General features: G+C 45.8%; 98 protein-coding genes, 1 other RNA gene and 2 pseudogenes (1 of these 101 running past the window's edge). 42 read left to right on the forward strand and 59 right to left on the reverse strand.

The genetic code is table 11. The features are described 5' to 3' along the window. Positions 1-131: 131 nt before the first annotated feature. The 4 genes from L2744_RS05455 to L2744_RS05470 form a co-directional block, all read right to left on the reverse strand. On the reverse strand, positions 132-866 hold the full coding sequence (locus L2744_RS05455) for a hypothetical protein (RefSeq protein WP_011918947.1): 735 nt from the start codon (positions 864-866) through the stop codon (positions 132-134). A gap of 837 nt (positions 867-1,703) precedes the next feature. Then, entirely contained in the window at positions 1,704-2,171 is a 468-nt protein-coding gene (locus tag L2744_RS05460; RefSeq protein ID WP_248990956.1) for a DUF6386 family protein, read from the reverse strand. 122 nt (positions 2,172-2,293) lie between these two features. Further along, positions 2,294-3,805, reverse strand: a complete 1,512-nt coding sequence (gene bdpA / locus L2744_RS05465) for a BAR domain-like protein A BdpA (RefSeq protein ID WP_248991052.1) — start codon at positions 3,803-3,805, stop codon at positions 2,294-2,296. A 245-nt stretch (positions 3,806-4,050) separates the two neighbouring features. Next, positions 4,051-5,400, reverse strand: a complete 1,350-nt coding sequence (locus L2744_RS05470) for an MATE family efflux transporter (RefSeq protein ID WP_248990957.1) — start codon at positions 5,398-5,400, stop codon at positions 4,051-4,053. 400 nt (positions 5,401-5,800) lie between these two features. Between L2744_RS05470 and L2744_RS05475 the strand changes: the two genes are divergently transcribed. After that, positions 5,801-7,342, forward strand: a complete 1,542-nt coding sequence (locus L2744_RS05475) for an MFS transporter (RefSeq protein ID WP_248990958.1) — start codon at positions 5,801-5,803, stop codon at positions 7,340-7,342. Positions 7,343-7,414: 72 nt separating this feature from the next. On the opposite strand, the gene L2744_RS05480 is transcribed toward L2744_RS05475, so the two are convergent. After that, complete coding sequence (locus L2744_RS05480; RefSeq protein ID WP_248991053.1) at positions 7,415-7,939, reverse strand: DUF3087 domain-containing protein; 525 nt, start codon at positions 7,937-7,939, stop codon at positions 7,415-7,417. 406 nt (positions 7,940-8,345) lie between these two features. Here L2744_RS05480 and L2744_RS05485 point away from each other — a divergent pair, with 406 nt between their 5' ends. Further along, a complete protein-coding gene (locus L2744_RS05485) occupies positions 8,346-9,122 on the forward strand; it encodes a substrate-binding periplasmic protein (protein ID WP_248990959.1) in 777 nt (258 codons plus the stop codon). A 63-nt stretch (positions 9,123-9,185) separates the two neighbouring features. Here L2744_RS05485 and L2744_RS05490 read toward each other — a convergent pair whose 3' ends face one another. From L2744_RS05490 to malQ, 9 genes are all read right to left on the reverse strand, one after another. Then, positions 9,186-10,292: a CobW family GTP-binding protein gene (locus L2744_RS05490; protein ID WP_248990960.1), complete on the reverse strand. Its 1,107-nt coding sequence runs from the start codon at positions 10,290-10,292 to the stop codon at positions 9,186-9,188. A 193-nt stretch (positions 10,293-10,485) separates the two neighbouring features. Further along, positions 10,486-11,904 (reverse strand): DEAD/DEAH box helicase, encoded by a 1,419-nt coding sequence (locus L2744_RS05495; RefSeq protein ID WP_248990961.1) that lies wholly within the window; start codon positions 11,902-11,904, stop codon positions 10,486-10,488. A gap of 120 nt (positions 11,905-12,024) precedes the next feature. Next, positions 12,025-15,084 (reverse strand): EAL domain-containing protein, encoded by a 3,060-nt coding sequence (locus L2744_RS05500; protein WP_248990962.1) that lies wholly within the window; start codon positions 15,082-15,084, stop codon positions 12,025-12,027. A gap of 109 nt (positions 15,085-15,193) precedes the next feature. Beyond that, positions 15,194-16,801 (reverse strand): glycogen synthase, encoded by a 1,608-nt coding sequence (locus L2744_RS05505; protein WP_248991054.1) that lies wholly within the window; start codon positions 16,799-16,801, stop codon positions 15,194-15,196. Between the two features lie 70 nt (positions 16,802-16,871). Beyond that, positions 16,872-18,134 (reverse strand): glucose-1-phosphate adenylyltransferase, encoded by a 1,263-nt coding sequence (gene glgC / locus L2744_RS05510; protein WP_248990963.1) that lies wholly within the window; start codon positions 18,132-18,134, stop codon positions 16,872-16,874. Positions 18,135-18,185: 51 nt separating this feature from the next. Then, a complete protein-coding gene (locus tag L2744_RS05515) occupies positions 18,186-20,714 on the reverse strand; it encodes a glycogen/starch/alpha-glucan phosphorylase (protein ID WP_248990964.1) in 2,529 nt (842 codons plus the stop codon). 2 nt (positions 20,715-20,716) lie between these two features. After that, complete coding sequence (glgX, locus tag L2744_RS05520; protein ID WP_248990965.1) at positions 20,717-22,924, reverse strand: glycogen debranching protein GlgX; 2,208 nt, start codon at positions 22,922-22,924, stop codon at positions 20,717-20,719. After that, positions 22,921-25,158, reverse strand: coding sequence for a 1,4-alpha-glucan branching protein GlgB (gene glgB, locus L2744_RS05525; RefSeq protein ID WP_248990966.1), 2,238 nt, complete (start codon positions 25,156-25,158; stop codon positions 22,921-22,923). Before glgB ends, glgX begins: the two co-directional genes overlap by 4 nt. Positions 25,159-25,223: 65 nt before the next feature. After that, a complete protein-coding gene (gene malQ, locus L2744_RS05530; protein ID WP_248990967.1) occupies positions 25,224-27,482 on the reverse strand; it encodes a 4-alpha-glucanotransferase in 2,259 nt (752 codons plus the stop codon). Between the two features lie 540 nt (positions 27,483-28,022). Here malQ and L2744_RS05535 point away from each other — a divergent pair. Further along, the gene (locus tag L2744_RS05535; RefSeq protein WP_248990968.1) at positions 28,023-28,655 is read left to right on the forward strand and encodes a peptidylprolyl isomerase; all 633 of its coding nucleotides are present in this window, start codon (positions 28,023-28,025) and stop codon (positions 28,653-28,655) included. 93 nt (positions 28,656-28,748) lie between these two features. On the opposite strand, the gene L2744_RS05540 is transcribed toward L2744_RS05535, so the two are convergent. The 6 genes from L2744_RS05540 to betI form a co-directional block, all read right to left on the reverse strand. Next, positions 28,749-29,225 carry a MarR family winged helix-turn-helix transcriptional regulator gene (locus L2744_RS05540; RefSeq protein ID WP_248991055.1) on the reverse strand — a complete coding sequence of 159 codons (477 nt, stop codon included), beginning with the start codon at positions 29,223-29,225 and terminating at the stop codon, positions 28,749-28,751. Positions 29,226-29,327: 102 nt separating this feature from the next. Then, positions 29,328-30,032, reverse strand: a complete 705-nt coding sequence (locus L2744_RS05545; RefSeq protein ID WP_248990969.1) for a TorF family putative porin — start codon at positions 30,030-30,032, stop codon at positions 29,328-29,330. A gap of 14 nt (positions 30,033-30,046) precedes the next feature. Further along, the gene (locus L2744_RS05550; RefSeq protein WP_248990970.1) at positions 30,047-31,264 is read right to left on the reverse strand and encodes a BCCT family transporter; all 1,218 of its coding nucleotides are present in this window, start codon (positions 31,262-31,264) and stop codon (positions 30,047-30,049) included. A 371-nt stretch (positions 31,265-31,635) separates the two neighbouring features. Next, complete coding sequence (betA, locus tag L2744_RS05555; protein WP_248990971.1) at positions 31,636-33,321, reverse strand: choline dehydrogenase; 1,686 nt, start codon at positions 33,319-33,321, stop codon at positions 31,636-31,638. A 9-nt stretch (positions 33,322-33,330) separates the two neighbouring features. Further along, complete coding sequence (betB, locus tag L2744_RS05560) at positions 33,331-34,794, reverse strand: betaine-aldehyde dehydrogenase (RefSeq protein ID WP_248990972.1); 1,464 nt, start codon at positions 34,792-34,794, stop codon at positions 33,331-33,333. Then, positions 34,785-35,390 (reverse strand): transcriptional regulator BetI, encoded by a 606-nt coding sequence (gene betI / locus L2744_RS05565; RefSeq protein WP_248990973.1) that lies wholly within the window; start codon positions 35,388-35,390, stop codon positions 34,785-34,787. The genes betB and betI overlap by 10 nt, the downstream gene beginning before the upstream one ends. Positions 35,391-35,989: 599 nt before the next feature. Here betI and yiaY point away from each other — a divergent pair. The 4 genes from yiaY (at position 35,990) to L2744_RS05585 (ending at position 40,294) form a co-directional block, all read left to right on the forward strand. After that, on the forward strand, positions 35,990-37,138 hold the full coding sequence (gene yiaY, locus L2744_RS05570) for an L-threonine dehydrogenase (RefSeq protein WP_248990974.1): 1,149 nt from the start codon (positions 35,990-35,992) through the stop codon (positions 37,136-37,138). Between the two features lie 795 nt (positions 37,139-37,933). After that, entirely contained in the window at positions 37,934-38,305 is a 372-nt protein-coding gene (locus tag L2744_RS05575) for a cytoplasmic protein (protein WP_248990975.1), read from the forward strand. Between the two features lie 378 nt (positions 38,306-38,683). Beyond that, positions 38,684-39,982, forward strand: a complete 1,299-nt coding sequence (locus L2744_RS05580; protein WP_248990976.1) for an NAD(P)/FAD-dependent oxidoreductase — start codon at positions 38,684-38,686, stop codon at positions 39,980-39,982. A gap of 102 nt (positions 39,983-40,084) precedes the next feature. After that, positions 40,085-40,294: a hypothetical protein gene (locus L2744_RS05585; RefSeq protein WP_248990977.1), complete on the forward strand. Its 210-nt coding sequence runs from the start codon at positions 40,085-40,087 to the stop codon at positions 40,292-40,294. A 51-nt stretch (positions 40,295-40,345) separates the two neighbouring features. Here L2744_RS05585 and L2744_RS05590 read toward each other — a convergent pair whose 3' ends face one another. The 8 genes from L2744_RS05590 to L2744_RS05625 form a co-directional block, all read right to left on the reverse strand. Further along, positions 40,346-40,714 carry an acyl-CoA thioesterase gene (locus L2744_RS05590; protein ID WP_007646510.1) on the reverse strand — a complete coding sequence of 123 codons (369 nt, stop codon included), beginning with the start codon at positions 40,712-40,714 and terminating at the stop codon, positions 40,346-40,348. A 383-nt stretch (positions 40,715-41,097) separates the two neighbouring features. Beyond that, positions 41,098-42,420: an isocitrate lyase gene (gene aceA / locus L2744_RS05595; RefSeq protein WP_248990978.1), complete on the reverse strand. Its 1,323-nt coding sequence runs from the start codon at positions 42,418-42,420 to the stop codon at positions 41,098-41,100. 134 nt (positions 42,421-42,554) lie between these two features. Then, a complete protein-coding gene (gene aceB / locus L2744_RS05600) occupies positions 42,555-44,204 on the reverse strand; it encodes a malate synthase A (protein WP_248990979.1) in 1,650 nt (549 codons plus the stop codon). 947 nt (positions 44,205-45,151) lie between these two features. Next, positions 45,152-46,335, reverse strand: a protein-coding gene (locus L2744_RS05605; RefSeq protein WP_248990980.1) for an IS3 family transposase whose coding sequence is annotated in 2 segments (ribosomal slippage) — positions 45,152-46,080 and positions 46,080-46,335 — 1,185 coding nt in all. Because the reading frame shifts where the segments join, the coding sequence is not laid out codon by codon here. A 257-nt stretch (positions 46,336-46,592) separates the two neighbouring features. Continuing rightward, positions 46,593-48,362, reverse strand: coding sequence for a monovalent cation:proton antiporter-2 (CPA2) family protein (locus tag L2744_RS05610; RefSeq protein ID WP_248990981.1), 1,770 nt, complete (start codon positions 48,360-48,362; stop codon positions 46,593-46,595). Between the two features lie 253 nt (positions 48,363-48,615). Next, entirely contained in the window at positions 48,616-50,349 is a 1,734-nt protein-coding gene (locus L2744_RS05615; protein ID WP_248991056.1) for a tetratricopeptide repeat-containing diguanylate cyclase, read from the reverse strand. 63 nt (positions 50,350-50,412) lie between these two features. Then, positions 50,413-50,625: a hypothetical protein gene (locus L2744_RS05620; RefSeq protein WP_248990982.1), complete on the reverse strand. Its 213-nt coding sequence runs from the start codon at positions 50,623-50,625 to the stop codon at positions 50,413-50,415. A gap of 45 nt (positions 50,626-50,670) precedes the next feature. Next, positions 50,671-51,462 carry an SAM-dependent methyltransferase gene (locus L2744_RS05625; RefSeq protein WP_248990983.1) on the reverse strand — a complete coding sequence of 264 codons (792 nt, stop codon included), beginning with the start codon at positions 51,460-51,462 and terminating at the stop codon, positions 50,671-50,673. Positions 51,463-51,911: 449 nt separating this feature from the next. On the opposite strand from L2744_RS05625, the gene L2744_RS05630 reads away from it, so the two are divergent. Next, positions 51,912-52,436: an outer membrane protein assembly factor BamE gene (locus L2744_RS05630; protein WP_376711936.1), complete on the forward strand. Its 525-nt coding sequence runs from the start codon at positions 51,912-51,914 to the stop codon at positions 52,434-52,436. Positions 52,437-52,513: 77 nt separating this feature from the next. Here the strand turns inward: L2744_RS05630 and L2744_RS05635 are convergent, their stop codons facing one another. Then, complete coding sequence (locus L2744_RS05635; RefSeq protein ID WP_248990984.1) at positions 52,514-52,846, reverse strand: RnfH family protein; 333 nt, start codon at positions 52,844-52,846, stop codon at positions 52,514-52,516. Further along, complete coding sequence (locus L2744_RS05640) at positions 52,836-53,273, reverse strand: type II toxin-antitoxin system RatA family toxin (RefSeq protein WP_248990985.1); 438 nt, start codon at positions 53,271-53,273, stop codon at positions 52,836-52,838. The genes L2744_RS05635 and L2744_RS05640 overlap by 11 nt, the downstream gene beginning before the upstream one ends. A 274-nt stretch (positions 53,274-53,547) precedes the next feature. Here L2744_RS05640 and smpB point away from each other — a divergent pair, with 274 nt between their 5' ends. The 17 genes and pseudogenes from smpB to L2744_RS05725 all read left to right on the forward strand — a co-directional run bounded on the left by smpB (position 53,548) and on the right by L2744_RS05725 (position 73,385). Further along, a complete protein-coding gene (smpB, locus tag L2744_RS05645) occupies positions 53,548-54,039 on the forward strand; it encodes an SsrA-binding protein SmpB (RefSeq protein ID WP_011790147.1) in 492 nt (163 codons plus the stop codon). A gap of 71 nt (positions 54,040-54,110) precedes the next feature. Then, positions 54,111-54,466, forward strand: a transfer-messenger RNA (tmRNA) gene (gene ssrA, locus L2744_RS05650). 540 nt (positions 54,467-55,006) lie between these two features. Continuing rightward, positions 55,007-55,330, forward strand: a complete 324-nt coding sequence (locus L2744_RS05655; RefSeq protein WP_248990986.1) for a hypothetical protein — start codon at positions 55,007-55,009, stop codon at positions 55,328-55,330. Between the two features lie 98 nt (positions 55,331-55,428). Then, positions 55,429-55,746 carry a hypothetical protein gene (locus tag L2744_RS05660; RefSeq protein WP_248990987.1) on the forward strand — a complete coding sequence of 106 codons (318 nt, stop codon included), beginning with the start codon at positions 55,429-55,431 and terminating at the stop codon, positions 55,744-55,746. Positions 55,747-55,964: 218 nt separating this feature from the next. Continuing rightward, positions 55,965-56,078: pseudogene (locus L2744_RS21720) on the forward strand (IS5/IS1182 family transposase); the annotation flags it as partial. A gap of 495 nt (positions 56,079-56,573) precedes the next feature. Then, positions 56,574-59,528: an AAA family ATPase gene (locus tag L2744_RS05670; RefSeq protein WP_248990988.1), complete on the forward strand. Its 2,955-nt coding sequence runs from the start codon at positions 56,574-56,576 to the stop codon at positions 59,526-59,528. Positions 59,529-59,794: 266 nt separating this feature from the next. Next, positions 59,795-60,013, forward strand: a complete 219-nt coding sequence (locus L2744_RS05675) for a hypothetical protein (RefSeq protein WP_248990989.1) — start codon at positions 59,795-59,797, stop codon at positions 60,011-60,013. 161 nt (positions 60,014-60,174) lie between these two features. Next, positions 60,175-61,674 carry an efflux transporter outer membrane subunit gene (locus L2744_RS05680; protein ID WP_248990990.1) on the forward strand — a complete coding sequence of 500 codons (1,500 nt, stop codon included), beginning with the start codon at positions 60,175-60,177 and terminating at the stop codon, positions 61,672-61,674. Beyond that, positions 61,671-62,786 carry an efflux RND transporter periplasmic adaptor subunit gene (locus L2744_RS05685; protein WP_248990991.1) on the forward strand — a complete coding sequence of 372 codons (1,116 nt, stop codon included), beginning with the start codon at positions 61,671-61,673 and terminating at the stop codon, positions 62,784-62,786. The genes L2744_RS05680 and L2744_RS05685 overlap by 4 nt, the downstream gene beginning before the upstream one ends. Continuing rightward, positions 62,783-65,878, forward strand: coding sequence for an efflux RND transporter permease subunit (locus L2744_RS05690; protein WP_248990992.1), 3,096 nt, complete (start codon positions 62,783-62,785; stop codon positions 65,876-65,878). The genes L2744_RS05685 and L2744_RS05690 overlap by 4 nt, the downstream gene beginning before the upstream one ends. A gap of 16 nt (positions 65,879-65,894) precedes the next feature. After that, positions 65,895-66,518, forward strand: coding sequence for a paraquat-inducible protein A (locus L2744_RS05695; protein WP_248990993.1), 624 nt, complete (start codon positions 65,895-65,897; stop codon positions 66,516-66,518). Then, a complete protein-coding gene (locus L2744_RS05700; protein WP_248990994.1) occupies positions 66,515-67,147 on the forward strand; it encodes a paraquat-inducible protein A in 633 nt (210 codons plus the stop codon). Before L2744_RS05695 ends, L2744_RS05700 begins: the two co-directional genes overlap by 4 nt. Next, a complete protein-coding gene (locus L2744_RS05705; protein ID WP_248990995.1) occupies positions 67,144-68,721 on the forward strand; it encodes a PqiB family protein in 1,578 nt (525 codons plus the stop codon). The genes L2744_RS05700 and L2744_RS05705 overlap by 4 nt, the downstream gene beginning before the upstream one ends. Before the next feature lie 5 nt (positions 68,722-68,726). Then, complete coding sequence (locus L2744_RS05710) at positions 68,727-69,335, forward strand: PqiC family protein (RefSeq protein WP_248990996.1); 609 nt, start codon at positions 68,727-68,729, stop codon at positions 69,333-69,335. A 23-nt stretch (positions 69,336-69,358) separates the two neighbouring features. Beyond that, a complete protein-coding gene (locus L2744_RS05715) occupies positions 69,359-70,369 on the forward strand; it encodes a lipid A deacylase LpxR family protein (RefSeq protein WP_248990997.1) in 1,011 nt (336 codons plus the stop codon). A 99-nt stretch (positions 70,370-70,468) separates the two neighbouring features. Further along, positions 70,469-72,055, forward strand: coding sequence for a methyl-accepting chemotaxis protein (locus L2744_RS05720; RefSeq protein WP_248990998.1), 1,587 nt, complete (start codon positions 70,469-70,471; stop codon positions 72,053-72,055). Between the two features lie 388 nt (positions 72,056-72,443). Then, on the forward strand, positions 72,444-73,385 hold the full coding sequence (locus L2744_RS05725; protein WP_248990999.1) for a sensor domain-containing diguanylate cyclase: 942 nt from the start codon (positions 72,444-72,446) through the stop codon (positions 73,383-73,385). A 76-nt stretch (positions 73,386-73,461) separates the two neighbouring features. Here L2744_RS05725 and L2744_RS05730 read toward each other — a convergent pair whose 3' ends face one another. The 3 genes from L2744_RS05730 to L2744_RS05740 form a co-directional block, all read right to left on the reverse strand. Further along, complete coding sequence (locus tag L2744_RS05730) at positions 73,462-74,328, reverse strand: NmrA family NAD(P)-binding protein (protein ID WP_248991000.1); 867 nt, start codon at positions 74,326-74,328, stop codon at positions 73,462-73,464. 82 nt (positions 74,329-74,410) lie between these two features. Then, on the reverse strand, positions 74,411-75,127 hold the full coding sequence (locus tag L2744_RS05735; RefSeq protein ID WP_248991001.1) for a TetR/AcrR family transcriptional regulator: 717 nt from the start codon (positions 75,125-75,127) through the stop codon (positions 74,411-74,413). A 54-nt stretch (positions 75,128-75,181) separates the two neighbouring features. Then, on the reverse strand, positions 75,182-76,771 hold the full coding sequence (locus tag L2744_RS05740; protein WP_248991002.1) for a bifunctional 3-(3-hydroxy-phenyl)propionate/3-hydroxycinnamic acid hydroxylase: 1,590 nt from the start codon (positions 76,769-76,771) through the stop codon (positions 75,182-75,184). A 158-nt stretch (positions 76,772-76,929) separates the two neighbouring features. Here L2744_RS05740 and L2744_RS05745 point away from each other — a divergent pair, with 158 nt between their 5' ends. Genes L2744_RS05745 through L2744_RS05755 form a run of 3 tightly spaced genes read left to right on the forward strand, consistent with a single transcriptional unit; the run spans position 76,930 to position 80,946 of the window. Further along, a complete protein-coding gene (locus L2744_RS05745) occupies positions 76,930-78,003 on the forward strand; it encodes a VOC family protein (RefSeq protein ID WP_248991003.1) in 1,074 nt (357 codons plus the stop codon). Positions 78,004-78,018: 15 nt separating this feature from the next. Beyond that, positions 78,019-78,969 carry a fumarylacetoacetate hydrolase family protein gene (locus tag L2744_RS05750; protein WP_248991004.1) on the forward strand — a complete coding sequence of 317 codons (951 nt, stop codon included), beginning with the start codon at positions 78,019-78,021 and terminating at the stop codon, positions 78,967-78,969. Continuing rightward, positions 78,970-80,946, forward strand: coding sequence for an acyl-CoA synthetase (locus L2744_RS05755; RefSeq protein WP_248991005.1), 1,977 nt, complete (start codon positions 78,970-78,972; stop codon positions 80,944-80,946). A 301-nt stretch (positions 80,947-81,247) separates the two neighbouring features. Here L2744_RS05755 and L2744_RS05760 read toward each other — a convergent pair whose 3' ends face one another. From L2744_RS05760 to L2744_RS05820, 13 genes are all read right to left on the reverse strand, one after another. Beyond that, the gene (locus L2744_RS05760) at positions 81,248-81,586 is read right to left on the reverse strand and encodes a TraR/DksA family transcriptional regulator (RefSeq protein ID WP_248991006.1); all 339 of its coding nucleotides are present in this window, start codon (positions 81,584-81,586) and stop codon (positions 81,248-81,250) included. 92 nt (positions 81,587-81,678) lie between these two features. Continuing rightward, complete coding sequence (locus tag L2744_RS05765) at positions 81,679-82,533, reverse strand: universal stress protein (protein ID WP_248991007.1); 855 nt, start codon at positions 82,531-82,533, stop codon at positions 81,679-81,681. 32 nt (positions 82,534-82,565) lie between these two features. Beyond that, positions 82,566-84,056, reverse strand: a complete 1,491-nt coding sequence (locus L2744_RS05770; RefSeq protein ID WP_248991008.1) for a SulP family inorganic anion transporter — start codon at positions 84,054-84,056, stop codon at positions 82,566-82,568. 413 nt (positions 84,057-84,469) lie between these two features. Beyond that, positions 84,470-84,745, reverse strand: a complete 276-nt coding sequence (locus tag L2744_RS05775; protein ID WP_248991009.1) for a hypothetical protein — start codon at positions 84,743-84,745, stop codon at positions 84,470-84,472. Positions 84,746-84,876: 131 nt separating this feature from the next. Further along, on the reverse strand, positions 84,877-86,115 hold the full coding sequence (gene arsJ / locus L2744_RS05780; RefSeq protein WP_248991010.1) for an organoarsenical effux MFS transporter ArsJ: 1,239 nt from the start codon (positions 86,113-86,115) through the stop codon (positions 84,877-84,879). A gap of 5 nt (positions 86,116-86,120) precedes the next feature. After that, positions 86,121-87,131 carry an ArsJ-associated glyceraldehyde-3-phosphate dehydrogenase gene (locus L2744_RS05785; RefSeq protein ID WP_248991011.1) on the reverse strand — a complete coding sequence of 337 codons (1,011 nt, stop codon included), beginning with the start codon at positions 87,129-87,131 and terminating at the stop codon, positions 86,121-86,123. Between the two features lie 56 nt (positions 87,132-87,187). Then, positions 87,188-87,679 carry a phosphatase domain-containing putative toxin gene (locus L2744_RS05790; RefSeq protein ID WP_248991012.1) on the reverse strand — a complete coding sequence of 164 codons (492 nt, stop codon included), beginning with the start codon at positions 87,677-87,679 and terminating at the stop codon, positions 87,188-87,190. Positions 87,680-87,686: 7 nt separating this feature from the next. Continuing rightward, on the reverse strand, positions 87,687-87,923 hold the full coding sequence (locus tag L2744_RS05795; protein WP_248991013.1) for a thioredoxin family protein: 237 nt from the start codon (positions 87,921-87,923) through the stop codon (positions 87,687-87,689). An 11-nt stretch (positions 87,924-87,934) separates the two neighbouring features. Next, on the reverse strand, positions 87,935-88,933 hold the full coding sequence (locus L2744_RS05800; RefSeq protein WP_248991014.1) for a permease: 999 nt from the start codon (positions 88,931-88,933) through the stop codon (positions 87,935-87,937). A 97-nt stretch (positions 88,934-89,030) separates the two neighbouring features. Further along, positions 89,031-89,540: an arsenate reductase ArsC gene (locus L2744_RS05805; protein ID WP_248991015.1), complete on the reverse strand. Its 510-nt coding sequence runs from the start codon at positions 89,538-89,540 to the stop codon at positions 89,031-89,033. Between the two features lie 84 nt (positions 89,541-89,624). Then, on the reverse strand, positions 89,625-89,972 hold the full coding sequence (locus L2744_RS05810; RefSeq protein ID WP_248991016.1) for a metalloregulator ArsR/SmtB family transcription factor: 348 nt from the start codon (positions 89,970-89,972) through the stop codon (positions 89,625-89,627). Next, on the reverse strand, positions 89,965-90,381 hold the full coding sequence (locus L2744_RS05815) for an arsenate reductase ArsC (RefSeq protein ID WP_248991017.1): 417 nt from the start codon (positions 90,379-90,381) through the stop codon (positions 89,965-89,967). Before L2744_RS05815 ends, L2744_RS05810 begins: the two co-directional genes overlap by 8 nt. A 97-nt stretch (positions 90,382-90,478) precedes the next feature. Continuing rightward, positions 90,479-90,766, reverse strand: a complete 288-nt coding sequence (locus L2744_RS05820) for an ArsR/SmtB family transcription factor (RefSeq protein WP_248991058.1) — start codon at positions 90,764-90,766, stop codon at positions 90,479-90,481. Positions 90,767-90,969: 203 nt separating this feature from the next. Between L2744_RS05820 and L2744_RS05825 the strand changes: the two genes are divergently transcribed. The 5 genes from L2744_RS05825 (at position 90,970) to L2744_RS05845 (ending at position 97,785) form a co-directional block, all read left to right on the forward strand. Next, positions 90,970-92,010 (forward strand): permease, encoded by a 1,041-nt coding sequence (locus L2744_RS05825; RefSeq protein WP_248991018.1) that lies wholly within the window; start codon positions 90,970-90,972, stop codon positions 92,008-92,010. Positions 92,011-92,171: 161 nt separating this feature from the next. Beyond that, on the forward strand, positions 92,172-93,605 hold the full coding sequence (locus L2744_RS05830; protein WP_248991019.1) for a glutathione synthetase: 1,434 nt from the start codon (positions 92,172-92,174) through the stop codon (positions 93,603-93,605). Between the two features lie 662 nt (positions 93,606-94,267). Beyond that, positions 94,268-94,630 (forward strand): arsenite efflux transporter metallochaperone ArsD, encoded by a 363-nt coding sequence (gene arsD, locus L2744_RS05835; protein ID WP_248991020.1) that lies wholly within the window; start codon positions 94,268-94,270, stop codon positions 94,628-94,630. 35 nt (positions 94,631-94,665) lie between these two features. Beyond that, positions 94,666-96,438 (forward strand): arsenical pump-driving ATPase, encoded by a 1,773-nt coding sequence (gene arsA, locus L2744_RS05840; protein ID WP_248991021.1) that lies wholly within the window; start codon positions 94,666-94,668, stop codon positions 96,436-96,438. Between the two features lie 63 nt (positions 96,439-96,501). Continuing rightward, positions 96,502-97,785, forward strand: a complete 1,284-nt coding sequence (locus tag L2744_RS05845) for an arsenic transporter (protein ID WP_248991022.1) — start codon at positions 96,502-96,504, stop codon at positions 97,783-97,785. A 102-nt stretch (positions 97,786-97,887) separates the two neighbouring features. Here the strand turns inward: L2744_RS05845 and L2744_RS21535 are convergent, their stop codons facing one another. The 9 genes and pseudogenes from L2744_RS21535 to L2744_RS05885 form a co-directional block, all read right to left on the reverse strand. Next, positions 97,888-98,019 (reverse strand): hypothetical protein, encoded by a 132-nt coding sequence (locus L2744_RS21535; RefSeq protein WP_283103895.1) that lies wholly within the window; start codon positions 98,017-98,019, stop codon positions 97,888-97,890. A 124-nt stretch (positions 98,020-98,143) separates the two neighbouring features. Then, positions 98,144-98,716: a hypothetical protein gene (locus tag L2744_RS05850; RefSeq protein WP_248991023.1), complete on the reverse strand. Its 573-nt coding sequence runs from the start codon at positions 98,714-98,716 to the stop codon at positions 98,144-98,146. 80 nt (positions 98,717-98,796) lie between these two features. Next, positions 98,797-99,165, reverse strand: coding sequence for a DUF7674 family protein (locus L2744_RS05855; RefSeq protein WP_248991024.1), 369 nt, complete (start codon positions 99,163-99,165; stop codon positions 98,797-98,799). A gap of 109 nt (positions 99,166-99,274) precedes the next feature. Further along, complete coding sequence (locus tag L2744_RS05860) at positions 99,275-99,589, reverse strand: CC0125/CC1285 family lipoprotein (RefSeq protein WP_248991025.1); 315 nt, start codon at positions 99,587-99,589, stop codon at positions 99,275-99,277. Positions 99,590-99,871: 282 nt separating this feature from the next. Beyond that, positions 99,872-99,997: pseudogene (locus L2744_RS05865) on the reverse strand (IS91 family transposase); the annotation flags it as partial. Positions 99,998-100,394: 397 nt separating this feature from the next. After that, the gene (locus L2744_RS05870) at positions 100,395-101,099 is read right to left on the reverse strand and encodes an aromatic aminobenezylarsenical efflux permease ArsG family transporter (protein WP_248991026.1); all 705 of its coding nucleotides are present in this window, start codon (positions 101,097-101,099) and stop codon (positions 100,395-100,397) included. Then, on the reverse strand, positions 101,092-101,580 hold the full coding sequence (locus tag L2744_RS05875; protein WP_248991027.1) for a nitrophenyl compound nitroreductase subunit ArsF family protein: 489 nt from the start codon (positions 101,578-101,580) through the stop codon (positions 101,092-101,094). Before L2744_RS05875 ends, L2744_RS05870 begins: the two co-directional genes overlap by 8 nt. A gap of 18 nt (positions 101,581-101,598) precedes the next feature. Next, complete coding sequence (locus L2744_RS05880) at positions 101,599-101,841, reverse strand: thioredoxin family protein (RefSeq protein WP_011790224.1); 243 nt, start codon at positions 101,839-101,841, stop codon at positions 101,599-101,601. Positions 101,842-101,901: 60 nt separating this feature from the next. Continuing rightward, positions 101,902-102,210, reverse strand: coding sequence for an ArsR/SmtB family transcription factor (locus tag L2744_RS05885; RefSeq protein ID WP_248991028.1), 309 nt, complete (start codon positions 102,208-102,210; stop codon positions 101,902-101,904). Between the two features lie 304 nt (positions 102,211-102,514). On the opposite strand from L2744_RS05885, the gene L2744_RS05890 reads away from it, so the two are divergent. Further along, the gene (locus L2744_RS05890; protein WP_248991029.1) at positions 102,515-103,789 is read left to right on the forward strand and encodes an L-cysteine desulfidase family protein; all 1,275 of its coding nucleotides are present in this window, start codon (positions 102,515-102,517) and stop codon (positions 103,787-103,789) included. Between the two features lie 50 nt (positions 103,790-103,839). Then, complete coding sequence (locus tag L2744_RS05895) at positions 103,840-104,520, forward strand: helix-turn-helix transcriptional regulator (RefSeq protein WP_248991059.1); 681 nt, start codon at positions 103,840-103,842, stop codon at positions 104,518-104,520. A gap of 53 nt (positions 104,521-104,573) precedes the next feature. Here L2744_RS05895 and L2744_RS05900 read toward each other — a convergent pair whose 3' ends face one another. Next, on the reverse strand, positions 104,574-106,175 hold the full coding sequence (locus L2744_RS05900) for an RCC1 domain-containing protein (RefSeq protein WP_248991030.1): 1,602 nt from the start codon (positions 106,173-106,175) through the stop codon (positions 104,574-104,576). A 228-nt stretch (positions 106,176-106,403) separates the two neighbouring features. Further along, on the reverse strand, positions 106,404-107,318 hold the full coding sequence (locus tag L2744_RS05905; RefSeq protein WP_248991031.1) for a polyprenyl-phosphate transporter: 915 nt from the start codon (positions 107,316-107,318) through the stop codon (positions 106,404-106,406). Between the two features lie 235 nt (positions 107,319-107,553). Between L2744_RS05905 and L2744_RS05910 the strand changes: the two genes are divergently transcribed. Continuing rightward, positions 107,554-108,054, forward strand: coding sequence for a hotdog fold domain-containing protein (locus tag L2744_RS05910; RefSeq protein WP_248991032.1), 501 nt, complete (start codon positions 107,554-107,556; stop codon positions 108,052-108,054). Between the two features lie 240 nt (positions 108,055-108,294). Here the strand turns inward: L2744_RS05910 and xapA are convergent, their stop codons facing one another. Then, complete coding sequence (xapA, locus tag L2744_RS05915) at positions 108,295-109,122, reverse strand: xanthosine phosphorylase (protein ID WP_248991033.1); 828 nt, start codon at positions 109,120-109,122, stop codon at positions 108,295-108,297. A 135-nt stretch (positions 109,123-109,257) separates the two neighbouring features. On the opposite strand from xapA, the gene L2744_RS05920 reads away from it, so the two are divergent. From L2744_RS05920 to bamJ, 5 genes are all read left to right on the forward strand, one after another. Next, positions 109,258-110,175 carry a LysR family transcriptional regulator gene (locus L2744_RS05920; RefSeq protein ID WP_248991034.1) on the forward strand — a complete coding sequence of 306 codons (918 nt, stop codon included), beginning with the start codon at positions 109,258-109,260 and terminating at the stop codon, positions 110,173-110,175. Between the two features lie 65 nt (positions 110,176-110,240). After that, entirely contained in the window at positions 110,241-110,678 is a 438-nt protein-coding gene (locus L2744_RS05925) for a nucleoside deaminase (RefSeq protein WP_248991035.1), read from the forward strand. A gap of 155 nt (positions 110,679-110,833) precedes the next feature. Beyond that, on the forward strand, positions 110,834-112,039 hold the full coding sequence (locus L2744_RS05930; RefSeq protein ID WP_248991036.1) for a DUF418 domain-containing protein: 1,206 nt from the start codon (positions 110,834-110,836) through the stop codon (positions 112,037-112,039). 14 nt (positions 112,040-112,053) lie between these two features. Next, a complete protein-coding gene (locus L2744_RS05935; RefSeq protein WP_248991037.1) occupies positions 112,054-112,482 on the forward strand; it encodes a DUF1294 domain-containing protein in 429 nt (142 codons plus the stop codon). Positions 112,483-112,683: 201 nt separating this feature from the next. Further along, entirely contained in the window at positions 112,684-113,154 is a 471-nt protein-coding gene (bamJ, locus tag L2744_RS05940; protein ID WP_248991038.1) for a BamJ family beta-barrel-assembly machinery protein, read from the forward strand. A gap of 71 nt (positions 113,155-113,225) precedes the next feature. On the opposite strand, the gene L2744_RS05945 is transcribed toward bamJ, so the two are convergent. Then, entirely contained in the window at positions 113,226-114,011 is a 786-nt protein-coding gene (locus tag L2744_RS05945; RefSeq protein ID WP_248991039.1) for an ROK family protein, read from the reverse strand. Between the two features lie 374 nt (positions 114,012-114,385). Here L2744_RS05945 and L2744_RS05950 point away from each other — a divergent pair, with 374 nt between their 5' ends. Beyond that, positions 114,386-115,343, forward strand: the 5' portion of a protein-coding gene (locus L2744_RS05950; RefSeq protein WP_248991040.1) for an aminopeptidase P family protein. The gene runs 830 nt beyond the window's last position; the window shows 958 of its 1,788 coding nt (coding positions 1-958); the start codon lies at positions 114,386-114,388; its stop codon lies beyond the right edge, outside the window.

The raw sequence follows: 115,343 nt of genomic DNA on the forward strand, positions 1-115,343 counted from the left end.
GTCCTCAACACTGATCTGAGTTCTTCTTGGGCGCGGCATAGCAAGTCCTCCACATCAACACTTTTATTGAGTCTAGTAGAGGATCCTAAATCATGCGATTTAACCTGGGTGTCTCGATTTTGCTGGCTATTTTATTCAAACCACTTGATACGCTTAAATCTATCTGGGTTTGAGGCTAAAAACTTGCGAATATTAGCCAGCAATGTGTCTGATACATGTGGATTAACTTTGCCTATACGCAAATCTCCTTGCGTAATACCCGATATATCTCCGTTGGTTAGGGACAAGCCTAGTACCCTATATGATGCCTCTTCTGGTAAATCGGTGGCAACAATACGACCTTTTTGTCTACCAGCACTAATAAGAGGAAATGGATCGTGTTTGATAACCTCTCCGGTATCTTTAAGGTCTCCATTGTCATCAAGTTCCATCGATTTAAGCGGTATAGACCAGTGCATTTCCGAAGGCAATGATTCAGGAATCACCACATGCAAAAGACTTATATAAGGAAATCCGTCTCTTAATAATCCTTTGGTTTGTTTAACACCCATTGATGATGCATTTTTACTTGGTTTACTAATTGTAGGTCTCACTACTTTGGCTTCAATCGCTACAGTTTTGTGTAGTAAAGGGGAATCTCCCACAACAGGGATAATTAAGAGATCTATATCTCCAGGTTTTTGGTTAACGTCTAAACCTAACTCACCTCTTAACACTTCCTTTGCAAGAAGGAGATCTTGGCCGTATGCATGTTCATCAATTGTTGAAAATGCTGACCATAAAGCAGTATTAATTGTATTTGCGAGCAATTGATTGTTGGAACACAATTTATCTATAACTGTTGTTTCTTTTTTAACCCATTCCATTTGAGATTTCTCGCTAAATTCGAAAAATAGCTAACGCCGCCAACACAGGCGAGCAACTTGTTACGAGTCCAGCGACAGCTTGCTGACACGATTGTGATTGGCCTTGTTAGGAGCATTGAACCCAACTGAACTCATAACGCCTTTTGTATGGCTAATGCCATTTTCTTCACAGTGGCTCCATCGAGACCCAAAGTGTTTCTATTCAAGTTGGCATCACTCATGCTTCCGATATGGCTCAACCAACCTCGGTAGTAACTCTCGGATCTGTTGATTTTGCTAATACGAGATTTCTGAGTTTTGATAGAATCCCAGTTTCTGTGAGTTGAATCAACATGCCTATGGTATAGATATGAGACGAAAAAAGTGGCGCCAATCGTGGTGAGTTGCTCACCTCCCTCGAAAGCAAATGCGTGTCTTCTAGATTTTGAATTAGCCATTTTATTGCTCCTCGGAGTCAAATTCACGCCTAACGTCTTAGTATTTATGCGCTGCGCTGTTTGCAGGGCATAAATCGCTTGTTGACTCAATCTTAAATATGGCCGCTGCTACATCCGTGCCAATTGGTATAAATGATGCTATAGGAATTTGCTTTTTTGCGGTAGCGGTTTTTTATCCAGTTTGGTGGGTAATCACTTGATATCGTTTTAGCTTTATCATTCTGTTTAGCTCACTTGTTGGAATCGCTTTTAGCTAAACGAACAGTGCAATGGGGAGTTAAGATTGGCATTGTTGCATAAAACAGGAATATTTTAGTCGAGCCCTCAGTGATGCTTCTTATTTAATAAAGGGGCGGCTTTTTACTGGGATAGATAAATAGACAACAAATAGATAAGCAGCTTAAAGTGATGGGCTAGACGCAAACTCGTTTAATGCGTCTTCTAAGGTTGGCTCATATTCCACCACCAGTTTATTGGGTGTCAGCCGATAAACTCTCACCTCAATATTCCCTCGCACAGCATAAATTAAAACGCCGCCATAGGTTGTTTCAGGCCCAAGATCTCCCGCAGGAACCTGCTCGGCGGCGCCAATATACAGGCACCCTGACAATACTGTTAAGTTTGCAGAGAGATAATTCGAATTGAGTCCAGCCTCACCTAGCTTGCGGAAAATTTCAACCTCATAGCAGCCATCGGCACCGAGTCCCACGAATAGCACATGACCTTGATTGATTTCCAAAATTTCGTCACTCGGCACAGACCACCAATCAGCCGTATCTTCGCAGCGATGAGTTAATGCCGCGGGATCAAATATCGCCATTGTGGCGGTATCTGTGTCAAACCGAGTTGTTGTATAGGGTTGATTCATCATCCTTGCCTACTAACAGAATATGATTCTGACTTCCTGTTTTATCCTTGATAACCCCAAACCTAAAATAGAAAAATCGCCATAATTTTAGGCCGTTACTACCACTTACTTACAACAATTCGCTACATAAACGCTTTGGTAAAGGCTTCCTTCGACTGGCGAATATAGTTACGGGCGCTTTGAGCGTGTTGCTCCCACACAGCGCGATCACTGGGATCGGTAAAGGGATTTTGCTCGGTGGCGATAGAACGCTCGAATCTGTCGTAGAAAGTCAACATAGCCGAGGTGATCTGATTAAAACGCTCTTTGAATTCTTGAAATTCATCAATTTTTTCAGTGGTTTTAATCATATATTGCACTAATTCAGCATTACTGTTTGATGCCAGTAACGCCTCAGCTTTTGCGCTGATATTGGCACTCGCTTCGGTGATCACCAGAGCGCGAGTCTGTTCGTCTTTACTCATCACTCGACTGTAGTTTTCTGGCGTACGGGCAATGCTTGCATGCTGTAAATAACTGCGTAGATGCCTGTCGAGGTCTCGGCGAAACGTATCTAAGTTCTTTTGCATACTGACTAAGTCATTATCGAGTGCGGTAACCTGTTGCAGTTCTTTTTCGATTTCAGACATAAAACGTTCGGCCTGCTGATAGATTTTAAGGCCATTTTCTTCGGCAAACTTTTTATCACTTCGGCTTAAATCACTATTGTCATAGTTAGAACGGTCAAAGGTTGCCGCTAAGAATGACTTAAAGGGTTCGGCAAAGGCAGAGTAGGCACCGGCGCTGACCACGTTTAATGTCGCGGTTGCTAAGTCACCAAAAGGTTTAACCATGGAACCTAGACGGGCCTGCTGTATGGGGGATGCTACACGCTTAGTGTCGTTCAATACCGACCTGAAGGTATTGTAGCCAAGCGGGTTAGACATTTTATTACGCTCTGAAGTCGCAAGCACAAAGGTAATACTGGAATAAATTGCATTCGAGTATTCAAGATATTGCCTTTGGCTTTCAAGCTGGGCAGCGTAGTTTTTACCTAGCGTACGAAACGACTCTGATTGCACTTCGTAATTTTTATCTTCTTTCAGTTTATCTAAAATGCCACCAATAATTTTTTGTTCATTTTTTTGCAGGGCAATATCGAGACGAATTTTATCTAAGCTCAAATCATCTAAGCTGATGGGGCCATTGATGGTTTCAATATCTAAACGAATATATTGGCGGCTGGGATCATCAATAGACACGCGATGGGCTAAATACTCGTTTGCACCTGGGGTAATATCAATCAAGGCAACATGTTGCCACTGGGCATCCAGCTTTAACACCGGTGACGTTAATACATTGATCCGATACTGAGTTTGGATATTTTGAGTCTTAACCCAAAACTCCAACAAACCCGCTTCCGCCACTGGGTACTTACTCACAATGCTGCTATTACCTTCGGCACATAGCAAAGCACTTTCACCGCTGTGTGGCTCAGCGCCTTCAAACTGACACCCCATGATCCATGACCAAGGTTGAGCTAAGCGGTTGCCTTCAAAGTCGCTAGCAAACACTAACTCATTGTCTTTAGCACTGGCATTTACAGTAGTGAACACGCCGAACAACAGCATAAAGATGACTGTAGTGGTGCGCATAGGAGCCTCATCAAGCAATAAAACAAAATCAACGAGCCACATAATCAGCTCAATATCCGGTTGTATCTACTCGCAAACTGACCCTAGCACAGCATCCAAACAGGTTGCTTATTCCCAATATTATCTAGGATCCACAGTACTGCTTAATAAGTCACTTTTTAACAAGTAGATTAAACCAGCGAAATGTATCAGAGCGCATCATCCCACGCTAGTCTTAAGTCAATATCCTACCTAAAGATATCTCACTAACGTAAGCGACTATCGACCTTCTTCATCGCATAAAACATCCACAGGGTCAGCAAAGTGCTACAAGTGGCAAGCGATACCCAAACCCCAATAACCCCAAATGCCCAAGCGAAACAATAAATAATTGCCGCAATCAGGACAAGCTTAGTGCCAGTCAGAATCGATGCCTGTTTCGAACAGTTAATGGCTTGGAAGAAACTCGCACCAACCAAGATCAAGCCTTCCATAGGTAAGCCCCAGAAATACCAACGCATCCCCTCAATGGCTACGGGTGTCAGATTCGGATTATCACCGGCAAATAAATACACTAACCACTCAGGGCGAGAGTAAATCAAGGCAAGTCCTAAGGCTGCTGTGAGTAATGTCATCGTAAAGGCGATATTGCGCGCTTGTTTAACTCTGTCAAAACGCCCTGCACCCGCATTGAAGCTATAGATAGGTTGAGTGCCAAGGGCGATGCCCTCAAAAATCAGATAGAAAAATGCTTCGGTGTAACTCACCACACCATAGGCTGCCACATGTAATGGTCCTCCGACCCATAAAAATGCCATGTTGTGCAGAGTGAGCACTATTGATAAGTACAGATTCATCAAAAAGCTAGGTAAACCCACACGAGCAATGTTCACACAATTGTCAAACTTGAGCTTCATTTGCTCTAAGTTGATTTTAAGCTGGGTACGAGAACCAAAAAAATGCTGTAAACACAGTAATCCAGTCACAGCCTGCGCTAACATGGTCGCAATCGCGGCTCCCGCCAAACCAAAGGGAAATACCACGATAAATAGCCAGTCTAAGAAAGTGTTGAGTACCCCGCCCAAAATTAACACAAAGGTCACCATGGATGGCCGACCGTCATTACGCAAAAGTGTGGTAAAGGCCATTGAGATGATGGGGAAATGACACAGGGCAAAATACCAGAATAAATATTGGTTGGCATTTTCGAGAATATCCCCTTGTGCACCGAGGGCGATTAAAATATCCCGTGAAAATACCCCGCCCACAAGGGCAAAAAAACCTCCTGCCAATAAGCACAAACTAAAGGCATTACCAAGAAGTTTACGGGCTTTAGCCACATTCCCCTGGCCTAGATTGATTGACACTAACGCCGCACTGCCCATACCTATCATGGCGCCAATCGCGTAAACAATGGCTCCCACAGGATAAGCTAACATCATGCCCGCTAACCCTGTTTCACCTAAATAGTGCCCGACGAAAATCCCATCGATGGTCACATACACGCCCGTTACCAACATGGAGGCAATCGTCGGTATGGTGTAACGCCAAAAAAGCTTAGAAATGGGCTCTTGGAGTAAATGTTGATCCGTCTGGGGTTGGGATACTGCAGTCATTACCGTGTCTCACAAAAATTAGGGCAAGGCGCGCATCAGAAAGGTAAAAATCATAATGGACAAAAATGCGGCAACGGATTGTACCTAAGTTTGGCAAGAATACAAAATTCATATTAGTCAGCTTTCAAAGTTAAAAAACAATAATCACAACAACTTAAGCATAAACACTTACATCTCAGCCCTGCGACATTATTCCCACAACCAAGTAACAGTTGTGGGCTAACTCATCATTTTCTGCTACTTTTTTGGCGTTTTAAGCTGAATTAGGTAAAGTGGGAACTTAAATAAACCCAAAGCAGTTTAGTGCTGAACACTAAGCATTTAACTAAAGTGTTTATACGTCTTGATAAACAATGGGTTAGGTAAACATAGATCAAATAACAATAATAAAGGGAAGAATATGAGTCAAAATAGCCCAAATGCAGAGAACGATCTGCGTGAAGTCAAACAGCTAGGAATGTGGGCGTCTATCACTAGCTTAGGTTATGTCTTTTGGCTGGTCGGCGGTATGGAGTTAGTCGAACGCATTGCCTACTACGGAGTCAAAGCCAGTGCGGGGCTTTACGCAAAAGCGCCAGAATCGGCAGGAGGGCTTGGGATCAGCCTTAGCGACTACGGTATTATTATTTCACTGTGGGCAATCATGCAAACCTTTGTGCCCGTGTTCACCGGTGGCATGTCTGACCGAGTAGGCTACAAAGAAACCATCTTTGGCTCCACCATCATTAAAATCTTTGGCTATTTAGTCATGACATTTTTCCCCAGTTTTTGGGGATTCCTTGTCGGTGCATTACTGCTCGCGATAGGTACAGGGATATTTAAACCGGGCATTCAAGGCACCCTAGTGCTATCAACCAATCGCAATAACACTTCAATGGCTTGGGGCATTTTTTACCAAATAGTTAACATTGGTGGCTTCCTCGGGCCCTTGGTTGCCGTGCATATGCGTCAGCTATCGTGGGACAATGTGTTCTTCGCCTGTGCCGCCATTATCTCGCTCAACTTCTTATTTTTACTCACTTATACAGAACCTGGTAAAGCCGAGCGACTGGAGCGTAATAGGCAAATCAAATCGGGGGAAGTTAAACAACAAGCCCTGTGGCGCGATGCTTGGCACGAGCTGAAAAAGCCGATTGTGATCTACTACATGCTGGTATTTTCAGGCTTTTGGTTCTTGTTCAATGCCCTATTCGATGTCTTGCCTATCCATATTTCCGAATGGGTCGATACCAGCGTGATTGTGACCTCCCTGTTTGGCGCCGAAGGCACCCGTAACGGTATTCTGCAATTCTGGCTTGGCCTTAATAACGAAGGCACTAAGGTGATGCCCGAGGGCATGCTAAACCTTAATGCGGGTTTGATCATGACCTGCTGCTTTATTGTCGCCGCGCTGACAGCTAAATACCGCATCACTACAGCAATGTTTGCGGGTTGTTTACTGAGTATTCTGGCCTTTGTGTTTATCGGCGCTTTCCATGCGGCGTGGTTTATCGTGCTCGCCATTGCCATGTTCTCGATTGGCGAAATGATGATAAGCCCGAAGAAAAACGAGTTTATGGGTAATATTGCCCCCGAAGGCAAAAAAGCCATGTACTTGGGATTTGTGATGTTGCCCCAAGGAATAGGCTGGGGATTAGAAGGCTACTTTGGCCCTAAACTCTATGAGATTTATGCATCAAAGGAACTGTTTTCGCGGGATTTATTGCTACAACGCGGTATGAACAGCACAGAGGTCAGCGCCATTCCACAAGGTGAAGCCTTTACCACTTTGGTGAGCTACACAGGTGAAAGCGCGCACAATCTCACCCAATTGCTGTACCACAGCCACAATATCGGCATGGCGTGGTACATCATCGCCGCCATAGGGACTATCTCAGCGGTCGGCATTTATATCTATGGTAAGTGGTTACTCACACTGCAAAGAGTGCAGCAAGCCGCCTAAGCGAGTCTAACGGACGAATATAAAATGAGGACAAGATGAGGAGCAATCCTCATCTTGTCCTTATACCTACTATCAGAAAGTACCTGTCAGCAGTTCAACCGTAAACTGTTCAGGTGAGAGCAATAAACCTAAACTCTCGATTTGTGCATTCAAATGATTGAGATCTTGAGTCAGCGCTGGCAAGGTCAGTGTATTGTCATCAAGTAAATACACTTGCCTTAAACTAGTATAATAAAACAGCAGTGTAATCAAGGCATTCACATCATTCTGCGCCGCAGCCGCTTTAATCTTTATCAATTTGCGATAGATACGATTATGGAGTTGCTTCAATTGCCACACATAGTAAATCTCGCTGAAAAAGGGCCGATCCTTCAGGTGATAAATCACTGCGCTACACAGGCCCAGACTCAAGATCACGCCTAAGAGGTTCCAATGAAAATTACCTGTAGGCTCACCCGGCACAGGAGTCGCACCAAAAAGCGCAATTAATCCAGCGCCAAAAATCAGTGACAGTACGATTAGACTTACAACTAGAATAACAATGAATAAATTCATGTTCTTACGATACAAGGTTTTATCTATTTCCTGCAGCTTCATAACATCCCGCTCAAATAGGCCGCCCAGCGTTGGCGTATAAATCATTTAGTGACAGAGCATACCCGAATCCCCTTTCTTCGGCCTTAATTGATTTAAATCCATGCCTGAAATACATTTTTAATACTCAAAAATGAATGATACAAATTGAAACTAATAGGCTTAAACAAACATACTGAGTGATTGGGTATGTATCGATTTAAAGATCAAATGCTTACAGTCCTTCCTATTCGCGATGAAAACACTAATTTCTCGTTTATCTCAAAACATTAAAATGTTAATGCGCGCCCAAATAGAGGTAAAATTTGCTAACCTTAAGTTTAAAGTTAAAGACGATATTGTCGCCTTATACACCTTATATACGATTCTGCGTTCTAACCTGCCGCGTTCAAATAACACAAGGAATACCATGATATTCAGCAAAGCCTACGCACTAGTTGCTCTTTTGGTACTCGGTAGCCTTTGCTTCACTGCGCAGGCCAAAGACCTACTTGCAGTAGGCACTAGCTTTAGCCAAATCTTCGAACAAAAATCCAATGGCGAATATACAGGATTAGGTGTCGATATTTTGAATCGCTTCGCTGAGCAACAAAAAGTGACTATTCACTATCAAATTGCGCCTTGGCGCCGCGCGCAATCTATGGTCGAGCGTGGTCAAGCTGATATTCTTATTGGCCCTTATCACACCAAGGAACGGGAAGCGCTGTTAGCCTTTTCCGAAAGAGCATTTTATCGAGATGAAATCGTGTTTTATGCCCGTAAAGATCGTATAAACAGTTGGAATGGAGAGTACCATAGCATCAAAAATCAACGTATAGGTAAAATGCAAGGCTGGAGTTATGGCGCCACATTTACCGAGCAAACCCAAACGCTAACAATTAATGAATTTGTCGATCTTAAGAGTGGCGTTGAACGTTTATCCCGGGGCGATCTCGATTTGCTCGCGACTAATCGTCGCAATACAGATGCAGAACAATTGAAACTAAAAATCTCGAACACTATCGAACCTATACTCCCCATTATTGATATACAAGATGGCTTTATGGCCTTCCCTAAACAGGAACAATTTGATCCCCTAAGATATCGTTTTGATCGCTTCTTCGAGGAGATGATCAAAAATGGCACGCTCACTACACTCGGCCAAAAATACCGAGTGACCCTGCCATTACTGATCCTGCCTTATTAACCGCCTTATAGACCTTGGCTTACCGATGCTCACATGTGTGAACGATAATTGGAGAAAAGGCAGTTAGCTAAGACAAGCAATCAACTGCTGCTCGATCTCATCCCAATTGACCTCGTCCATGGTAATCATTTCTAGTCTGGAATCTAAGGTGTCATCGAGTTCAACCACAGTAAACTCATGGTCAATCCAGTTAAACCCCGCAATCCCATCTAAGGTGATCATCACAGCCTTTAATCTGAGCAACACTTGCCCGACATCCGATGATTGAGCTTGCCGCTGAATAAAATCCATTAATTTATCAAAATCAAACTCTTGGCTCGGTTCAAACACCCAACCGCAGCTAAAACAACCTTCACCTTGATTCTGCTTACGTACAATGCCGCGCTCATCAAAGTCTAAGACGGTCTCAATTGCATCTTCGGCAAAGAGACTCAATTCACTCAAACGCGAGCCACCAGCACGAAACAGGCTAGGAGTTGTCGTCGACAAACTACCCAGCTTAGGCCCTGCGCTAGTATGCCCACTCATATTGAGTGAAACGCGCCGTGGTTGGTTAAGATAATCCAACAAAGCGGTGGGCAAAGGCTGCTGATTGGTGTGGCTCACCACAGGAATATCGGTACGTTCGATATGGCTTAAATAAGTCTGCAACTCGTAGAGTAGTTTCGTATTTTCAGCATCATATAAATCAGACTTAGTCGCGATAATCACATCGGCCACTTGCAACTGTTGGATAAAGTTTGCATGTTCACGGTAACGGGGGTCATGGATCTTACGCGCGTCCACTAAGCATAGGGTGCTACGCAGCGAAATCACATTCTGATAATGGGGTGCACTCAGTACTTTAATGATTTCATTAGGATGCCCAAGCCCAGTTGGTTCAATCAATAAGCGGTCAGGCTTAGCTTTGGCAATCAACTGATTAATAGCCACTTGCGTCGGTACGCCCGCGGCGCAGCACATACAGCCACCTGCAACCTCACGAATTTGTATGCCAGTATCGGAGGAATTAAGTAAACCCGCATCGATGCCGACTTCGCCAAACTCATTGACTAGCACAGCCCAAGTCTCATCCGCGGGTTTAGTCGCCAGCAATTGTTTAATCAGAGAGGTTTTACCTACGCCTAAAAAACCTGTAATGATATTGGTGGGGATCGCTTTGATAATCATAAGGAAACTCGCTTAGATAAACTCACTTGAACAAGGCTCGCTCGAATAGAAAGCTTGGCGCTCGAGTGTAGAAGTATTGCCTTTGAAGCTCAACAAAAAGCGCATCGGTGAGAATGCGCTTTTAGGGTAACGACAAGCTATATAGCAATCAAAGTGCTAGGCTGACAGGCACTTTGCGCTTATTTGGTTTTGCTTATTTTGATTTATTTGCGCGAGAGCCAAAACCTGACTTATTGCTCACCAAATTCGACTTAGGTTTAGTCGCATTAAACGGTTTACCTGAGCCAGACGCAGGCTTAGCACGGCTAGAGGATTTATCGGCACCGGTTTTGCTATCCTGCGCTTTACCTTTGGCGTATTTGCCCTGACGAGACTGGCCAATAGTGCGATCCTGTGGCGCCTTATGGCTCCACTTTCCAATCGGCTTAATCGGTGCCGCTGGCGCATCACGGTAACGGGCAGGCAAAGGCGTACCTTCTTCATAACCCGGTTGCACCGACACTGGCAGTTTTTGCTCAATCAAGGCTTCAATTTCAGCGAGCATTTCATCGTCAGAGGGTGAAACAAACGAAATCGCTCGCCCCGATAATCCTGCACGACCCGTGCGGCCAATACGATGGATATAATCTTCGGCCAAAAATGGCAGCTCTAAGTTGATAACCAAAAGTAGCGCTTGAATATCTAAACCACGTGCTGCAACATCGGTCGCCACCAGCACACGCAATTTACCCGCTTTAAACTCTTCTAACACCCGATTGCGGGCACCTTGGGTTTTATCACCATGGAATACACCGGCGGCGATGCCATCGAGCTTTAATTCTTGTAATAAATGCTCGGCGCTTTCCTTCGTGCTGGCAAAAACCAACACTTGGCGCCAATTGTTACGGCCAATGAGTTCAGACAACAACTCGGCTTTACGGCGTTTATCAACGCGATATACTTCCTGAACTACGGTTGAGGCGGTAGTGGTGTCGGCAACATTCACCCACTGAGGTTCATTCAGCATCTTCTCGGCGAGTTGTTTGACTGCATCACTGTACGTAGCTGAAAACAACATGGTTTGATGCTGTGGCGCAATTAAGCGTTTCACTTTTTCAATATCGCGCACAAACCCCATGTCTAACATGCGGTCGGCTTCGTCGATCACTAACGTGGTAACACTAGACAGATCTAACTGGAATTGGCCGATAATGTCGAATAGACGACCAGGGGTCGCCACCAGAATATCAACGCCCTGCTCTACCCCTTTACGCTGGGGGTTCATATTGGCGCCGCCGTAAACCGCTAAGGTTTTTAGTGGCAGAAACTGGCTGTATTTCTGGATATTTTCACAGACTTGAATGGCAAGTTCGCGGGTTGGCGTCATCACCAAGGCGCGTAAAATCGGTTTAGCATTGCTGTCATTTGTTAAAGACTCAGCCGCCAACTTTTCAAGTACAGGTAGAGCAAAGGAAGCCGTTTTACCAGTACCCGTTTGGGCACAGGCCATAATGTCTTTGCCTTCAAAGGCAAGCGGGATCACTTTCTCTTGCACTTGAGTGAGTTGCTGATAGCCACACTCAGTTATCGCATTCAAAATAGGAGAAGATAAACCGAGTGTTTCAAATTTCATAGGGACTCTTTAGCTAAGTAGTAAAACTTTGATGCGAGGTGATACTCAATGCCCCAACGCGGGGCCGCGGAGTCTAACAAAATCCGCGGCGTTTTTATAGGCAATTATTGAGTGCAAACCTTAAGCGGACGAAAAGTTAGACGACAGAGTTTTAGGTGTCACTAAATACTTTTTTGCAAAATCAGCCGCCGCAACGGGTCTAGAGAATAAATAGCCTTGGCCGTAATCACAACCCGCGGCTAGCAATACTTGCCGTTGCGCCTCGGTTTCAACCCCTTCGGCAATCACTTTCATCCCCAGTTTATGGGCCATCACAATGATGGCCTCACAGAGGATCTGATCGTTTGTGTCTGTATCTATATGCCGAGTAAAGGATTGATCAATCTTGAGATAATCAATATCGAACTTTTTTAAATAAGCGAGCGATGAGTAGCCAGTACCAAAATCATCCAAAGAGACTTGAACCCCCGCATCACGATAGGCAAGCAGTTTTTCAGTGACCCCCATACTGGCATCCAGCAATAAACCTTCAGTGATTTCGACACAGACCCCTGCACCGGTAATATTTAAATCCTGAAGTAACTCAAGCCAGTTGTGCAATAATGCGCCTTCATCGCGAAATTGAATGGGAGATTTGTTGACACTGATTTGAATATCGACGCCCAATTCATCACGCCATGCGGCACTTTGCCGTGCCGCCCGCTCAAATACCCAGTTGCCTATTTCAACAATTAACCCCGTATCTTCGGCGACAGAAATAAACTCACTGGGTGATACACTGCCACGTTCGGCATGGTTCCAACGGATCAAGGCCTCAGCCTTAGTCACTTCCCCGGTTATGAGTGAAACAATCGGCTGAAAATGCAGCTCAAACTCCTTATTGGCTACCGCTTGACGTAAATCTTGGATCAGCCGCATCCGGTATTTGGCATATTCTTGCATCGATGGAGTGAAATAGTTAAACCGGTTACGCCCTTGATCCTTTGCAGCATACATGGCTTGGTCAGCATGTTTAAGCAAACCTTCAATGCTTGTAGAATCATCGGGATACAGCGTAATGCCGATACTTGCAGTGATATATGCGGTTTCCTCCCCCAATACATAGGGCTCGGCAATGCATCTTAGAATATGTTCAGCCACCCGCTCAATACCTTTATGATCAGCCATAGCACTGAGAACAACGGTAAACTCATCGCCCCCTAAACGGGCCACTACATCGGCATCCCGCACACAGGATTTTAAGCGACTAGCGGTTTCCATCAGCAGCAGATCCCCCATCGCATGCCCTAGGGTATCGTTAACTTCTTTAAAGTAATCTAAGTCTAAAAATAACAGTGCGAAATGATCTTGGTTTCGATCTGAGTTTTTAATCTCTGCACCAAGATATTCCAGCAACATTCGACGATTAGGGAGACCTGTTAGGGTATCGTAATTTGCCTGTTTCCAGATCAAATGTTCATTTTGCTTTTTATTGGTAATATCAGAGAAAAGAGCCACCCGACGATAGGGCATCCCCTCTTTATCTTTAATGGTATTGATGGTTAACCAAATAACGTATTCTTCGCCATTTTTACGCCGTTGCAGCATCTCGCCTTGCCAGTAACCTTTTTTTCTAATGGCATCATTCATCTTGTTATGAAAATCGTTGCCATTAATATCACCGTACAAGAGGCGAATATGTTGGCCTAGCACTTCTTCCTCGCTGTAGCCCGTGATATCGCTAAAGGCAGCGTTGACAGTAATAATCATACCCTCTTCATCGAGTACACTCATGGCCTCAGAGCTGTTGTCATACACTAGGGCTGATAGCTTTAAAGATTCCTCAATCAGTTTAGCCTCAGTGATATCGGTGTGAGTGCCACACATCCTCAGCGCATTATTGTTCTCGTCCCGGCTCACCACCTTGCCCGTATCAAGGATCCAGCGCACCTTGTGGTTTGCTGTGTTTAAGCGGTATTCCATCTTATGCTGTGGCGTTTCACCGCGAATATGGGCCTCAATAGAATGCAGAACTTTTGGCCTGTCTTCGGCAACAATCGCATCCATCCATTGGCGGCTATTGGCATTAAGCACCTCAATATCACAACCAAGAATATCTGCACTACGGGCGTTACGTTCAATACGGTCATTACGGATATCCCAATCCCATACCCCAAGGTCGCTACTACTCAATACCAATTCAAGCTGTTCACGACTGGCGAGCACTTCTCTATCGGCCAAGGTTTGTGCAGTGACATCCAAGTAACCTGCAATTACTAATAACACTCTATTATCAGTGCGTTTACAGGCAACCGTCATATGGGTATAAACGATTGAACCATCTTTGGCGATAAAACGTTTATCCATCTCATAATTGTCAATTTTACCCGCTAACATCTGCTCAAATTTAACGATATCGGCTTCAACATCATCAGGGTGAGTGAGCTGCTTCCACGTCATATTCAGCAGTTCATCCTCTGTATATTTAAGCATCTGACATAAATAGGGATTTACTTTCATCCATTTTTGATCGATTCCTGTTATCGCAATACCAATATTGCCAACATTAAATTGGCTGCGAAATAAGAAGTCATCCTGAAGGCGAATTTGTTCATCACGCTCAAGCTCAAAACGCCTAGACAGCAAGCGACTCAACAGCCAAGTGGCAATAGGATAAACCGTAAGTACAGGTAAACTGAGTTTCGCAAGTAGGGGCAGAGCTGGAGCATTGAGCGGTAGTATAAAAAACCACAACAGCATGACAATATGCACTGTGTAGGCAAAGCAAAACATTTCCTTCACTGAAATATTGGCAAGGTAAGCCTTACGATATTGGCGCCATATCACCCCAATTAAGCCGGATGACGCTATTACAGCAACACCAATCCACATGCCATCGCCGCCGATGCTGATGCGATAAAACCCAGTCACCGCAACCGCAATTAATGTCGGTAAACCACCAAAGAAAAGGCCTGAAATACACAAGAGGACGGAGCGAGTATCGAAGATAATGCCGGGTTGGTACATCCAAGGGGTGCTCATAATAGTGATACCAATACCACCTATGAGAAATCCAATAACTAAACGCCACAGCAGAAAATATTGCCGCTGATGTTTTTTAGGGATCGCGTCATACAAAAAAACTAATGCCAGTAATAATGCTGCATTTTGTACTAACGGAAAGAAAATGCTTTTATCCATGGATCAGGGAGCAACTCCAAAAAGTTAGGGAACTGGCAACAGGTTAAAATGTTCCCCCACTAGTGTAGCAGAATTGCTTACAAATCATGCCCTAATTACAGGAGTGATATCACAAATTGTTATAGAGTTGATCTCGATAAACTTGGGCTACTGAATGCCAGTCAAAGCGCTGTTCACTTGCTTTTGCACGTATGGCAGGCCAGTCGCCACGCTTAAAACTGACTACAGCCTCCGTAAACCGTTGGAGAAACGCCTCCCCTTGCGCTGTTAAGCTGTTGCCATTAAACACAAAACCATCTACCCCATCCCGCACTGTATCCTTTAATCCCCCGACACCATGCACAAGACAGGGCTGACCCGCTCGCATGGCAAGCATTTGGCTAATACCACAGGGTTCAAAGGAACTTGGCATCACAAATAAGTCACCATACTGGTAAAGACATTCGGATAAAGCCTCATGATATCCCTGTAAAAATAGAAAGTTATCATATTTAGCCGCTAAGGTTTGGAAGGACTCAGCAATACTCGCATCGCCACTGCCGAGTAGTATAAATAACGCATTAGGCTGGGTTTGTTGTAATGCTTGTAATAACGTCTCCAGCACTGATAACCCAGAGGGCAATAGATGGCGCAAAATCAGCACTTTTTGGTCAGTCAATCGGCCAACGGATGTAAGCAATAAGTCCGGTACTCTACCTAAACTAGCTTGACGCCAATGGGCTTGAGTGCGTGCAAAGGCAATCATATCCACGGCACTCACTTGAGTTTTAGCGCCTTGCCATAGCACCAATGCGGCTTCGATAGTGGTGAGAAGTTTTTTAAACTCGTCCTCTTGTATGCGAACTAAAGACTTAGTTGTCGCTTTAGCCTGTTTAGTCTCAGAGTAAGTACAGCCGTTTAAGATCCCCAGCACTTTACCCTGATCAGCTTTTACCTGCAGATCCTGCTCTAACCCTTCACCACCAAAGAAGCCCGCTTTAGGGTCCGAAGGCGATAGTACTTCTTTGGCGTAGGTTGGCGATACAAGATGCACTTTATCACTCAGCACTATGCCCATGCGCATGGGATTAATGCAGTGGGGATAACGAGGGTCAACTATTGATTGCCTTTGCTCTGGTTGAAGCGATGCAAAAAGCTCTGGAAACCATGCCGCCAAAGAGGAGGAATCATGACTTAGTGGTCGAGTTCCTTGCAGGGCAAGATTATGAATAGAGAACACGCATGCTATCGATTTAAGGGCGCTAAACTCAGGGACAAAAGCGCGAAGCATTGCCAAACAACCTGCATGCCAGTCATGTAAATGTAGGACTGCGGGCATTGGAACTCTTGCGGTCACCAATGCTTGTGCCACGCAGACACATAAAAATACAAACTTAGTCGCATCATCGGCAAAGGGGCGATCGGCACTACTTTGGCTATAAATTTTACCCGGAGTAGACTGCCAAAGCCCATGTTCGAGTAAATAAATATTTGCGCCATCGACCTTAGGATGGGGCATAACAAATAAGCTGACTTTTTCAGTCCGGCCCCCAAAGGACACCTCAAATTCACCGATGTCTTGGGTATGGGCTTGCTGTGATGCCAAGAAACCGTAACTTGGCATAATCACATCGGCACAAATATCAACCCCTACCAACGCTTCGGGTAAATCGCGGATCACATCCGCCATTCCACCCACTTTGGCGCCCGCAAGGGCACCATTTTCCGCAGCCACCATTAATATACGTTTCACTTAAATTGACACTCCCGCTCATTACCAATGTCATCTAATTATTTAAATTGAGTACCTACTCATAACCCACAGGTAACCCAAGCATATCGCGGGTCACTAAAGTGACGCCCTTTTCTGACACCCTAAATCCCTTAGCTCTATCGTGGTCATGGTTGTAACCAATCACAGTTCCCTCTGGGATAATACAACCTCGATCAATGATAGCGTTTTTGATCTTGCAGTGGCGCAGCACAACCACATCGGGCAATACTACCGAATCTTCCACTAATGAATAAGAACAGACTCGCACTTCATTAAAAAGGACGCTTCTACGCACCGTTGCCCCCGAAATAATACAGCCGCTAGAAACAATGGAATCCAGCGCCATACCACGTCTATCATCGTCATCAAATACAAATTTGGCTGGGGGCAATTGCTCTTGGAATGTCCAAATAGGCCACTTAGCATCATATAAGTTCAATGCTGGAGTGGGCGATAATAGCTCCATATTGGCTTGCCAGAAGGAGTCTAATGTTCCCACGTCACGCCAATAGGCCTGCTCATTAGGGAACGGGCTCTTAAAGGGATAGGCAAATACATTATGTTTTTCGATGATCGCAGGAATAATGTCTTTACCAAAGTCGCGGTCAGAGGTTGCGTTTTGAGAGTCTTTTTTGAGCTGTTCAAATAAAAACTCAGTATTAAATACATAGTTGCCCATGGAAGCTAAACACATTGCTGGATTATCGGGAGAGTGCTTAGGTTGTAGTGGCTTTTCTTCAAAACCTAATATCCGCATATTATCATCGACCTCCATCACCCCAAAGGCGCCCGCAGCTTCGGCTATCGGCACTTCGAGGCAAGAGACTGTCATGTCAGCGCCTGACTCCGCATGGGCCGCTATAAGCCCTCCGTAATCCATGCGATAGACATGATCGCCAGACAATACCATCACATATTTAGGCAACTCATGGCGGATAATGTCGATATTTTGAAAAACGGCGTCCGCAGTACCTTGATACCAGTTTTCAGAAAAACGTTGTGATGCGGGTAAAATCTCCACCGACTCGCCTAACTCTTTCTTAAAATGTCCCCACCCACGCATCACATGACGGATTAAGGAATGGGATTTATATTGGGTAACCACCCCCACGCGACGAACCCCCGAATTGATACAATTTGATAGGGGAAAATCAATAATGCGAAACTTACCGCCGAAATACAACGCGGGCTTAGCGCGCCAATCCGTGAGTTCATGCAAACGCGATCCCCGCCCCCCAGCCAGAATCAATGCATAGGTTTCACGAGTTAAACTACTGATATAACGTACATTAGACATAGGCCTTACTCCCCAAATGGCATATTACTGCCGATAAACTAGTTTTGATGCTTACAGCTTCCAAATCTCATCGCGATAACCTGCAATCGTTACATCACTTGAAAACCGACCACTGGCTGCGGTATTACGAATACTCATCTGTGTCCACAGCTTGGGATCTTTATAAACGCGAGCAACCGCTTCTTGGGCTGTGCGATAACTATCAAAATCCGCCGCCGTCATCCAAGGATCGTCACCACACTCAATGGACGCGATAATAGGATCGAAAATCCCCGGTTCGAGTAAATTGAAATGGCCACTTTTCAGCAGCGTCATGACTTCGGATAATGCCGGTGAGTCGGCGATAGTTTGCTTCGGTTGGTAATTGCTACGCATCTGCCCTACTTGTTCGGCATTAAGCCCAAATAGGAAGAAATTGTCCGCACCAACTTCTTCAAGCATTTCGATATTCGCGCCATCTAAAGTGCCTATGGTGAGCGCGCCATTCATCATAAATTTCATATTGCCCGTACCGGAAGCCTCTTTACCGGCAGTCGAAATTTGTTCCGACAGATCGGTACCAGGACAGATTTTTTCCATGGCACTGACGTTGTAATTGGGCAAAAACGCAAAACGCAAATAAGGGGCAACCAAAGGATCAGAGTTGACCATATGCGCCACATTGCTAGCGAGTTTGATGACAAGTTTTGCCATAAAGTAACCGGGAGCGGCCTTACCACCAATTAATACGCAGCGCGGTACCATATTTTCGGTGTGGCCTTGCTGGATCTGATGATAGAGATGGATAACATGTAAGATATTGAGTAGTTGGCGTTTATACTCATGGATACGTTTCACCTGCACATCGAACAACATGCTAGGGTCGAACTCGACCGCACATTCCTTGGCGATCATCTTCGCAAGCAGCACCTTATTGGCTTGCTTCACCTCGCGCCATTTTTGAATAAAACTCGCATCTTGGGTTAAGGCATTCAGCGCCGTCAATTGGCTTAAATCCGTCACCCATTGATGACCCAAATGGGTGGTCAATAGTTTTGCTAATGCAGGATTACAATGGGCCAACCATCGTCTTGGGGTAACACCATTGGTACGATTATTAAACTTATGGGGCCACAGGGTATAAAAGTCATTAAAGAGACCTGATTTCAGCAGTTGCGTGTGCAATCCAGCCACACCGTTTACTGAGAAACTCGCTACAATCGCCAGATAAGCCATGCGCACATGGGGATATGGGCCATCTTGAATAATCGACATACTCGTGAGCTTCTCACTGTCCCCCGGCCAATGGTGGGCAACAATATCTAAGTAGCGTGCATTGATTTCATAGATAATTTCTAAAATGCGCGGCAACATTAATGCCATCATTCGCACAGGCCAACGCTCTAAAGCCTCGGGCAACAGGGTATGGTTAGTATAAGCCATGGTCTGACTGGTAATCGCCCACGCACTTTCCCATTCCAAACCGTATTCGTCGATCAATAAACGCATCAACTCAGGCACGGCAATACTGGGATGAGTGTCGTTCAGCTGCATCACATTTTTAGCGGCAAACTGAGTGAAATCATGACCATGACGACTCACCCAACGTTTAAGCAAATCCTGCAAACTGGCGGAGGATAAGAAGTATTGTTGACGTAATCGCAGTTCTTTGCCGTTCTCGCTCGCATCGTTGGGATAGAGCACCATAGTGATCTGTTCCGCCAAGTTTTTACGGGCCACGGCTTCTGTGTAGTCACCTTGGTTAAATTCGGCTAAATCAAAATCATCGGTCGCTTCAGCCTTCCACAATCTCAGGGTATTAACGCGACCATTACGGTAGCCCGGCACGGGCATATCATAGGCAACAGCAAGCACATCTTGGGTGTCGACCCAAATCATATGCCTGCGCCCTTGTTTATCCACATAGGATTCGGTGTGGCCAAAAAAGGGCACAGTGACATTGTGATTTGGCACTCGCACTTCCCACGGATTCCCCTCACGCAACCAGCGATCTGGACGTTCAACCTGATACCCATCAACAATCTTTTGGGCAAACATGCCATATTCATAACGAATACCGTAACCCGTTACCGACAAGTCCATGCTGGCGCAGCTATCAAGAAAACACGCCGCAAGGCGACCTAGACCACCATTGCCTAAACCTGCGTCATGCTCGGCTTCTTCCAACTCCTCAAGCGTGACAGCATACTTGCTAAGCGCATCTCTGCTTTCATCTTGTAAATCAAGGCTTAATAACGCATTCCCTAACGCCCGACCCATTAAAAATTCCAGTGATAGATAAACCACTTGCTTACGCTCAAAACGACTGTCGTTCAATCTGGTTTGGCGCCAGTTATCTAGCATTTGCTCCTTAACACTAATAGCTAAGGCTTGAAACAACTCACAACTCACGCCTTGCCCACGGCTTAAGCCATAACGCACATGGCGCTCAAAGGATGCAGGCAGTGCATCGCAGGGTTCACAGGGTACTGCAGCGGGTTTAGTTTTCCCTCCCGATGCCTTAGTCGCCGTAGCCTTTGTAGCACGCTTTGGCGCTTTGGCATCGCTGGTTTTTTGGCTCAGCTCACTGTCATCGCTCATAATTAACTCCTTATAAAATCAGCATAAAATAGCATAAGACTGCGATCTTCTAGTAAGTATCGAGTCGATGAGTTCTGAGCATCCAGCGGCTCAGTTTGAAGGGGGGATGGCATCTCTAATTGGGTATGAATAAGGCATTGCCACGGACTTAAATGGGCAAGTGTGGGCGTTGTAAAGACCAAGGGATTATCATCGGCATTGACCATTAATAGCAGTGCTTGCTGGATCTCAACACCTTCACGACAACCCTGTAAATCACCAGATAAGACAACGCAGAGGCTACGGCACATGGATTCGCTCCACAGACTCTTAGTCATTTGTTCACCTTGACGGCTAAACCAATCTAAACGGGCACCGGACGCTTCTAAAGGTTGAGCCAATAATTGCTCGTGAATAAAGCGTTTAGCACACAGAAGTGGAAACCGTTTACGCAGGGCGATTAACTTTTGGGTAAAACCTAAGAGCTCCCTGTCCATACCTGCCACCGACCAATCGAACCAATTGAGCGCATTGTCTTGGCAGTAAGCGTTATTGTTCCCTAACTGGGTGCGCCCAGTTTCATCACCACTAAGCAACATAGGTACACCTTGGGACAAAAATAACGTTGTCAAAAGATTGCGTTGCTGACGACTGCGAAGCGCTAAAATGTGCGGATCTGAGGTTTGCCCCTCAACCCCATAGTGATAACTTAAGTTTTCTTGGTGGCCATCCCGATTATCTTCTCCATTAGCAAGGTTGTGTCTCTGGGCGTAACTCACTAAATCTCTTAGGGTAAATCCATCATGACTCGTTAGAAAGTTGATACTGGCAGCTGGCGGACGCCCACTGTGCTCAAAGAAATCCCCCGAACCATGAAAACGCCGCGCAAACTCGGGCAACATACCGTGATCGCCGCGCCAAAAGCGCCGCATCGTATCGCGATATCTGTCATTCCATTCACTAAAGGCCACGGGGAAATTTCCTAACTGATAACCGCCGGGACCAATATCCCAAGGTTCGGCAATCAGCTTCACATGGCACAAGATAGGATCCTGTAGCAACGCATCGAAAAAACCAGAACCGCGGTCAAAGCCATAGGCTTCTCGCCCAAGGCAGGCGGCTAAATCGAACCTAAAACCATCCACGCCCATGACTTCGACCCAGTAACGCAGGGAGTCGAGCACCAACTGCAACATACGTGGATGATTGATATTTAACGTGTTTCCACAACCGGTATCATTGATGTAAAAGCGTTTATCATTTGGATGTAAACGGTAGTAGCTAAGGTTATCTATACCGCGAAAACTGAAAGTGGGACCGAGTCGACTGCCTTCTGCACTATGGTTATAGACCACATCAAGGATGACTTCTATGCCTGCGCCATGGAGCGTATCAACCATGGCGCGAAACTCACCTATGTCATCGGAAGATAAGTAACTGGTCTCAGGTGCAAAAAAGCCAATGCTGTTGTAACCCCAATAGTTAGTCAGCTGTTTTTCAAGCAAAAAGGGTTCAGTAAAAAAGGATTGCACAGGGAGCAGTTCAACGCAGGTCACTCCAAGTTCAACTAAGTAATCGATAGCAGGCTGGGAAGCCAATCCGGCAAAGGTGCCCCGCTGCTTTTCATCGATTGTTGGATGCGATGCCGTAAATCCCTTAAGGTGCATCTCATAGATAATGCTTTGCTCTAACGGTTTAGGCTTAAAGTCGCGCGCAAGCGGCTGGATTTCAGCCGTTGCCATCAAGGACCGAATATCCACCACTTTACATTTAGGCACATAGGCTGCGTTATCTAAGGTACTGAATGATAAATCTTCATTGATATTATTTAACTCATATCCGTAGTTAGCGTTATGGTGCTGATACAGACCAACCAATTGGCGAGCATAGGGATCTTGCAGCAATTTATAGGGATTAAATCTGTGCCCAAGCTGCGGCTCATAGAGACCATAAACACGATAACCATAGAGTTGCCCCGGCTTTAAGCCACACACATAGCAATGCCAGATCTGCTGGGTTTGCTCGCTAAAAGCAATACGATAAATTTCACTGTCACCTTTATCGTCAAATAAGCACAGTTCAACTCCAGTCGCATTGGCGGAAAATAACGCAAAATTAACCCCGCTATCATCAACGGTCGCACCTAAGGGAAAAGGTTTGCCTGCCGCAAGCTCAAATGGCAAGTCGGTGCTCGTCGCAGGTAAAGGAGCAGCCATTTGTCTTGCTGTCATCTTCTTTTGACCTCGGCGTGATTGGCTGCAGGTCCAAGGACTAAGCAGCCAAGGGGTGGCACAGTAATAAGCGCACTCGATTCCATACCCTGCCATGGTTCACTTTGAGCAACCACGAGACCCGCATTACCTTGATTGCTACCACCATAGAGATAGCTATCGCTATTGAGGTATTCGCAAAAATCCCCCGCTTGGGGTAAACCGATGCGAAATCCATGGTGAACATTGGGCGTCATATTGATCACAAAAACGAGGGGCGCATCCCCCGCAAGACCGTACCGGACAAAGGTAAAAATACTGTCGCGGCCATTATCGCAGTCGAGCCAACGAAAACCTGCGGGTTGGTAGTCAAGCACTGATAACGCAGACATTTCTTGGTATAAATGATTCAGATCCTTAAGCCAGCGCTGCACCCCTTGGTGTGGCTCAAACGCCAACAGATGCCAATCCAAACTGTGGTTATGATCCCACTCCTCCCTCTGAGCAAATTCACTGCCCATAAACAGCAGTTTCTTACCAGGATGTCCCCACATAAAACCGTAATAAGCACGCAAAGTAGCAAATTTTTGCCAATCGTCACCGGGAATTTTATTCAGTAGCGAGCCCTTACCATGGACCACTTCATCATGGCTCACCGACAACATAAATTGCTCGGTATAGGCATACATTAAACTGAAGGTCAGTTGATGATGATGGTATTGACGATAAATGGGATCACGGCCCAAGTAACTTAGGCTGTCATTCATCCAACCCATATTCCATTTAAAGCCAAAGCCCAACCCATGATGATCCGTAGGTTTAGTGACCCCTGCAAAGGCGGTCGACTCTTCAGCTATCATGCAAATACCGGGGAAGGCTTGATAAAGGCGTTGATTAAGCATTTGCAGAAAACTGATGGCTTCGAGGTTTTCCCGCCCACCATAGGCATTAGGTAGCCATTGACCCGGCTCACGGCTGTAATCAAGGTACAACATTGAAGATACAGCATCGAGCCTCAATCCATCGAAATGAAACTCACGCAGCCAATAGCAAGCATTGCTCAGTAAAAAGCTACGCACTTCGCCTCGGCCATAGTTATAAATTAGCGTGTCCCAGTCTGGATGCATGCCCTTACGCGGATCTTCATGTTCATACAAGCAAGTGCCATCAAAACGCACTAAACCATGGGGATCTTTAGGGAAATGTGCTGCTACCCAGTCGAGAACAACGCCGATATCCGCCTGATGGCAGGCATCCACAAAAGCTTTAAGACCATTAGCATCACCAAATCTATGGGTCGGAGCATAGAGGCCAACAGGCTGATATCCCCATGATCCATCAAAGGGGTATTCACTAATGGGCATCAATTCAATGTGGGTGAAACCTTGCTCCTTTACATAGGGGATAAGTTGTTCAATTAAGTCTTGATAATCAAGATAGTGTTCACCATGAACCCCCTTACGTCGCCATGAACCTAAGTAAACTTCATAAATCGCCATTGGGGCTTTATGCCAAGCCGTTACCGCTCGTTTTTCCATCCATGACGTATCTTTCCAGCTGTGTTTACATTTCTTAGGAACGACGGAAGCATTGTGCGGGGCACACTCCATTTGGGTCGCCATAGGATCAGATTTTGTGTGGCGTTCACCATTTTGGTGAACCAAATCAAATTTGTAGTGGGCACCTTCGGCCACATTCGGCAAAAAAATCTCCCACAGGCCATTGGCTATATGTTGGCGCATCACATGGCGGGTATCGTCCCAAAGGTTAAAATCACCCACCACAGAAACCCGCTTAGCATTAGGCGCCCATACGCAAAAATGTACCCCTTCAATACCGTCAACCTTGCGCCAATTAGCCCCTAAAAACTCGTAGGCTCGCTCTGCACTACCTTCACCAAACAGATATAAATCATCGGCACAGAGTAAAGGACCAAATTGATAGGGGTCGACAATGTCTAATTGGCTAAGCGGATATTGTATTCTCAACAGGTACAGAAATGGCTTAACTCGCCGCCCCATAGTGCCCGCAAATAGGCCCGCATCATTGACCTTCTCAAGACTTGCCACCCTACGGCCATCTTTAATGCTGATCACATCAACCTTGAGAGCATTGCGTAAAAAACACCTAACAATTAAAGATTTACTATCTTCTGAACTGTGCATGCCTAAGAGTGAAAATACGTCCGTATATTGACCGTTGAGCAGCGCCACATCGGCGCCGTTATAGAAGTAAGCATTGGCTTGAGTCATCATTTTGCTTCCGTTTATCAATCAATGGTTCAATCGGGTCAGTTTATCGATTTTGATAGATTGCATATTTAGTGAGGCAACTGCCTCGCGGCCGCGATATTTTGTAATCGCTGCCGGATCTCGGGCATGTTTACCACTTGTTTAATCCCTTGGGGTAAACGTCTTTGCCAATTAGGGTATTCGAGCCAAGTGCCAGGAATATTAACCGCATAACTATCGGCTAAAAGATCACACCATTGCACGCTGTAAAGCGCACTGTTACCCGAGGCTCCCAAGGTCATCCATGCCGTTAATAAGCTTGATATATCAATATCCTGAAGTGTTGTTTCAGGCAATAAACCTTGATGAACTAAAAGGGATAATAACTGCTGTTTTTCATGCTCTCGCCCTGCTAAGGCATTAGCTAATTGCTCGTCGGTTTCGAGCAGGGCTAATTTCCGCCTTAGGTGTAAATCACTTCCACTCCACCAAGCGACCAATGTTGGCACATCGTGGTTGGCAAGCATCATTAAACTCTGGGACTTGTACTGACTGGGTGGTTTAAAACCTTGATGATCCCTGCAAAAATAGAACAACTCGTTAGAGTAAATCCCTGCGTTATAGAGTCGATCAATAATATCAGGAGGCACTAGCCCTAAATCTTCCCCAATCACCACACAGCGGGCTCGTTGGCTTTCAAGGCATACAATGGCAAGCAAGGTTTCAACGGGGTAATAAACATAGGCGCCCTTGCCTAAATTTTTATCAAGCGGCCACCACCATAAACGCAGCAATCCCATCACGTGGTCAATTCGCAGTGCACCACAATGTTCCATATTGGCGCGCATAAGATCGATAAAATGGCGGAAATGATGTTGCTTGAGTTTAATAGGGTCTAATGGGGTTAATCCCCAATTTTGTCCCTGTGGCGCAAAGGGATCCGGCGGTGCACCTATACTGACATTCAAACAAAATTGCTCCACATTGGCTTGAACTTCTACCCCGTGAAGCGCAGCACCAACGGCAAGATCGCGAATTAGGCCTATCCCCATTCCCGCTTCTTTGGCTTTTAATTGGCAAAGCTCTAATTGGCTTTCCGCTATAAATTGTAAGTACAGATAAAACCCTTCGTTCTGAGCAATCTCCCTTGGGCTTCTAATGGATTCGGCTTTGGCAAATTCCAGCAGCGCTGTGCCCTGCTCAGCCACAAAGTCATGGAAACGCTTTGCTCTGGGAGTTTGTAGCGCTAAATGCCTCTCACAGAATAGGGAGTATAAACGAGCAAAAGCACGATATTTAAGCTCACTTATTTTAGGGTAGTCGAGCCAATTATCCTGGTTAAGTGTGGTAATCGCCTCCTGCCAGCTCGATGAGGCAAACTCAGTGGCGAGTAGTGCGTACTCCGGCACACTTTGCAATTGAATATAAAGGGGATTAAGTCGCCGGCGATCGCAAGGGCTGTAGGGGCTTGGATGCTCAGGTGCCGCAATATCAAGCGCATGTAGAGGATTAAGTTGAATAAAATCAGCGCCCTGTGCTGCAATTAGGGCTATTAGTGCCTCAAGATCACCAAAGTCACCCATTCCCCATTGGGCTTCACTGCGTAAACTGTAGAGCTGAATACTCACTCCCCATGGTTTATGGCGTTTACCTTGGATAGCCGCACTGAGCACTCCTTGATACGCCACACGTGGAGCCACCATTAGAGTGCCATGAAATGTCTGTGTATCTAAAAGCGCATTACTGATGAGTGCGGATGGCGGTTGTAATACAAAAGTAACCGTATGGTAACCTAAACCTAATACGGGAAAATCACTTGGTCCTTCATCGGTAATTCCTGTTTGAGTGCAAGGTTTATTGGTTTTTACATCATAGGTTTTTACATCATACTCAACTAAATCAAGCCGATATTGTATATATTGACGCTCACTACCTTGTATCTCTGGAATACGATAATCCCCAACCACTTTAAGTGCCGAAAATGGCACATTAAATACGATTGGCTCACCATGCTCACAATGGATAGTAATATTTAAATCGGTATTGTAACTATGGGGTAGATAGAGGCTGATCCAAGGTTCATCGACAAAACACCACTGAAACTCAGGTAATACTTGAGTCCAGGGAAGAGCATCAAGCTCATAGATTTGTCCTGCAATCGACTCATCACTGAATAAAGCTTGCGTGACTGACACGTCCATTGTCTCGCTGGCAACCTGAGTGTTATCCAGTAACATACAAGTTAAAATACCTTGCCTATCGGTTTCAGAAATGCGGTTATACTGGCCAAAGCAGTCAGTAAATTCTGCTCCAACCCCTCGTAAATACAGCAACTTCTCCAGCCCCATATTTGTCGCCTCCGCGACTGCTCATCCATAGCGTTAGATAGGCAGTAACCATGCCAGCACAAAATAACAACATGACGACAGATTTATGTCAGCCAAATGACAGAAAAGATAATTTATAAATCAGTCAGTTGAATATTTATTCCTAGTAATAAAAGAAAATACAGTGACGTTAAAATGGATATCAGGTCCCTTTAATGCACCAAATTAAAGCGCTAAATGTTATAAAAAGGTGCAATGCGCCGAAAAAGCGCGCAGGTTTAGATTATATGAAAACCCATAGAGAGTGCTAGAGCAAACAGGTTTCCACCCTAATCTTTTAAGCATTTTGTTTCACACCCAACTATGCCCGCAACCAATAAAAAAGCTGCAACACTTTGTATCAATAGTATTTTTTAGCTTGAACTTGGGTTGTATCCTCTGTCACCATTCACTAAAGAGCAAAAAAGAAACATAGGGCCACCATATAGCTATCAATCATAGAGCTAAGTTTTAAGCCTATTTATAGCTTATAGCGACAATAACTCACGGTAAGGATATAAGATGAAGGCGTTAACAGGATTCGTCTTTACAGGCGGCTTAGCCATAGCGTTAATGGGATGTGGTGGAAGTGATGATGGATCAACAGCAATACCACCCACACCGAATCCAATGCCGCCATCATTATCAGCAGACATTTGCTACCTTATGAGCACCTCTAAAGGTGAATTCACGCTGGCCGTAGATCTGACAAATATGCCCATCACTGGGGGAAACTTTAAACGCTATGTTGATAAGTCATTCTATAACGCAACTTTATTCCATAGAACCGTCAATAACTTTGTCATTCAAGGTGGTGGATTTACCACAGGATTAAACGCTAAAGCTACAGATGCACCAATTAACAACGAGGCTGTGGTTGGGATAAGCAATAAACGCGGCACTGTTGCCATGGCTCGAACCAAGGCACCAAACTCCGCTACCTCCCAGTTTTTTATCAATATATTGGATAATCCACAACTGGATGCATCCAGCAGCAGTTATGGCTATGCGGTATTTGGTAAAGTGGTCGAGGGGATGGATGTGGTCGATCAAATAAGCATAGTGCCAACAAAGACAATCGATGGCTTTGTTGAAACACCAATGCAGGAAATTCTTATTAACACTGTGTCTGAAACCAGCTGTCCAGCTGATTAAGTACTGCGGGAATGGTATGCCATTTAAGCCAATTCGGCACAAAAGTAGAGTGCCTGAGGCTCAGAACCGATTAGATAAGTAACAAAATTGCCATCACTCGTCTCCTTGGATTTTCCCCACCAAGAGCATAGGTGCTGCATCTATTTTATCGGCATCCATCATAGCCGCTATACGCTCAACAGCAGAAAGCAATTGACTCTGCTCCCACTCTTCAAGGTTTTGATAACGGTTAATAAAGTGTTCTTGCAACGGTTTAGGTGAATCCTGTAGTAAGGCCCGCCCCGCATCGCTAAGGTATAAATGTACCTTACGTTTATCTGTCTCACTACGCAGACGGATCACTAAACCCCGCCCTTCAAGGCGATCGATAATGGTCGTCACAGTGGCAGGACTGAGCGTAATTTCTTCCGCCACGGTTTTCGCCAACGGCGCATCCAATTGGGCGATTTTCTGCATCACCATCAATTGCGGCCCAGTTAAACCTGAGTGTTTGTTCAGTTGGCGAGAATGAATGTCGATAGCGCGTATCACTCGGCGCAACGAAATGAGCAGTTGTTCGTACTTTTCCATCGTTCTTTTCATTCTCCCCATTCTAAGCAACGAGTGCACCTTACCAGAAAGCGCGACTGAACTCACCAAGATGAGGCACTTTTATGGTAAAAGTCCCTTACATTACAACATGAATTGACGCGATACCGATAACACTAGACGTTCGTCACTGGTATCTAAGTTCATGCTAGTATCTTCAGCGGCAAGGCTAAAATCGAAGCCACTCCAACTGGTCAGATAGGCGATACGGAAATGATTAAAAGATTTGCCACCATCCCATGACCATTTATCTTCATCGAGTGATGTCGAGCGATCCACACTGAAGCGAATATCATGTCCTTCGGCAACGCTAATCGTATGGCCAAGCAACATAGTGTAATGCTCACCACCCAAACCAAAGTAATCCCATGTATAGGTCAACTTAGCCTCAGAGTGACCCAGTGAACTATCATATCCTAGCTTGCTATACAGCTCAGGATAGTTGTACTCATCGGAAAACGACTCGCCGTGGTAAGTGTAATAGGCCAGTCCGACATCGAGGCTCAGCTGCTCATTGAGCTGATAAAACTTACCCGCATAGGCATCGAGCTCCAACCAAGTGTCATCGCTGCCCCCAAAGTCGACGTTCGAGGTAAAACCGCCCACGTACCATCCCGAATCAAAACCGTAATCCAAATTGCCTTGCAGTGCTGGGCCGTTGTCGGTTTGGCTGACACCGTTAAAGGTGTAATCCGACGTTGCCGTCACAGTGGCCGATAATCCGGCATTGGCCGCTGTCGACATCAATAACAACCCACCGGCGACAAGATAAAAACATTTTGATTTCATTATTAATTTTTCCATTAGTTGGCTAGCTCAATTTTAGTAAAGTCGATTTTGTTCTCTTTTGGCGAGCGCTCAATGGCACGAACAGTTTGCAATTGCGTCATCATGATGTAACCAAAACAGCTAAAGATCAGGCCGAGTGCAATTGCACCAACCCATTGAATTTGAAGAAAGTCTAATTGAAATAGTAGTGTCAGGCTGCAGAGCAAGACTAAGTTAAAGCTGACATATTTAAGCTTGCCTAACCGCTCAATGGTCAGATTAAGATTATCGGTATACAGGCGCACCAGTGAGTCGAGTGAGTTAATCACAAAGGTCACTCCCACGATCACCATAGCCAGATTATAGAAGCCCGAAGTATCTAAGCCATTGGCGCTGTAGTAATAAAGTACGGTGAACCAAATCGCGATGGGGATAGACGGAAACACCATCATGGCCAGCAGCACTTGATAGGTTTTCATGCCACCGACAAAGCGCGAGGTAAATTGACCGATCATAATGCTCCATGCAAACCACCAGAACAGATAAAACTCGTGGTAGTCGTTGATGGGTAACACAAAATGTTGAATATTGCCGAAGTAGTCGCCAAGCATGGCAAAGGTCGTAAAGAACTCACCGACACTCGAGTCCGCCGATAAAAATGCACTGGCCCACATAATGGCAATCAAGCCTAAAAACAGCCAAGTGCTCGCCAGGCTCAAGATACGCACATAACGTATGCTAGTGCTGGAATACACAGCCGCGGCGATCACCATAAATACGATGAGATAAAAGCTACTGACTATGGTTTCGCCATCACCTAATTCGGGTAAATACCAAGGCAAATTGCTTAATAACAAATAGGCGGTAAAGGCACAGGTGCCAATAATCACCACATTATTGATGAACTTGACCCAAGGAATATCGAAAAACTTCACCCTAGGTTCAATCACACAAAAATAGAAACAAGTTAAAAAGTAGAAACCCCAAATCAAGAAAGCCCAGAAGCCAAACTCAATCGCCAGCGGATTGGTAAAGCCGTATTCGGGACTCGCCGCCACATTAGCGTAACCCGCAAACTCGGTGAGCGGAAACATGATCAAGCCGACATCGAGGCCAGAGGTAAACAAAATCGCAATAAAGGTAAACGTACGCACAGGCGTCACACCGATACAGCGAATATTGCCCCAGCGATAAATCACAAACGCAATCGCGGTAAAAGTGAACAGTATCCCTGCGGATAATAACCAAGTCATAATGAGCACTCAGTCCCAGTCGATACTGGGTGTAAGTCGGCATCTGGATATAAACCCATAAAATGTAACTCCATGTTTTTATTTAATAATAAAAACTGATCCATTTTTAAAGGCAGCGTTCTGCCCTCAAGCCTTAAATATCGCTACTTAAAAACACTCCGCGATAGTTAAACCCTGATAGATGATCAGTCGTGAAAGTGGTCATTTGCACCGCAGGCTGACCAAGCCTCTGGTTAAGTGAAAAGCCTTTAGCTAAGTCAAAAGCCTTTAGCTAGACAATCAATGGATTAATCACTCAATAGAAGCCGCCAGTCCGCCAATAAGACGGACCGAGCAGGCATGTTGTTCACTTATGGCATTAACTTGCGCCGTTAACTTGTCGCAGTGCTTCTTTGTGTGGTTTGCCAAGCATCGGCAAGCACAACGGCACAGTCCGCTGGCGCTAACATTTCAGCCTCTAAGATCAGATCCGCGGCGCGCTCGGCCAACATGATGGTCGGCGCGTTCAAATTGCCGTTCGGGATAGTCGGGAAAATAGAAGCATCCACCACCCGTAAATTCTGCAATCCATGCACCCGGGTTTCGGGATCCACCACTGCCATCGCATCCGTGCCCATCTTGCACGAGCAAGAAGGATGGTAAGCACTCTCAACCGATTGACGCACAAAGGCATCGATTTGCGCATCGGTTTGCACTTGTATGCCGGGTTGAATTTCCTCACCACGATACTCATCGAATGGTGCCTGATTGATGATCTCACGAGTCAAACGCACGCAGGCCCTAAAGCCTTCAATATCATCGGGATGCTGTAGGTAATTGAACTGAATTTTGGGCGGCGCTTTAGGATCTGCCGACACTAAGGTCACGGCACCACGGCTCTTAGGCTTGTTATGGCCCACATGCACCTGAAACCCATGGCCCGCAAAGGCTTCTTTGCCATCGTAACGCATGGCCGCAGGTAAAAAGTGGTACTGTAAATCCGGCCACTCGAGACCCGCTTTTGAGCGAATAAAGCCACAGGACTCGAAGTGATTCGTGGCCCCTAAACCGGATCTATCTAAAATCCACCGGGCACCGATTAAGAACTTGCTAAAAGGATCTAACTTGCCATTGAGTGAAATCGGTTTAAGACATTTGAATTGGAAATAAAACTCTAAATGATCCTGTAAATTCTGACCAACACCGGGTAACTCATGTTGTAACTCGACCCCAGCATCAGCCAATATTTTGGGATCGCCAATGCCAGATAATTGCAGTAAATGCGGGGAACCTATTGAACCTGCAGCTAAAATCACGTCTTTGTTACAACGAATATCTTCAACTTTACCTTTATGTTCGATGCGAACACCAACGGCCGTTTGTCCTTCCAATAACACTTTATGCACTAAGGCATGGGTCACAACCGTGAGGTTACGTCTAGCCATCGCTGGGCGTAAATAGGCATTGGCGGTTGACCAGCGTACGCCTTTTTTGACCGTCATATGCATAGGGCCAAAACCTTCTTGCTGCGCCGCATTATAATCGACGGTCGATAAATACCCCGCCGCAATGCCCGCATCCACAAAGGCTTGGTACAAGGAGTTTTGCATTTGATTGCCGTTATTCACCCCTAACGGCCCTGACTCACCGCGATACTCATCACCACCAAAGGCCCAGGTTTCCGCCTTCTTAAAGTACGGTAAGCAGTGGCTATAATCCCAATCGGTCGCCCCTTGCGTCTGCCACTCATCAAAGTCCCTGGCATGACCACGAACGTATACCATGCCATTGATCGACGATGAACCGCCAAGCACTTTGCCCCGAGGACAATGCATCTTGCGATTATCTAAATGCGGCTCAGGCTCAGTTTCAAACTGCCAAGCGTATTTAGGGTTATTCATAGGGATCGATAATGCTGTCGGCATTTGAATAAAGATGCTCTTATCGCTGCCACCGGTTTCTAATAACAACACTTCATTTTTAGGATCCTTTGACAAGCGATTGGCGAGCACACAACCCGCTGATCCTGCGCCAACTATGATGTAATTATAATATTTTTGCTCTAATGACTGAGTCAAAATGCCTCCTTAAAATGGGCTTTCTAAGCGCTGTAGACCCACATAAACGGCTTTAACTTGGGTGTAATGCTTGAGTGTCTCGCTACCGTTTTCACGGCCAATGCCCGACAACTTATAACCACCCACGGGCATTTCGGCTGGCGAGGCACCATAGGCATTGATCCAGCAAATACCCGCCTGTAACTGATGAATTACCCGGTGAGCACGGGTGATATCTTGGGTAAACACCCCAGCGGCTAAGCCCATGGCGGTATTGTTTGCCCGAGCAATCACTTCCGCTTCCTCTTTAAAGGTGAGCACCGACATTACAGGGCCAAAGATTTCTTCTTTACAGATGCGCATCTCGTCGGTGCAATGGGTGAAAATCGTCGGGGCAACAAAGTAACCATTGGGAGCATTTTCAGGTGTTAACGCTGTGCCACCTGTGAGCAGAGTTGCGCCATCGTCGATACCTTGCTGAATATAATCGAGCACTTTTTGCTGGTGATCTTTGGAGATCAACGCACCAAAATTAGTCTCTGGCGCCATAGGATCGCCCACCACAATATTGGTTTGAGTACGCATAAGCAGTTTTTCGATAAAGCGTGGATAAACCGACTCATGGACAAACACCCGCGTCCCATTGGTACAGACTTCACCTTGAGTATAGAAGTTACCGAGCATGGCACCTGAAACGGCATTATCGATATCGGCATCGTCAAATACGATAAGCGGTGATTTACCACCGAGTTCCATAGTGACGTCTTTTAATGAACTCGCCGCCGCAGCCATGACTTTTTTACCGGTACCGACCTCCCCCGTGAAGGACACTTTGGCAATATCCGGATGCCCCGTTAACCAAGCGCCGACCTTGCCATCGCCCATGACGACGTTAAATACGCCATCGGGCAGACCCGCCTCACTAAAGAGTTGCGCCAATTTCAGTGCACCAAGCGGCGTTTCTTCCGAAGGTTTAAAAATCATCACATTGCCGCTTGCTAAGGCAGGTGCGGCCTTCCAACAGGCGATTTGCAATGGATAATTCCAAGCACCAATACCAGCACAAATGCCTAAGGGCTCGCGGCGGGTGTAATAAAAATCCCCACCGACTTGCTGCTGCGCGCCTTCAAGCCCAGGGGCGATATGGGCGAAAAACTCGATGGCATCTGCGCCTGTGACCACATCAACCACTGAGGCTTCTTGCCAAGGTTTACCTGTGTCGCACACTTCGATTGCTGCGAGTTCATCATTACGAGTGCGCAATAGTGCGACCGCATTTAACAGGATACGGCTGCGTTTGGTGGCACTCATGGCAGACCAAATCGTCAAGCCTTTTTTGGCGCTCTCGATGGCCGCTTGCTGAATTTTTTCATCGGCCACTTGCACTCGATACGCCAATTGCCCAGTGGCAGGATTGACGACGTCGAAGGTTTCGCCGTTATCGTTAGCGAGTAACTGACCCGCAATAAAGTTGTACTGAACTTCTACTGACATGTATTAACTCCATGCTGCTCTATCACATTGTGGATAAAGGCTTTGCATAATTTTTCGGCCTGAACAAAATCCTGCTCAGGGGTTTCACTTAAGGCGCTGCGTAACCAAAATCCATCGATCATCGCCGCCGTTTGTTGCGCTGCCATCAGAGCAAACTCTTTGGGCAACACTTGCCGAAAGGAAAAATGTAAGTTGCTGTATAAGCGGCGACTATTGATATTCTGCAAACGGGCTAACTGGGGATCGTGAACAGCCTGAGCCCAAAAACTCAGCCAAGCGTGAGTAACATTTCGCGAGCGCTGTAACTCGGTAAAATTCGCTTCAACTACCATCATTAAGCGCTCTGTTGGCGCCAACACTTGTCCTTGGATTCGATTGAGCAACGCCTGCTTTAACTGCTCGAGTAAGTGGCGCAGCGTCGCTTGGATCAAGCCCTGCTTACCACTGAAATAATGACTGATGATCCCCGATGACATACCCGCCAACTGACTAATGCTGTTGATGGTCGTGTGCTGCAAACCATGCAGGGCAACCGATGCTAATGTCGCATCGATAAGCTGCTGTCTGCGTATCAATTTCATTGCGGCTTTAGGCATAAATACTCAAGAAATAACCACTGTCTCAATACTCTGAATGACGTTAATTGAACGTTCAATTAACAACCATAATAATAATTAGTGATGTAACTATCAACATAAAATTCCACAGTGATAAAGTTCATAACTGAGTTATTTAAAAATTAATTAATGTATTAAAACAAGATAAAGATATAGATTACGTTGACTTACGAATCCATCGCGACTACTGCAGCACACAGAAAATAACATTAGATATCAAACTAATTAATTGATGTCGATGCTACGAATGAGAGCATTAATGACGTTTGACCTCTCTCAAATTTAATAATTGAGCCGTCAAATGTGGAATAAAAAGTGGGATAAAAAGCCAAGCAAAAAACACACAGAAATGATGCATAACCATAGGCGCTAGCAACGCCGAAAACCATATTGTAAACCCAACATAATTTTCGTCATAAAAGCCCACATTTTAGTTACCAAGATCCAACTTTAGTGGGAAAGTGCTCCCAATTAAGCATCAAACCAGATCTGCATCACGGATGTGTTTCATCTTAATTGGTAGTTTGGTAACAAGAAAAGAAAACAACTTTATATTTACAAACAAAATAGGTGAATTTATGGCTGCAAAATTTTTTATTCCTTCTGTCAATGTGCTAGGCCAAGGTGCAGTGGACGATGCTATCGCAGATATTAAAACCTTAGGTTTTAAACGTGCATTAATTGTCACTGACAAACCCCTTGTCAAAATAGGTTTAGTAGGTGATATAGCAGAAAAACTCAGTGAAAACGGTATAACTGCAACCATATTTGATGGTGTTCAACCAAACCCAACGGTAACAAATGTTGAGGCGGGCTTAGCACTGCTAAAAGCTGACAACTGTGATTTTGTGATTTCTTTAGGTGGTGGCTCACCCCACGATTGTGCAAAGGGTATTGCCCTTGTCGCCACCAATGGCGGCAGTATTAAAGACTATGAAGGCTTAGATAAATCTGCGAAACCGCAGTTGCCATTAGTGGCAATTAACACCACCGCAGGTACGGCCAGTGAAATGACGCGCTTCTGTATCATTACCGATGAAACTCGCCACATTAAAATGGCGATTGTCGATAAGCACACCACGCCTTTGTTATCGGTTAACGATCCTGAGCTAATGCTGAAAAAGCCTGCCAGTCTAACCGCTGCAACAGGTATGGATGCGCTCACCCACGCGGTTGAGGCCTATGTGTCCATTGCCGCTAACCCAATTACCGATGCCTGCGCTATCAAAGCCATTGAATTAATTCAGGCAAACCTAATCAATGCTGTAGAAAATGGTCAAGACATTAGTGCCCGCGAACAAATGGCCTATGCTCAGTTTCTCGCTGGAATGGCCTTTAACAATGCCAGCCTAGGTTATGTGCATGCCATGGCGCACCAGTTAGGCGGATTCTACGATCTGCCCCACGGTGTCTGTAACGCACTGCTGTTACCCCATGTACAGGAATATAATGCGCAGGTAGTCCCCGCTCGCTTAAAAGATATTGCCAAGGCTATGGGTGTGGATGTGTCTAGCATGACGGATGAACAAGGGGCTGAAGCCGCGATTTCTGCGATTAAAACGTTATCTGTTGCGGTAAAAATCCCTGAAAATCTCACACTATTAGGCGTAAAAGCGGAAGATATTCCAACACTTGCTGATAATGCGTTAAAAGATGCCTGTGGCTTTACTAACCCTAAACAAGCCACCCATGCAGAGATCTGTCAGATCTTCACTAACGCGCTGTAATCGCGCTGTAATTTGCTGAGTAAACGACTTGTTGTAATGCTAGTGCGTAAACACGACTTCATCCTCCAATAAATTCGTTTTAGGCCCCAATAGCGCACAGATTATCGGTGCATTATTGGGGCCTTTTTTATACCGTTTTCTATAAGCCAATTAGGAAATCTTAAAAATTGAGCAACAAAAATTAACATAAAAGTCAGTATCTATGCGCCTTTGCACTGACAAAACACTCACAAATCTGCAGATTTAAGGAAAAAGAATCTGAACCTCAAATATTCATAGCAAAATGATATAAAAAACGTGATCTCTGTGGGTTACAGACTGTAACAGATCCGATACACTTGCCCCAGTTCGCTTTTTCCCTGCAAAAGATGAAGCCAGCTCAGAGGCCCATTCTAAGGAATGGGCCTCTGTCCATTCTGAAGTCCCATTTTACTTAGTCCCCTCACCCAATATATCTCTAAAAGTATTGGCTGTTTCTATAGCCGATTTTTTGTCACCCATAGATAACTAATCACAATCATAGCAAAGTAGCTATATTACTAAATTGTTGCTTTATTCATCAGTAATTCAGTAAATGCGAAACTTACCTTAAAACTGAGATCTAGCACAAAGTTATTGCTAAAAAACTCATGCTAAATAGAGCCATAACCAATCGGAGTAACAGGTTAATTCTCATACAAAAACAAACCCTTTAGCTTTAAAAATGCCAGCACTAAATAGACATAATTAATGATTGACCGAATTCAAAAACGATGCCTATGATGGCAACAATATCCTCGAACAGGTAGGTACGCTATGACAGCAATCACTCACGTATATAACTACACAGTTAGATGTCCACATTACAAAGATCCTGAACATCCCGTTACTTGGTTAAATCACATTGAAATGAACCAGTCCTGTGAAATTGCATTAAACCGTATAACCAAATGGCATGAACTGTCAGGGAATAAATCCTTCGAAACCAGCAAATTTGTGGTCCGTAGAGCTGAAAATGAAGATGCCTACTTTTCAATGCAAAGTGACAGGCTCAAAAATGATGGCCATGCCCTCGTCACTTTTAAAATTTTTTTAGATGAATGCTGTGATGACGCTGCACCCGAAGAGATTATGCAACACCTGATTGAAGATTATCAGCAACGTCTAGCTAAGCTAGAACAAGCTTAACGACTCTATTAACCATCATGCAAAACGCCAGCGAAAAATCGCTGGCGTTTTGCTAAGCAAATTTGACCAAAAACCCCTCACTTCAAAAACCAAGTAAAGCAACAAAGTGAGCCAGTGCACACTTACAAACTTACTGCAAAGCGTCAGATCACACTTTCTCATCGAAATAATCAATCGTAATAACAACTATTGCAAATCTAAAAATATAAAATACTTTAAAATCAGTAACAAAAATCATAAAAAAACAGATTTAACCGCATTGATACCAAATTTCGGCTCAATTGCCGAACCAGATAGGCACTGTTACTATTTTGTGACGCTAAGCCCCCTAAACTACTCACCCAATAAACTTACCCCACATTAAACAGGAGCTTTACCATGACTATCACAAATATTGTCATCGTTGGGGGAGGTGCAGGAGGCATGGAGATTGCGACTAAATTAGGCCATAAACTGGGTCGTAAAGAAAAAGCCAGAGTCACTTTAATTGATTGTGCCGAAAGTCATATTTGGAAACCTCTGCTACATGAAGTGGCAACTGGCGCGCTCGATGTCGGCATTGATGCACTAAGTTATCGCAGCCATGCTGCTGCACACGGCTACCATTTTCAGCAAGGGGCAATGACTGATATTGATAGGCAAAGCAAACAAGTTATCCTCTCAGCCATTTGTGACGAAAACGGCGAAGTACTATTACCCGCCCGCCGCATTGACTATGACTACTTAGTGATCGCGATTGGCAGCATCGCGAATGATTTCAATATCCCTGGCGTACGCGAGCATTGTCAATTCCTCGACAATACCGAGCAAGCAATGGCTATCCGTAAGATTTTACTCAATAAATTTCTTCGCTATGCGAGCCACAGTTTACTTGCCGATAAGATAAAAATTGCTGTCGTAGGCGCTGGTGCAACGGGTGTCGAAATGTCAGCAGAAATGCACCATGCGGTCGTTCAATTGCGTGGCTTTGGCTACAACATTGATGCACATCTACTCGAAGTGACGCTAATCGAAGCGGATAAACGTATTCTGCCTAAAGTTGAAAAAGTAGAAATATCAGACTCTGTCGCCAAAGAGCTCTCTACTCTTGGCGTAAAAGTCATGACCAATACTCGTATCAACCAAGTCACCGCCGATGGACTCACTACGACAGATGGCGTCTTGATCCCAGCCGATATGGTAATTTGGTCAACGGGTGTAAAAGCGCCAGATTTTTTAAAAGAAATAGGTGGCTTAGAAACAAATCATATCAATCAGATTTTGGTAAAACAGAATATGCAAACTCGCCGTGATCCCCATATTTTTGCCATTGGCGATTGCGCGGCATGCCCTCAGCCAAATGGCACTTGGGTACCTCCCCGCGGACAATCGGCAAGACAGATGGCTCTGATGACGGCGAACAATATCGTGCTCATGCTTGAGGGTAAACAAGCAATACATCAATATCTTTACAAAGACTTAGGCTCACTCGTCAATCTTTCTAAATTCCACACAGTTGGAAATTTGATGTCTTTTATTGGTGGCGGCGTGATGGTTGAAGGCAAAATTGCACGTTTTGTTTATACATCACTCTACCGTAGACACTTAATTGAGCTGCACGGCATCGTTAAGGGAACCCTACTCATGTTTGCTAAAGGCATAAGCCGTATTATTCATCCACACCTAAAATTACACTAAAAGCGACACAAGCATCCTGATCAGAACGTTAAACAAATTGAAACTATCTGTTATATTGGCTTCAGTTAACGTTAGGGACTCACTTTAAGGATGGATATCAAGATGAATAAAGCGACTCTCATTATGATCCCGCTATTGCTTGCCACAACGGCCTGTGCGGATTTAAAAGACGCTGGACGTGCCATCGGCACAACGACTAAAGAGGTCACTACAGAGATAGGACACGCCACTCGTGACACCACTAGGGCGATTGGACACGCATCAAGAGACGCGGTGAAATCGGTAAAAGAAGATTTAACAAAAGAAGACTAGTCACAGTGACGCCTCGGCGTCACTGTGTATTTCAAATGTGGTCAAGACTGACTAAGCGGCATTAGCACGAATACCGTGCGGCACAGGTAAACCTTGAGCGTTGACATTCACAAACACCATTTTATCGATACTCACCACTGGAGCCTGCGTCATCTTATTGCGCACCTGACAACTGACAGTGATAGAACTATGCCCAAGACTCACCAGCTCTAAACCAAACTCAAGCACATCACCTTGGCGCGCTGGCGTCATAAAATTGATTTCTGAAATCAATTTAGTGACATGGCTAGTACTCTTCATCTGACAGGCGGCAAAGATGGCAGCCTCTTCGTCAATCCAACTCAGCAGCTGGCCACCAAACAAAGTATTTGCAGGATTTAAATGTTCGGGTTTGACTAAACGACGACTGTAATATTTCATGGCCGGTGACCTCAATGTGAATGCCAACAAATCGCTTTGAAGCTCAATAAACTTCAGTATTTACATCAGCATTATTCAGGCCAAAATTGATAGCTGTTAAATAACAATATGATAGAAATAAGCTACTGTAAAATAATCTAATTACTGCACTAAGTTAGTTCAGGATTGCACCATAATAATCACAGTTATAAAGGTAAAAAAATGGCGACTCATAGAGTCGCCAAGCTCAGGCAAGCAAAAACTTACTGGGTAGGAAGTTAAGTCACAAGTTTTGACTTAAAAACCCGTGCAGCACATGTAGGCGAACTGCACGGGGGACAACAGCTGCAACGCAGCTAAACACAGGGTTTACAGTTTACGGATAAATCAACTTTACGGATTGCTTAAAACTGCTCTTCTTCCGTTGAGCCAGTCAGTGCTGTTACCGATGAATGACCACCTTGAATAACCGTCGTCACTTGGTCGAAATAGCCAGTACCAACTTCTTGCTGATGCGCAACGAAGGTATAACCTTTTTTCGCAGCAGCAAACTCAACTTCTTGAACTTTCTCAACATAATGCTTCATACCTTCACCACGAGCATAGTCGTAGGCTAAGTCGAACATGTTGTACCACATGTTATGAATACCGGCTAACGTGATGAACTGGTACTTATAGCCCATATCGGATAATGCCTGTTGGAAGCGTGCAATAGTGGCGTCATCCAAGTTTTTCTTCCAATTGAAAGAAGGTGAACAGTTATAGGCCAGCAGCTGATCAGGGTACTGGGCATGGATCGCTTCAGCGAAAACTCTGGCCTCTTCTAAATCCGGTTTAGCCGTTTCACACCAAATCAAATCTGCGTATGGAGCATAGGCCAGACCGCGAGAAATCGCTTGGTCAAGACCGGCTTTAACACGGTAGAAACCTTCAGTAGTGCGCTCACCTGTCACGAAATCACGATCGTATGGGTCACAATCTGAAGTCAGCAAATCGGCTGCGTTCGCATCCGTACGGGCAATAACCAAGGTTTCTACACCGCTCACATCCGCGGCTAAACGTGCTGCAACTAACTTCTGTACCGCTTCTTGGGTTGGTACTAATACTTTGCCGCCCATGTGGCCACATTTTTTAACTGACGCTAACTGATCTTCAAAGTGAACACCGGCAGCGCCTGCATCGATCATCGATTTCATCAGTTCAAATGCATTCAATACACCACCGAAGCCTGCTTCGGCATCGGCAATGATCGGCAGGAAATAATCTACAAATGCTTCATCTTCTGGATTAACGCCATTACCCCACTGGATTTGGTCTGCACGGCGGAAAGAATTGTTAATCCGTGAAACCACAGCTGGAACCGAGTTGGCAGGGTATAAAGATTGGTCTGGATACATAGTGCCTGCTAAGTTAGCATCAGCGGCGACCTGCCAGCCAGAAAGATAAATCGCTTCAATACCTGCTTTGGCTTGCTGTACCGCTTGCCCACCCGTTAACGCACCAAGTGAGTTTACATAGCCTTTTTTTGCTCCGCCGTTGACTAATTCCCACAACTTAGTGGCACCACGTTTTGCGATAGTGTTTTCAGGCACGATTGAACCGCGCAGCTTCACTACTTCTTCCGCCGTGTAAGGACGACGCACATTTTTCCAACGTGGGTTTTCTGCCCAGTCTTTTTTGATCGCATCAATCTGCTCTTGACGTGAATTCTGCGTTGCCTTAGTCATTGTCTCGCTCCTTTACTTTGAGGTTGTAGCTATCATGAAACGGCCCCACCGTTTCACTCTGCTCATTGGTTTAGTTGGTGGTAATGCCACCACAGCAAATTCCGTATCACATAAACTGTTCAAAAATTTTTATCTTATGCTGTTAGCATCTCGTAACCTGGTAAGGTTAAGAAATCGACCAGCTCGTCAGAAGTAGTAATATCCTCAAGCAATACAGCTGCTTGTGAAAACTTGCCATGAATAAATCTATCGCTACCCACTTCTTCCTTCACATTGGCGAGCTCTTCCACCAGCATGTCTTTAAAGAGTTGCTTAGTCACAAGCTTGCCGTTAGAGAGCGACTTACCGTGTTGGATCCACTGCCAAATTGAAGCTCTGGAAATTTCCGCCGTGGCCGCATCCTCCATCAAACCGTAGATAGGTACGCAGCCATTACCACTAATCCACGCTTCTAGATACTGCAACGCAATACGAATATTAAGACGCATACCTTGCTCTGTACGCTCACCATCACAGGTGTTAAGCAGCTCGGTTGCGAGGATTGGCGCATCCACGTCACGGGTGATATGTAATTGATTACAGTGATCTTGGCCGATATATTCGTTAAAAATCCCCATGGCGGTATCGGCAAGACCTGGGTGTGCGACCCAAGTACCATCGTGACCATTTCGCGCTTCAAGTTCTTTATCCCGACGAACCCGTTGCAAAACCGCTTCGTTCTGGACTGGATCTTTTGCAGGAATAAAGGCAGCCATCCCCCCCATAGCTAAGGCACCACGTTTATGGCAGGTCTTAATTAAGAGTCTCGAATAAGCACTTAAGAATGGCGTATCCATGGTCACTGCTTGGCGATCCGGTAGCACTCGATCGCCATGGCGCTTTAATGTCTTGATATAGCTAAAAATGTAATCCCAACGACCACAGTTGAGCGCCACAATATTAGAACGTAATTCATATAGAATTTCGTCCATCTCAAATACCGCTGGCAAGGTTTCAATCAAGCAAGTGCATTTAATCGTACCCGCTTGAAGACAAAATCTTTCTTCAACAAAAGCAAACACTTTTGCCCACCAACGAGCTTCTGTATGGCTCTCTAACTTAGGTATATAGAAGTAAGGACCACTGCCCTTTGCCAAGAGTTGTCGATAGTTATGGTAGAAATACAAAGCGAAATCGAAAAGTGAGCCAGGGATCGACTCACCATTAAACTGCACGTGCTTTTCTTTCAAATGCAGACCACGAACACGGCAAATAAGTACCGCAGGATTAGGACCTAGTTTGTAGTGTTTGCCCGTTTCTGGCGCTGTATATTCGATATCACCGCGTACGGCATCACGTAAGTTAATTTGGCCTTCAACGACTTTTTGCCAGCTCGGTGCTAAGGAATCTTCAAAGTCGGCCATAAATACTTTGGCGTTAGCATTAAGGGCATTGATCACCATTTTACGTTCAACGGGGCCAGTAATTTCGACTCTGCGGTCAAGAAGATCAGTTGGGATCCCACGGATTTGCCAAGCGCCATCACGAATTGCACGGGTTTCAGGTAAAAAGTCCGGTAAGGCCCCTTTATCGATACGGGCTTGCTTTTCTTTACGTTTAGCAAGTAGCGCAGGAACCTCGCCAGCAAACTCGCGGCAAAGAGATTCAAGTAAGGCGATAGCCCCTTCGGTAAAAATCACCTCTTGCCCTGGGATCTCAGCCCCCACTATTGTTAATGTAGGACTGGATATTGTTTTACCCTGTGCCAAATTCAATTGCTGTTCACTCAAAGTGTGTTCCGTCATCTTGTAGCCCTCCCAAGAGGCTCAACTATCGCAGGTTTATCGCTGATACAGGTGGCAATCACCCCAAACCTTAACTGCCTATATATCAACCTAAAAACCATCAAATGTTTGTTTCAGACTAAAACCTACCGACAAATGGTTGTATTTGCAACAGTCTAGCAAGGGAAGAAACCGTCTTAAATATAACGAAAAGCCATTATAAAATTGGTATGACCAAGAAGAAAATAACTATACAAATAATTGATATTAAACAAGTAAAATAACAAACGCTAATCATCAAATTTTACTAATATGAAAATTGTCTGACAACTTTACCAATATCAAAACAATGTAATTTAATACGTAATAAAAAAACATAATGTAAAATTTATTATCCACTACTTTTGCCATATTAGACCTAAGTAGAAAAATGAATTTGTTTTGAACTAACCTTGAGGTAAAGAAGAAAAGCTAATTAAAATCAATAAACTGGAGATTTGCGACATTCATCAAAATTTAAACGACCGTTTCATTTTGACGTTTACGTTAACGAAATAACAATGGAATAACACTCAATGACTAACACTGGTTGCGTTTCCCGATCAACAAGGTTGTTTGTTGTGGTTAACCCGAAAAATAAATCACTTTTTTATAAAAAAAATGAAACAAAGTCGAAATAACAGCATGATCCTACCCAGCGACTACTTTTCACCTTTAATATCTCCCTCTCAAATGGTTTCTCCACATCATCAAATTAACCGTTTTTCATAGGTAAAAACACAACTCACCCTAGGGAATTGTCGATAAGAGCTTATACAGACCTAACGGGTTGATAATTTACAAAAACTTAATCCGTAATAATTAGTGGCGTTACTCAAGCAGGTAATCATTACGGTATTGGTGATAATTTAGTGATCCGTGGTTTAGGCACAAATTACACCTATGATGGAATGCATGGTGTGTAGTGGTCAACTAAATTTGGCCACAGCTTTAGAATCTAACCAAAATCGTCGCTCTGATTCATTTGGGCTCAATCCTGCATTGTAATGATGTGGCCTGACTTCACAGTAATAACCAATGATATAATCAGTCACATCTTGTTTAGCTTCGCTAAAACTCTTGTAGCCTTGTGTCGGGATCCATTCCGTTTTCAAACTCCTGAAAAATCGCTCCATTGGCGCATTATCCCAGCAGTTACCGCGACGGCTCATGCTCTGGGTGATTTGATATTTCCACAATCGTTGACGGTATTTCAGGCTGGTATAATGGCAGCCTTGGTCTGAGTGGAATATCAGGTTTTTAGGCTTTCCTCTTGATTCAAATGCCATTTCTAACGCTTTCACCGTTAACTCAGTATCCGGTGAAAATGACATCGCCCAACCAATGGCCTTTCTCGAAAATAAATCCAGCACAACCGCTAAATAGCACCAACGATTACCCGCCCAAATATACGTCACATCGCCACACCAAACGGTGTTAGGTTCGACAACTGCAAATTGTCGTTTGAGTGCATTAGGGATAGTCACATGCTCATTTTCAGCCTTTCTATAACGGTGTTTGGGTTGTTGGCAACTCACTAATCCGAGCTTTTTCATTAACCGAGTCGCCCGATAACGACTTAACGCAAAGCCACGTTCAGAGGCGATTGTGGCGATACTTCTTGCACCAGCAGACTGTTTGCTTTCAGCGTGTATCGCTTTGATTTCACATTCTAAAACCCGCTGCTCTGGTGTTACGCAAAGCTTACGGCTCATCCAATAACGGTAACTGCTCCGGTTCACGTTGAATACGTGGCATAACACTGAAATAGGGTATTTGTTGCTCTGATTGAGTTTCTCGATTATCGAGAATTGTTCAGCGAGTCCGACATCAATAGAGCAGTAGCCTTTTTTAAGATTTCTTTCTCGAGATTAATCCGTTCAATTTCGCGTTTAAGTGCCCTGATTTCAATCTGCTCAGGTGTCATGGGTGAGGCTTTCGGAGCAAGCCCTTGGCGCTCAACCTGAAGCTGTGTTACCCACTTACTAACCGTTGATTTACCCACGTTCATGGCTTTTGCCGCAGCTTCTTGTGTGTAACCTTGATCAACAACCAATTGAGCGGTTTCGAGCTTAATGGCTGCGCTATATCGAGCACGTTTACTTTTATTCATGTTGTCACCTAAATGGGTTATGAGTGAGATCATAACATTTCTTATTAGGTGGCCAAATTCACTATGCCACTACAGTGATGATACAGGCCTTGGAAAGGCTTTTAACCCTACACGTTCATTAACAAACGTAGGATCCGTTGTATCACAAAAATCGGCCACATTTTAGCCTAAAATACAAAACGCCCGATGAGGTGCATCGAGCGTTTTAACAGAAATAAGTGTCAACCTATATCAGGACTAGTCACTAGGATATTGTATTAACTGACATTTTCCCTATCGCCACGCATTAATGATTCCAACTCAGCTTTACCTTTATTGGATAAATCAATCAAGGTAGCAAGATCGTTTTGATGGGCTGCACTAGCAATCACCAGCTTTTTATCATGCTCTGCAAAAATCTTTACCCGTTCATTAGCTTGCACCTGTGATAAACCAAGACCTTGAAGAATTTTTTCACTGGCGGACAATGCAGAACCAAAGGTTTCACGAAACACATCTGTCACCCCTAGACTCATCAGACGATAAGCATGGTTACGATCCCGAGCTCGAGCTACAATATTAACGTGGGGAAAATGGGTTTTAACCTGCTGCGCAATTTCAATGGAATCCTCAACATTGTCAACAGCAAGTAATAACAACCGTGAACGAGCAATTCCCGCCGACATCAACATATCTAAACGTCTAGCATCGCCAAAATAGACCTCCCCACCGTATTTGCGGATAACATCAACATGGCTTGCATCTTTATCCAATGCAACAAAAGGAATACCCGATGACGCCAATATACGGCCAGTAATTTGCCCAACACGACCAAACCCAGCTATCACCACCTCAGACTCGGTGACATTAATAGTATCGGGTAACCTTGTATCCACCACCTTGGCCTTAGTTGCACGAAATAAAGAGAATATCATTGGGGTAATCGCCATAGATAAGCCAATCGCAAGTACCAATATTTGTGCAATCTTGTCACCCACAATCCCTGATATCTGAGCCTGCGATAGCAACACAAAGGCAAACTCACCGCCCTCAGCCAAAATCAAACCAAGGGCAATACTAGGGCGCCACGTATGATGGCGTAAGCGACCGAGCAACATAAGTACAAATGTTTTAATAAGTAACATACTCAGTAGAATCAATAGAATAAGCAGTGGTTCTGTTAAAAATAGCGTAAGGTCCATACTCATACCTACTGCCATAAAAAAGAGACCCAGTAATAATCCTTTAAAGGGTTCAATGTCGGTTTCAAGTTGGTGTCGATAGCTCGAGTTGGCGAGCATAATACCCGCTAAAAATGCGCCCATTCCCGCGGATAATCCCAACCATTCCATTAATTGCGCACTCCCCATCACTAGCAATAGTGCAAAGGCGGTAAGCACCTCCCGTACACCACTACTTGCGACCAATTTAAGTATCCGTGGAAGTAAATACTTGCCGACCAACACAAAACCCACGAGGGCCAAACAAGTCCAATACCAAGGCACGGCATGATGTTCAATTTGTGCTGAATTAGGTGCTAAGTAAGCCGTTAATAACAGCATAGGGATTACAGCAAGATCTTGCATTAGCAGGACACCAAAAGCATCACGCCCCAATGGTGTTGTTAATAATCGATGCTCACTCATCAACTGCACGGCAAAAGCCGTCGATGATAAAGATAAAGCAGCTCCAACGACTAAAGCCGCTTCGACGGATAAGCCAAAGGTCCAAGCTAATCCCCCAATAGCGGTCCATGAGAGTAAGAGTTGACCCGTTCCTAAGCCAAAAATCGCACTTCTAAGCTCCCACAATTTACTGGGATTAAGCTCAAGGCCGAGCACAAAAAGCATCAGCACAACACCAAGCTCAGCAAAATGCAACACCGCAGCAGGATCAGAAACTAACGCCATCCCGCCAGGACCTAAAATGACTCCAGCCGCAAGATAAGACAGGATTGGACCTGCACCAAAACGTTTACCCAAAGGCACAAAAATGACCGCCGCTAATAAAAATAGCAGCACAGAAGTGAGTAAACTCGACGCTTCCATCACAACTCCAACAAAAAATATAAATACGAAATAAGAACGCATGCCCTAAGTCAGGCATGAGTTTGGCAATTATCGCTAATCATACCCTATTAATTTGTTAACAAGTTCAAGGCAATTAAGACTAAGAAAGAAAAAAATAAACGAAACAAGAAACGGTGTAATACCAATAACCATAAGGAGGAGAAGGAGATGCTGATATAGACATCTGAGCTAAAATGAGTCGGTCACCATCTTTACTCATCAGATAGAACTCTTACGACATGCTGGCTAAATGACTCCCCAAACTGGTGGCCTGTTTATCTGACTTTAGTATATCAGAGTAACAATAGACGGTATTTCGTCCATTAGATTTTGCCGCATAAAGAGCCATGTCCGCGCGGTGTAACAAAGGATCGAGACTTAAATCATCCGCTATCACCCCACTCACACCAAAACTGGCGGTTATTCTAAAGTGATGTCCAGAGTGATGAGTCTCTATCGCTTCTATTCGTGCTCGGCATTGCTCCGCCACTTCCATTCCCTTATCTTCATTGGCATAGGGCAATAAAATCGCAAACTCCTCGCCACCAATACGAGCAAAAACATCCCCATTTCGAATATGGGATTTTAGGGCCTCAACCACCTTTTTAAGTGCCCAATCACCCGTTCCATGACCAAAGGAGTCGTTAATTCGTTTAAAGAAATCTAAGTCAAATAGGATCACACAAAAATCGCCACCACGGGCTATGGCTTGCACAAATAGATTTTCACCCAATTCTTGCCCCGCGCCGCGATTAAGCACCCCAGTTAACGCATCCATTCTCGCCATGCGCATAAACTTGCGTTTTTGTAAGCTCCCCACGACGAGCAAAATACCAAGGAAACATAGGCCACCAACGAGGATAGTGATAAACATCAGCATATTTGTATATTCACGTTCCTTTACAGTCTGCTGGGCAATATAAAGTTCTCGCTCCTTATTTAGTAAACTGATCTCTCGAGTCTGCTCATCGGTATTAAATTTTGCGGCTTGATAAGCGAGTGTTTTCATCTTGGATTCATCGAATAAAAGCTGATTATAATACTGCTCTTTTTGGGAATACTCGTAGGCCTGCTCGAATTGTTTATCTGCTGCCATCAGATCAGAAAAAACTTTATAGGCAATATACTTATGCTCAACATAACTATTATCATCGGGGAAAGAGAGTACTTTCATAGCGTGGTGTTTGGTTTGAACCTTGTCACCTGTAGCAAAGTAATTTTGGGCGAGTAAGGAATGGACATGACTGATTTCTAACTGAAACTTAAATGCTTCATAGCCTTTAAGTGCATTTAATAACAGTGGTCTCGCTGCCTGATAATCACCTTGTTCTTGCAGAGCTAGCCCTTTACCTTTAAGGGAAATTGTTGCTAACAGTGGAAATTGATTCATTTCACAGTACTGACGGCTATCTTCGAAAGCATCAAAGGCTTCTGTTTGCTTTTTCATCCCTAGAAAATAAATTGCATACAAAACCTTTGCATGGCAAATATCCCTAACATCGCCTGCCTTTGCTAGCTGCAATACTTTATAGGCGTAGATCCCCATATCATTTAGAGCATCCATTTGATAATAAAGGTTTGCAATACGAAGATAAGCATGACGTTTAATGCTGATATCATCGATACGAATTATCAAATCAAGTGCCTTGGAAATAGAGGATAGTGCCTTATTATAGTCCCTCATACCAATGTAAACAGTTGATTTATAGCTATAGACAGATGACAACAGCTCAGAAGTGTTCACTAAAGATTCAGCCTGATTCAAATCATCTAAAGCTTTAGCGTAATCCCCTGTAAAAATGTAGTTTATAGAACGCCCAATTCTTAACCTCCCCAGCTGGACAGGTGTTAACTTATCAATATCCTCTTCATACTCTGCTAATTTACTCTGCGCAGTCGCAAGATCTGATTGCAACAATGCATCAAGCTCATTAAGTGCTTGATCATAATTCACTGGAATAGCCATCGAAGGTGTAGAAAACAACGCTAGGATGGCTAACGCGGTGCAAAATAGTGACTTCAAGATGAGTTAATTATTACCGTGATTGACCAGTAAAAATGTTTGATAATTCTCATCGCCACTCAGGCTTTTTAGTTTGTCCAAATCGCCCGACATCACTGCGTCAATTTCTTCATCACTCAAACCATGAGCGCGCATCACAGCTTCTGGGTTTTGTTGATATTCTTCCATCAACTGTGCATCTTGACCTAACTGTGTAAAAAAATCCGATAATGTAGACATACTTTTCCCTTATTGTTAATTAATGACTCGATACCACACTACAATTTAGCCCAAATTTTCAGGATTGATCCCTAACTGAGCCAAAATAGCATAGTTGTACTCCAGTTTTTTTGCTGGTGGAATAAGCAAAGTACTGATGGGGGTTAAATTGGCATAGGGTAAATCGGCTAAAGGTAACCGCTCAATACGAGGTAATTGTATGGGTAAGTTTGCAGCCTCATAGATAATGACTTCATGATCCCTGGGATACCATTGATTAAGCTGTTCAACTAAAATCTGCAATCGCGCACTTGTGGTATGAAACTCGGTCAGAGTATGTTCACCCGCAATGGCAATCTGCCATAACAACAAATGGGTTGTTGGGTCGGGAGTATGATTAAAGAACATAAATTGACTGGCCTCAAAGCTTTGGTGTCCTGAATTACCGGGATCAATCCCTAAGTCGGCCCACAAACACGCCTCAGCCGATATTCCTGCTTCCATCTTTGCAGAAAATCCCTCCGCCCTTGCCCGTGCTATTGCTAAGTGAGAAACGCAAGCAAATACCCCAGGATGCCCATATAGCGCACAGACAGTTTTTTTACCCGATCTCACAGCGTCAAGTATTGCACAGACCATTTGCTCGTAGGTTTCTCTGCGATTTTTAACTTCACCATCTTGCGCATAAAACTGCTGCAAATTGATGACGTTCGGATTGATTTTCGTCAGCCAGCGCTGTGAAAAACCATCGGGTAGGAGTGAAAACACTACATCGGCATGCTCGATATAACTGCGGCTAATGACACTAATTTGCCCAGCGAGCTGCAAACCTGTACCCACACAGACAAGAGTTCCCAAATTCCGACGCTCCCAACTTCAGCTTATAGAGAATAAATTCTTTTATAATCAGACTATAACCTAACTAAGACGCTAATTATTAGTTTTTATATAAGGCAAGTTATACTAAAGCGCACACCAAACCCTAAGAAAATAAAAATACGCTAACATCATCAAAGTACAACTATTTTCACAACTTTAATCTTTTTCACACAACAAGGCCACATATCACGACAACTAAAGTAACATTCTAGATTTTTTTCAAAAAAACTTAGAGTAAAAAGCATCATTTTTACCTTTTAATTTTAGTTACACAGAGATCTAAATTCCCTTTATATGAGCTCTTAGTGTAAATATCTCAATATTGTGAGAACTAACGCCCACATCCTAGGTCGAAAACTCACACAATTCGATCTATAACGGTAGCAAAACCCAATTGCCCTTGTCATAAGGGGGAATGCTTGGGTATTATGACCGCCAGATTTTCAGAAGTAGCGCATACAATGATCAATAAAAAGCAAAGTCTTACCCTGTTGAGCGCTGTGGCGCTCTCTGTTTCGCTCAGTGCCTGTAGTGTGTTTGATTGGTTGATTTATAAACCCGACATTCCGCAAGGTAACTATATGGAATCGCAGCAAGTTGAAAAGTTGCGTATCGATATGACCAAAGAGCAGGTTGAATACATCCTCGGCCGCCCTGTGTTGCGCGATAGCTTTGCCGATGATACTTGGTACTACGTGTATCACTACAAGAGTGGACGTGATGCCAGTATTACTCATAAAGAACTCATCCTGCACTTTACTGGTGATAAACTCACCGCCGCGAATGGCGATTATGAGCTGAGCAAAGAATTTGATACGCCACTGGAGCAAAGTAAATTACCGATGGCAACCGTGGCTGAAACAGATCCACTTATCCCTGTGCAACGTCCAGATGAAAAGCCTTTAGTAAAAGAAAACCCGGCAGAACCTCAGGTTAAGAAGCCGATAAAGTAATATTGATAACTCTTTATCAAATAAAAAGCGCCTATTGGCGCTTTTTTAGTTTCAAATGACCCGTCCTAAATCCAAATCTAAGCCCGTCCACCCGTCACTTTATTTGCCCGTCCTTCATCTTTGGCTTTATCGGCACGGCGACGGCGAACATCCTTAGGATCGGCAATCAAAGGGCGGTAAATCTCGACTCTTTGTCCCGGTAAAATGACTTGGTCATGCTTAACGACATTGCTAAACACTCCTAATTTAACCGTATCTAAATCAATCTCAGGGAAAAAACTCACCATCTGACTTTGGCGAACCACCTCAATTGCAGAAGTGCCAGGATAAACACTCACTGAAATGACTTTTTGCTGCATAGGCAGTGCATAAACCACATCAACTACAAACTTATCTGCTTCATTTACCACTGTAAATTACCTTAGCCCGGCTCGTAAATGCCGTCACCATTGACATCATAAGATCATTAAACACTTTACCAAAGGCCATATCGACTAACGAGCTTGAAAACTCAAAGCTTAAATCGAATTCGACCTTGCAGGCATCTTCAGTTAATTCCGTAAAACGCCACTGTCCAAGCAAATGCTTAAAGGGTCCATTTTCTAACGTTAAATCAATACGTTTCCCCGGTATAACTTGGTTACGGGTCGTAAACGTTTTGCGAATGCCAGCCTTACTCACATCAACCGAGGCCAACATGGTTTTACCATCAAACTCTAACACTTTACCGCCTACACAACCGGGCAAAAACTCTTTATATGACTCGACATCATTGACTAAATCATACATTTGCATAGCACTAAAACGGACTAACACACTTCGAGAAATTTGTGGCATAAGGCTTGGCACTCTTCATAAAACGAATTCACGCGATCTAAGAAAACTTAGAGGAATAATCAAAATTTGCACGGGATTTTATCACGATACACAAAAAACGCATCCCTTGCTCACCGCTTGCAGCCATCACAACCTATGCAGACACAAAATATCGTCCTAAAAGACGCTTAGTGCGTTCAAAAAAACAGCAGTAACATAATAGAGGGTTGAAATAAGTCAAATAAACCCTTATATCAATTCCAAATTGATTCACCGTGCGTATAATGGCGCCACTATGGTAAAGAAAAAATCAAGCAAAGCCGCGCCTGCGACTATCGCACGTAATAAGCGCGCAACCTTCGAATACCGTTTCGAAGAAAAAATGGAAGCTGGTCTATCCCTCATGGGATGGGAAGTGAAATCTATCCGTATGGGTAAGGTCAACTTGTCCGACTGTTACGTATTTCTGAAAAATGGTGAAGCCTTTATGCATGGCTGCACCATTATTCCCTTGAATACAGCATCAACACATGTGGTCTGCGATCCCCTGCGGTTGAAAAAACTGCTACTCAGCCGTAAAGAGCTAGATAAACTGGCTGGTTTAGTCGAGCGCCAAGGCTACTCCATTATTCCTATCTCTATGTACTGGCGCAAAGGTGCATGGGTGAAAGTGGAAATTGGCCTAGGTAAAGGTAAGAAAGATCACGATAAGCGCGAAGATACTAAAGCGCGTGAATGGGAAGTGGAAAAAGCCCGCGTGATGAAAAAAGAAAAAACGCACGGATAATGAACAAACGATTGAACTTGAAGTAAATGATGCTAGGTGATCATTAAGCTACAGGTTACAATCAAATTCTTGGGGGCGATTCTGGATTCGACAGGATTCACGAAACCCTGGGAGCATGCCGAGGGGCGGTTGGCCTCGTAAAAAGCCGCACAGTTATAGTTGCAAACGACGATAACTACGCTCTAGCAGCTTAGGCTAGCTAGCCATCTGACACAGGTCTCTCAAATGGGCGGTGTATACAGATGGTCATCTTACATTTGATAGCGAGGGAACTCCGTCCGGGGGTGAACCGCGAAATAGTACCGGACTCGCCCGATGAAATCCTGTCTTTCGGAGTTTATTCGGGTTAATTAAAAGAGAGACTAAGCATGTAGTGCCTTGGATGTAGGTGTTCTGGACGCGGGTTCAAGTCCCGCCGCCTCCACCAATTTTACCAGAAGGGCTTAACCGCAAGGTTAAGCCCTTTTTGTTTGTGATGGCGACAAAGTGGCGACAGCTAAAATTCTGCTTACTCTGTTGTCTCCCTTTTCTGCGGATAAATTACACTTTGTAAACTCTTAAAAATCATTTCAGTTTTTGACCATATGATTTACCCACCCGACATCTCCAGCGCCTCATCAGTCGAACTTACTAAATGCAGGCTCGCAGCTTATCGCTGGCTTGCCACTCTTTAAATAGCTCAGTTAGTCTTGCTTGATTTGCTTACCGCCAGATGCTTTTTTGCTTTCACCTTGGCTTTGCCTAGGTCAATATGTTTCACTGGGATATCAGAAAATAACCATAGATATTATACTGGTTGACGCTACCGAACATACTATATGATGAATAAAGTGAGTTCGATATTTCAGGGAATTACAAGGTTACCTATGGCAATGAGCCTGTTTATACAACCGGCGCATGGATTAATCCATGCGTAGGTGCTGACGGTAAAAACAGTGGTTGCTATGAACCGTAAGGAGATTGTGCTGTGAACAAATTTATTTTTATCGTATTGATAATGTCATTCTTGAGTGGTTGTACCTCGTTAAATGAAGTGCCATTAAATGAGGCTGCCCTTTCTAAGTACGTTGGCGAGGATGTTATTATTACAACTCATTCTGGTGAAGTTTTTGAGTTTACTGTCGAAGGTGCGACAGCGTTAGATATCTATGGTGATAGTATCAATGTGAAAACGACAGATATAAAAGAAATGGAAGTGGTTGATTTTAGCCCTATAAAAACCGTTGGGCTTGGAGCATCGATAGCAGCTTTTTTTGGTGTTGTTTTTGCGGTGATTGTTGCCGGAAGCTAAAACTAGAGTCACTATTTCATCTGCTTAGTAAAGTGTCTAATACTACTGGTACAAAACACAAATCTTGGATATTACGAACCCTAGGGAAGGAGGTTGATTTGAATAAGCTCATTGCTACATTATTTATTTGTTTCACAATATCAGGCTGTTCTTCGTTAAATGAAGTCAAACTTGATGAGAAGCCGACATCAAGCTATGTCGGCGAAAACGTGAGAGTCACTACTCATTCTGGTGAAGTTTTTGAATTTAAGGTTGAAAGCGCAACAGATCTTGCTGTATCCGGACAGGGGAAATACATCAATGTAGCGGACATAGAAAAAATGGAAGTTGAGGAATTTAGCGCACTAAAATCAATTTCACTGTCTGGCGGTCTATATATGCTGGGTGCTGTAATTATAGCTGTCATTGTTTTATAAGATATAACTCACCTAATAAAGGTGAGTTATTCATCAATTTACTTTACAAATGAACGATAATAAGTGGCAACCCTATTCAGTTATTCGTTAAATAGGGAACTATGTATACAAGGTAGATTATTAATAATTAAAGTCTGTAGATCTTTCGAGAATGATTTTTAGACAGTACGGCAAGACGCTATAATCTACTTCGCCAAAAGTAACCATAACCTCAAGCCATGCCAAGACTTATGCTAATCGATGCTCGTTGGGAAAAGCGACTTCATTTAATAAAAAATACAGACCATGTTTATAACAAACCTGAACATAGACAAATACTCGAAGGCATTCTGGCTTATTCCCTAATTCAAATCCTTAGCTAACCTTGCTGACATAGAATGATCTTTATCAATAGCTCGATATTACGCCACCAAAGCCTGAAAGCAGCTTAATGCCGTGATTGCTGATAAAGACTATGGCAGTGAACAACGCCTTCTTGTTTATAATGTGTATTTTTTTACTGTCTTCTTATTACACAATCCGCAGTTCAAGCTAACTAAACTTCGCTTTTCGCGAGCACACCATGCCAGAACGAACAAAATTTAATCTCAAACCGTTAAATATGCCCTAGATGTTGAAGGTTAAAAATCATACGGCAAGCTTCCAGCTGAGGGAGATAGATCGCATTGAGCCATGCAAATTGAAATCAATACTCTTTATTACGTTGAAACATATTGTGGTTTACACCACTTTATTTCGATCATAACCAACTTTCGCCTAGTCGTTGGTCTCCAATATGAATATACTTAACCATACTTTTTCCATTCTGATAACATTCGAATTCGTTAATGCAACCGCCTGAATTAAGAGGGATCCAGAATCCACTACATGTTCGCTTTGGAGATTTCGAAGTCGATGAACGCAATGCTTTACTTATTAGTAATGGACAATCAGTTGCGTTACCACCTATCCCATTTGCAGTATTGTGTGCTCTCCTACGACAGGCTGGGACTTTATTATCCAAACATGCCCTACTAGACGAAGTCTGGGGGCATAGGTTTGTCAGTGATTCTGTTTTGAAAGGGGCTATAAGCGATGTGCGCCGTGCTCTTGGCGATGATTCGCGTCAGCCTCGTTACATTGAGACCCTATCACGCCGAGGCTACCGGTTTATTGCTGCCACTATTGTGATAAATGACAACACAGTACCTACAAAGCAGGTGGATACTGATAGTCGACATGTAACGATTGGTGTGGATAAATTGGAGGTCGAAGCCGTTACTCCTTCGTTATTTATCGGTCGGACTGCGCAACTAAATAAACTTTATCATATGTGGGAACGCGCATTACAAGGCAACAAGGCTATTGTCTGGGTTGCCGGAGAGCCAGGTATTGGTAAAACAACACTGATCGAACATTTTGTGTCTGGACTGAAAAATGTCGTCAGTGCCTTCGGTCAATGTGTACAACATCATGGCGCGGGTGAACCTTATCTGCCAGTGCTTGAAGCGCTGTCAGACCTCTGTCGGCGGGATCCGGCCGCGGCTTCTCTATTACGTGATGTAGCTCCAACTTGGTTGTTGCAACTGCCATGGCTTAGTACCGCTGCGGAGCGTGAGGCGTTGTTGCATGAACTCGTGGGTGCCAATCCACAACGAATGTTGCGGGAGATGGCAGAGTTTGTTGATCGCTACACAGAACTCCATCCCCTATTGCTGATCACCGAAGATTTACAATGGGCTGACCACTCTACTATTCAACTGATTGATTACATGGCCAGAAGACGCAGTCGCCATCGCTTCATGTGGCTGTCAAGCTTCCGGCTGACCGAAGTCATAGCCTTGGATCATCCGCTCAATACCATTCGACATGAGTTAAGACCTGCAGGTTTGTCGGATGAGATCCTGCTTGACTCGTTTTCAGAAAGTGAAGTGGCTGCATATATGGCGGCGCGCAGCCCACTGGAGCTATCGAACGAAGGCTTTGTGCGAACCTTACACGAGCGTACCAGCGGCGTGCCTTTATTTGTTGCTTCCATTGCTAATGAAGTACTGGACAAGATTGCCCAATCTGGCGCGATTGATCCTGTTTGCATGGCAACCACCACTGTACCAGAGAGCCTTGGGTCACTGATTGATCATTATGTAGTTAGATTATCCGATGAGCGACGCAAATTACTTATCGCGGCAGCGGTATCAGGAATAGAGCTTCGCACTGAAACACTTTCACTGGTACTTGGCTGGGATGAATTACAGGTCGTTGATCTCTGTGATGAGCTAGTGCGCGAACGGGTATGGTTGGTAGCCGCAAAACCAGTTTATGAAGACGACAAAGCAGAACATGCCTATGCGTTTCGTCATGCCCTGTATCGTCAGCGGTTATATGACACCATTACCGCATCTACCCGTGCAGAGTTACACCATAAGATTGGTCTTACACTTGAAGCACAACGAGCCAAAGGGCTGACCATTGCAGCAACAGAGCTTGCAAGCCACTTTGATCTGGGCCGCGTGCCACTCAAAGCCTTGCATTATTATGCCGAAGCGGCACAAACGGCCTTGCTGCATTTAAGTCCAGCTGAGTGTATGAGTTTAACTGAACGGGCTTTGAAGTTAGCTGTCCGAACGCCAGCAAGTGAAGAACGCTGTGCCTTTGAAATCACGCTAGCAACCCTGCGTGGCGTCGCGGCTTTTCATACACTTGGCGCGGGTGATGAAACCAAGAATGCCTATCTGCATGCCGTTGAGTTGCTTAGCGAATTTCCACAGCATCCGATGGCGGGTCTTGCACTGTATGGATTAGGCTTTTTGCTCTATCTGCGAGCTGAGTATGCTGAGGCACTGGCTATCGTGGAGCGTACTGAAGCACTCTTTATCACAGGTCATAATCCTTTATTAGTCATCGCCGCATGTATGATCAAAGGACAAGTGCTGATGATCCAAGGTCAGCATGGTAGGGCTCTTGATGCACTGGAACAGGCCTTACCTTCATTGGAACAAGCAAGTGCACAAAACGGACAGAATCTGATCGGTTATATTGTTGACCCTCAGGTGACAGTACAAACAATGATGGGTTTAGCGCTATCCCAGTTAGGGCGCTTTAGTGAGGCAAGTAATCACATGCAGCAGGCTTATGCCCGCGCCCACGCCCAGCCTGTCGCACTAATGGTCACTATCTGGTGTGATACCCTATGTTGTATCCGGCGTGGAGACACTGCACGGGTTGGTGCGCTGGCCAGAGAAATGCAATTACTGGTTGAGGAATATTCTCTTGCTCAGGGCAAAGCAGCCTGTCGCTGGTTCTTAGGCTGGGCAGACGCCCGCTGCGGGAAACCACAGGAAGGTGCCCGTCGTATCCGTGAAGCCTATGATGAAAATTTGGCACTTGGCATGATTTCTGGTGGCAGTGAAACCCTTGGTTATGCCGCAGAAGCTTTGATTATCAATGGGGATTGGCAGACGGCTCAACAGCAACTAGAGCAAGCCCTCGACATAGTAAATACCTATGGCGAGCGGATTTATCTGCCGCAGTTAATGTTAATCCAAGCCACTATCGCGCAGATGCGTGGCGAGCTTAATGCAGAAGCGGAGTCGTTGCGTCACGCCATTTCTGAAGCTCAAAGACAAGGTGCCGTCTGGCTGGAGCTACTTGCTCTCACAAAACTTTGCGAATGTAGTGTCCATACAGCAGAGGATTTATCTGAATTAGATTTGCTCGTACAAAAATTACGTGCATCAGGTGATGATAGTGAATCTGGGTATACAAGCCTAATTGAGCAAGCATCTAATATAATTCAGATTTAATACGAATCACATTGGCTATGTTCACATTAACTGTGTCTGCATAGCCAATACTATTGCTATAACCATGCGTTAACATTCCCAGCTGCATGCTAAAGGCTTCTGGTGCAGAGTAAGCTAGTCCTCTTAGAAGATCTGCACCGCCATCCCCCCTTCGTAATATTGCTAAGACACTGAGTAATCCAACCGAAAAGCCACCTTTCCCTGACAACTATTGATTTGACTGTGCTTACACTGATGCAGACCTCAATGCCACAGGACAAAATGTGATGATCCTCAGAACTGATTCCAAATATCCCATCAACAGAACTTATGTCGTAAAGCTGACTCGCGATGCGACACCAGAATCATTCAGTGGGCGTTTGGAGAACCTAGTGTCAGGTAAACACCGCGACTTTACATCAACCAGAGAGTTGCTTCAGTTGATGACAGTCGATCTCGATGCCGATCACGGCGAAACCAAATCAACTGACGTGCCATTAGGCTGATATAGCCCGATATGCATATGCCCTAACCAATACACATTGGATTGGTAAGGGGTCACAGTGCTCACGGATCCCAACGAAAGCCTGACCCTTCCCTGACCACTCACGGTAACGGCGCTGTTATGCTGATTTACAAAATTAAACATACACAATGGGAATATCAGATGCCTTTAATAGTCTCTATACCCCTGATGTCGCGCCCGATAAAGAAGCGACTCATTGCCGTCATGGTCACATCTACCTTGGCACTTGCCTCGACCGGGTGTGACACCATGCGGCTACAGTCAACAGTCGAACTGCCCGATCAGTTCACCGCCGCCGAAGCCGTTGCCAACGAGCCCGAAATCGCTTGGTGGAACAGCTATGGCGACGTTGTACTTTCTGAACTTATCACTCGCGCAGCGAGTGAGAATCGCGATATCCGCATGGCCATGGAACGCGTCCGAGCTGCCCGTGCTGGCGTCACTATCAGTCGCGCCGCTATGTTGCCCAATGTAGGGGCGGTAGCATCGGCCAGTGATTCTGGAAATGGCTTCAATGGCACCGCCAAGCAAGGCGCACCTGAGATGCAGAGCCTATCAGGCGGTTTGAGTGTTTCCTGGGAACTTGACTTGACCGGACGCTTGCGAGCCGGTGCTGCCGCGGCGGAGGCCGATGCTCAGACGAGCGAGGATCAGGCGCGTGCCGTACGTCTATTAGTGCTGACCGATGTTGCCAGCAACTACTTCAGGCTGACAGGTGCCATGCGTCAACTCGACACTGTACGAGCGATTGCGGCAACCCAAGAGGAAACATTACGGCTAGTAACCGCACGTCATGTAGCCGGTCTGGCCTCGCCATTTGATGTTGAGCGCGCTCGAACCGAAGCGTCCCGCGCCCAAGCCAGCATCCCCCCCTTAGAGACCCTAGTTGCCGTATCACGACATCGCCTTGCCGTGTTGATGGGGTTAGCGCCATCGGCAACCGCCGAATTAACCCCGACCAAGATGCTCGTCGCAGTGCCAGAGATCCAACCTGGACAGCCAGCAAACTTGATCGAGCGTCGCCCCGATCTACTCGCGCTCAAATCTCAGCTTGAAGCTGCAAATTGGCGCCGCCAACAAGCCTCTACCGAATGGTTTCCGCGCTTGTTTGTCAATGCCCTATTCGGCCATCAGAGCTTAGAAATGAACGGTCTAGATCTAGGCTCGGCACGTTTCAATAATGTGGCAGGCCTATTAAGTATGCCTATATTCGACTGGGGCCGGACGAGTGCCATCAACGAAACCGCCGAGAGTATGCAATCCGAGGCGCTGCTGCGATATGAAGACGGCATAATGCGTGCGCTCGAAGATGTCGAAAACGGCCTTGTGGCACTGCGCGATGAACGCAACCGAGCGCAAATGTTGCAAAGTGCGGCGGCTTCGGCCCAAGCCGCATTAGGCCATGCAGAATCCCTCTATGAACGCGGACAAATTGACCTGTTACCACTGCTCGATTCACAACGTGCTCGCTTAGCCGTTCAGATCAGTGCTAATGACAGCCAAACCCAATTGCTGCTCAACAGTGTGCAACTGTTTAAGGCGCTCGGTGGTGGCTGGCAATTCTTTGAACCGACCAGCTCGAGTGCTGTCGCCCCCGCTATCTCCCAAACTCAAACATCTACCAATGAGGTATCGTCGTGAAATTTTTTGCCGCAGCGGCTATCGCCGCAACACTCACTACCCAACTTTGTGCCTGCTCTGAACCTGCTCAAACAGCAGAGATCTTCAGGCCAGTAAAAACGGTCGCGTTGAACTATGAGGATATGCGTAATACTAATAGCTATTTCGCTACAGTGGCTTCGCGCTACGAAGTCGATCAGGCTTTCCGTATCGGCGGCAAAGTGCTCGAGCGTCGAGTCGATATCGGTCAAAGCGTAAAAGCTGGCGATATATTGGCTGTACTTGATGATATTGATTACCGCCTCAATCAAGAGGCTGCGCTACAAAGACTAGATGCGGCGAAGGCTGCAGCACGTCAAGCTGATTCGGATTGGAAGCGATTGGAAGCATTGAAAAAAGATGGTTCAGTCAGCGAATCGCTTGAAGAACAAGCCCACAGTACCCTGTTGACCACTCGTGCGGTAGCCGAAGCCGAAGCACGCCAGTTTGACTTGGCCCGCAATCAGGTGAAGTACACCGTCTTGCGTGCATCAAACAGTGGTGTGATCACTAGCCTGCATATGGAAGTTGGCCAAGTGGTGGCGCCAGGGCAAGCAGTGATCTCTATCGCTAATGAGAATGAACCTGAAATTGTTGTCGATGTGCCTGAAAATAACCTAGAGGAATTTAAAAACTCGCACTATAGGGCAACGCTGTCTAGCGCTGCTAACGACAGTTTTGATGTTGTTCTACGTGAACTTTCAATGCAAGCCACTCCCCAGACGCGCACCTATCGCGCCAAGTTGAAACCCGCTACACCGCGAAAACTGCCTTTGGGTGCCTCGGCGACACTGGTGGCCAAGCATAGTACCCAGGATGCACAGGTGGCAGTGATTCCTTCGTCAGCACTCACGCAATACCAAGGATCTCCTGCCGTGTGGACAGTTCATCCCGTGGATGATGGTTTAACCGGAACCGTTGAGCAGATTAACGTTGCCATAGAAGGCTATCGCAATGATGAGGTCTTAGTGTCCGGCCCAGTCGCAGGAACCTTAGTGGTCACTGCAGGGATCCAGAAAATGGCACCGGGCTTACGAGTAACATTACCCGCTGCACAAGGGAAGATGCTTGCTGGGCAGGAGGTGAGTAAGTGAAATCTTTCAACCTAACGGAGTGGGCACTGGGCCATCGCGCCGTAGTGCTATTTCTCATCGTCCTCATCTCAATAACTGGGGTGCTTGGTTTTGGAAAGCTGGGACAGCTCGAGGATCCTAACTTTTCAGTGCCCTCAATGACGGTAATGGTGTTATGGCCTGGCGCGACGGCACTGCAAGTGCAAGACGAAGTCCTTAACCGCATGGAGAAAAAATTTGAGCAGCTTGATCACTTCGAAAAAGTAGTGACCTTCGCTCGTCAGGGATTTGGTGGCATGACCATCACGGTCAAGGGCGGCACAACTCAAGCGGACCAGCAAGAAGCATGGTATCAAGCTCGCAAGAAATTCAGTGATCTGAAGTTGGAGCTGCCAGATGGGGTCGTCGGCCCAATCTTCAACGATGAATACGGCGATGTATATGGCTTGATGTATGCGTTAAAAGGTGACGGTTTTAACCTTGCTGATCTGTCCGACCAAGCTGAACTCATTAAGCTTCGCCTGCTTAAAGTGCCCATGGTGAAGAAAGTAGACTTGTTCGGTAAACAAGCAGAACGAATTTATATTGAGTTCTCTCACGAACGTTTAGCTACTTTGGGTATTTCGCCACAACAAATCGTGGATACACTTAGTAACCAAAACGCCATCGTTCCTGCAGGGTCACTCGACACCCGTAATGATCGCGTGTTTGTGCGTGTTAACGGTCAGTTTAAAAACGTCGATGACATCCGTAATCTGCCGATCGCCGTGAATGGACGAGTCATTAAACTGGGCGATTTCACTACAGTTCATAGTGATTATGAGGATCCACAGACCTACACCATTCGCCACAACGGCCAGCAAGTATTGATGCTCGGCGTGGTAATGACCAACGATGGCAACATCGTTCGCCTTGGCGAAGCTCTCAGTGTTGCAATACAGGATATCCAGAACGAACTCCCCTATGGTGTTGAACTGGAACAAGTCGCCGATCAACCTACGACGGTCAAAGAGGCAGTCTGGGACTTTGAGCGTTCCTTGATGGAAGCATTAGCGATTGTTGTTATTGTCAGTCTAGTGAGCCTGGGCTGGCGTCCGGGTCTTGTCGTCGCCCTTTCTGTGCCCTTAGTGCTGAGCATGGTGGCTATCGTCATGTTGGGTCTGGGCTGGAATCTTGAGCGTATTTCTCTGGGATCCTTGATCATCGCACTGGGGCTGTTAGTGGACGACGCTATCATAGCCTTGGAAATGATGGTGGTGAAAATGGAAGCGGGTTGGAGTAAGGCCGAGGCCGCCGCCTATTCCTATAAAGCGACCGCTATGCCGCGTCTTAGTGGAGCGCTGATCACGGCTGCAGCCTTTATGCCTGTCGGTTTTTCCGAATCGACAACGGGCGAATATGCTGGGGGGATCTTCTGGATTGTAGGCGCGGCAGTGCTGCTGTCATGGATTTGTTCTGGCCTATTTACCCCCTACCTCGCCGTCAAGATGTTGCCTGATGATCTCAAACATCACGATGCGAATGTGACGCCATACTCGACACCATTCTACCGTAAGCTACGGGGATTAATCCAAAAGACCATTGCGCGTCGCTGGTGGGTTATTGGTGCTACGGCTTTTGCATTAGTGTTAGCCGTGTGGGGAATGAAGCTGATACCTCAGCAATTTTTCCCAAACAGTACTCGACCTGAGCTGATTGTCGATCTGCGCGTTAAGGAAGGTGCATCATTTGCAGCCACCACTGAGCAAGTTAAACGCATGGAGGAATGGCTCTCCAAAGATGAAGATGTGCGCTTCTTTACCGCCTATACAGGTGCTGGTGCGCCGCGCTTCTATCTATCGCTAAACCCAGAGTTGCCTAACCCAGGTTATGCGCAATTTGTGGTTATGACCCACGATCTAGAGGCCCGTGAGCGAGTACGTTCTCGTTTAATGACTGTCTCTGACGAGAAGTTTCCTGAGACCTGGGTGCGTGTCACTCGACTCGAACTCGGCCCCCCAGTTGGCTTCCCTGTGCAGTTCCGTATTGTCGGACCCGACATTGAGATGGTGCGTTCAATTTCTCGTAAGGTTGAGCATATCGTAGCGAGCAATCCAGAAGTACGAGACGTTCAACTCGACTGGAACGATCCTGTGCGTACGCTGCGAGTTGAGTTGGATCAGGAAAAAGCACAAGCACTCGGCTTGAGCCCTACGGATATAGCCCTAGCGACGCAATCACTGATGCAGGGAATACCTCTATCGCAGCTACGTGATGGTGAAGAACTGATCGATATCATGGCCCGTGCAATTCCGTCTGAACGCTTAGATGTTAATACGCTCAAGGATATTAACCTCTATACCCGTCAGGGAACTGTGGTGCCTTTATCGCAGATAGCAACGATTAGCAATGAATTAGAAGAGCCTGTGCTGTGGCGTCGTAACCGCGATATGGCAATCACTGTTCGTGCCGATGTTATCGATGGTGCCCAGGGTGTCACTGTGACTGAGGCCATTCTGCCATTACTGGAGAGTGTCAAAGCTCAATTGCCCTCGGGCTATCGCATTGATGTCGGTGGTGCAGTTGAAGAGAGCGATAAAGCGAACGCCGCTCTTATGGCTGTCGCGCCTGTAATGCTAGTGACTATTTTGCTCATACTGATGTTGCAATTACAGAGCTTCTCGCTGATGACCATGGTGTTCCTAACGGCACCGCTGGGTCTGATCGGGGTTGTCGCCGCCCTGCTACTGTTCCAAGCACCACTAGGGTTTGTTGCCATCCTTGGGATTATTGCGCTGTGCGGGATGATTATGCGTAACTCAGTGATCCTTATCGATCAGGTGCAAATCGAGGCCGCTAGTGGTCGCGATCCTTGGACCGCAGTGGTAGAGGCAGCGGTGATGCGTGCTCGCCCAGTGATATTGACTGCTGCGGCAACCGCGCTTGCCATGGTACCACTCACTCGCAGTGTGTTCTGGGGGCCAATGGCTATCGCCATTATGGGAGGCCTGATTGTGGCGACCATGTTGACTATCTTCTTCGTGCCAGCGTTATATGCCGCTTGGTTCAAGATAGAGCCACCTTCAGCTACACAGGACAAGCCAGAAGTACAAGCCCCAGTGCTTGAATCTTAAGGCAGGAGACGGTCAGATGACATCAAGATCTGCCCCAAAACAAACATTGCAAACTGCGACTGCTTGTCCAGAATGCGATCTGCTGGTCGATGGAACGACCAACAGCGGCCATTGTTCACGTTGTGGCGCACGACTCTATCGACAAGGGCGCCACAGCCTAGACAACACTTTAGCACTAGCCTGTTCAGCCCTAGTGTTATTGATCGCTGCCAATGCTTTTCCGATCGTTGGACTCGATATTCAGGGACAACGTATCGAAACGACTGTGATTGGCGCGGCGGTCAGTTTGTGGCGAGAAGAGATGGGAATGGTGGCCATCTTGGTGTTATTGAGTACAACAGTCCTACCTCTCATTGAGCTAGCGGGGCTGGTCTGGATGGCATTACCGCTACGATTAGGTAAACGTCCTCCAGGTTTCTCTTGGGTTTTCAGAGTACTACACATGGCCCATCCTTGGGCCATGATCGAAGTGTTTATTATGGGTCTCCTCGTTGCACTGGTAAAATTAACCAACGTTGCGGACGTCTTTGCTGGCGCCGCCGCTTGGTGTTTCGGCTGCGTGATGCTACTGCTGGCAATCCTTCACACCATAGTTGAGCCACGGGATCTCTGGCAAGCTTGGGAAGAGGCAGAGCAATGAGCGGGTTGCAAGCCATCCGAACAGGCACAGCCACGTGTTTGACATGCGGCATGCTGGGTTCGCCGATCCCCAAACCCGTCTGCAAACGTTGTGGTTCATCGCTTCATTTTCGCAAGCCGAACAATATTCAGCGCACTTGGGCGTACCTGATTGCCGCCTATGTGCTGTATCTGCCAGCCAATTTGCTACCGATAACCATCACTCGTTCAATTTTCGGGACACAACACGACACTATTATGAGTGGTGTCGTTTATCTCTGGCACAGCGGTTCTTGGGCCATCTCGCTCATAGTGTTTATTGCCAGTGTCGTCGTACCTTTGCTGAAATTGTTCTCGCTAACCTTACTCGTTATTAGTGTCCAACGTCGATGGTGCGGGGAAGTGATGCGGCGGGCGAAGCTCTATCGCATCCTCGAGGCCATCGGCCGCTGGTCCATGCTCGATGTCTATGTCGTCACCATACTTGTCGCATTGGTGCGTGCCGAATCCCTCGCCACTATTTCACCCGGTAGCGGTGTCCTTGCTTTCGCCGCCGTCGTCATCCTGTCGATGCTGGCGGCCATGGCTTTCGATCCAAGACTTATCTGGGATCCTCTGGACGAGACGCAACCGAAGGAAAATGTAAAATGAATCTAGGTAAAAATTCTGCAGCATCAGTAACCTCCAATAATTTCCCCACAGGAAATTCTCGCTCGCGTAAGGAATTACTGATCTGGATTGTACCGGCGCTAGCCGTACTCATCGCCATAGGCTTGGCCGTTCAAGCCGTCCTGATGCGCGGGCCAGAAATTACGATACAGTTCCCCACGGCGGAAGGCCTAGAGGTGAATAAAACCAAGATCAAGTATAAGGATGTAGAGATAGGTATGGCGACGTCCATTGCCTTGAGTGACGACCAACGCTCGGTCAAAGTCACCGTTGCTATGGCCAAGCAGGCCGAATCACTGCTAGTCAAGGACAGTCGATTTTGGATAGTACGCCCCCGTATTGGGGCGGGTGGCATCTCCGGCCTGAGCACTATGCTTTCTGGCGCCTTTATTTCCATCGATCCCGGCTCCTCGCATGAGCCTTATCACAACTTTATTGGGTTAGATACCCCTCCGCTGATCGTTAGTGGTATGTCTGGTCGTCAGTTCTTGCTCACCGCCGACGATCTGGGCTCTCTCGATATTGGCGCCCCAGTGTATTACCGGCGTATACCGGTCGGCCGCGTGGTCGGTTATGCCATGCATCCCGATGGTAAAGCTGTGTCTGTGCGTATTTTTGTCGATGCTCCCTTCGATCGTTTTGTCACAACAGCATCGAGGTTCTGGCATGCCAGCGGCATAGATGTATCCCTTGACAGCGAAGGGGTAAAGATGGATATACAATCTCTGGTCAGCCTCGCCGTTGGCGGGGTCGCTTTCACTAATAGCAGTGATGCGAAAGACGTGGCAATGGAGGAGGCATTAGCTGAATCCGAGTTTCCCCTCTTTAACGACCGCACCGATGCCCTAAAAGTGCCGGACACTCTGGTCCAGAAATTCGTACTGATCTTCGACGAATCCGTGCGCGGGCTGACAGTAGGTTCGCCAGTAGACTTTCGTGGTCTGCCTGCTGGAGAAGTATCCCGCATCGATCTCGATGTCCGCTCCGCAGGCGCCGATGTGACCATGGCCGTCGAAATCAGCCTCTACCCCGATCGCCTAGCAAGTCGACAACGGGATCAAAGCGCGCAAACACAAAGCTCATCGAGCCTACGCCAGATTATCGATAGTATGGTGGTCAATGGGTTACGTGCCCAATTACGCACAGCTAACCTACTGACAGGACAACGCTATGTAGCATTGGATTTCTTCCCCAAGGCCAAGGCAACCCAGATGAACTGGGCGCAGACAATCCCCCAATTACCGACTCAAGCAGGTTCCTTAGATTCCTTGCAAGATCAACTGCAGAGCGTCGTAGAAGCCATGCATAAAACCTTGGAACATACCGATAAGCTGGTCGTCAATATCGATAAAAACGTCATACCTGAGCTGTCTGCGACACTAATCGACGCCCGTAGCACCTTAAATCAGGCCGAACGTGTGCTTGCCAGTGATTCTCCAACACAGTTGCAGTTGCGTGACACCCTGCGAGAAGTCGGTCGAGCCGCGACGGCAGTCCGAGATCTTGCCGATCTGCTCGAACGACACCCGCAAGCACTCATCACTGGAAGGAAGTAAACCCAATGATATATATGGAAAAAATCATCATTATATCCCTAACGCTATTTGTTGCGGCTTGTGTGACTTCTACGCCAGTCCATTACCTCTCGCTTGATGATGGGCAAGCAACACCATTAGGGTCGCCGAGCGGTCTGCGTGTCGCCATTACCCAAGTTAACTTGCCAGAGGTTATCGACAGGCCGCAATTGGTCATCCAGACCGCGAGTTATCAACTGCAAATAGATGAGCAATACGAATGGGCTGAGCCACTGCGAGCACAAGTTCCACGCGTCTTTGCCCGCTATCTAGGCGAGGCATTGGACTCTAGTCGTGTTATCGCATTAGCCATAGATGCCCAAAATTTCGATTTGGATTTCAAGGTAATGCTAAATATTCAACGCTTCAACGTGATAGCAAAACAAGAGGTTGAGCTGGACGTGCTATGGCGTGTGGAAGCGCAAAATGGCAGCAGCTTTGTGGGTCGCAGTTTGATCAGGGAAGTGATAGAGACAACGGGATCCAGCGACTACACAAATGCACTGGCAGCCAAGAACCGTGCATTACAAACCACGGCAAAGCAGGTTGCATCTGAGATCACTGATAAGCTCAAGGAAACAACTTCAACTGATTAATTATTAAAAGGAAACTGCTGATTATGAAAAAAACACTCACCAGAATCTTACTGATTGGCCTCTGTCTAGTCAGCAGTTTATCCCAAGCTTGGGCGGCCAGTGATGGAGCTATATCACTCACCTGGGAAAATGATGCCTTCACAGGTACAGATAACAACTACACCAATGGTGTTGGCTTTACCTGGGTTTCAGGCGCTATCGATACCGATAACGATGGGCTTGTTGAGCAGTGGACTGACCTCTGGTCTTTCCTGCCCTTCGTTGCAGACAGTGAATACCAGACCTACGCGTCTTGGTCTGTAGTGCAGGAGATGAATACGCCCGACGACGACACTATTCCTAATCCCAGCGAAGACGACCAACCTTTTTCAGGGATCCTCTATATCGACAGTACCTTGTATGCACAGAAGGAAGACTGGATGCACCTCTGGCAACTCAAGCTGGGGGTCGTTGGACCTATGTCCCATGCCGAAGATGTGCAGCGAGGGTTCCACAAGGTGATTGGAGCCAACAAACCGCACGGCTGGGACACTCAGTTGCCCAATGAAGCTGTAGTAAACCTTACCTACACGGTTGCCCACCTCGTCGCAGCAGGCTCTGTCGGAGATTCAGCACAATGGCGGCTAGTACCCATTGGAACCCTTGGACTGGGTAACTACTTTACTGGCGCAGGTGCAGGTGTCTACGGTGAAGTTGGCTGGAATCTAGTGGACGCCTTGGGGGTGAGTGCATTGCGTTCTGGGTTTAATGTGGCCTCCACTGTCGGTGTCAAACCCTTGGCCGAGTGGTCCTTCAGCTTCTTCGGCGGCATAGGCGCTTACGGTGTTGCCCACTACCTACCATTAGACGGAACCTTATTCCGAGACAGTCGTTCCGTCGATTCTAATCCTTTGATTGGTATGGTCTCTGCCGGATTTTGCCTGCGTAGGGGGACATTCAGTTTGAGTTACTCCAATACCTTTTTCTCTGAGACCTTCGAAACCGAACGCCACAAAACTGACTTTGGAACCCTAGGGATGTCATGGACTTTCTAGCGGTTAACACACTATAGGGTTCCACACTGAATCAACCTAACTTTGAAAAATGGCGCATAACAACGCCAGTATCAAACCTATTTTAACTGAGAGACCTGTATGTACGACAAGCACAACATCACCAACGTAGAACATCATTTAGATCCCAAACGCCCCTTAGTGAGCATGACAGATCTCAATGGCATTATCTTGAATGCCAATGCGAGTTTCGTCCAGATCAGTGGTTTTCAGCTAGAGGAACTGCTCGGCCAACCACATAATATTATTCGTCATCCTGATATGCCGCCCGAGGCATTTGCCGACATGTGGAACACAATTAAAGCCGACAAGCCTTGGCGAGGCGTGGTTAAAAATCGTTGCAAAAATGGGGACTACTATTGGGTAGATGCCTACGTCACTCCGGCATTTGAACAAGGGAAAAAGATTGGCTATATGTCTGTCCGTAGCCGCCCTACCCCTCAACAAATAGCACAAGCCGAAGCTCTGTATACGGCGGTAAGACAGAAAATGGCTATCATCCCTGCCACGAAATATCAACACGACATCTCGCTCAAGATAAGGTTATTACTATTAATATCCCTCCCTACACTGTGTCTGGGTGCTGAACTGTTTGTCGCTGAGCATTGGCGTTGGAGCGTCAGTTTAATGGGCGCTATTTTGGGGATAGGATTGGGACTATGGACCTATTTAGGCATTCTATCGCCACTAAAGCGGATTGGTGATGCGATGAATAAGATCTCAGCGGGGAACTTCCGCTATGAAATTAATCCACATGCAGCCCAAGAGTTCTCTGGCATTTTGGTTGGCTTTCAGTCTATGGGCGTGAGTCTGCGTGCCGTAATCGCCGACATGTTGATCATCGGAGGAGACATAGAATCTCAATCTCGCACCCTTAATGGTCAAGTAGAAGATGCGACTCATCGTACTCGGCAAGGGGCAGAAAATATCTGCACAATGGCGGCGGCAGTAGAAGAACTATCGGCTTCTGTCAGCGAAATTTCGCAACACACACGCCAAAGTGCCGAACAAGCAACCGCCGCAGTGGAGCAAGTTGATCTGGGCGATAAACAAATCTCCTCGACATTGGAAGCGTCAAAAGAGGTGAAGGCAAGTATGGATAGTGCTCAAGCCATGATTATAGAGTTGGATGCCGAAGTATCATCAATCCGACAACTTGCGCAGATCATTAAGGAAATCGCAGATCAAACCAATCTTTTGGCGCTCAACGCCGCGATTGAGGCCGCACGGGCGGGTAACTCCGGCCGAGGCTTTGCGGTGGTAGCCGACGAAGTGCGCAAACTGGCAGAGCGAACTAGCGGTAGCACAGTGGAAATCGCTTCCACCGTCGAACGTATTGGCACCTGCACAGCCAATACTCTCGTTGCTATGGGGGAAGCGGCTAAAGAGGTTCAGCACAGTAATACCCTGCTTGAGGCGAGTCGAAACACTTACGAGGCTATCAAAGGTTCGGCGGGCGACATCCAGCGCTCCGCACGAAATATTGCCCACATGCTGCAGCAACAAGAAGTCGCCTCGGCTGAAGTAGCAAATAACATTGATTACATTAGTTCACTCGTCGAGCAAAACAGCCAGAGTGTGACATCCATACACGAAGCCGCCGAGCAATTAAATCGTACCGCGAATCAACTGCAATTTATGACCAGATCTTTCGAGCCCTCTTTATAAAGCGAGAAATACGAGAAATAATAGTGATCAATATACGCCAATGCACTGCCTCACTAAAATGACTTAAACCGTGGTAAAACTGCCATATCGTGATGCCTATTATTTATGGCATTTACGATATGGCATAAATAATTGTGTGGCGGGACTTACACTACACATACTTTCACAAGCTGATTTCTGTCCCCCCAAAAATAGACAATTAAAGAGAGCGGATCTGCCGTAGCGGAGGATCCCAAAAAAGTCATTGAACAGCTTTACACCGTTTTGACCCCTAACGATAAAGTGCTTTACCTCAGTAAGCTGTTGATCACTTGTAGCCTATTGGCAAAAGTGATTTTGCTCGACTAAGATCATGATCAGATTTGTTCAATTAAGATCGAGGTTAAAAATGGCAAAAGTTTTCACAGACCAATTGATTTCGCTATTAATTGAGCATGTTACTCAAACTGAGAACGGAATCGCTGCCCTTGACTCAAATGATCGCTTTATTTTTTTTAATGATGCATTTACTTCTATGTTTGGTCTTCAAGGTTATCTAAAGCTTGGGCATACCTTTGACGATATGCTAACCCAAATGTTTACCCAAGGTGTGGGTCCAAACAGCAGAGCCTCAACACTGAAAGATTGGCTGGAATATGTCCATTTTCAGTACCGTACTAAGCCCTTTCGCAGCTTTGAAGTGGACTTGGTAAACGGCCACTGGGTGTTGATGACTGAACAAGTCAACGCTAATGGTGAGGTAGTGCTAGTCAGCAATGACATTACCAGAGCAAAAAAAACCGAACTGGAGCTTGAAGCCGCACGCGCGATACTGGAACGACAAGCCCTGACAGATGAGCTAACGGGTATCTCAAACCGTCGTCATTTTATGATGTTACTGCACAGCGAATATCACCGAACTAGACGATATGACCGCTGTACTGCTTTAGCTATTTTAGATATTGATCATTTCAAGAAAATAAACGATATCTACGGGCACCCAGTTGGAGATGAGGTGCTTTGCCACTTTACTCACCTACTTCAGATGCAGCTACGCAAACAAGATGTGGTAGGCAGATTAGGGGGAGAAGAATTTGCTATATTACTGCCCGAGACCGCTGAAGCTGAAGCGGTTGTTCTTATTGAAAGGATTATTAAAGAACTCAAGCTGGTCAACTTGGATACCATAGCACCCGGTTTTAACTATACCTTTTCTGCTGGGGTTGCAGAGCTGACCGCAAAGAATATGACTAGCATTGAGAATTGGATATCTGTTACCGATAAAGCACTCTATCAAGCAAAAACATCGGGAAGAGATCGAGTGATGATATACAACCCCACCCTCAAATAAATATGCTAAGCACACAGACAAGCTTGTGCCTCATATTCAGACCCTGTAGAGCCTAATCAACAAGGTCTCATCGCTATTATTTTGATGTAAAGTGATGAATATGTTGCTTAAGAAACTCAGGCAACAAAACCACTTTCCTTCCAGTCAGTAAGCTGACGTCATCGGAAGGATCATCTGAAATCCCCTGCCGATAGAGACCGGCCATCTCCATCTGATGTTGAATATGCGCCTTTGGCATACCTTTGATAAGCATGACTATTTTTGTAAGCCACATCGGCACATATTTATATCTTATCTGTTGTCCCATCAAATTGCTGAGCTCATCAGCCAGCTTCTGGAACGATGATGGGCTTCCGCACATCTTGTAGGTTTTGCTCTCTACCTTGTCATCGGTCAGTAGGTGCACGGCACAAGCGGCTATATCTCTGGTGTCAATAAAGCGAAACGCTGTTGAAGGTGAAAATGGCAGCATGATTTTTGCTGATTTGCGCACCATATCGGCCTGAAGCCCCAATAGGTTCTGCATAAAGAAATTGCATTGTAAAATACTGTATGTTTTGGCATGAGCCTTTAGCTCCTGCTCTATATGCCAGTGTGCCCGCCCCACGGCCGAAGGCGAGTGTTCGCTGACGCTTTTGGGTGTACCTGATATTTTTACTATATGCTGGATACCCACTTTACTGGCGGCTCGAATCGCATTAATTTGCTGTTGCTGCATGGCTTCAGAATTGGGTGAGACCAGTAACAATTTGCTACCCCCCACCATGGCTCTCTCCAGAGAGGTCGGGTCATCCAAATCTGCCACTCTCATACTGTGACCAGTGAACTGCGCCGGAGCTTTCTGCAAATCGCGGCTAAGAAATACAGCTTCTTGCTCACCTTTAACCAGAAGGTCAGACACTTCGCGACCAATATTACCTGTAGCACCAAGCACTATAATCATAAAAAACGTACCACCTGTTTAACTAAAAAATACTGATTAAAGCACCGACTCAGGACCCAATCTGTCCCTGTCGATACGGCTGTTATCCTGAATTTCTGGGCCTACCACGTTTCGGCTTTTTCGTCGGGACAGTGCTACTCTGAGGTTCTGTTTCAGGCAGAGGTAAGTGTGCAATACGATGAGCTTCTACGGCATCAACACCCAATCCTAGCAGTAACATCTCCGTCAGTATTACATCGGCCCCTAGTTGGTCGTAACCATCCAGTATGGCTGCCATCATGCCCGTTGTGGCTGATGCAACCAGTGTCACGGCAATGGCCTCACTCCCATAATTGAACATCCCCTGACGTGAACCCAACTGCAAATCGCCCCGCAAATTGTTAGCCACCGCGGTACGAATTCTGCTGTCGTACTGAAAGATGTTCACCACTGCACCAGCCCAAATCCGATCACGCCTACCCTCGCGAATAAACATGCGAACGCCTATCGCAAGCCGCTCAGCTCCACTTTCAATGCCCTGGCTGAACTTAGTGATTTGGTCGGAAAGCTTATCTGCCAGTTCCATACCCACAGCTTCCAGCACCGCTTCACGGCTTCTGAAATAGTTGTAAACCGTACCATTAGAAACCTCGGCCTTTTCCGCTAACTCATTGAGAAGGAGTTCACTTACGCCTTTTTCGGCATAAATGTTTAAAGCGGCGTTCAGTAGAGCCTGCCGGGTTCTGGCTTTCTTTTTATATCCACGTGTTAATTTTTGATCTTCCTCAGTGATTAACCCCATATCTGTATCTGGGAGCATATTGTTATCCTTTCGATGTCAAATAATTAAAAGTATATCAATACTGACATATTTTTAATTTTTAAACATGGACAAGGCCTGACGAATAAGTTCAGAACCTTGTTCAGCAGGACCATCCAACATCACCACCTGATCAGGCCGCACGACCACCAGCCAGCCACAGGCTTTCCCCAACACAAAGGCATTGCCCATGGTTTCGGCAAAAGGCGTATCGCTGGTTTTAAATTGTCCCCGTAGTCCGAGGTGCAAATAACGTCCTCCGACGGCTTCCCACGCTTGACAGATGCTAGTATCCAGACCTTTTTTTGGATCAATACCTATCCCCAGCAACAGCAGTTGCGACCCAAACACATCATCGCTCAACTGCATTCCCTGTTCTGTTCGTAGCCATTCCTGCGGCAGTTGTGCGCCCCGTACTAGGCCAGCATTACTTTTTCCCTTGCTGAAGAGCCCTTTAATAAAGCGATTAGCTGGCTTAATTTTTAGTTCTTCAAAATAGGGTCTAGTCAATGGGAACATACCCAGCAATCGCATCAATCCGTGCACAGCGATGGCTTTGAACGCTGAAGTCGGCATAACAAGTTTACCCATCATCCTAGCGAGATCGATCATTTGCTTGGCATGGGGGCGACGTTCTTGATCGAAACTAGCCAGAATGGCTGGCGTTGCTTTGCCCTCTGTAACCCAGGCAAGTTTCCATGCAAGGTTGGCGACATCCCTAAGCCCTGCGACCAGTCCCTGCCCAACAAAAGGAGGAGTAATATGTGCTGCATCGCCGACAAGAAACACCCTTTCTTTTTGGAAAGCATTGCAGCAACGGGCATGGAAACGATAGACAGCCTGACGCTCTATCGTCAGATCTTCAGCGCTAAGCCAGGGAGTCATCAGCTCGGCAATTTTTTCTGGTTGAACCATGTCTTCACGTTTTTCATTCGGATGCAGCATAAACTCCCAGCGTTCACGTCCACCCGGAGCAGGCATATGGGGTGATGGGCGTCTGGGATCGCAGATAAACTCAACATGGTCTATGGCTTTGTTATGGCGCCCATTAACGTCCACTATCAACCAATCTTCCGCATAGCTTTCGCCTTCAAATTCCTGACCTATCAAGGAACGTACTCGCGAACTTGCACCATCGGCCCCCACCAGATAGCGAGCGAACACTCGCTCTTGCTCACCATTGGCATTTTCAAGGGTGGCAACCACACCTTGGGTATGCTGTTCGAAACCCAATAATTCGGTTTGAGTCCGAACAGTGACGCTAGGCCAAGATGTAACCAGCGACCTCAGCGCACTTTCAAGGGAAGGCTGGTAAAAGGTCACCAACTTTGGATGACCATCTATACTGCCACTGGTGTTAACCCTAGCAAACTGACCTAAATAGGGGCTGTGCATCCGAACTTCTTGGATGCCATAACGTTCAAAACTCTGATCATCTAATCCAACCATCTGGAGTATGCGTAAAGCTTCATTGTCCAGCGCAATCGCTCTGGGAGCCATGACCAAATCTTCTAGTCGATCTATCACAAGGCAACGAACTCCGTAGCGCCCCAATAACGCTGCCAAAGCGGCTCCCACAGGCCCATAGCCCACAACCAATACATCAACAACTTGCTCTGACATCCAGTCTATTTTCTCTTGCATATTCATTTTCTACTCATGGTTTCATGGATGGCTAAGTGGGTACTTTTCAGAAAAGCGAGGATCCATCCATCGAGCCAATATTGACATTTGTATCAATATTGATCTATTTTCAAATAAGTGCAATATAATTTATAAATTACTAAGGGCTACCCTAATTCATGCCTCAACTCAGCACAGACCAACCTCAACGTCATCCTTCGCCCACGGTGAAGGCAAAGAAACTTACATATTTGTCTTTCGAGTTGCCGGATCTGGACAAGGCGGAGCGCTTTTTGAGCGACTTCGGTCTGGTTCTAGCAAAACGCGAAGAACGCACGCTGTACATGCGTAGTGCTGGCACAGAACCTTTCTGCTATCGGATTGAGCAGGCAGAGCAGCCCAAATTTCTGGGCTTTGGATTACTGGTCGACGGAATGGACGCGTTGGAAAAGCTTTCACTGTTACCCGGTGCTTCCGCAATTCAACTACTGGACTGTCCAGGCGGTGGTCAGGTGGTGCGTTTGCAGGACCCTTCAGGTTTTACGGTGGAAGCTTTGTTTGGCCTGCAAGAGCAAGCGGCATTAAGCCATCGTGCTGCGCTGGATTTGAATTACGAATTAAAAACGCCACGGGTTAACACTGCCCAGCGGCCACCTATAGCCGCACCTGAGGTGCTGAAACTGGGCCATGTCGTACTGGAAGTGGCTGATTTTCAAGTTACCAGTAGCTGGTATAGCCAACATTTCGGTTTTATTCCAAGCGATGTACAGGTACTGCCGGATGGTTCACCCGCTGTGGTCTTTATGCGACTGGACCTCGGAGATACACCCTCTGACCACCATACCCTCGCGATAGCGCAGGGCTTTATGCCTTGCTATAGCCACAGCGCTTTTGAGCTGGTCGACGCAGACGCTGTAGGTATGGGGCAAAGAGTACTGAGGGAAAAAGGCTGGGATCATGTATGGGGCATGGGCCGCCATATTCTGGGCAGTCAAATTTTTGATTACTGGCAAGACCCATGGGGATTCAAACTCGAACATTACTGTGATGGTGATGTGTTTACTAACGATGTTCCAATGGGGGTTCATCCGGTCAGCCGTGAGGCGATGTCGCAATGGGGACAGACCATGCCTGCAAGTTTTACTAAACCGAAACTCACACCCACGAAAATCAAAGCCATGTTGCATCATTTGCGCCATAGCCCAGATCTGACATTACGCAAATTAATTACATTGGCAAAACTATTTAGCTGATCACCGGAGATCACCATGGCACTACATATTGTCCGCTTTCAGCACGATGAAGCTATCGGCTGGGGCATACTCGAAAATAACAATGTTTACCCTCTAAATATACCTTGCTCGACTACTAAGGCATTGTTAGATATAGACAGAGAAAAGATGAAAGCCGCTATTGGCAAAGAGGCTCTAACGCTAAGCAGCATTAATCTACTCTCTCCAATTACGTCGCCGAGCAAAATACTCTGTCAGGGGGCGAACTACCGTCAGCATATGATTGATTCAGGTATGGATCCTGATGTCAAAAAGTTCAATATGTTTTTCACTAAATCGACCGCTTCTATCAACAATCCCACTGGTGTAATCATCAAACCCTGGCATGTGTCGCTTCTTGATTATGAGATAGAGTTAACCTTAGTTCTGGGTAAACAAACTCAGGGACCTTTAGAAATCACAGAACACAATCTACATGAATATGTCGCTGGGATCTGTATTGGTAATGATGTCTCTGCCCGAGATATACAGATACCACAGATGCAATTTCACAAAGGCAAAAGCTATCGTACCTTCTGCCCACTTGGGCCCGTCTTATGTTTACTCGATAAAAGTGAAATGCATTACCTAAACTCACTACAATTAAAATTGACAGTAAACGGCAATATTCGCCAACAGGATTCTACTGCCAATTTAGTATTTAAACCTGCGGAGTCACTCTCCGAGTTTTCTCAAATCCACGACTTTGAACCTGGCGATGTGGTGATGACAGGCACACCCAGTGGTTGTGCCCTAAAGCTCCCGCCTCCGTTAATTATCCGTTTGTTGGGGTTATTACCTGAAAGTAAAAGATGGCAACTGTTTATCAAAAGCCAAAAACGTCGCGAGGAATATCTTAAACCCTCTGACTATTTGGAAGCCACTATTGCCAGCCTAGATGGAGTGATCAATCTAGGACAACAATTCCACGTCATTAAGGATGAATAGATGCAAACTTATTCTGGCATAGGCTGTTATGAAGATGTACTGGCAATGGAAGCTGCAGGCAAGCCAGAGCTTCCAGCCAGCACCTATGACATGATCCGTCAGGGGGCTGCACGAGACCCGCATGCACCTGCACTGACGTTTTTTTTGCAGGCAGACGAGCATAAAGATCCCGAAACCTGGACTTACCAGGCGTTGCTGGAACAGATCCATCAAACGGCTAACTTTCTGCATAAATTAGGTGCCGACAAAGACACAGTCATCGCCTACATACTGCCGAATCTGCCAGAAACTCATTTTATAATTTGGGGTGGGCAGGCTACAGGTATTGTCGCCGCTATAAACCCTTTACTCGAGCCAGAAGCTATGGCGGATCTGCTGAATGCAGCAGGTGCGTCTATTCTGGTCACACTGGCCCCTTTTCCTGGTACAGATTTATTTGCCAAGGTCAGTCAGATGTTACCAAAGGTGCGTGGCATCCGGCATCTGGTACTGGTTAATCTCTGTGATCGGGTGCGTGGTGCGAAAAAGCAGGGCGCCAAAGAATTACAACAAATGGAAGTGCTGCGTTTGTGTGGTTCAGGCCTGCTGAGCAGCCGGCTGCCAGCTCAGATTCTGGTGCATGATTTTGCTGAAGCCATCGACAGTCAGACGAAAGACAAGCTGAATTCAGCCCGGGTGTTTTCTTCCAGCGATTACTCCTCCTATTTCTGCACAGGAGGCACTACCGGAGCACCAAAAATAGCGGTGCGAACCCATGGCAATGAAGTGGCCAACGCCTGGAGTGCCAGTCAGTTTTTTGGCTCAGATACGGCAAAACCCAGAAAGGTATTCTGTGGCTTACCTCTGTTTCACGTCAATGCTGTGCTGGTGACTGGTCTGTTGCCTTTTTCTATTGGCGGTCAGGTCATACTGGGCACACCACAAGGCTACAGAGGCGAAGGTGTGGTAAGCCGTTTTTGGGAATTGGTAGAGCATCATCAAATCAACTCATTCAGTGGTGTTCCAACCTTGTATGCCAGCCTGATGCAGGTGCCTATAGGTGATCGGGATATCTCGTCACTGGATTATGCCTTATGTGGTGCAGCACCTATGCCAGTGGAAGTGTTCCGTCGTTTCCAGGACATCACGGGCGTGAAAATACTCGAAGGTTATGGCCTGACTGAAGGCACTTGTGTCAGCAGCGTCAATCCTCTTCGTGGAGAGCGCCGTCCTAGTTCCATAGGACTGAGGGTTCCGGGGCAACAGATGAAAACTGTGCTGCTGGATGAGCAACAGCATTATGTCAGAGATTGTGTTACCGAAGAGGTTGGGGTGATAGTTATCTCTGGCCCGAATGTTTTTTCTGGTTATAAGATTGCAGAACAAAATCAGCATCTTTGGGTGCAGATGGACGACGGTCAACTGTGGCTTAACACAGGTGATTTAGGCCGTCAGGATGCCGAAGGCTATTTCTGGCTGACCGGCCGTAAGAAGGAACTGATTATCAGGGGTGGGCACAATATAGATCCATCCAGCATTGAAGAGGTTCTGCATCAGCACCCTGCAGTGCAGGTAGCCGCTGCTGTGGGCCGCCCTGATCCGCAGGTGGGGGAATTGCCTGTCGCTTATGTCCAGCTTAAACCTGGCGCCAGTACAACGGTCAGCGAGCTGATGGAATTCGCCAAACAACAGATTGTGGAACGAGCTGCGGTTCCAAAGCAAATCCAGATAGTGGATGCCATCCCATTAACTGCTGTAGGTAAAATTTTTAAACCCGCTCTTAAACACCTCGAGATCCGCAATGCCCTGTCTGCTTCGCTACGCGAGGCCGGACTTGAACACTTTAATCTGGATGTGTCGGAAGACAAAACTCTGGGGATCAGCCTGCTGGTTCAACTGGAGAGCAGTAATGATAAAGCGCAGGCAGAGCAGGTATTGGGTCAGTACCCTTTCCATTTCAAGCTGGAGGATGATTTTAAATCGGCAGCGGTGCCATAATCGGACGGGATCTGAACATCTGTGGCAACTTTTGGTAAGCATTATTTCATAAACCTAAGCTGTTTATGTGGATAAAGAAAACGCCATTCACAGTATGATCCTTTACCAAAAACACATATTGAGCGAGTTAGGATCCTGCTAGGATCCTAACTCATTTAACATCATCTAAATGCCTGTAGTTTCTACCCGATTGAATACGAATGGCGTAACTCTACAACACAAAATGATCGCACCTTAGCTCGCGCTTAGTTGCAATGAATACATCCTAGGACTGCAAAATATTGCATCAGTATAGTGAGTGTTATGTTTGGGCGCAGTGAATACAACGGGTCACGGTAGGATCGAACTTAAGTCGATTCAAATCGATATCTTCGCCACAGACAAAGCACTCACCATATTCATCGCTATTTATTCGCAATAATGCGCCTTCGATAACCTGTAATTGATGTTGCTTACGCCGCGCGGCTTCCAATCCCATTTGCTGTCCTTGCAGTGCATCCATGCGTGAGAGGCGTCCGAGTCGTGATTGGTCGAGTTCAACCACTTGAGTATCATTGGTTTCTGCCGCGATCTGCGCTAACAAGCTTTGATACATTTGCTGTAACTGTAAATGCAGTTGCTGTTTTAGCTGTTCGTTCATCTCACCTCCAAAACTTAAGTGTCAGACTCTATTCCTAATATTTTGCACCTATGAGTGCCATAGACACCCATAAGCACAAATATCAACATCTGTTAGCGCAACAATAACAAGGGGATATGGCTTTTGCTGATCATCCTTGTAGTGTTACTACCCACGAAAAATTCCCGAATACGCGAATGTCCGTAGGCGCCCATCACCATAAGATCGATTTGATGTGCAACTTGATAAGCCTCTAGCGCCGTTTGCACCTCTCCCTGACAAACTGCTGTGATCACATTGAAATTCGCTTGAAGCAGAGCCTCTGTCACTAAGTTCAATTCAGTTATGGCCTGGGATTGATTGTCAGACACCATCACCAAATGACACTCAAGTCCCTTTAGCAGTGGACTAGTCGCAACGCGATTGAGGGCTTTTTTCGCAGTTGCGCTGCCATCATAGGCGATCATAAATCGCTTTGGCGCTTGAAATTCAGCCATCACCACTAAAATAGGTTGTTTAAGTGTACGAATAACACTTTCTAGATGGCTGCCAATGGCCTGTGCCTGATCCTGATGTTGCTCCCCCTGACGCCCCATCACCACCAATCTTGCATGGTATTCCTGCTCTAACAGGGTTTCCACTAAGTCACCATGGCGCTGCAAGGTTTCAACGACGACATTAGGTTGGCTCTCAACAACACGGGCCCTTGCATCTTGCAGCATATACTTACCCTGCTCGAGCGCCAGTTTGCCTCGGCGCTCTTCGAGCTCAACCATTTCATTGAGCAAGTGCTCCCGCGTACCTAGGCCAATATTTCCCGATAGATTTGACTCTATCGGATAAGCTGATTTATCTAATACATGCAATAGGGTCACTGGAGCATCCAGTTGCAGAGCGGCCCAGCCACTGGCATCACATACGGCGAGTGTCGCTTTTGAACCGTCGATACAGGCAATCACATTTGTCATCGTTATTTTCCTTTTTACTGTGTTGCTAGGGATTAGTGACCAGACATTATTTTTTCAACTTCTTCTGGCTTATCGTGTACCCCAAATTTATCTACTATGGTTGCGCTGGCTTCGTTAAGGCCAATCAACTCAACCTCAGTCCCCTCGCGGCGGAATTTAATCACTACCTTATCGAGGGCCGATACCGCAGTAATATCCCAAAAATGTGCTTGAGATAGATCGATCGTCACCTTATCAACCACTTCCCTAAAATCAAATGAATTGCTGAACTTATCTGCCGAGGCAAAAAAGACTTGGCCAATAATTTGGTAATGACGACCCGTGTCGGCGCTAGTGTTCGTACTCTTGACCACCATAAAACGCCCCACTTTATTGGCAAAGAATAGGGAAGCGAGTAACACTCCTACAAATACCCCAATCGCTAAGTTATGGGTAGCTACCACCACCACAACTGTTGCCACCATCACAAGGTTGGTCGACATAGGGTGATGTTTAAGATTACGAATTGAATCCCAAGAGAAGGTACCGATAGATACCATGATCATCACGGCAACCAGTGCAGCCATGGGGATAAGCTTTAACCATTCGCCGAGGAATACGATCAAGATAAGTAAAAATACGCCTGCAGAAAAGGTCGATAACCGTCCACGACCACCGGATTTAACATTGATGATCGACTGACCAATCATGGCACAACCTGCCATACCACCCATTAAACCCGCACCAATATTGGCAATACCTTGGCCCTTGCACTCGCGGTTCTTATCGCTTTGGGTATCGGTTAAGTCATCGACTATGGTGGCAGTCATCATAGATTCCAATAAACCGACTACTGCAAGACCTGCCGAGTAAGGGAAGATGATCATCAAAGTTTCAAAGGTTAATGGCACATCAGGCCAAAGGAAAATAGGCAAAGTATCAGGCAGTTGTCCCATATCGCCAACAGTGCGGATATCGACCCCCATATACACAGCAAATACAGTTAACGCCACAATACAGACTAAAGGCGAAGGTAAGGATTTACCTATCACAGGGATTAACGGGAATAAATAGATAATGCCAAGACCTGCAATCGTCATCGCATACACATGCCAAGTCACATCGGTAAGCTCAGGCAATTGGGCCATAAAGATTAAAATTGCCAGTGCATTCACAAAGCCAGTCACTACAGAGCGGGACACAAAACGCATCAAGCTACCTAACTTTAAGTAACCCGCGCCAATTTGCAACACGCCGGTTAATAGGGTCGCCGCGAGTAAATATTCAAGACCATGCTCCTTCACTAAGGTCACCATCAACAGCGCCATAGCGCCCGTTGCGGCAGAGATCATGCCTGGGCGCCCCCCTGTAAACGCGATAACCACAGCGATACAGAATGAAGCATACAGGCCGACCTTTGGATCTACCCCAGCGATAATGGAAAAGGCAATCGCCTCAGGGATTAATGCCAGTGCAACGACAAGGCCGGCTAACAGATCTCCACGTATGTTGGAGAACCATTCTTTTTTCATGGTTTGTATCATTTCTCTCACTCTGTTTAAAATTTAGTCATTTATTCCAATAATATAAGCTAACGCTAGCCATACACATGGGTGTGTAACGGCAAAAGTTTTTATCGTCAATATGACGAATCGATATTGGATTTATGGGGGTACAACAAAACTACCCAGAAGGTAGGTACTACAGACGGACCTTAGCGATCCAAAAAGGAGGGTTAAACTAATGCGGCTTAATGCTTATCACTGAAAAATAACCTTGTTAATACGAGTAAACTCAGACTTAAATGAATTGAAAATAGTTGTGCGATTTGAAATAGCGACACAATCACTTGCATAAAACAGGCCCAAGTATAATGCGGTTATTGATCAAAATCAAAGTACTTCAATAAAGAAAAGGTGGGAACTCCCGTGTAGGAAGTCCCCATCTTTCATATCAATTAATTAGCTTTTACTTTAGCTAAATACTCATCTAAGGTTTGTTGATCTGCTGATTTAACAGTCATTCCCTTAGGACCAGCGCCGATCACTGTAAATTGCTTTGCTGGTTCACCATGCTGTTTAAACTCAGTTAACTCAGCCGAATTCTCTTTAAACACCCATAGACGACCATCTTCTACTTCAGTGACAAAACCCGGTAAATCGAACTCGCTAGCGTGAGCAACACAAGCAAATAATCCTAAACCAAGCAGTGACATTAACGCTGTTTTTTTCATATTGATATCCTCATTTGGAGACATAGGTGTCATTTAACTGTCTTTATGTAACACCGCCAGAGTACATATGAAATATTACATATATGTTAATTCAGATGTAATTTATGACATTTTTTCGCGTTTAATGCCTTTTATATCGCTCTATGTCTTGGAAGCTTAATTGAGATAAGCGCCGCTAACGCAATAAATACCGCCGATATCCACAGACAAGCCGCCATGCCATACACTTGATACACCCAGCCAGACAGCACTGTCCCGATCAAGCGTCCCATAGCATTAGCCATGTAGTAAAAACCCACATCTAAAGACACGCCGTCTTCATCGGCATAACTGACGATAAGATAGCTGTGTAATGAAGAGTTGATAGCGAATAAGGCCCCAAACAGCATTAATCCCCAAATCAGTATATTCGCGGCATGGAAGTCATAACTTATTGCCAGTGCAATGCATGCCGGCACTATGCTCAATATCGCCGCCCAACCTAAGGCGCTACGCCCATCGGGAACCTTGTTTTTGCCCGTCTGCTTAGTACCGGTAAATCTGGGCGCAAAACCTTGCACTATGCCGTAAGCTATCACCCAGAGTGCGAGAAAACCGCCGACATACCAATGATCCCAACCAAAGGTTGAGGCCAAATAAACGGGTAAAGCCACCACAAACCACACATCCCGCGCACCAAACAAAAACATGCGTGCGGCAGAAAGCGTGTTTACCGCCGGACTCTTAGAGAAAATTTCCGTGAACTTAGGTTTGTTTTTAGCTTTACCTAAATCGCGCTGCAAACTTAACAGACTAAAAATCCACACCAGCAATAGACCAATCGCCATACCTAACACGGCATACTGAAATCCAAACAGGGTCAGCAAGGCGCCACCTAAGAAGAACCCCGCACCCTTTAGCGCATTTTTGGAACCAGTGAGCATGGCAACCCACTTATACAGCTCACCCTGAGCATCATTGGGCACCAACAACTTAATACTGCTTTTAGCACTCATTTTATTGAGATCTTTAGCGATACCTGACAAGGCCTGCGCCGCCATCACCCAAGCAACCGTAAGCATACCGCTAGGCACAAGCAGCATGCTAAGGGCAACAATCTGCATAAACAGACCCACATTCATGGTCTTATTTAGTCCTAAACGCGCCCCGAGCCAGCCGCCGACTAAGTTCGTTACCACCCCGAAGATTTCATAGAAGAGGAATAGCATGGCAATTTGCAGCGGGCTATAACCTAAGCCATAAAAATAGAGCACCACTAACATACGTAATGCACCATCGGTGAGCGTGAATGCCCAATAGTTGCCTGTGACCACCAAATACTGGCGGATCTCGGGTGATATGTTAGACAAGAACCCTGTCAGCTTACCCATAAAGCCTATGCCTTATCCATCAGACCGACCATACGGGCCAGTTCGACAGTGCGATTGGCATAGCCCCACTCGTTATCATACCAAGCGTAGAGTTTGACCTGAGTGCCATTGATAATCATGGTCGATAACGCATCGATAATGCTCGAACGGGGATCGGTTTTATAATCGACCGAGACTAATGGACGTTCCTCATAACCTAAAATGCCTTTTAGCGGTCCGTCTGCCGCTTCTTTTAACAGGCGATTGACTTCAGCTTCGGTCGTTTTGCGACTCACCTCAAACACGCAATCGGTTAATGAGGCATTCGCAAGCGGCACCCGCACGGCATGGCCGTTGAGCTTACCTTTAAGTTCAGGGAAAATATGGGTAATGGCCGTCGCCGAGCCCGTTGTCGTAGGGATTAGGCTTAAACCACAGGCCCGCGCACGGCGAAGATCTTTGTGCGGCGCATCTAAAATAGTTTGAGTGTTGGTAATATCGTGAATAGTCGTCATGGAACCATGCACTATGCCGAGGTTTTCGTGGATCACTTTGACGATTGGCGCCAAACAGTTAGTGGTACAGGAGGCCGCGGTTACAATCGGATGAATAGCTTTGTCATAGAGTTGATGATTCACCCCCATGACGACGTTTAACACGCCCTCTTCTTTAACAGGCGCAGTGACTACAACGCGTTTAACGCCTTGATCTAAATAAGCTTGTAGCACTTCTTTGGTTTTCATCTTACCCGAGGCTTCAATCACCACATCGCAGGCGGACCAATCGGTTTCGGCGATGATTTTATTGCGTGTACAGCTAATACGCTTGCCATCGATAATGATGTCATTACCCTCGGCATTGGCTTCGTACTGCCAGCGACCATGCACAGAGTCGAATGTCAGCAAATGGGCTAAGGTCGCCGCATCCCCTGCGGGATCATTAATCTGCACAAATTCAACCTCATCCCAACCCCAAGCGGCGCGCAGCGCTAAACGTCCCATACGGCCAAAGCCATTAATCCCGATTTTGATTGTCATACCTGTATCCTTCACACTCAGTTTTATATTAGGTGTTTTATATTATTTGTTTAAGATTAAAGCGTTATCTGTTCGATATAGCCGCGCTGATGCACATTGGTTAAGGCATTAGGGCGAATCGATTGCACTTGGGTAATCACTTCAACCAAGGAGCCTCCCGCCAGTAACAGCAAGATTGCCGCCATTAACCCCGTGCGACCCGAACCACCGCGACAATGAATGGCAATCGTGGATTGGGTTTGCATCAGAGTCAGCAGCTCAGTCCTGTGCCGCGCAAACGCTCGCTCAAATTCCTCTGCGGGGGCGGCATCATCTTCTATAGGTAAATGCAACCAAAGGATCCCCGCTTCACGGCAGATCTCGGGCAATAATGCTGCACCAAATGACTGCAATTCGGCCAACGGCATCAAGGTAATGATGACGTCAGTCCCCGCATCTTTAAGATTGGCAACTGCATCCGCTAGGGGGACAGATTTAGTCCCAGGGCAAGGGGTAAAAATCAACCTAGCGCCACTGTCTAGGGGCAAAATATCAAATGGATGTGACATTTAAGTGTTACTCCCCAAACCAGGATTCAATCATATCTCTAGGGGGAATTGAGCCCCAATGCACTAGCTTCTCATCAATCACCACCGCAGGCGTACTCATCACCTTATAATCCATGATGACTTCTGGATTAGTTTCCTTCACCAGAGAAATACCGATGCCCTTCTCGTTTGCAATGGCCGTAATGATCTCGGCTGTTTTAGTGCATTTAGCGCACCCACTACCTAATACTTTGATGTTTAACATTTTTATAATTCTCACAAAATGGGGCTGATCCCGTTAAATATCCAACCTATTAAGGTGAATGAAATCAGTAAAATGGCAAAAACGATGGCCAGCAAACGCCATTGCATCACCTGCTTGAGCAAAATAAATTCGGGGAAACTGGCGGCAACCGTAGACATACAAAATGCCAATGTTGTCCCTACGGGTAAGCCATTAATGATAAGGCTCTCCATGATGGGGATAACCCCTGTGGCATTGGAATACAGGGGAATGCCAATCAATACCGCCGCAGGAACCGACCACCATTGGCCATCGCCTAAGTGGGCTTCAATCCAACCATCGGGAACGAATCCGTGGAGCGCGGCGCCAAGCCCGACCCCAATAATGACCCATTTCCACACTCGACCAAAAATCTCTAGGGTCTCGCCTTTCGCAAACTCATGTCGCTCGGTTAACGTCATGGATGTTGATGTCATACCCTCGCCATTATCGTGGTTCGCTTGCGCCTTACCTTTTTCGAACGCTTTGGCGGCAAAGGACTGTAGCCAACGCTCGGCGCGAACCGTGTCTAAAAAAGCGCCCGCCAGCATACCCACTGACATACCAACCAGCACGTATATCACAGTAAACTTCCAGCCCAACAGACTCACAAGCAACAGAATGGCCACTTCATTAATTAACGGCGAAGTGATCAAAAACGCCATAGTGATCCCGACGGGGATCCCCGCGGAGGTGAAACCTAAAAAAACTGGAATGCTCGAACATGAGCAGAATGGGGTGACGGCGCCAAAGCCCGATCCCATAAAATAACCGACAAAACGATTTTTACCCGCCAAGTAATCCCGAACGCGCTCGACATTGAGTGACGCCCTCACCAAAGCGATGACGTAAATCATTAGCAGCAGGAGCGCAAAAATCTTAGTGGTATCTTCAATAAAAAAATGGATGGTGTCGGCAAGCTTAGTATTGGGATCGAGGCCCATCACCCCAAAGGTTAACCAACTCGCTAAATCTGAAAATATTTGCAGCATAATCAAACTTCCTTGGAAAACATGAAAGCGGCACAGCAAAAATACTTATTATGTTGTTAATTGAATAACAACCCACTTAAGCATTAGCGGCTGATCTTTATGTTAGTGGAAATTGGCTCGCAATTGACTCTAATGAAACCTTTTGAGCATCGATACCAGCCCAGAGCGGCAACGAGATTAACGCCTTAATACGGTTTTCAAGCGTGCCAATGACGCGGCTGAATTGCGCATCCATGTCGGTGGGATCCGTTGAGGTCGGATCCGGCAAACCCCAGTGCAGCTTGAGTGTTTGACCGAGCCACAAAGGACAGGTTTCTCCCGCGGCATTATCACATACGGTAATCACCAGATCGGGAGTGAAATCCGCCATCATATCCCAGCTTTTGCTGCTGAGCCCGTCGGTACGATAGCCTCTGCGTGCGAGCTGTAATAGGGTTTGTGGATGAACCACTCCCGCAGGATCGCTGCCTGCACTCGCAAACTGCCATTGCGCAACATCAGTCGCCAAAACCTGCTTAGCCACGAGATCTCGGCCTATAGCTTCGGCAAGAATACTGCGACAGGCATTATGGGTGCATAAGAAAAGCACTTTAATAAAAGGTGCCATATAAGCCTCTGGTCACTTTTAACATATGAAATTTCATATGTTTTAAATTAAATTTTTTTATTTAGTCGCTAGCAAAGATAGTCTTTAGCAGCAGGCTCTTGCACGCTCTGGACGCCCGCCCATCTTGCACAGGTTACGCATATTTTCTTCAAGGAAGACAGTGTTTTGGTTAGTGACTTCGCTTAACACTAACTTACTCCATTCGGGTAAATCGGCATTAATACGATAAAACACCCATTGCCCCTGACGGCGATCGACTAATAAACCGCATTTACGCAATTGAGCTAGATGCCGCGAAATTTTAGGCTGGATCTCTTGCAATGCCTCGGTCAATTCACAGACACAGAGCTCACCCTCATGCTGGATCAACATCAAACAACGCAAGCGGGTTTCATCGGCTAAACATTTAAAAAACTGGGTCGGATTAATCATTGATGTCCTTAGACTGAACTAATACAAACATTTTAATCCTTTCGTTCAACTCTCTAAAGGTTTGTTCAAACCCCCGAGTGCCCGATTCGATTCTTGGATCGGGATAATCCCATGCAATAAGCTTATCTGCTAAGGGAAAACTCTGACACTCTTGCGTGGATTTTTCACAGAGGCTGATCACAAAATCAAAGGATTGACCACTAAACTCACTGACGGATTTTGAACGTAATTCATTTGTTTGCAAATTATTTTTTTGCAAAATATAAAGCGTTCGCTCGTCTATAGATTCAGGTTCCGTACCGGCACTAAACACCTCAAACTGCCCGTGGGCTTGGTGTCTTAATAAGGCCTCAGCGAATTGCGAACGAGCAGAATTACCAACACAGAGAAAAAGTACACGTTTTTTCATGGGAATGGGTCCTTATAAAGATACCGACACTATATACGATTTATCATATGTGTAAATATGCACATAACCGGATTTACAGATCCCCTAACAAAACAATTCACTGACCACTACAACATTGATCCTGTAAAAAATGCACCAACCCCTGCAATAAATCATAGTCAGGTACACAATACAACACCCTTCCCTCACGCCGTTGGGAGATAATCCCCGCCGACATCAGGGCGCTAATATGGTGTGAGAGTGTCGAGCCTGGGATCTGTAATTCTTCCTGTAGTTGACCGACAGCAACACCAGTATAGCCGCCCTTGACCAATAACCTGAACAGGGCGAGGCGTGTCGGATGACCCAACTCTTTCAATACCTTAGCTGCATTCTCTACATTCATATCAGCTACATTCATATCAGCTATATTCATATCGGCCTCACTTCGTTAAGTCATTCGATAATACCAGAAATATCTATACCCACGCGACATCAACACTGCATACCCAAACATTTCCATAATTCCAGAAATTAAGTATTGAAAATATCTCAGTTGAATACTATTATTCTGGAATATTCGAAATATAAATACCACAGAGGTAAAAAATGAATCCTGAAACCCTAGCCATGCTGAAAGAAACGGCAAACATGTTCGTTTTTCTTGCCGTTGAACTTACGCTACTATTTCTAGCCATAAGCTATCTAGTGGGCATTCTACAAGCCTTTATCACCCCTCAAAAAATACAAGCGCTACTAAGCTCGCGCAATGGCAAAGGTTATGTGGTGGCTGCGCTACTTGGGTCTATTACCCCATTTTGCTCTTGTTCCACCATTCCCTTCTTGAAAGGGCTGCTCAAAGCCCGTGCCGGTTTTGGTCCTATGATGGTATTCCTGTTCGCCAGTCCATTACTCAATCCGATTATTATCGGGTTATTTGTCGTCACCTTTGGGGTTAAAGTTGCATTGTTTTACTTTTTAGTGGCGATAAGCGTCTCCGTAGCGGCTGGCTTTGTACTTGAAAAGCTGGGGTTTGAAAAGTATGTGCGTGAGGAAGCCTATGCTCAAGGGGATATTGCAACCCCATGCTCCGATACTAAAACCGTGCCAGCTGCCACTTCCTGCTGTAATACTCAATCTTCAATAACTGAAGCCGTTTGCGATAAAACTATGCCTGCGCCCATTACCGCTTCTTGCTGTAATCTCCAAACTAAAACAGCAGCAAACGATATACATGAAAACCGCTGGATAAGAGCTTGGCGTTCAACTTGGAAAGATTTCAAACAGGTAGTGCCATATCTGTTTGTGGGGATCCTATTAGGCTCATTAATCTACGGCTTTATTCCTACGGATCTGATTGTTAAATATGCTGGTGAAGCAAAATGGTATGCAATCCCTGCTGCAGCCTTAATAGGTATTCCACTTTATATCCGCGCCGAAGCTTTGATACCACTCAGCGCTGCTTTGATCAAAAAAGGCATGGCGATGGGCTCTGTGATGGCCTTGATAATAGGGAGTGCGGGGGCCAGTTTGACCGAAGTGATCCTACTCAAAGCGATTTTTAAAAATCAGATGATTGTTGCTTTCCTAAGCGTCATTCTGGGCATGGCAGTCGGCGCAGGATTTCTTTATAGCTATGTCTTTAGTTAACACACAAAATGATGATCTAGCTCGATGTGGTACTCACAATATGCCATTAAAGTGAGTGCCTTAAGGCCACTAAATCCCAAACTAAAGCATCTAAAACAAAGCCATTTAAAAAATAAGTTACTGGTATTACCAAATAATTCGACCAGTTCAAGAGAAGCATAATGAATTCAAATAGTTGCCTAAAAATCAAAGATGATGCAATAGAATGGACGCTAACCCATGGTATGGCGTTTAAAGAAACCCAGTATTCTGCCCGCCACGCCCCATTTACCTTAACCCCAAGTTTAATCAGTCGAGGCCACTATCAGCACTTAAAAGATTCAGTGCATTTACTCGGTAAACTTATCCATTATGTGTCTGAAGAACATGCTTTTTTATATGATGCAATTCAACCGATCACGGCAAGCGAGCCCTTCTTTGAAGCCTTGCTCAGCATGCATCAACAAATACATGGATCGCCTCCTCTAGCGCAGAGAATGCCACTGCTTATTATGCGCAGCGACTTTATGGACGATAGGGACTTAGGGCCAAAACTGGTGGAATTTAATGGCATTGCGGCGGGTATGAGGCCCTTTGGTCAAAGAGTCCACCAGCTCCACCATTATTTACAGCAGCAATGGCCTTGGCAGCCTATGGGTGAACTTGTTGATAATCCTGCCATTGAGCAATTATCCGCAGGGATAGCGCAGGCGACACTTAAGATAAAGCAAGAGTTTAACGATACAGGGCCAGCAAGGTTTTTGATGATAGTGCAAGAAAATGAAGACAATGTGTTTGATCAACATTTACTCGAACTCGCACTGCAACAAAAAGGCATACAGACCCTGCGCAGAACCTTTAGTGAACTCCATAACCAGCTCACAACTGGGGCAAAACATAGGCTTATACTCGCAGGCGTTGGCTCGATTGATACTGTTTATCTGCGTGCGGGTTATCAATATGCAGATTACGAATCCTCTGATATCAACGGCAATAAAAACTGCCAAACCCTGATGGCTATTCGTGTGTTGATTGAACAACATCGTGTCGCCGTCAATGCCACCGTAGGCCAACAGCTTGCGACCAGTAAGCGGATGCAGATGCTGTTATCCTCCCAAGATGAAATGGCGTTGACTCAGTTTGGTTTAACACTGCAACAAGCCAAGATTGTCAAACAACTCCTCGGTGAAATGCGCCCAGTCACCCAAGAGAGCGACCAGTTAGTCGCCGAGTCCCCCGTAGATACTTGGGTGCTGAAGAATCAAGGTGAAGGCGGTGGACATTGTCTCTTTGGTGCTGATATTCCACAAAAATTAGCTGAACTGGAACCTGCGCAATATCAAGCTTGGTCTTTGATGCGCCGCTTACATCCCATGCCCAGAGCGACGCAAACCTTAGTGGTGCGCAGCGGTGAAATACAAACCATCGATGACTTGATCCCTGAAATAGGTATGTTCACCATCCACATTGATGGTGAGCCCGCTATGGTCAATGGCGCCACACTCGATAGCCCCAGTTATGCAGGATATTTAATTCGGAGCAAATCCGCCATGGTGACAGAGGGCGGCGTTCACAGTGGCCAAGGGGTATTAGATTCTCTGATGTTTAGTGATTAAGGCGTGTTGAGTCATTTAGGATCTTAATCACGGCCTTTTTTAGGATTGCTTCGCATCATTGGCGTACGCAATAGATAAAGCCCCACCAATACCAGTTAACACCGTTCCTGCAGTAGTTGACTTGAGCAGCTGACACCGTCCCAAGTTGAAAACTGTGACTAGGGCGTGTTGACGTTTCAGGGTTATTTTTGCAGCGAGTTGGCAGGCTTTTATGCAAGGCAAAGCCCGTGCGGTGTAGTTATTCTACATAAACGGGCGATAACGCAAGAAACGCCAGCCAAACGCTGCCCGAAGGGTTCGTCTGGCAAGATCTTGCTCTTACTTACTTTCATACGAGCCGCTCGTTATTTGAGTAGAATAACACCACTTCAATCCTCGCTTCGCGATCACGAGCTTGTCAGAACAAACAAAATCTAATCTCGAAACGTCAACACGCCCTAATAACCAAAAGTTATTTAATACTTTCTGATATATGAAGATGATCCATTTCAGATTTTTTAGATTTTAACGGTCAATATCCTCTGGATGTTTGACTCCATTTTTTTCAAGCGTATAGTACATATGGAAATTCATATATTTATTTCAAGTGGTTTTTTAGGGCGCCTGTTCCTGCTTTTATCGCCTTCACTTTCAAACCGGAATCCATGTTACGAGGAAAAGTTATGACTCAGTTTTCAATATTCGATCCCGCTTTATGTTGCAGCTCTGGCGTATGTGGCACTGACGTTGACCAAGCACTCGTTACCTTTTCCGCGGATTGCCAATGGCTAAAACAACAAGGCGTTACAGTCGATCGTTTTAACTTATCCCAACAGCCTATGGCATTTGCAGAAAATCCCCTTGTCAGACGCTTTTTAGAAACGTCTGGCGCAGAATCCCTACCGCTCATTCTCCTTAATGGTGAGATGATATTAGCGGGCCGATATCCGAGTCGGCAGGAACTTGCCCGCTGGGCTAATATCACAGTCGAAGCGCCTGCGACAACCCCCTCTTCTTGCTGCAGTGGAAAAACCTCTTGCTGTTAGTCAACTAACCATTTGAAAACATCAAGGATAGCCTAATGAAATTTATTCAGAATCCTCCCGCATTCCTATTCTTTACGGGGAAAGGCGGTGTCGGTAAAACATCACTATCCTGCGCGACAGCAATTACCTTAGCCGACAGTGGTAAGCGGGTGTTATTAGTCAGTACCGATCCCGCATCCAATGTGGGCCAAGTTTTCGGGCAAGCCATAGGTAATAAACTCACGCCAATCGACAGCGTTGCGGGACTAACGGCACTGGAAATTGATCCTCAGGTCGCCGCCGAGCAATACCGCGCCCGTATTGTGGATCCCGTCAAAGGCATATTGCCAGCAGATGTGGTTCGTAGCATCGAAGAGCAGCTATCAGGTGCCTGTACCACAGAAATTGCTGCCTTCGATGAATTCACTGGTTTATTAACCGATGAATCCCTACTGCAAGATTTCGATCATATTATTTTTGATACCGCGCCAACGGGGCATACTATCCGTTTGTTACAACTCCCAGGGGCTTGGAGCAGCTTTATCGAGACTAACCCCGAGGGCGCTTCCTGTCTTGGCCCATTAGCAGGCCTTGAAAAACAGGCGGAACGCTACGCGCAAGCATTAGCTGCGCTGGCCGATCCCGACAAAACACGCTTGATCTTAGTTGCGCGCCCACAGCAATCAACCCTGATTGAAGTTGAGCGCACTCACCAAGAATTACGTCAAGTAGGCCTTAAGGATCAATATCTGGTGATTAACGGCGTATTGCCCGAAGGTGCGGCACTCAATGATCCCCTTGCCTCTGCACTCTATCAACGTGAACAAACAGTGCTCACCAATTTATCCCCCATTCTCGCGGCCTTGCCCCACGAAACGCTACCGCTTCAATCGATGAACATGGTCGGTGTTGCGCCGTTACGCCAACTCTTTATGCCTGTGCAAGACATGGACTTACCCGCAATGGATGGGCAAGGCCAATGTAAGCAAGACAATCCGCCCCAAGTGTCTACACTGGATAGCTTAATCAGTGAAATCGCGCAGCAGGACCATGGTCTTATCATGTTGATGGGTAAAGGTGGTGTCGGTAAAACTACACTGGCGGCCGCGATCGCCGTCAGATTGGCAGAGCTTGGCTTAGATGTGCATCTGACCACCTCAGATCCTGCCGCACATTTAGAGCACACACTTCATGGTCAATTAGCGAATTTGCAGGTGAGCAGAATCGATCCAGTTGAAGTCACCACGCGCTACCGTGAACAGGTGTTAGCCACCAAGGGAAAAGATTTAGATGCCCAAGGTAAAGCCTTGTTAGAAGAAGATTTACGCTCACCTTGCACCGAAGAAATTGCCGTATTCCAAGCGTTTTCGCGCATTATCCGTGATGCGGGTAAACGCTTCGTGGTGATGGATACTGCGCCTACTGGGCATACCTTATTGCTGCTCGATGCCACGGGAGCCTACCACCGTGAAGTCGCGAAACGTATGGGTGAAACCGCTCACTATTCAACCCCTATGATGCAGTTGCAAGACAAAGCGCGCACTAAGGTGTTATTGGTCACTTTGCCCGAAACCACCCCAGTTCTCGAAGCCGCCAATCTGCAGGAAGATTTACGCCGCGCAGGGATTGAACCTTGGGCATGGCTTATCAATAATAGCCTCGCCGTTGCCAGAACGACGTCACCATTATTAAAAGTGCGCGCTCGCCATGAACTGGCGCAAATTGAAAAAGTGCAACAGGGCTTAGCCTCACGGTTGGCATTAATCCCATTGCAGGAAGAAGAACCCATTGGTATTGCGCGATTAAGCCAACTGGCAAAACAGCATTAATGTATCTTATGGGCATTATTTTAGGGTTACGGGTAGACAGTCTCTGCCCTTTTAGGAGCTTGTATGTGGTTAGCAGGGGCAATTTTTGTTCTCACCATAGTGTTAGTGATTTGGCAACCTAGGGGCTTAGGCATAGGTTGGAGTGCCACCTTAGGCGCCGTATTGGCCTTACTGTTAGGAGTGGTACAGTTAGGGGATATTCCTGTGGTGTGGAATATTGTCTGGAATGCGACCGCCACCTTTATTGCCGTGATCATCATCAGTTTATTATTGGATGAGTCGGGATTTTTCGAATGGGCCGCGCTACATGTGGCCCGTTGGGGCAAAGGTCGTGGCCGTTTACTCTTTACTTACATAGTGTTACTCGGCGCGACTGTTGCCGCCTTATTCGCCAATGATGGCGCGGCGCTGATCCTCACCCCCATAGTGATTGCGATGTTACTGGCACTCGGTTTTAGCGCCGGAGCGACCTTGGCCTTTGTAATGGCGGCGGGGTTTATTGCCGATACCGCGAGTTTGCCGTTAATCGTCTCTAACTTAGTCAATATTGTTTCGGCCGACTTCTTCAACATTGGCTTTAACGAATACGCCTCTGTGATGGTGCCCGTCGATATTGCTGCCATTAGTGCCACCTTAGTCATGTTGCATCTGTTTTTCCGTAAAGATATACCCGCGACCTACGACTTGCAAAAACTGCGCGAACCTAAGGCCGCCATTCGCGACCCTCAAACCTTTAAAACCGGTTGGGGAGTTTTAGTCTTACTCTTGGTGGGCTTTTTTGGCTTAGAACCCCTCGGTGTGCCCGTGAGTTTAGTGGCTGCCGTGGGTGCCCTAATCCTGTTTATGGTCGCGAAAAAAGGCCATGCCATAGATACCACTAAGGTACTGCGCGGCGCACCATGGCAGATAGTGATCTTTTCACTCGGCATGTATTTGGTGGTTTATGGTCTTCGCAATGCAGGCTTAACGGATTACCTATCGAGCGTATTAAATAGCTTGGCAGAACAAGGGCTTTGGATTGCCACTATGGGCACGGGCTTCTTGGTTGCCTTTTTATCCTCCATCATGAACAACATGCCAACGGTGTTAATCGGCGCCCTCTCGATAGACGGTAGCAATGCAACTGGCGTGATTAAAGAAGCCATGATCTACGCTAACGTGATTGGCAGCGATTTAGGCCCCAAAATCACCCCCATCGGCAGTTTAGCGACCCTGCTATGGTTGCATGTACTGGCGCAGAAAAATATTAATATTACCTGGGGTTATTATTTCCGCGTCGGCATAGTGATGACGCTACCAGTGCTATTTGTCACCCTAGCGGCACTGGCGCTGCGCCTCTCCCTCTAGTCTATCGCCATGGGCACTAAATCATCTATTTAGTGCCCACTGATTAGCGGCAACAGATGAATTTAAAAGAAATTATTTACTAGAGACATGTTATGACCGATATCATTGACAGCCATCTTGAAAAACACAGTGTTCTTTTTGCTCAAAAAGAGAAACCATTTCACCTAAGAAAAAGAGCTTTTTGTCTGGGTCTAACTTTTGGAAAGTTATTTTTAGTTCTTTAATATCCATCATATTCACTAAATTTCCCATTGATACCAACGCCCCAAGCAGGGGCAACTTTTAAGCAGGCTAAAATTAGGAGCGAAGCGACGTGAACCTACTAAAAATTGTCCCGTCGGCTTGGCTTGTTAAATGGTTACTTTACGTCAAGCCAACACTTGTTAAATACCAAACTAGTTCTATAAACAACATTGAGCTTGTGAACTACTTTAAACTCATGCATAGGTTGGGGATCTTCACCAACCATATAAGTCGCTCTTGTTTCATGGATTAACTTTCCGTCTACTTCTACAGCAGCCTCGTTATTAAACAGCACACCTTCAAAAAGCCCTTGGTAACCTGCCATGACATGGATTCCCACGTTTAACTCTTCTGAAGCCAACCCCTCCAATGGTATTTGTAAAACTGACTGGTCAATTATTTCAGAGCTACTTATGTTCTTTAAGGAGCTAATAATGTGGCTTTTGGCTTTAGCTAAATAGCCTTTACTGTCAGACATATTTTGCTTTACAAAGACAATCGCTTTTTCCGTAGAAACAATTACTCGAGTGTCACCTTGCTTATAATAAATGGCAGGTAGCGAAAACGAGTTCGTATGATGCAATACCATTTCGCCCTTTACTGGGTAACTGTCAACATCACATGGATCAGTATCAGCCTTCACAAAGGAAGAAAATAAAATTATTAAAGAAACTAGAAGATTACGCATTTTCCGGAGAGCCATTTAACGCCGAGCGTCCGGCGGCTTTGTAGTGAAGGGAAGCCGCTACGGAGAATACATCGCCGTGTCTAGCCTTGTGATAGGGCTGATTTGCCATGGAACTTAACATAAAGCTCCTTTAGTTTTGATGGTACAAGTGGCCACCCAACATGCCTAGCTACATCAGTGGCATTCCAAAACAAATGCTCAACATAATAGACATCAATGAATTCAAATTCTTTGGGGTTTGCATTTATTAGCTTTCTGTCCATGTAGTCCATGTACGTTTTTGCCAATTCGATTTGTCCAGACGAGATTGCCAAAGTTGTAGCATTTGCAAATGCTTCCATTTTAAATGTTGTCATATCATCTTCGTGTAAATCCATACGCACTTTCACTTCAGGAAATAGTGCACAGATTTCATCTAAAAATACTTCGATTACGTCACTATCGTTCAATGGATGAGCCTCTTTGCCCTATAACACTCGCAGCACAGGCCGAAAGCCGAGCAGCGGTTAAGGTCCAAGCCACGAAGTGGCCGTTTGTGACTGCGCTTATTAGCACAGACTACTTGCATTTAATTTCTGCTTTTTTCCATGGGTGGTCGATAGACACCGTACCACCAACAAAAATACCGCCGTCTGTAGCGCCTGTATCATTGTTAACTGCTTCAAAACCAGCGGGGCAAAGTTCAGATGCACGTTTAGCCCAAAACTGTTCGACCGTCGTAGGTGATGTTGTGCCATTACCATAATATTCCACCAGGTAATGCCCATCCCCTAATTGGGAGTCTTTATAACCGCCTGACCAAGTATGAACCTGATATCCTGTTGCACAGGCCGTTAGTAATCCCAAACTCAAAACGACCAGAATTGATCTCATTTCTTCTCCGTAAGTAGCCAACCGTGCTAACGTCTTAGTATTTATGCGCTGCGCTGTTTGTAGGGCATGAATCGCTTGTTGACTAAATATTAAATATGACCGCTGCCACACCCATGTAAATGGGTATAAATGATGCTATAGGAATTTGCTTTTTTAGGGTAGCTGTTTTTTATACAGCTTGGTGGGTAATCACTTGATATCGTTTCAGCTTTACCATTCTTTTAGGCTCACTTCTGGCTGTGATTGACCTTGATTCACAGCATTCAGGCCCCATATGCAGGCTGACATACGTACTGGCTGACCTTGGCTGTTTATCATCACTAACCTCGGTGACCTTATCAGCCCAATAAACTGCAAGTGACCTTGCTGACATGACGGGCATGACCACGAACAATCCTCCTTAATCAAGGTTATAAATTTTCTATAAGAATCGACTATCAGACATACACAGGAATTAACCGAATTAAACACTATCATGGAGGCGACCGTTGGCGGCCATGGTCGCTTATTCACATCTGGCCGACAGGGATATGGGGAGTGTCAGTATGATGTCTGGAACATCATTGACCCTGTGATCACGACATTCGATTCTTGTTATAAATCTAGCCATATACAGCAGATGCCGCCGTCGAGCCCTCAAGGATACTTATTTTAAAGAAACAGATGGTGTGTCACTGGAATAACAGTGTGAATTTAATGTGAGTTTCACTTCAAATAAGGATGGGAGGCATAGTGAATTAATCAATTCTATGCTCGAGGTTATCAAGCAAAAATAGGTAGCAAGAACTTAATACTGTTATCACCCTTAACGCTGGCTCAGAAATGGAGCGAAAATATTAACCCAAGCGTAATAGCTGCCAATAATGATAAACACCACTCCGGTGATTTTTCTGGCCCAATGCTCGAACGCCAATATATGGTTATAGGCTTTCGCGACGCGATGGGCGCTAACACCTAATAGGATCGCAAAGACTAAAACCGGTAGCCCAGTGGCTAATCCATAAATCGCTGGCAGTGCAATACTCGATTGCGCTTCTAGCGCGAGCGGCAGTAACGATCCGAAAAAGAGCGCCGCGGAAGTGGGGCAAAATGATAGTGCAAATAAAATGCCCAGTAGCAAAGCCCCTAAATATCCCTGTGGATTAATTTTGGCCTTTAATTTCTCGATTAAGGCGCCATCACCGGGTAAGCGTAATGTCAGTAACTCCAGTAAAAACATCCCCACCAATATCAAGATAGGCCCAAGTAACAGATTCATGTATTTCTGTAGCAGTACGGATAAAGTCACCGTAGAGAGCAAACTCCCCACGAGTATGACGCCGAGCACCAAGTAACTGAGCATACGTCCAATCGTGTAGGCAAGCCCTGTACCAAACACCCGATACGGTGATTGTATCCCTTTGCTAATATAAGAAATTGCCGCCACATTGGTGGCGAGTGGACATGGGCTGATAGAGGTTAGAATGCCAAACCAAAAGGCGGACAGCAGCATAACTGCCCACTCATCCATGGGTTTGCCCCAATATAGCCTCAATCTCTTCGGTCAAATATTGTTGGAAAGCCACCTCATTATTAGCCAGCTCCCAAATTTTATCTAAACGGCGCCACTCGGTTTCAACCCCCTCCTTTGAGGTTGAAATGACTACCGATCTAAAAATGAGTTCATAATCCTCGATATAATGTTGGTTCTCAGCTAAGTCCACGTTGACCAGATTGAGTTGCATCTCACCATCGCGCACTTCTTTAAAAAAATTCTCCATCAAGGTTTTTTGAGTAAACTTTTCCATCCGCACGCAGGTTGTACAGCGCTGATTACCATAAAAATAATAAACATTCAGCCCATCCTTTAGCTTAGGAGCCACTGTTGTAGCAACATCAAGATTCTCAGCCGCACTGGGTGCTGAAGCGCCGAATTGCTGATATCCCACCAGCGCAAATCCTAAACAAACAATACTGAGTAGCAGGTATTTGACGATTTTCTTAGCATTCATGCCGACTCCTAGATGTCATTACTCTGCATGTGCTTTAAGCAACGTCATGATCTCATCGACACTGGCGAGGCGACCCGTGAGTTTGACTTGCTCATCCACCACTAATGCGGGTGTAGACATCACGTTATAATCCATAATTTTTTCAATATCAGTGACTTTAGTTAACTGATAATCAAGATTAAGTGCATCTGCCGCTGCTGTTGTTGCTTCTGCTAATTTTTGACACTTAGCACAACCTGTACCTAGAATTTTGATATTCATTATCGCTCCTTTGATCATTTGCTTGTCATTTTGCCATTTGACCAAATGATAGGTGCCAAATTAATCTATTAATGCGATCTGCTTCTGAATTTGGTGATTGAGCAGCGTATCAATGCAACTTAACGAATTGAGTAGGCAAGGGAGGGTTAGACGATAAAAAATCTGCTTACCACGCTTATCCATATCCACAATTCCTGCGTTACGCAGCACAGATAGATGCTTAGAAATAGTTGAAAAATCAACATCGACTGCTTCAACGAACTCACAAACACATTTTTCGCCATCCGCGAGTTGTTCGACAATCCATAAACGGGTTGGATGGCCCAGAGCCTTGAAAATATTCGCCTTTACTTTGATTCGTTCTTTCATATTCCCCAACTTAGTGTAAGAAACCCACCAATAGACTATTGACTGAGTCTATCCTTGCCCGAATGTAAAATCCAAGCCTGCAATCTCAAACTATCAATATGCCCAAAATAACTTAGCGTTGCCCTCACACTGACGATTAATTAAAAAATAATTGCAAAAAAAGGTAAAATGCAAATAATGTTGCATATTAGGTTACATGTGGCATTCAATCGTTGAAAATCTGAAGCAGAGCGCCAGAGTATAGAAGTGAAACGGATAGATAGCGCAGGTTAACATTTAACTATTCAAATAAGGTTGTAAGCTCATGAACCCCCTATGGCAGCAGTATATTCAGATCCTTAACCAAGTTGTAAAACCAGCGCTAGGTTGTACAGAGCCCATTGCTGCCGCCTATGCCTCGGCAGTTGCTCGCGCTTTACTGGGTATCAAACCTGAGACTATCTCAGTGCAGGTATCTGATAATTTATATAAAAACTCTATGGGCGTGTATGTTCCTGGCACAGGTAAAATTGGCCTTGCAATAGCCGCTGCCGCCGGTGCTATTGCCGGTAATGCCGAAGCAGGCTTAGAAGTACTTGCCACCATTAGCCCTGCACAAGTCGCGCAAGCGCAAGATCTTATTGATGCGGGCAAAGTGAAAGTTGAACGAACTGAAACCGAAGAGTTTATCTATTGCTGCGTCACCTTAAAAGCGGGTGAGCAAGAAGCCTTAGTTAAAATTTGTGGTGGGCACACCTTAATAGCCGAAAAACGCCTCAATGGTGAGCTGGTTTTTACTGCGGATAGCACCCAAACCACAGCTACTGGCTCTATCTGCGATGGAATCGATATCAGTATTAAATCGATTTATCAATTCGCTCAAGAAGTCCCCTTCGATCAGATCAAATTCATCCTTAAAGCTTCCGAATTAAATGGCAAGTTATCCGATGAAGGCATGGCAAAGCCCTATGGACTCGAAGTTGGCCGCACCATGAAAAGTGGCATTGCGGCAGGGATAATAGGCGAAGATTTACTGAATAAAATTGTGATGTTAACTGCTGCGGCCTCCGATGCGCGCATGGGTGGTGCAAACCTCCCCGCAATGAGTAATCTTGGCAGTGGCAACCAAGGGATTGCCGCGACCATTCCCGTGGTATTAACCGCGCAATGCTATAACGTCACCGAGGAGAAACTCGCCCGCGCCTTAATTATGAGTCACCTAGGGGCGATTTATATCAAGTCACACTACCCGCCACTTTCTGCATTTTGTGGTAACACAGTGACCAGTGCAGCAGCCTCGATGGCAATGGTATATATTGCTGGCGGCTCATTCGAGCAATCCTGTTTCGCGATCCAAAACGTCATTAGCGATAGCTCTGGTATGGTGTGTGATGGCGCTAAAGCCTCCTGTTCAATGAAGGTCAGCACTTCATCGAGTGCGGCGGTGCGCTCATTTTTAATGGCATTAAATAGCCAGAATGTTTCAGGCCAAGGCATCATCGCAACCGATGTGGAAAAAACCATTAAAAACATTGGCAAAATGATCCTTAATGGCATGTCATCCACCGATGTCACCATTATCGACATTATGTCAACATAATAGTTTTAACCTAATGATTTTGAATAAATTAATGATAAAAGGTTGAAATGGTGAAGCTGATAGATTTAACCCAAAATGATTGGGACATGCTCAAATCCATCGAGAATATTGTTGATGGGATTGCCGCCATGTATGGTCAACATACTGAAGTGGTGCTGCACAGTTTGGATGCAAAACACCCGTCTGTAGTCAAAATTGCCAACGGCCATATTACTGGACGTGAAGTAGGTGCCCCCATTACCAATCTTGCTTTGCTTAAACTTAAAGCGGGTCAGGATATTTCCGATGCTTACCTAACAAAATGTGCCAATGGTAAGACGCTCAGATCCATCACCACGGTTATCCGTAACAGTAAAAATCAGCCAATAGGGCTTTTATGCATCAATACCGATATGGATGCCCCGCTGCAATCGGTACTACGCACTATGATGCCAGAACACTTGTTTAACCATGAACTCACCAGTTCACCCGAGGTATTTGCCCGTAATATTGATGAAGCACTCCATAGCACTATCGATAGTATTAACCATGAAGTACGTTCTAACCCTACCGTATCAACCTCACAAAAAAGTCGCGAAATTGTCAATCAACTCCATGAATTAGGGATTTTCGAGCTTAAGGACAGCGCCCAAGTCGCGGCCACTCGATTGGGTATTTCGGTGCATTCGATTTATCGCTATCTGCGGGAAATCAAAGCCAATCAAGCGGAAAGCGAGAAAAGCCTCGCTTAACTAGAAAGGGCTAAAGTGTAAATAACCTTAGCCCTTTAGTTTTATTGTGCTTGTTATTGGGTAGCTTGCTCGCTAAAGCCCATCATATTCCATGCCTGAACTGTGCCATCGGCCATTAAAGCAATGGCATCAAGCAAATTACTGCGAATGTCGCGCATTTGGCTCAAATCAACGGCTTGCTTATCTAGCGTCACCGCAGAATCGTCCCCCATCCATACTGCAATCGAGCCATCTTGGTGTTTAACCGTAAAGCCTAAACCCGTGGGAAAAATATCCGTTGCTTGGGTAATGTCAGTTTTGGGCCCAGAGTGACCATCAACCACAGTGCCATCCTGCTTTAAAAAGGCAAATTCCCGTTCGTAGGTCACCACTTTGCTCACCTGAGTGACCTCTTGATAACGTGGCTGCTTTTCTACCAATTCCCATCCTTCCCAAGCGATAGCCGTATTATCCCCACGTAGCGCGACAAATCCCTTATCAAAGGGATAAACCTGATGCACGCTTTGCAACTTATCCTTAAGAACTGACGTATCAGCACCATGGAATTTACTACCCCAAACGATAAGTTGTCGACTGATGGTTAAGGCGGCAAACGCGTCATGATTTGCAAAAATATCAATCACTTTATTGGCGCGATTTGGGTGAGATAAGCGAGCAGGAAATGGAACATGATATTCTGTTAAATCCCCCTCCCCCCATGTATAAACACTGCCATCCGCCAACAGCGCCGCAAAGCCATTATCAGTATTAACCACTTTTACGGCTGGCATTAATTGGCTAAGCTTTGCCACTTGCTCACGGCCTTTTTGATCCGCTCTTACCCTACCCCATGAGACCAACCTGCCCGTCGCTGTCATCGCGGTAAAAGCATTATTGTTAGCATAGAGTAGTTTCACATTGTTAAGCTCTGAGGCCACTTGGCGACTATCGCCACCATAATCAGCCTGCCCCCATGTCACTACTGTCCCATCCCGTTTTAAGGCGGCAAAAGCACGATAGTTAACAGATACAGACACGACATTCGTCATCGCTGGCGCGGCGTGTTTACCAGAGCTTAGCTCGGCAGTAGCTGCATCTTCAAAAGACCAACTTACGACACTTCCATCTTGCTTAATGGCTGCATAAAGCCCCTTAGCCATAACAAAATCGCGCACATCATTCAGTACAGGTCTCACTCCTCGAGTCCAAGGCATAAATTCATCCCCCATTCCCCAAGGGATAAGTTTGTCGTCATGGGTTAATGCTGCAAAGCCGCAGGTATCCTCAGCCGCATACAACCGTTTTACATTAACCAGAGGCTCTTGGGCGTTATTGATATCACCACCACAGTCAGGATCGCCCCATGCCACCACAGTGCCATCTTGCTTGAGCGCCGCAAATGCACTGAGATTACTGTAGATTTGACTCACTTGGGCTAACTTGGCGGGCATCCGGATTTTGGTCGAATCGTCAGCCACCTGAAGATTATTCGGAGTAGCAGTGAAAAAATTATTCGCGGCGGATGGTGGTCTGTGAGCCAAGATCGTGTCGGAAATTTGCTGCTTTAATTCGGGCGATATCTCAGCATTTTGCTTATCGATGAGTAAGTTAACCACATGACCTAAGGCAAAAATTGCCAACGCCACACCAACCCACGAGACCTGTTTTTTTTCCACAAGTATATCCTTATCGTAACTGCAAACTCTCACTGAGTTTAAACTGGAACATAACGTCGACTGAGTACGCTAAATATGAACTGCGGATTGTAACTAAAACAGGTCTAAAATAACATTGCCCTAAAGTCGAGATCTGACCAGATTCAAGTAAGATGGGCATATGCACAAAAAAATAAAAGCAGCGTATCTCGCTGCTTTTATTGAATATGATGTTGAGGTAACAAAGGGCTAATCTCTTTTGCCCACTTTCTCTAAACCCCAAACCAGTGCAATCGCGGCTAACATACACACTATGGCAAAGGCGAGTTGCGAAGGCTGACCTGTCACTTGCTCAAAATTCAAGGGAGAAATATTCTGCTCCAGCAGTGGAACTTGCCCACCATGGGAGTTTGTCCGCCAAGTTAACGTCTCCTTCCAGGGCCAAATTTTACCTAAGGTGCCTAACATTAATCCGGTTAGAAACACGATAGTAGCATCATGATATCTACGCAGCAGCGCCGACAATAAGTGGCTGAACGTCAGTAATCCCATCACGGCGCCAGCGGCAAAACAGGCCAAAATATCCAGTTGAATATTTTTAGCGGCCGCGAGGACCACAGGATATAAACCTAACAATAATAAGATGAAACTGCCTGAAATCCCCGGCAATACCATAGCGCAAATCGCAATCGCGCCGCCGAAAAAGATATTCATGTAACTGGCTTCTACCGCGACTGGATTTAACACGGTTATCGCCCACGCAGCCAGCACACCTAAGGCAAATAAACCTAAACGTGCCACAGTGAAACCTCTCACTTGCTTAAGCATATGCACGACAGAGATAAGGATTAGACCAAAAAAGAATGACCAAATCGGGATTGGATGCACCGCCAATAACCATGAAATTAACTTAGCGAAGGTAAAAATACTGGTGAGGATCCCCGCCAGCAGGCTCACTAAAAAGCCACCATTAATATGGGCAAATGCCCCTTTTATACCCTGCGACTTGATTACGCCCCAAAGGGAAGGATTGATGCGTTTTACACTGTCGAGCAAGGTATCGAGAATACCGGTAATAAACGCTATGGTGCCGCCAGAAACACCGGGCACGACATCGGCAGCGCCCATAGCCATTCCTTTAAAATACGTCAGCAAGTATTTCACTGTGAGTCCTTGTTATTGAATAAGAATTCTGTCGTTATACAACAAATTAGCGACAATTATACGGTGTTAAGTGCTAAAGCGCGAAATGAAGTTTGTTTAATTAACTCGACTGGTATTTATTGTTATCCTAATGTTACACTCGTCCGACCAGAGTAGTCCAGGCTGAGCTTAGAACCAACTCAAGATAACAATACCCCTTTGCATATTATCAAGGGCACCATTATTAGGGATGACCATGAACCAGACTGACTCTTCTAGCACTGCAGAACAAAAACCCAATAAAGTGCTCGCGCTCTACCATAAGACACGCCGTTATCCCTTCGGTCAAAAACTGTTTTCCATTATGGTTTCGCGCATGGCGCCCTATTTCGGCACCATTAATCCCCTGATCACTGAATTGCGACTTAATCGTTGTGCCTGTTTAATTAAAAAACGCCATGCCGTCCATAACCATATCAAAACGGTGCATGTGATTGCGATTTGTAATGGCCTAGAAATGGCCATGGGTGTGATGGCAGAAGCCTCTGTTCCCAAACATTTGCGTTGGATCCCAAAGGGAATGAGCTTGGATTACACGGCTAAGGCAGGTAGCGATATTTTGTGCGTCGCCGAAGTCACGCCAGAACAATGGGTGCCCGGCGATATGCTCGTCCTCGTTACCGCCTACGACACTCAAGGTGTGGTCGTTGTGAAGGGACATATCAAGTTGTGGATATCTGAAAAGCCGCAGAAATAAGATATTTAAATCGAGACGTGCACTTAATATCATGATCTAAAAAGGGAGCTAAGCTCCCTGTTACTTTTTAACCTTCAGCCATTTTTCGTTAAAATATTCGGTAAGCTTAAGTGTGCGGCGTCTTGCTCGCTCACGTTTAAGCACGAACTTTTAAATCCAAAATTCTTAAATACGAACTGTTAAATACGAGCTTTAAAATAGCAGCCATATCGCGATATAGCAGCCCAGTTATGCAAAATGTTAAGCAAAATGGCTAGCGGTAAAACACTCAATCAGCCGGATAAAGTCGGCTTCGGCAAGCTTGGCGCATTTTAAGGTTTGTTCGTGGGATAACTGCACATCTCCCAGTCCTTCGGCCATATTGGTAATGGCACACACAGCCAACACGGGCAAGCCACAATGCGCCGCCGAAATCACCTCAGGCACCACAGACATACCCACCACATCGCCACCGATAATTTGCATCATGCGGATTTCGGCCGCGGTTTCAAAACAAGGGCCAGAGTAAGACACAAAGACCCCTTGGTTCACTTCAATGCCTGCGGCTTTCGCAACACGTAAGGCCTCTGTTCTCAAGTCTTCATCATAAGCATTGGCTAGGCTAAAAAACCGTGGGCCGTAATTATCATCGTTTGCGCCAGTCATAGGCGTGCCCGGCATAGTGTTGATGTGATCGTTGAAAATCACTAAAGAGCCCACGCCGATCCGCTCTGGCCGTAATGACCCCGCAGCGTTAGTCACGAGTAACAATTCACACCCTAAACGTTTGAAAGTACGCACAGGTGTCGTCATCACCTTCATGCTTTGGTGCTCGTAAAAATGCCCGCGGCCTTTCATGCACACTATATCTACGCCATTTAAGCTGCCGAGCACTAGCTCTCCCGAGTGGCCGACGACGGTACTCACAGGAAAACCGTCTAACTCTTCATAGGGGATCACTACTTTGTTATCTAAATTATCGGCAAACGCGCCAAGTCCAGATCCCAAAATCATAGCTGCACGGGGAGAGAAATTCGGTTTACGGGCTAGAATCGTCGCAAGGGCATTAATAACAGGATCATGGCTCATACAAGGTACCTCATAGCAAAGGAATGAAAGAGTAAGCGACCTCAGTATAAGCGGGATTAGGGTTGCAAATAATCGCGATTAATCGCACTATTGTGCTGATAAAAATGACAATAACTAGAAAATGGTGAGCCTAAGATGAGCAAGATAAACGCACCTGAACTCGTCACCTTGAAGATGCTGCGGTACTTTCATCGGGTAGCTGAAGTGAAAAACTTTACCGCTGCCGCCGAGCAACTGCATTTATCGAAATCCCCGCTGAGCGCACAAATCAAAGAGTTGGAGTCACTCCTTGGCGTCGAGCTGTTCACCCGCAGCACTCGGCAAGTCGAACTCACGCCCTATGGCCAGTTGTTAAGAGAAAAGTGCGAGCAGATATTCGATCTAGTGAATGCCTCATTGGAGCAAGTGGCTCAGCTTGGGCGACTCGATAGAAACCATATTCGGATTGGTATTATGAGCTCGCTGTTTTGGATGGGATTTGGCGACATACTGAAGAATTTTCGCAAGCAACATCATGATAATAAATTGATTTTTAAAGAGTTATCACCCGAAACTCAAAAGGTCGCCTTAGCGCATCAAGAAATCGACCTTGGCCTAGTGCGCTACGCCGACACCTTAAATCTGCCGCACCTTCTCGCCGAAACCATCACCAGCGAACCAATGGTATTAGCGCTGGCAAATAAACATCCCTTAGCCAGACGTAAAAGCATCGACTTAATTGAACTCAAGGACGAACCTTTTACCTTACTCAGTCGTGCCAATTCCGCCTCCAGCGATTTGATTATCGCCAGTTGTCAGGTCGAAGGATTCATGCCGCAATTAGTACAGGAAATGGTCGAGCCCAATAGCTTGATGGCCATCATCGCTGGCGATAACAGGGTATCCATAGTGCCGCAAAGTTATGCATCACAGCCTTGGCCTAGGGTAAAGTTTATTAAGTTAAAACAAATAATCCCCGCCGATATCTGCCTGATTTATCGGCCAGAAATGGCTTCGCTGCCAATTCTCGATAGTCTGAGGGACTTATTGAAGCAACAAATTAAAACCATTTAGATAGTCTCCCAAGCTAGTGCTATGCTGAGCTCAATACCCATGGTTCATATTTTAAGGATATCAAGATGGATGAATTTTTAGCCGCGGCTATTGAAGAAGCAAAACAAGGACTGGCCGAGGGTGGCATTCCCATTGGTTCTGTATTAGTGATCGATGGTAAAATCGTCGGGCGCGGCCACAATAAACGGGTACAAAAAGGCAGTTCAGTGCTGCATGCCGAAATGGATTGCCTCGAAAATGCCGGCCGATTTAGCGCCGCCGAGTATCAAAAAGCGACCTTGTATTCCACCCTATCGCCCTGCGATATGTGCAGCGGCGCAGTATTACTTTATGGCATACCAAAAGTCATCGTCGGTGAAAACACCACCTTCCAAGGGCCTGAAGCCTATGTAAAATCCCGCGGTGTGGATGTCACTGTGGTCGATAATGCCGAGTGCAAACAACTAATGCAGGACTTTATCGCCAGCAATCCCAAGCTCTGGAACGAAGATATCGGCGAATAATTAGTCTACAGTTTTCTCTGCCACTTTTTATGCCGTCTATAATTTCACTTTCTACGTTATCTATAATTCATTGAGGGTTAGTGCCTGCTAGGCTAGCCCTCCCAAATCAGAGCAAAAAGTCAAACATGTCTACTAGCGAAAGGAACTCAGCTAACATGCCAGCAAGCGTAACTAACGACCCTTGGTCAACGCCTTCGAAACCAACACAGCCAATCAACACTATCGCTATACCCACACAACGCAATGCCAACCTCGATGCTATTCGCGGCTTAGCTGTGTTAGGGATATTTTTTATGAATATCTATTTTATGGGTATTAGTTTTTTTGGCTATGCACCCCACGAAAAGCCGCTGCTATCGGATCAAGTTATCGAAGCATTGAGTAACTTTTTTATCGAAGGTCGCTTTATCAGTCTGTTTTCTATCTTGTTTGGAGTAGGGCTCTACATTCAGTACCAACGCTTTACCGCCCAAGGCTTAAACGCCTATCCCCTACTTCGCTCACGCTTAGGCTGGCTGATTGTATTTGGTCTAATCCATGGCATTATCATTTGGCCAGGTGACATTTTATTCACCTATGGGATCAGTGGATTTTTAGCTCTGTGTTACAAAGAGTTAAGTATTGAAGCCCTTAAGCGCAAAGCGAATATATTTATTTTAAGCGCTTTAGTTATCATTACGCTGATTAGCCTTGCCGGTAGCGATAAACTGTTTACCCGAGAATCGAGTCTATTTGCACAGCAATACACGGCATGGACCTCAAGCTACGCAGACCAACTGCTACTGCATTTGATGCAAGTCGGCTACATGGCGCTGGTGATCCCTTTTACCCTAATGTGGTTTACTGCGGGCTTGATGCTACTCGGCATGGCGTTATATCAGCAGGGGGCTTTTGAGCAAGGTTTTAGCACCTCAGTGCTAGTGAAGCTGGTGCTAGCAAGCGTAGCACTATCACTGCTTGATACAATATTAGCCTTAACACAAAGGCCCATTTTAGTCGCATTCTCAGATATTTTGGTTATGCTAAGTGCGATCCCTATGGCGCTGATTTACATCCATATTATGGTTAAGGTCTGCCAGAATAGCCCTAAGATACTCAAGCCATTACAAAATGTAGGCAAACTCGCCTTTAGCCTCTATATGCTGCAATCCATCGTCGGTGTGTTAGTGTTTAGGCACCTCGCCCCCGAGTTGCTTTTAAGCCTAGATAGATGGGGCTATATGCTAATGGCGATAGTCTATTCCGTGGTGCAACTGCTATTAGCCAGCCTTTATTTACGCTATTTCAAGCAAGGACCGTTGGAGAAACTCTGGCGCTACCTCGCGTTTAAAAAAGCGCTTGCGACAACAAAAATCGACTAACGATATAGAAGAAAATGACTAATAAACGACTCTCTAAACGGATAAATAACCGCGCGCCCAAGGCCAGAACCTCGAGTACACATCCAAGCCTGATACCTGTGTTATTGGGACTTATGTTTCTCACTCTTATCGTAGGCGCCGCATTGTGGCATATGTTACCGATTGGAATAGTGGGCGTGTACTTCACTCTCAGTCTACTGACCTTTATCGCCTATGCCATCGATAAATCCGCTGCAAAACGTAACAAATGGCGTACTAAAGAAAGCACATTACATCTACTCGCACTCATGGGCGGCTGGCCAGGCGCGCTATTTGCACAAAACCTCTTACGCCACAAATCGGTAAAAGCCTCTTTTAGGAATGTCTTTTATCTCACCATTATCGCCAACTTAGCCGTGCTGGCTTATGGCATACAAACCGGTGCTATGGATATGTTTATCTAAGACGGTTGACCTTTTGGGGATTTTTGCAAGATGGAGCCACAAGCGATAACAGCGTTAAAACCCCGGCCACGACTATTTTTATGATGAGCAGCGCCTCGCTTATTGAGAATAAGCCAATAGCTCTGGCAATGCTAAAAATACCATCGCCTCGCAACCTAAAAACCTGATAACATGACATAAATTAACTAAGGTGCTCTGTATATGAAAATGTTACTTGCCATTGTGGTCATCGCTGGGGTGATTTTTTACTTTTTTACCTCGATGAATGGCCAAAAAGCGGCTCAAGAAAATATTCGTCTAGGCAATGAGTTTTTAGCGCAAAACAAAGCTCAAGAAGGCGTCATAACCACAGCTTCAGGTTTGCAATATCAAGTATTAACCAAGGGCGATGGTACAGTTCATCCCAAGGCCAGCGATACAGTGACAGTGCATTACCACGGCACTTTGATCGACGGTACTGTGTTTGACAGTTCGGTTGATCGCGGCGAGCCAATTGCCTTTCCACTTAATCGCGTCATTAAAGGTTGGACCGAGGGCGTACAACTTATGGTTGCCGGTGATAAAGTACGTTTCTTTATTCCAAGTGAACTTGCCTACGGTAACCGCAGCACGGGCAAGATTGCTGGCGGCTCAGTGTTAATTTTTGATGTGGAATTACTTAAGATTAATTAAAACAAGACACATCCACGACAGTCACGGATAGTTAAAGCCCAGTATTTACGCTGGGCTTTTTATTTACTGGGTTAAGTTGGTGAAAAATCCCGCGCTAAAATAACAGATAGCCCGCGACAGACTAAGGTTTCCATATCATCGACTCGATGGGTTTTCATCTCAGCTAAAGGAGCAACCAGTGCCATGCGCTTTAAGCTATCGAGGCACCCTTTATAATAGGGGGCACTATGCATCATGCCGCCCGCTAACCATATACGATTAGGGTTTAGCAAGTTAACCGCCCAAGCCAGCCCCATACCGAGATAACTGCCCGCACGATACAAATCCTCCTGAGTGGTGATTTTACGACTACGCACTGAATCACCGCTAGCAAGTTGCTCCAAACTAAACTCACCCGATTCAGACATTACACGGCAATGTCCTAATTCACCCGCGACGCCTGTTGCCCCCGTAAATACCTGTCCATTGAAAGCGATCGACATACCAATCCCAGAGCCACACATGACCAGCAATTCACAGGCATATTTAGCATCACAGAGAGCTTGCATCCCCGCATCAATATCGTTGCAGATAAACTTAAGCTTTCCCTGGGTTTTTACGGTTTCCATACTCAATCCATTGAGTCCGGGTATCGATTTACAGGAAACCAAACGATGATGTTGTACCAGTCCCGGCACAGCTATCGCTAATTGGTAATTCTGTAAATCGTAATCGCGTTCAAGTGCTGCGATTTGGTTATTTAAGTCTTCAATTTTAAAGCCTTCACCTGTGGGGATTTTATATTGTTCTGTATGCCCCGCTAGCTGAAGTTCAAACAGGGCTTTACTGCCGCCCACGTCTATTGTTAGTGTTTGCATCGCCAACTCCACTGATACATATGCTCCCCTCTGACCCCGAGCGAAGATGGCGAATGCTAGCATAATGGATAAACACTAGCGATTGAATAAAACTTAAGTTGCTAATTTATAAGGACCTATTTTTAATGATTTAGTGATTTCCGTGTCAATTATTCGTGAATTTTTTACTAAGATCACACTCAATCTTGAAATAGTGGATATTGACCTGCAAGGCTCATTCACGATTGTATACAAAATCCCTTATCAGCTGCCCTTGCATCCTTATCATTCAGCTTGCGATAATCCTTGCTCGTTAGCTCATCCATAACAACACAGAATTTAGGCGAGCCACGCCTAACCGACTCGCAGTGAATGCAGTCCAACTTGGAGCCCTTATGTCAAACAAGATAGCCAGCCGCCTAGATGCTATTCGTCGCGAACTCACCAGCACCCATTTAGATGCGTTTATCATTCCACGTGCCGACGAGTATTTAGGGGAATACGTACCAGAACATAACGAGCGTTTATACTGGGCGACGGACTTCACAGGTTCGGCAGGTATGGCTATCGTACTGAAAGATAAGGCAGCTATTTTTACTGATGGTCGTTATACCGTCCAAGTTCGTTTGCAGGTCGATGCAACATTATTCAGTTACGAGAGCCTAACCGACACGCCGCAAATTGAATGGTTATGCGACACGCTCCCAGCAGGTTCCCGTGTGGGGTTTGATGCCCGTTTACACACCTTAGCTTGGTATGAAAATGCCAAAGCAACCTTAGGTAAGGCACAAATAGACTTAGTCGCGGTTGAGCAAAACCCAATCGACAAACATTGGCAAGAAAGACCCGCACCATCAAGCGCACCAATCACCCTGTTTAGCAACGATAGTGCAGGCAAAACCAGTCTACAAAAACGCACTGAAATTGGCGCCTTAGTCAAAAAAGCGGGGGCCGATGTCGCCTTAATCGCTGCCTTAGATTCCTTCTGTTGGCTGCTCAATATTCGTGGCAACGATGTACCTCGTTTACCCGTAGTGCTAGGCAGTGCCCTACTGCACGCCAATGGTGATATGACGCTTTACACCGATTTAGCTAAATTACCCCAAGGTATCGAAGCCCATGTAGGTCAAGGTGTCAGTTTTAAAGCTGAGGTAGACCTTGCCGACACACTCGCCAGCTTAAAAGGCGTAAAACTGCTAGCCGATCCTAATTCAGCCAATGCTTGGGCCCAAAATATCGCCCGTGATGCGGGGGCTAACTTAATTGCCGGAATCGATCCTGTTTCGCTACCTAAAGCACAAAAGAATGCCTCTGAACTTGCCGACATGCGAGCCAGCCATATCCGCGATGGCG

It is taken from the genome of Shewanella profunda, assembly GCF_023283765.1.
In the GTDB taxonomy this organism is placed as follows: domain Bacteria; phylum Pseudomonadota; class Gammaproteobacteria; order Enterobacterales; family Shewanellaceae; genus Shewanella; species Shewanella profunda.

Bases quoted from the DNA above. Each gene is read 5' to 3' on its own strand.
- L2744_RS05455 (WP_011918947.1), bottom strand. From the start codon at position 866: ATGGAATGGGTTAAAAAAGAAACAACAGTTATAGATAAATTGTGTTCC.
- L2744_RS05460 (WP_248990956.1), bottom strand. From the start codon at position 2,171: ATGAATCAACCCTATACAACAACTCGGTTTGACACAGATACCGCCACA.
- bdpA (WP_248991052.1), bottom strand. From the start codon at position 3,805: ATGCGCACCACTACAGTCATCTTTATGCTGTTGTTCGGCGTGTTCACT.
- L2744_RS05470 (WP_248990957.1), bottom strand. From the start codon at position 5,400: ATGACTGCAGTATCCCAACCCCAGACGGATCAACATTTACTCCAAGAG.
- L2744_RS05475 (WP_248990958.1), top strand. From the start codon at position 5,801: ATGAGTCAAAATAGCCCAAATGCAGAGAACGATCTGCGTGAAGTCAAA.
- L2744_RS05480 (WP_248991053.1), bottom strand. From the start codon at position 7,939: ATGAAGCTGCAGGAAATAGATAAAACCTTGTATCGTAAGAACATGAAT.
- L2744_RS05485 (WP_248990959.1), top strand. From the start codon at position 8,346: ATGATATTCAGCAAAGCCTACGCACTAGTTGCTCTTTTGGTACTCGGT.
- L2744_RS05490 (WP_248990960.1), bottom strand. From the start codon at position 10,292: ATGATTATCAAAGCGATCCCCACCAATATCATTACAGGTTTTTTAGGC.
- L2744_RS05495 (WP_248990961.1), bottom strand. From the start codon at position 11,904: ATGAAATTTGAAACACTCGGTTTATCTTCTCCTATTTTGAATGCGATA.
- L2744_RS05500 (WP_248990962.1), bottom strand. From the start codon at position 15,084: ATGGATAAAAGCATTTTCTTTCCGTTAGTACAAAATGCAGCATTATTA.
- L2744_RS05505 (WP_248991054.1), bottom strand. From the start codon at position 16,801: ATGGTGGCTGCGGAAAATGGTGCCCTTGCGGGCGCCAAAGTGGGTGGA.
- glgC (WP_248990963.1), bottom strand. From the start codon at position 18,134: ATGTCTAATGTACGTTATATCAGTAGTTTAACTCGTGAAACCTATGCA.
- L2744_RS05515 (WP_248990964.1), bottom strand. From the start codon at position 20,714: ATGAGCGATGACAGTGAGCTGAGCCAAAAAACCAGCGATGCCAAAGCG.
- glgX (WP_248990965.1), bottom strand. From the start codon at position 22,924: ATGACAGCAAGACAAATGGCTGCTCCTTTACCTGCGACGAGCACCGAC.
- glgB (WP_248990966.1), bottom strand. From the start codon at position 25,158: ATGATGACTCAAGCCAATGCTTACTTCTATAACGGCGCCGATGTGGCG.
- malQ (WP_248990967.1), bottom strand. From the start codon at position 27,482: ATGGGGCTGGAGAAGTTGCTGTATTTACGAGGGGTTGGAGCAGAATTT.
- L2744_RS05535 (WP_248990968.1), top strand. From the start codon at position 28,023: ATGAAGGCGTTAACAGGATTCGTCTTTACAGGCGGCTTAGCCATAGCG.
- L2744_RS05540 (WP_248991055.1), bottom strand. From the start codon at position 29,225: ATGGAAAAGTACGAACAACTGCTCATTTCGTTGCGCCGAGTGATACGC.
- L2744_RS05545 (WP_248990969.1), bottom strand. From the start codon at position 30,032: ATGAAATCAAAATGTTTTTATCTTGTCGCCGGTGGGTTGTTATTGATG.
- L2744_RS05550 (WP_248990970.1), bottom strand. From the start codon at position 31,264: ATGACTTGGTTATTATCCGCAGGGATACTGTTCACTTTTACCGCGATT.
- betB (WP_248990972.1), bottom strand. From the start codon at position 34,794: ATGTCAGTAGAAGTTCAGTACAACTTTATTGCGGGTCAGTTACTCGCT.
- betI (WP_248990973.1), bottom strand. From the start codon at position 35,390: ATGCCTAAAGCCGCAATGAAATTGATACGCAGACAGCAGCTTATCGAT.
- yiaY (WP_248990974.1), top strand. From the start codon at position 35,990: ATGGCTGCAAAATTTTTTATTCCTTCTGTCAATGTGCTAGGCCAAGGT.
- L2744_RS05575 (WP_248990975.1), top strand. From the start codon at position 37,934: ATGACAGCAATCACTCACGTATATAACTACACAGTTAGATGTCCACAT.
- L2744_RS05580 (WP_248990976.1), top strand. From the start codon at position 38,684: ATGACTATCACAAATATTGTCATCGTTGGGGGAGGTGCAGGAGGCATG.
- L2744_RS05585 (WP_248990977.1), top strand. From the start codon at position 40,085: ATGAATAAAGCGACTCTCATTATGATCCCGCTATTGCTTGCCACAACG.
- L2744_RS05590 (WP_007646510.1), bottom strand. From the start codon at position 40,714: ATGAAATATTACAGTCGTCGTTTAGTCAAACCCGAACATTTAAATCCT.
- aceA (WP_248990978.1), bottom strand. From the start codon at position 42,420: ATGACTAAGGCAACGCAGAATTCACGTCAAGAGCAGATTGATGCGATC.
- aceB (WP_248990979.1), bottom strand. From the start codon at position 44,204: ATGACGGAACACACTTTGAGTGAACAGCAATTGAATTTGGCACAGGGT.
- L2744_RS05610 (WP_248990981.1), bottom strand. From the start codon at position 48,362: ATGGAAGCGTCGAGTTTACTCACTTCTGTGCTGCTATTTTTATTAGCG.
- L2744_RS05615 (WP_248991056.1), bottom strand. From the start codon at position 50,349: ATGGCTATTCCAGTGAATTATGATCAAGCACTTAATGAGCTTGATGCA.
- L2744_RS05620 (WP_248990982.1), bottom strand. From the start codon at position 50,625: ATGTCTACATTATCGGATTTTTTTACACAGTTAGGTCAAGATGCACAG.
- L2744_RS05630 (WP_376711936.1), top strand. From the start codon at position 51,912: ATGACCGCCAGATTTTCAGAAGTAGCGCATACAATGATCAATAAAAAG.
- L2744_RS05640 (WP_248990985.1), bottom strand. From the start codon at position 53,273: ATGCCACAAATTTCTCGAAGTGTGTTAGTCCGTTTTAGTGCTATGCAA.
- smpB (WP_011790147.1), top strand. From the start codon at position 53,548: ATGGTAAAGAAAAAATCAAGCAAAGCCGCGCCTGCGACTATCGCACGT.
- L2744_RS05670 (WP_248990988.1), top strand. From the start codon at position 56,574: ATGCAACCGCCTGAATTAAGAGGGATCCAGAATCCACTACATGTTCGC.
- L2744_RS05675 (WP_248990989.1), top strand. From the start codon at position 59,795: ATGATCCTCAGAACTGATTCCAAATATCCCATCAACAGAACTTATGTC.
- L2744_RS05680 (WP_248990990.1), top strand. From the start codon at position 60,175: ATGCCTTTAATAGTCTCTATACCCCTGATGTCGCGCCCGATAAAGAAG.
- L2744_RS05695 (WP_248990993.1), top strand. From the start codon at position 65,895: ATGACATCAAGATCTGCCCCAAAACAAACATTGCAAACTGCGACTGCT.
- L2744_RS05700 (WP_248990994.1), top strand. From the start codon at position 66,515: ATGAGCGGGTTGCAAGCCATCCGAACAGGCACAGCCACGTGTTTGACA.
- L2744_RS05705 (WP_248990995.1), top strand. From the start codon at position 67,144: ATGAATCTAGGTAAAAATTCTGCAGCATCAGTAACCTCCAATAATTTC.
- L2744_RS05710 (WP_248990996.1), top strand. From the start codon at position 68,727: ATGATATATATGGAAAAAATCATCATTATATCCCTAACGCTATTTGTT.
- L2744_RS05715 (WP_248990997.1), top strand. From the start codon at position 69,359: ATGAAAAAAACACTCACCAGAATCTTACTGATTGGCCTCTGTCTAGTC.
- L2744_RS05720 (WP_248990998.1), top strand. From the start codon at position 70,469: ATGTACGACAAGCACAACATCACCAACGTAGAACATCATTTAGATCCC.
- L2744_RS05725 (WP_248990999.1), top strand. From the start codon at position 72,444: ATGGCAAAAGTTTTCACAGACCAATTGATTTCGCTATTAATTGAGCAT.
- L2744_RS05730 (WP_248991000.1), bottom strand. From the start codon at position 74,328: ATGATTATAGTGCTTGGTGCTACAGGTAATATTGGTCGCGAAGTGTCT.
- L2744_RS05735 (WP_248991001.1), bottom strand. From the start codon at position 75,127: ATGCTCCCAGATACAGATATGGGGTTAATCACTGAGGAAGATCAAAAA.
- L2744_RS05740 (WP_248991002.1), bottom strand. From the start codon at position 76,771: ATGCAAGAGAAAATAGACTGGATGTCAGAGCAAGTTGTTGATGTATTG.
- L2744_RS05745 (WP_248991003.1), top strand. From the start codon at position 76,930: ATGCCTCAACTCAGCACAGACCAACCTCAACGTCATCCTTCGCCCACG.
- L2744_RS05750 (WP_248991004.1), top strand. From the start codon at position 78,019: ATGGCACTACATATTGTCCGCTTTCAGCACGATGAAGCTATCGGCTGG.
- L2744_RS05755 (WP_248991005.1), top strand. From the start codon at position 78,970: ATGCAAACTTATTCTGGCATAGGCTGTTATGAAGATGTACTGGCAATG.
- L2744_RS05760 (WP_248991006.1), bottom strand. From the start codon at position 81,586: ATGAACGAACAGCTAAAACAGCAACTGCATTTACAGTTACAGCAAATG.
- L2744_RS05765 (WP_248991007.1), bottom strand. From the start codon at position 82,533: ATGACAAATGTGATTGCCTGTATCGACGGTTCAAAAGCGACACTCGCC.
- L2744_RS05770 (WP_248991008.1), bottom strand. From the start codon at position 84,056: ATGATACAAACCATGAAAAAAGAATGGTTCTCCAACATACGTGGAGAT.
- L2744_RS05775 (WP_248991009.1), bottom strand. From the start codon at position 84,745: ATGAAAAAAACAGCGTTAATGTCACTGCTTGGTTTAGGATTATTTGCT.
- arsJ (WP_248991010.1), bottom strand. From the start codon at position 86,115: ATGGGTAAGCTGACAGGGTTCTTGTCTAACATATCACCCGAGATCCGC.
- L2744_RS05785 (WP_248991011.1), bottom strand. From the start codon at position 87,131: ATGACAATCAAAATCGGGATTAATGGCTTTGGCCGTATGGGACGTTTA.
- L2744_RS05790 (WP_248991012.1), bottom strand. From the start codon at position 87,679: ATGTCACATCCATTTGATATTTTGCCCCTAGACAGTGGCGCTAGGTTG.
- L2744_RS05795 (WP_248991013.1), bottom strand. From the start codon at position 87,923: ATGTTAAACATCAAAGTATTAGGTAGTGGGTGCGCTAAATGCACTAAA.
- L2744_RS05800 (WP_248991014.1), bottom strand. From the start codon at position 88,933: ATGCTGCAAATATTTTCAGATTTAGCGAGTTGGTTAACCTTTGGGGTG.
- L2744_RS05805 (WP_248991015.1), bottom strand. From the start codon at position 89,540: ATGGCACCTTTTATTAAAGTGCTTTTCTTATGCACCCATAATGCCTGT.
- L2744_RS05810 (WP_248991016.1), bottom strand. From the start codon at position 89,972: ATGATTAATCCGACCCAGTTTTTTAAATGTTTAGCCGATGAAACCCGC.
- L2744_RS05815 (WP_248991017.1), bottom strand. From the start codon at position 90,381: ATGAAAAAACGTGTACTTTTTCTCTGTGTTGGTAATTCTGCTCGTTCG.
- L2744_RS05820 (WP_248991058.1), bottom strand. From the start codon at position 90,766: ATGAATGTAGAGAATGCAGCTAAGGTATTGAAAGAGTTGGGTCATCCG.
- L2744_RS05825 (WP_248991018.1), top strand. From the start codon at position 90,970: ATGAATCCTGAAACCCTAGCCATGCTGAAAGAAACGGCAAACATGTTC.
- L2744_RS05830 (WP_248991019.1), top strand. From the start codon at position 92,172: ATGAATTCAAATAGTTGCCTAAAAATCAAAGATGATGCAATAGAATGG.
- arsD (WP_248991020.1), top strand. From the start codon at position 94,268: ATGACTCAGTTTTCAATATTCGATCCCGCTTTATGTTGCAGCTCTGGC.
- arsA (WP_248991021.1), top strand. From the start codon at position 94,666: ATGAAATTTATTCAGAATCCTCCCGCATTCCTATTCTTTACGGGGAAA.
- L2744_RS05845 (WP_248991022.1), top strand. From the start codon at position 96,502: ATGTGGTTAGCAGGGGCAATTTTTGTTCTCACCATAGTGTTAGTGATT.
- L2744_RS21535 (WP_283103895.1), bottom strand. From the start codon at position 98,019: ATGATGGATATTAAAGAACTAAAAATAACTTTCCAAAAGTTAGACCCA.
- L2744_RS05850 (WP_248991023.1), bottom strand. From the start codon at position 98,716: ATGCGTAATCTTCTAGTTTCTTTAATAATTTTATTTTCTTCCTTTGTG.
- L2744_RS05860 (WP_248991025.1), bottom strand. From the start codon at position 99,589: ATGAGATCAATTCTGGTCGTTTTGAGTTTGGGATTACTAACGGCCTGT.
- L2744_RS05870 (WP_248991026.1), bottom strand. From the start codon at position 101,099: ATGGATGAGTGGGCAGTTATGCTGCTGTCCGCCTTTTGGTTTGGCATT.
- L2744_RS05875 (WP_248991027.1), bottom strand. From the start codon at position 101,580: ATGAATGCTAAGAAAATCGTCAAATACCTGCTACTCAGTATTGTTTGT.
- L2744_RS05880 (WP_011790224.1), bottom strand. From the start codon at position 101,841: ATGAATATCAAAATTCTAGGTACAGGTTGTGCTAAGTGTCAAAAATTA.
- L2744_RS05885 (WP_248991028.1), bottom strand. From the start codon at position 102,210: ATGAAAGAACGAATCAAAGTAAAGGCGAATATTTTCAAGGCTCTGGGC.
- L2744_RS05890 (WP_248991029.1), top strand. From the start codon at position 102,515: ATGAACCCCCTATGGCAGCAGTATATTCAGATCCTTAACCAAGTTGTA.
- L2744_RS05910 (WP_248991032.1), top strand. From the start codon at position 107,554: ATGAACCAGACTGACTCTTCTAGCACTGCAGAACAAAAACCCAATAAA.
- xapA (WP_248991033.1), bottom strand. From the start codon at position 109,122: ATGAGCCATGATCCTGTTATTAATGCCCTTGCGACGATTCTAGCCCGT.
- L2744_RS05920 (WP_248991034.1), top strand. From the start codon at position 109,258: ATGAGCAAGATAAACGCACCTGAACTCGTCACCTTGAAGATGCTGCGG.
- L2744_RS05925 (WP_248991035.1), top strand. From the start codon at position 110,241: ATGGATGAATTTTTAGCCGCGGCTATTGAAGAAGCAAAACAAGGACTG.
- L2744_RS05930 (WP_248991036.1), top strand. From the start codon at position 110,834: ATGCCAGCAAGCGTAACTAACGACCCTTGGTCAACGCCTTCGAAACCA.
- L2744_RS05935 (WP_248991037.1), top strand. From the start codon at position 112,054: ATGACTAATAAACGACTCTCTAAACGGATAAATAACCGCGCGCCCAAG.
- bamJ (WP_248991038.1), top strand. From the start codon at position 112,684: ATGAAAATGTTACTTGCCATTGTGGTCATCGCTGGGGTGATTTTTTAC.
- L2744_RS05945 (WP_248991039.1), bottom strand. From the start codon at position 114,011: ATGCAAACACTAACAATAGACGTGGGCGGCAGTAAAGCCCTGTTTGAA.